The organism is Vreelandella alkaliphila (genome assembly GCF_016107625.1).
In the GTDB taxonomy this organism is placed as follows: Bacteria; Pseudomonadota; Gammaproteobacteria; order Pseudomonadales; family Halomonadaceae; genus Vreelandella; species Vreelandella alkaliphila.
On sequence record NZ_JABASV010000001.1, the window covers coordinates 230,009 to 345,351 of the forward strand.

Below are 115,343 nucleotides of genomic sequence, written 5' to 3' on the forward strand. Positions count from 1 at the left end.
TTACCCAAGCAGGCCATCAAGACCCCCTGTTTAGCAAACTGCCCACACACTTCTCGGCTCACCTGACCCACGCCCAGTCCGTCATGCAGTTGCCACCCAATGCCACGGTGTTGGCGCATAACAACCACGATGCTCATCAAGCATTACGTTATGGCCCCCGCCAATGGAGCGTGCAGTTTCACCCAGAGTTCACCCGACCAGTGATGCATGCTTATATCGAGCGCCAGAAAGCCGCATTGCGCGACCAAGGTGAAAATCCTGACGCTCTCATTGACGCGATCACCGACACTCAAGCGGCCTCTAGCCTACTGCGCCATTTCCTACGCTTTACGTAAGCCGCTTTTGGTCGCGTCTTGATGCAAGCCGATCCGCTAATCGCGTGGGTTCTGGTAACTTAGTGCGTCCTAAACAGCGCACCACCCAGTCAAGCGATGTTTCAAGGGATAATCGATGCCCTGGCGACACGAACACCGGTTTCACATTTTCCCGCGAGCGTAGCACGGCACCAATAACGTCGTTACCTGATGTTAGAGGCGCCCAATCCCCCCGCGTGTTTCCCACCTCTGCATGCTGCCCCGTTAAGCGGGACTTAGCGATGCCGATCGTCGGTAAATTTAGCCACAGCCCCAGGTGGGCAGCGACACCAAGCCGCCGAGGATGTGCAATCCCCTGCCCATCGACCATTACCAGCTCTGGTGTGATCGTCAGCTTAGCGAATGCTTCCAGAGCGGCTGGGATCTCGCGAAAAGAGAGCAGACCAGGAATATAAGGCATCCGCGTTGGCTCACGATGAACCACCTGCTCTACCACAGCCAAATGCTGTGTGCTGTCAGGCTGCCACGCTAAAACGACGACCGCCGCCCGAGTGATATCACCACCCGCTTCAAACCCAATATCGACCCCAGCAATGTGGTGCACAGAACCGATACGATCAGTGGATTCAAGTCGTTTCGCCAGCTCTGTTTGCAGCGCTACGGCCTCTTTTGGAGCTAAATTCCAGTCATGTAGCGGTGCGTCCATGCATCCTCCTTTTACTGAACCATCATCATACTAACGTAGCTCAACTTCCCAGCTGCAATAACAGGCAAAAAAAATCCCCTTAAGCCGCAGGGCGTAAGGGGATAGAACGATCGTTAAACGTCGTTTTAAAGCACCATTATAATATGGCGCTATACATTAACTTAAGCGCGTTCGCGGCGACGAACGGGTGCATCACCGTCATCACGACGACGACGTGGAGCACGCTCAGGTGCACTGTCTTCACTAATTTCTAACGGGCGACCAGCAACGCGGGCTCGCGCCATTTTCGCCAGAATAGTGGAAGGCAGGCCACTGGGTAGTTCAACTACCGAGAAAGCGTTGCGGATATCAATACGACCGATACGGGCGCCTTCGATGCCACCTTCGTTCGCCAGTGCACCAACCAGTTGACCAGGCTTAACGCCATCTTTATGGCCAACAGAAACACGGTAACGAATCATACCTTCGCTAGGTGCGCTTGAGCGCTCGCGACGGCCACCGGGCTTGCCACCAGGCGCGCTATCACGCGTAGTGCGCTCTTTACGCGGTGCTTGCAAGCGTCCAATCGGCGCTTCGTCAGCACGTGCCATCGCGGCAAAAGCACAAGCTAGCTCAACGGCATCATGGCCTTCTTCTACCAGGCGCTCAACCAGTGCGCGCTGCTCTTCAGCACCTTTGGTCAGGGCTGCTACAACGCGATGATGGAACACGTCATCACGGTGAGCGCGAATAGCGGCTTCGTCTGGCAGCGGCATTTCAGTCATTTTCTGACCGGTAGCCTGCTCCATCCAGCCCACTTTACGGCCTTCACGGAAACCAGCGAACGTAATCGCGATACCGCTACGGCCCGCACGACCGGTACGACCGATACGGTGGGTATAGGCTTCTGCGTCTTGCGGCAGATCGTAGTTGATAACGTGCGTAATACGCGGAACGTCAAGACCACGAGCAGCGACGTCGGTCGCAATCAGCACATCAACCTTGCCACGCTTGAGACGTGTAATGGTGCGCTCACGCAGGCTTTGGTCTAGATCGCCAGACAAGCCAGCGGCATTAACGCCACGGGCTGTCAGCTGTTCAACCAGCGTGGTACAAGCAGCACGAGTACGCACGAAGACAATAGCGGCATCAACCGGCTCAACCTCAAGGATGCGTGCCACTGCTTCAAGCTTAGCGCCACCATCGACGCGTACAATACGCTGTTCAATGTTTTCACCGGTCGTCGTGCGCGACTCAATCGCGACTTTTACCGGATTAACCAGATAGCGGTTAACAATGCGTTCAATTTCAGTCGGCAGCGTTGCCGAGAAGAACACACGCTGAGCATCTTTAGGGGTATCGGCAACCACGCGTTTTACGTCGTCGATAAAGCCCATGCGCAGCATTTCGTCAGCCTCATCCAGCACGAGTGCCGAAAGACCGTCGAGTTTCAGACTACCGCGATCAAGGTGGTCGATAATACGGCCAGGGGTGCCAACAATAACCTGGGCACCGCGCTTTAGCGCGCCTAACTGTTCACGGTATTCTTGGCCACCACAAAGGATAGCGACTTCAAGACCCTTGAGGTTTTGGCCATACTTACTGAATGAAGCCGCAACCTGCTGAGCAAGTTCACGGGTCGGAGCCATAACCAGTACTTGAGGCTCGCGACGGGTAAGTTCTAAACGCGATAACAATGGCAATGCAAATGCAGCGGTTTTGCCGGTGCCGGTTTGTGCTTGGCCCAGCATATCGCGGCCTTCCAGCAACGCAGGAATCGTCTGCGCTTGGATCGGCGAGGGAATTTCGTAGCCTTGTGCTTCAACAGCAGAGAGAACGGCAGGCAACAGAGCAAGATCGCCGAAGCTCGGCGAAGCGACAGAAGTCGAGGTCATTAATCACACCTTGGTAGGCCGGTTTTTCCGGCAAAAAACATCGTAAGCGTCTCTGACTCTGCTCGTTAATACGCGTGACAATGCATATTAATAAACAAGGATCCGCAAGGCGGATATCATCATCAATGGAGTCGGAGACGCCGGTCGCACCTAGCATTCGGTTAGCAAACACCGCATAAGCGGGCTAACCGCTGTGGCGACCTTCTGCGCCGATTTCACCCGTTTGGTGAAATGCTGGAGGCGCGCCATCTTCACAGCAATGAACATCTGCAGTTGGCAAGATGTTCCAGCAAGCATTTCACTTCGTAGTCAAAGCTACATAGGAAATTGCTTATCGTCGTGATGGAGGGGTCAACACATGCGAGGAGGGCGCATCCTAACACCGCCAGTCGCTTATGACCAGTCTTTTTGCTTTAACCGTTCTTAATACTCAGGCTTGCACATATTCACTGTTCGTCTAACCTGAGAAGTGCCTAACGATGTTCACTAACTTCAAGGAGTGATGCTATGAACTGGGATCAAATTGAAGGCAGTTGGAAAGAAATGAAAGGAAAAGCTCGCGCAAGCTGGGGCGAATTAACTGACGATGAGCTTACCCAGATTGGCGGCAAGAAGGATCAACTTGTTGGCAAGCTACAGCAGAAATATGGCTTAGAGCGGGAAGAAGCCGAACGCCGTGCTGATGAATGGGCGAACGATCTTTAACGTTTGTCGTCTAATTAGACCGCACATTTTAATAGCTACATGGAGAGATGCTATGCGCAAGACAATGCTTACCACTGCTATCAGTACCGCCCTTTTAGGCAGCTTGGCCTTCGGTGTCCAGGCCTCAACTGAACCCCAGGGTATGTATTCTGCAGATGACATAATGGATGCAGAAGTGTTTTTTGCTGGTGGCTCTGGTGAAGAAATCGGTGAAGTCGAAGACATTCTTTTTGATGAAGAAATGCGCATTTCAGCGCTAGTCATTGAAAGCGGTGCAATTCTTGGCCTGGGTGGCCGCGAAATTGTTATTAATACCGATCAATTTACCCTGGAGACCCATACCGAGAGTGATGGTGATACCGAGCACCGCATAATGCTTGAAGCTTCCCAAGAGGAAGTTGAATCCTTCCCTACCTATGATCGTGATTGGTGGGAGCAGACTAAAAATAGTGCCCGCGATGCATGGCAAACGACCAAAGAAGGTGCTCAAAGCGCCTGGCAGTCTACCCGCGAAGCCGTTAATGATAATGAGTAAGCTACCAGCTTAAACCGCTTAAGCTAGCGGTTAACTAGCCAAATGGGCCACCCTGCAATTGGGTGGTCCATTCGTTAGTAACGAGGTTTGAGATGCAACTTCTGAGAAGCTCTCTGCTTATAAATCATGAAGCGCGACGACGGATGCCCTGCCCTGGCAAGCGTTCACGATCATGAGGGCGCTCTAAATCCAATAGCGGTCCGGCAGGCACAATACGCGTTGGATTAATCGTGTCATGGCTGTAGTAGTAGTGGCGTTTTATTTGTTCCATATTGACGGTCTCTGCAATACCCGGCCACTGATACAGCTCGCGAACGTAATTCGCCAGATTGGGGTAATCTTCAATACGTTTTAGATTGCATTTAAAATGGCCATAGTAGACAGCATCAAAACGGATCAGCGTGGTGAAAAGCCGAATATCTGCCTCCGTTAACCACTCCCCCGCCAGATAACGATGCTCGCTCAAGCGTTTTTCCATTCGATCTAAGGCATCGAACAGAGCCAGCACATGTTTTTCATACACGTGCTGATCCGTCGCAAAACCCGACTTATAAACACCGTTATTAATGTGCTCGTACACATCGTCGTTGATGTCATCAATAGTGCGACGCAAGTCATCAGGGTAAAAATCTAAATCGTTACCGGTCAACTCATCAAACGCGCGATTAAAAATGCGCATCAAATCAGCCGACTCATTATTGATAATTGCGCTACGTTGCTTATCCCAAAGCACCGGTACCGTGACCCGCCCCGTATAGGCAGAATCAGTCATCGTATAGAGCTGATGATGATAGTCGACGTGGTTAACAAGATCCCCACTGGAGCCCTCACTTTGGTCATACGTCCAGCCCTTATCCTGCATAAATGGGCTAACATGAGAAGTGCCAATGAGTGATTCCAGCCCCTTTAACTTGCGCATAATAAGAATTCGATGCGCCCAAGGACAGGCTAGCGATACATAAAGATGGTAACGGTCTGCTTGCGCAGGGTAGCTCTGCCCTTGCAACTGTTTGCCTGACGACGCACCGCCTGACAGTACCTCCATCATGGCATCGTCACCCACCCAGTCGCGCAGTTGGGCAGACTCGCGGACAAATTCTCCACCATGCTTCTTAGTGTCGTACCACTGATCAACCCATTCGCCGTTAACAAGCAGTCCCATCGGGCGGTCTCCTATTGTAATAATCGTATGTAGTAAACGTATTAATAGTGCTGATGACGTTTAGCATACGCCCGCCCTCCCGATGCTCAAGCGGATGTTTTACGGCGATTCATTCGATGAAATCGAATCCTTAGGACAGAGCTCGCTCACCCCCTGTTTTAATGCCTGTGCCATGGCATGGGCTGCAGGGCCAGCGCGATCTCGGTCTCTGAATATCAACTGCATAGGCACCATTCGCACCCCACCAGCACTGAGCGGCAAAGGTTTGAGCTGCCCACTTGAAAGTTCATCAGCAATACGGGTTTCAGGCATCCAGGCAAACCCTAACCCACGCTTCAGCATATCTAATGACGTGTTTAAGTGACTCACTGTCCATCGTTGCTCCGCTTTCAACCAGCCGGAATTAGTCGACTGGCGTAGCGCCGAATCACGCACTACCAGTTGACGGTGTTGGGTCAGATCCCGAAGGTCTAGCGAGCGACTAAGCTGGTGTAACTCATGACTTGGGTGTGCAACGGCTATAAACCGCACGTTCACCAGCGGTTCACCTAAATACCCTTGAGCCGCAATCCCTGAGACCACAAGGTCGGCACGACCATCGTGGAGCATTTCTGTACCACCATTTAGCACACTTTCATGCAGTTGCACTCTGACCTGAGGATACGTTTCCGAGAAACGCTCAAGTGCTTTCGCTTGAGCAGCCGCTGGAAAAATCTGGTCAATAGCGACCACGATTTCAGCTTCCAGGCCTGCAGCCAAACGGGTAGCAACATCTTCTAAAGAGGCGGCACTCTCAATTAACTGGCGAGCTCGGCGCAATAAGAGTTCGCCCGCCTCAGTTAGGCGTACCTGCCTGCCTACCGGCTCCAGCACCTGAACACCCAACTGCTCTTCTAGCTTGTGCACGGCATGGTTAAGCGTAGATGGACTTTTGTGAATAGCCTCGGCCGCCCGCGCAAACCCACCATGGTCAACAACGGCTGCCAGCATCTGCCACTGTGCAAGAGTTACTCGAGACATTTCGATTCCCTCGACGCTAAACAGCGAAATAATCCGCTTTATGTTCGAAAAACCCTTATAGAATGCCAGGAAAAACCGCTGAGTACTTGCCTGTAAACAATTATTCCTAAGCACTAGGCTACCTAAGGGAGTTCACCTGACACTTTTCCCTTAATGACAGCCAGTTGACGCCAAGCCCACCAGATACACAAAAAGACAATTTGTTACAAAAAAACAATATTCGACGCACAGCAATTATTAAGTATATCTAAGCATACTGTCTCAAGACCGTTTCATGATGCCTGTTTTGCTTTCCGGCCGCCAAAAGATATACAAAAATGATACAAAAATATTACAAAAGCATTGCATGATTAATTTAACTTCTAAAGTTGGCGGAAAATATTGATTAACGCCGTCTCCCTATGATTAATTATCGTGCCTGCTTAGTTTTAAGGCGGTTTGCGTTAAGTTACTTTTTTTAGCGAACGGCGTTCACAAATAGGTTTCCTTGCTTATTACCTCCGTATTTCAATGAAGTACATTTAGTGTACAGGCATACAGTCTGTTCACTCTTACCCTCATGGGGTATGGTTCCTGGGTATACTTTCTTTCATGTTACTCATTTACCACGAACTCGGCGGCCCATTTACCCATGTTGCGAATTCTTCATTCGCTGCCCCGCACACATAAATTGTTACTGTTACCCGTGGCTACAATGGTCACTGTGCTGGGCACACAAAAGTTAATTACGACCTACCACGACTTAAATCAATCTCATACGCCACTGGAAAGCGTGCTTGTACCGCTTCCCAGCGACTCTGCTCCTGGGGTTCCTTCATTGCGTCAAGAACGCACTCCCGTTGCTGAAGCCATTGATCGCGCTTCTCGCGCTATTGATGCCACGCGAGATAATATTCCGCTGAACGACCTCGCAGCTACAGAAATTGTCGATCTAGATGTCATCACTAGCGCCGAAGCCTCGATGACTAGCGTTACAACGCAACCTCACATTAATGCCCAGCTGGATGACGGCGCGCTTCACATGGCCGTGGTATTAGGGACCCTCTCAAGCGGTATGCTCGATGTTGATAACACCGCTTCCGTCGAAATTGCCGATGCCACTTCATATGAAGATTATGGCAATGAGCTGTTTGGTGATATTTCGTTTCTCGAGCTGGAACTTGCTGCGGACGAGCCCTACGTCCCTAAGTGGAAAACACATATTGTCGAATCGGGTGAGACCTTCGCGTTGCTGGCACAGAACAAGCTAGGCCTGGGCTACAGCGAAGTAATGGCGTTGCTAGAAGACCTACCGGATCCACGCATGCTTACTCATTGGCGTGCTGGCCACAGTTTCGATTACCAGTTAGATGAAAATGGTCGTTTACTGTCGTTGCGTATGATGAAAAACACCCGCGACGGTATCTTGCTAGAGCGTGATGAAGAGCACTTTGCCGCAACCGTTATTGAGCGCCAGGGTGAAGCGGTACAGCGTCTTTACGCGGGTAGCGTAAGCGGTAGTTTTGCACGCTCAGCCCAGGCAACGGGGCTAAGTAGCAGCGCCGTTACTGAACTCACTCACCTACTTGAGCAAAAACTCGATTTTCGACGCGACAGCCGTCGTGGAGATCGCTTTCAAGTGCTAGTTGAGTCAGACATGATTGATGGAGAAGCGTTTGACTCTCGCGTACTTGCTGTTAAGTACGATGGCGAACGCATGGATTTAACGCTTCTTCGCAATGCTACTGATAGCAATTTCTATACGCCCGAAGGGAGTAGCTTAGACCCTGCTTTCTCGCGCTATCCGTTTGAAGGCAATTACCGTCTAAGTTCCAATTTTAATCCGCGCCGCAAACACCCAGTGACTGGCCGGATAAGCCCGCATAATGGAACCGATTTTGCGATGCCTATTGGCACACCTGTCGTTGCTCCAGCCAATGGTCGCGTGGAAAAAGTGGGCAACCATCATGCCGCAGGGCGTTACATTGTCGTTCGTCATGATAATGGCTATCAAACCCGTTATCTTCACCTTTCTCGTCCGCTGGTCACCGAAGGTGCGCGTATTGAAATGGGTGAGCGCATTGCGCTTTCAGGCAATACAGGGCGGAGTACGGGACCTCATCTGCACTATGAAGTCATCGTCAACAACTCGCCTGTCAACGCGATGAACGTAGAGCTGCCTGAAAATACCAGCCTAAGCGGCGACACGTTGATTGCTTTCCAGCGCCAAGCTGAGCCCATGATGGCAGCATTGGATAGCGGAGAGACAGGTACTATCAGCGTTGCAAACTACGAGCGCCAAGAGGAGCAGTAACTTTCTTACTCTCTTTACATTGAACAATAACGCCGCCATTCAGGGCGGCGTTATTGCTTTGAAGCAAGTCTACGTTTACAAACCTTGCTTATAAACCATTCTTATAGAAAACCTAGCAATCAATCCGCCCTTCACGTTATACCGCTCGTGACAATGCAGCCAACAGGTCAGCGTCACGACGGTAAATATCATCACGAAATTCTACTTCCCCTTGAGCATTTGGCCAGGCCGTCAAATAGTGCAGCGCGACGGGAATACGCTGTGGCAGATTAACATTACGATCACTTCCGCTACTGTTAAGCAACGAAGATAGTTGGTGACGACTGCCACTATCTTGAAGCAGTAACTGCGCAAATTCCGTTACGCCTTCAACGCGCACACAACCAGAGCTGAGCGCTCGCTGATCGCGCTGAAACAACCCTCTGGCGGGTGTATCGTGAAGATAGATCATTTCGCTATTGGGAAAACGTACCACCACGCGGCCTAGCGGATTACCGCCACCTGATACTTGGCGCAACATCACTGCACCTGGCCGTTGCCAGTCAATAGCATCAGCGTTTAACCGCTCGCCGGAGGGACTTAACACTTGGATATTTCGCCGGGCTAAATAGCCTGGATCTCGTCTAACCTGAGGTAAGACGTCCTCGCGCATAATGGTCGGTGGAATCGTCCATGACGGGTTGATGGTTAAGTGGCTAATCGCCGAATGAATAATAGGCGTTTCGCGCCGCGGTGTGCCGACTACCACTCTGGCATCCCAGTGCTCACCATTGGGCCGAGTGTAGTGCAATCGATATCCCGCAATGTCAACCCACACTCGCGGTTCATTGGTTTGAGTGGGCTTGATCCAACGCGCCCGCTCTAAGTTGACACGCAGTTGATCGATACGCGAAGTGACCGGTGTGTTCAATGCAAGCCGCGTGCGCTGCCCCACAACACCATCTTCTTGCAACTGATGACGACGTTGAAATTGCTTAACTGCCCTTTCTAACTCAGTATCATAGGTGCGCTGGTTGCTAACCGCAGATTGAACCTCAATCATTGGGTAGGCATTGCTATCCGCCGCCAGCAAGTTGGTTTCTCCCCAATAGGCCAAGCGCTGTCGCAATACCAGCACATCCTCATTAGTATCACCTGGGCGTAATGCCTCATCTCGACCGGCCAGGTAGGGAACATTGCCTTTTTCAGCCAGCGTACGGTATTGACGTAGCGCATCACGTAGCTGAGCGTACTCCGTTGATGAGGGCCTCACATAGTCAAGCGCGCCCTGAATATCGTCATTTTCCACCGCATGGGCAATGCGCAGCAAAGAGTAGCGGCGCTCAGGCCTAGGGATATCCCATTTCGGCTCGACCTCGTTTGGATTCACCTTGCCCCGCGAAAGGTGCTCAAGTGCGAGTAAAAGTGCTGTCGTGGCCTGAATATCAAAATCAGCTTGCGCCAATGCCCCTGCTTGCTGGCTAACTTGGAATGCGTTTAGCAGGCTGCCCGCGTCGTAATCACTAGGAGCCAAACCATCATCTTCAAGACTATTTAACGCCTGCACCAGTGCTTCAACCCGGTTGATATCTTGCCAGACGGGCCGTTGGTTTAGCTGCTGGTAAAAGTCCTCAACAGGCAGTAACGCACTGGATTGAGTATCCAAACGCTGAGCTAACGCCTGCTCAAGAGCACCTGTATCAGCTTGCGCGCTGGTAACTAACTGAGGCGCTTGGATCAGCGTCAGACATAGAGCCACCCCTATCGCCCATCGTCTAATTAACGTTGTCTCGTTCATCGCTCCTCCTTGCGTTACTATTCATCGTCGCTATTTATCATTGCGATTCATCATTATTACGCTACATCTATTTATCATAGCCGTTTACATGTCTCCTTCATCGATATCTATTGCAGGATTGCACTCTATGCCTTTTTACCTACGTGCTTCTACCGCCATTTTTTCGCTTCCACTGTTGTTATTGAGCCTTCCCTTACAAGCCGCTAGCTTTTTCTCACAGGTCTCTTCTACAGCGCCTCCCGGCGTTTCGCCCTTGCATCATCAACTGCTCCAACTAGCCCCATCAGCAACGCCAGAGGCGCTGCGACTCGCCGCTCAATCACTTAGCTGTGCTGACCCAACCGCTGAACGCTTAGCCGTCATTGATTACTCGCTTCCGTCTACCGAGCCACGGCTTTGGGTCTTCGACCTACATCGACATAAGCTGCTATTTGAAGAGCTGGTTTCTCATGGGCAAGGTTCTGGCGATGCGTTGGCAGAGGTCTTCTCCAATACCCCCGAGAGCCACCAGTCCAGCATCGGGCTCTTTCGCACAATGAATAGTTATTATGGTCGTAATGGCTATTCATTGCGCCTGGATGGCTTAGAACCAGAGGTTAATGACCTCGCGTTTGAGCGAGCGATTGTGATCCATGGCGCTGACTATGTTAGCGACGACTTTATTACCCAGACCGGCAGGCTCGGACGTAGCCACGGCTGTCCTGCCGTACGCGAAGACATCACGTATCCTCTTATCGACAGTTTGAAAGAGAACCAGTATGTCTTCGCCTACTACCCCGATGAAGAGTGGTTAGCAACGTCGCAGTTTCTGCGCTGCCCAAACGACAATGCTCCCCACTTAGCCCAACGCTGATAATTTTCCCATCAAAATTGGTGAGCGGCGAAGCTGCCCACTTTGTGAGACCAGCCTTAAGGCTGGTCTTTAAAATTCGCCTTTGAGACTAATCTTTGAGACTGACCCGGATACATTAAGAAACATAGTCCTCAAAAACGCAATAGACTGGTTTTCATCATTAATACCAGGTAACTCCGGCACGCACGGCAACCACCTGCAATACTTTGTGACAAAACATCACAAAGCTATTTACTATTTTGCAGGTACTGGCCATGTTTGCTTTTATGCATCCGTATCAAACTATCCATCGCCTAGAGCAAGAAGTGGCAGCGTTGAATGCCCAATTAGAGGCTGAAAAAAAGCGCCACCGCTGTCGCGCGATCAGCTTGATGACGCCAGTTGAGTCGCTCAGCATGCTTCAGGCCAGGGGCGCGGACATGCTTTGCTCATTGAGCAAAGGCGTAGAAGTGCACGCTCAGCACCTTGCTGCCGAGCAATCGACACTTACTGACACCTTCAGCCGACTCCATAAAGCCGAGCAAAGCGCACAAACGTTGCAGCAACACCGCCAACGCTGCCAGCAAACAGACGCTTATTTATCGTCCCCTTTAGTGACTGAGCAAGCCTTCCACGATATACGTCAGTTGAGTGTCGAATTAGGGCACAGCGCAGGCCATACACAAGCGTTAGCCATTACTGCGGCCTTGGAAGTCGCTCACTTTCATGAACAACCGGCAGGCATGCCAGCAATAGTCCAGGACCTGCAAGAGTTATCAAAACACTCTCGGCAATTAGCGCATCAGCTGGCACAGTGGATCGAGCGCACCGCATTGCAAGTAAATGAAGATGCAAAGATCCGTGATTATCAGCAGCAGGAAATAAAGGCCCTAACCAACGCCGCCCAAGCAGCAGAACATGTTATTGAGCAGTTGATAGACCAGTCACGCCATATGTATAAGGTCATACACCACAGTACAACCACGGCTTATTTGCACGCCGCCAAACTCGAGCATGCGGTATGGAAAAGCCGCCTTTATAGGCAACTACTCTCTGCTCATCTGGAAGAGAGTTTAGAAGATCACCAGCACTGCACGCTTGGGCATTGGTACTTTATGGGGGACGGTCATCGCTATAAGTATACGGAGGCTTACAAAGCGCTGGCGGCACCGCATAAGCGTTTTCATGAAAGCGGTTTAGAAGCACTTAAGTTTGCCCGCCAAGGTGATCATAATGGCCAGCTTGCGGCACTGGCTATGATGGAAGAAGCCAGCAGCCAGCTAGCGCTCCAGCTTGATAAACTGATGGAGCATGCTGTTTATGAGGTTCCCCTTTCAAATGGGCGCCCTTCACCATTAGCAGATTCACCTTGATGACGTGCTGTACGCCTGCCTAGCAGACGTACACATATCACACTCTTTTATGCCATGCTGGGTGCGTTACCGCGCTTTTAATCACTCACTCAGCAGGGAAAGCAATGTCGCAGATCAAAAAGCTAGATCTCGCTTTACAGGGCGGTGGAGCCCACGGTGCTTATACATGGGGTGTCATCGACCGCTTACTTGAAGATGACCGTATCGAAATAGAGGGCATCAGTGGCACAAGCGCTGGCGCAATGAATGGTGTGGTCATGGCAGACGCCCTCACCCGCGGTAACAAAGATACGGCTCGCCAAGCGTTACACCAGTTTTGGAAAGCGGTTAGTCGAGCGGGTATGGCGAGCCCAATTCGCCGCTCGCCACTAGATGTACTTACCGGAAACTGGTCCCTCGATCACTCACCGGGTTATGTGGCTATGGACCTTTTAAGCCGCTTGGTATCCCCCTACCAACTGAACCCTCTGAATATTAATCCATTGCGTGACATTGTCGCCGAACATATTGATTTCGAACGTGTAAGACGTTGTGAGCAGCTTAAGCTATTTGTGACGGCCACTAACGTTCGTACTGGAAAACAGCGCGTCTTTCGCCGCGAAGAGATGAGTGTAGATGCAGTCATGGCCTCTGCTTGCCTGCCATTTGTATTTCAAGCGGTTGAGATAGAGGGCGAAGCGTACTGGGATGGCGGTTATATGGGTAACCCAGCGCTGTTCCCTTTAATGGAGGAGTGCAGCGCACGCGACATTCTGTTGGTGCAGATTAACCCCATCATCAGAGAAGAAGTCCCCACGTCTGCCTCAGCCATAATGAATCGACTAAATGAAATTACCTTTAATTCAGCCCTGATTAAAGAAATACGCATGATTGCGCTGCTTAAGCGCACACTGGATGAACAGGGAATCGAAAACTGCTATCAGCAAGCGCTCTTCCACCGTATCAGTGGCGAACAGGCGCTAGAGGATCTCTCGGTATCCAGCAAAATGAACTCAGAATGGGCGTTTCTATGCCATCTGTTCGAGCAAGGGCGCGATGCCGCCGAACGCTGGCTAGAAACTCACTTTGAAGCGATAGGTGAACGTTCAACACTGGATATTGACGCTGTTTATTTGCACGAATAACCAGCACTCAGGTGTCGCACGTCTTCACCGCAGATGCGCCACCTTGGTGCATTACCAGCCTACTGAAACTCTCCACCTATTAAACAAACACACATAAGAAACTGATTTTAAAATTAAAATAATCTTATGGCGAACTAATTGCTTCACTCTTACTGAATGATGGTAGGCGTGGACCAGGCCCAACGGGTACGAGTGCGTCGAACCTGCTCTTCAATGGCGAAGGCATGTTCTCGTTAACAACATAGCGCCTTTCCAAGCGCCATGTTTTGACCCACTCGTATCGTGCTCTGTGAGGCCATCCATGGACATTCGCAATAAAGCTAACCGCATTCGGCTATTAAACTTCTCTACCCCTCAAATGCGTGCGTTCCACTTCTCCTGGTTCGCGTTCCATATCTGTTTTTTTGGTTGGTTTGGCATCGCTCCACTGATGGCAGTGGTCCGTGAAGATTTATCACTCACCCAAACGCAGATCGGCAATACCATTATTGCCTCCGTTGCTATTACCGTTATTGTCCGCCTGCTCATTGGCGTGCTGTGCGATAAAATTGGGCCTCGTAAAACCTATACCGGTTTGTTGATGCTCGGCGCTGTGCCCGTTATGTGCATAGGTTTTGCCAATAGCTTTGAGACCTTCTTACTCGCTCGGCTGGCCATCGGAGCCATCGGCGCATCCTTTGTGATCACCCAATATCACACCACGATGATGTTTGCGCCGAATGTCGTTGGCACCGCCAATGCGACCAGTGCTGGCTGGGGGAACTTGGGCGGCGGTACGACGCAAATCCTGATGCCGCTGATCTTCTCAGGTCTACTAATGCTTGGCGTTAGTGAAACGCTAGGGTGGCGCTTAGCAATGGTGGTGCCTGGCGTCGTACTGTTTTTTACTGGGATTGGCTATTGGCTGTTTACCCAAGACGCTCCCGATGGCAACTTTAGCGACCTGCGCGCCCGCGGTGAGCTACCTGAAGCCACAGGTGAAAATAGCGCAGTACAAAGCTTTCTGACCGCAGCAAAAGATATTCGCGTATGGGCGCTGTTTATTGTTTACGGGCTCTGCTTTGGCGTCGAACTAACCATCAATAATATTGCCGCTATCTACTTCTTCGACAAGTTTGACCTGACCCTGGCAACCGCTGGTTTAATCGCTGGCTTATTTGGCCTAATGAATATTTTTGCCCGTACCCTTGGCGGCGTTTTTTCAGACCTGTTCGCCAAACAAGGCGGTTTAAAAGGGCGAGTTCGCTGGCTGTTTATCGCCTTGGTATGTGAAGGAATAGCACTCATTGCCTTCTCACAAATGCATGTCTTAAGCCTCGCAATTGGCATCATGCTGGTCTTTAGCCTGTTTGTTCAAATGGCCGAAGGAGCAACATTTGGCGTGGTGCCCTTTATCAATAAAAAAGCACTGGGGGCTGTTACCGGTATTGTGGGGGCGGGTGGAAACGTCAGTGCCGTATCCGCCGCCTTTCTGTTCCGTAGTGAAAGTCTTGGTTATCAACAAGGGCTTTTTTACCTTGGCATTACCGTATTAGTGCTCGCTTCCTGTGTACTGGTAGTACGCTTCAGCGATGCCACAGAAGCCGAAGAAGCCACCGCCTACCGTGATGCGGTTGGCGGCGACACGAGCGCAGGCGCACTCTCGCTGCGTTAGTATTCACTTACCCCTCTGTACGCTTTATCCGCGACGATTTTTTACGACACGTTTTCGCGACACTTATCGCAACAGAGGGGATTTCATCTCAGGCGGGGAGTAAAAGGAAATCACTATGTCTTCAGCCCAACAGCTACTCTTAACCGCCCTTCGATGCGATATCGATAGCCTGCACCACTTAGCCACTACCTCAGAGATCGTTGGCGACATTAGCGGTTTTATCCATGCGCTCCAACGTGAACGAGGTGCCTCGACGATTTACCTTGTCTCGAAAGGTAAACGGTTTGCTACTCGGCGAAAGGAATTTGTACAGCATAGCCAAGAAGCCGAGACCGTTATGCGCCAGCGACTAGAAGCACTTGCCGAAGAAGCACGGCCGCAGGCAGCGGCACGCTTACTCAGGCGGATCGCTGCGGTGTGGCTTGCCCTGGATGACCTAAACACGTTGCGGCAAGCCATTCTTTCGTTTGCGATCTCTCCTGATGCGGCAACCCAGGCCTTTAACCACTTAATTAGTGGGCTTCTCGCCATTGTGTTTGAAGCAGCAGATACTTCAGTAGACCCGGATATCACTCGCGCACTGGTGGCTATCTTCCACCTTATGCAAGGCAAAGAGCTCGCTGGGCAAGAACGTGCCTGTGGTGCCTTTGGCTTTACCCATGGGCATTTCGACGACGCTCATCGCGAATTGATTCACCAATTAGTACGCGATCAGCAGCGCTGCTTCGACACCTTTGAAGAGTTTGCCTCACCTGAAGCTAAGCTTGTTTGGCAGCAGACTCTCTCGCCGCGAACACTCGCGGGGATTCAGCAGCTTCGTAACATTGCTTACCAACGTGCCTGCCAACACTCTCATCAAGAAGACCGCGTAGACAAAACGCTTAGTGAAACATGGTACGACCTAACCACATTACGCATTGATAGCATCAAAGCCGTTGAGGACACCCTAAACCGCCAATTAACGGCGCTATGTCATCAAAAAATCGCTCAGGTGCATTCGACGTTAGAGCAGGCTAAAACACCTCCTAACCAGCCAACTCTTGCTCCCTGTGAGCAGCTTCTTGCCTTAAGCGATACACAACCATTAGGAGAGCTGACAGCTAGCGCTTTAACCTCTCCATTAGGACGTTCACTGATTGAGCTTGCCCATGCCCAGTCGAGCCACCTTCAAGGTCTTAGCGATGAGCTGGAAAATACCCGTAAAGCCCTGCGTGAACGTAAGCTCATCGAGCGCGCCAAAGGCCTTATCATGGCCCACCTGGAGATGACCGAAGAAGAGGCTTATCGTTTTTTACGTAAAACCTCGATGGATCACAGTAAAAGCATGGCCGATATGGCGCAGTCGATACTCGACCTTTCATCTATGCTCAAACGCAAAGACGAAAACACGCACACAAGCTGAAACAGCTCATTTGCAACACGGTGGGCAATTAGCCATTCTTATATCTCCCCTTTCTGAATGAGCTAGGAGCACACGCTATGCAGCACCGTGTCCTAATGATTACAGGCGCCTCAAGCGGAATTGGTGCCGCCACCGCGCGAGCAGCCTCACGTGAAGGTTATAAGCTGATACTTGCCGCCCGCTCTACCGACAAACTTACTGCACTATCCCAGGAGCTTGGCCCAGAAAACGTGCTGACATGTGCGTTGGATGTCACCGACATGGCGCAACAGCAAGCAATGGTCGATCAAGCGATTGAAACATTTGGGCGTATTGATGCAGTCTTTGCAAATGCTGGGCGCGGTGGTTCTCCCGGCGGTTTTAGCGGTGCAGATCACGACGCTTGGCGTGAGATGATCCTGACCAATATTTACGGTGTAGGGCTAACGCTTCAGGCATGCCTTCCCGCGCTAAAGCGGAGCAAAGGGCATGTACTATTAACCGGCTCAGCTGCTGGACGAACTACGATTCCAGGCTCGATGTATAGCGCCACAAAATGGGCAGTGACCGGTATAGGCTATAACTTGCGTGAAGAGCTACGCGGAACGGGCATGCGCGTTACCTTGATTGAACCGGGCATGGTGGATACCCCTTTCTTTGATAAGCCACCAGAACATGCGCTTGAAGATCGCGATATTGCCAACGCCGTGATTTATGCACTTTCTCAACCATCACATGTCGATGTGAACGAGATTTTAATTCGGCCAACGCCACCCACTGATTAATCGACGCTGCGAACGGACAACAATGGCACCTTGCATTTCTTCTTACCTGCCCACATAACACTGGAATACCTAGCGTGCTAATAAATCACGCCGTAAATTTAGCCGCCCATACGCTTTTTAATGCAGGTGCCCCATGAGCCAACTCGCCAATACCGCCCTTTCCGTGCTCGATCTAGCACCGATTCGTCAAGGTGGTAGCGCTGAAGAAACATTTCGCAACAGCGTGTCCCTAGCGCAACGGACAGAACAGCTCGGCTATACGCGTTATTGGCTGGCTGAACATCACAACATTGCAGGCATCGCCAGCGCAGCAACTGCCGTATTAATTGGTCATGTTGCTGGGCAAACCTCCACTATACGCGTGGGCAGCGGTGGCATCATGCTACCTAACCATCCGCCCCTGGTGATTGCCGAGCAGTTCGGCACCTTAGAAACACTTTACCCAGGCCGGATTGATTTAGGACTGGGCCGTGCGCCCGGCTCAGATGGCGCCACTATGCAGGCGATGCGCCGCAATGCTCAGGCGGGCGTCGATGACTTTCCACAGCTGCTTAATGAGCTACAAAGCTACTTAGCGGATGCGGATCCACAGCAGCGCGTGAAAGCCGTCCCTGGACAAGGTACCCACGTACCTATCTGGCTACTCGGCTCTAGCGGCTATAGTGCGCAATTAGCCGCAAAACTCGGGCTACCCTTTGCATTTGCGGCCCAGTTTGCGCCGGGATACTTATTTGAAGCATTGCGGCTTTATCGTGATAACTTCCGGCCGTCGGAGCACTTAGACAAACCCCATGCCATGGTAGGGTTACCCGTTATCGCTGCTGAAAATGATACCATGGCGCATTACTTAGCAACGACCTCCCAACAGAAATTTCTTAGCCTTATCCGAGGCAAGCCGACCCAGTCGCTGCCCCCGGTTGAACAGATGGACTGGACCCCGATGGAGCGCTCCCAAGTAAGCCAGTTCCTAGGTGCCGCCATCATTGGTGGGCCCGATACGGTCAAAGCTGAGCTAGAGGCCTTTCAGGCGCGTACTGGCGCTGACGAGTTAATGATCAATAGCGACTTTTATGATCATGCCGACCGCTTGCGTAGCTATGAAATTGTGGCAGATGTCGCTCGATAACCCATTAACTAAACGCTAAAACCATGACCACACTTAGCTTTACACCCATGACGCAAGAGGACTTCACGGTCTTCTGGCCTACTTTTCAGTCCATCGTTAGCGCTCAAGAAACGTACGCTATCGATCCTGATATTACCTTTGCAGCAGCTTATGCATTGTGGTGTCAGCAGCCCAAAGCGTCATTTGCGGTAAAAGATAGCCAAGGCGAGTTACTGGGCACTTACTATCTAAAAGCCAATGCAGCAGGCCCTGGCCAACACATTTGTAACTGCGGCTATATGGTAACGCCTGCTGCTAGGGGGAAAGGTGTCGCCCGCCAGATGTGCGAACACTCGCAGCATGTAGCGCGTCAGCATGGCTTTGAAGCGATGCAATTTAATGCCGTGGTGGCCACAAACCAAGTGGCCGTCGCCCTGTGGCAACGGCTGGGGTTCGCAATTGTCGGCACGATTCCTAACGCCTACCGGCACGCATCCCAGGGGTTAGTCGATAGCTATGTAATGTATAAAGCGCTTTAGTGGCCACTTGATAAAATGGCACGCTTTACTGGTAGGGCGTCATAGGTCACCGGGTTACTTAAGGCAGCGTTGTAGAAGCTCTTCAGCAGCGGCGCTGCCCAACTCGGTTAAATGGGCAATATTTCGCTCTGGGATTTGTTCCGTATCACCGTAAAAAGCAATCGCTTTTTCGACACTGGCCTCGCGCAATAGATGAACCATCGCGTAGGGCGAGCGGTTAGTGTAATTCGCTGCGTCTTCAGGCTCAGCATCGGCAAAACAGTAATCAGGATGGAAGGTTGCTAGCTGATAAACACCTTCATACCCCAGGTCTACCAGCAGGCTTTCGGCCAGTTCGACATAATCCAGGTAGTGATCGAAGCTTTTAAACAGCGTGGGAAACACCAGCAGCGTGGTTTCCGTTTCCGGATGCTCGTTCAACCACTCTACTTCGGCTATTAATTCCTCCAATGCCACGTCGATTTTTTTCGAGCGCACCACCTCGACCCGAACGTTACCGCCGTCAAGCTCGCGCTTAGCAAACGGGCATATATTGTGCTCCACAATAAAGCTGCGTACCCACGCTAACGTCTGCTCTGCTATCTGATTATCCGCCTCTTGCATCACGCCTACTACCTTACATTAGAGTGGCTACTACCACGGCTAGGACCTGCCCGTGTACCGGTAAGAAATAGTGTACCTGCAAGAATAAGCAAATGCTTCAGGTGTGCGCCTGGTACCGTGCCAACGCTACTTCATAAGACTTATGAATATGATCATCCATTAGGGCCCGAGCCGCTTTTCCATCTCTGTTTAACGCCAGTTCCACCAATTGATGGTGTTGCTCGTCCAACTCTTGGCGAATAGAGGGCATTTTGGGCCCCAAGCGGCGATAGCGATCAAACTGATCGTGCAGCTGCTCTATAAATCGCAGCAACCACACCGACCCACAAGGCGCCACCAGAGTGCGATGGAACTGAGTATGTAGACGTTCCCACTCCTCCCCTTTATCGAGTGATACATCCGCACGTTTTAAACGATGAGCCGCCGCTAAAAGATCGGCTTCCCATACCGCATCGCCGTGGGCAATGGCACGCTCAAACGCCATGCCTTCTAGTTCAGTGCGCAAGCGCGCAATGTCATCCAGCTCCTCCCTCGACAGCTTCGGAACCCTGAAGCCACGTTGGTTTTCTTGGATTAATAAGCCGTACGCCGCCAGTTTATTTAATGCTTCACGCAGCGGGCTTAGCCCTACTTGGTAATGCTCTTTCAGCGCATTAATGGCTAATTTCTCTCCAGCCGCAAAGCGGCCACCGACTAAATCTCTGCGCAACGCATCATAAATAGGACTAGAGGCAGTATCAGCAGGAGGTGGGATGTGCTTGTTCATTCCATGATCCTTTTGCGCATCTTCGCGAACGCGTCTGTTAACGGAGATTCTAGAGCTAGGTGTTGACGTCTCACAATAGCCTAACCTATATTCTATTTTATTCAGAAAAATCGATTTTAAATAAAATAAACGATGAAGAGGCAAAATTGATGCTTTTAATTGAGATGCCGCTGCTAATGGCACTGGGCATATGAAACAGTCGGCACTCTTTTGGGCTTTCTTGCGTGTTGGCATCCTCGGCTTCGGCGGGGGGCCTGCCATGATACCGCTAGTACATGCTGAAGTTGTGACGCGGCACAAGTGGCTAACCGATGAGGAGTTTGCCGATGTACTTGCCATCGGCAACACGCTGCCCGGTCCTATCGCGACCAAGATGCCCGGCTACATCGGCTACCGGGTGGGCGGCGTCAGTGGCTGCATTGCGGCGGTTATTGCCGTGATTGTGCCTATGATTGTGGCAATGATTGTCATGCTCGGTATTTTTAGTCGCTATCGCGACGTTGCCTGGATACGTGGCATGGGGCAGGCAGTTATTCCTGTCGTTATGATCATGATGGGGCAATTAACTTGGGATTTTTTCGACAAATCTCAAGCTGCTCTTGGTTGGCTAGCAAGCGCGCTCATGGCAGTCATTGCAGGTGGATTAATTTATTGGCTGGGTGTCCACCCTGGCTGGGTCATTGGTGCCATCTTGCTAACAGCCATGCTGCGCCCAACGGGTAAAAAACGCGTGGAGGGCTCGGCATGATCTACTGGGAGCTTTTCTTAGCGTTTTTCATTCCTAACATTATTGGCTATGGCGGCGGTCCCGCCATTATTCCTCTCATCGAGGCCGAAGTGGTTAGCCGTTATGGCTGGATGACCTCTCAGGAGTTTGCCGAGACCCTCGCCTTGGGCAACGCCCTCCCCAGCCCTATCGCGACTAAAATGGCGGGCTACATTGGCTATGACATCGCCGGCATTGGCGGCGCATTTGTAGCTGTTTCCGCGACGGTTATTCCTTCTTTACTGCTGATGCTGGGGGCACTGGGGCTACTTTATCGTCATCGTGACTCTCCCCGTGTCAAGCGTATGAGCCAGTGGGTACGCCCGGTAATCGCCATCATGATGGCGTGGTTAACCTTAGGCTTTCTACTCGAAAGCCTTAACACCAGCGGGGCTATCCATACGCTGATTATCGGCATAGCGGCTGCTATCGCCTTGTTGCGCTTCAACATGCACCCCGCCTTTGTGGTTATCAGTGCAGTAATTTACGGCGCTCTTTTTATTAGCTAACAAAAAATGCGAGGACTGGCATGCACACTGATCCACACTATTACCCTTCCGCTTCACGTCGCATGGTTACCTTTGGCAAACGCGGGATGGTCGCGACATCTCAATCGCTTGCTGCGCAGGTAGGTATTGATATTTTACGCAAAGGCGGCAATGCCATTGATGCTGCCATTGCGACAGCAGCTGCTTTAACCGTTGTTGAGCCGACCTCGAACGGCATTGGTAGCGATGCCTTTGCTTTGGTATGGGTAAAAGGTGAGCTACATGGCCTCAATGCTAGCGGCCCTGCTCCCAAGGGTATTTCATGTGATGCCGTCAAGGCCCTGGGCCATGAGAAAATGCCTGCCCATGGGTTAGTGCCGGTCACCGTGCCTGGTGCGCCTGGCGCTTGGGCTGCTCTTTCAGAGCGTTTTGGTAAACTGCCGTTTGAGCAGTTGTTAGCACCAGCAATAGAATTAGCCGAAGAAGGTTTTGCTGTATCTCCAGTAGCGAGTCAACTATGGGAAAGCGCCTTAGAGCGCTATGGTCAATACAAAGCAGCAGAGTTTATCCCCTGGTTTACGCACTTTACTTCCAATGGCCAGGCTCCCAAAGCAGGTGATGTTTGGCGTTCTCCAGATATGGCAAAAACGCTGCGTGAAATTGCCAACAGCCATGCGGATGCGTTTTATCAAGGAAGTCTAGCAGATGCGATGGATGCCTTTTCACGTCAGCATGGCGGCTTCTTACGCAAAGAAGATTTACAAGCGTTCAAGCCAGAATGGGTCAAACCCATCAGCGTCCGGTATCGGGGCCATGATATTTGGGAAATCCCCCCCAACGGCAGTGGGTTAATTGTGCTTCAAGCGCTGGGGATTCTTGAGTCACTAGATGACCAATCGACAGATCCGGTGGAAACCCTTCACCGCCGTATCGAAGCAACAAAACTGGGTTATGTAGATGGCTTACGCTACATCACTGAACGCTGCGCAATGCAACCCAGCGTTGAGCAAATGCTATCGAGTGATTACCTCTCGCAACGCGCAGGTCTTATTGGCCAAGACGCCATTAACCCGGTCCATGGCAACCCGCTAAAAGGCGGCACCGTCTATCTAGCAACAGCAGATGATGACGGTAATATGGTGTCATTTATTCAAAGCAATTTTGAAGGCTTTGGCTCTGGAATGGTCGTGCCTGGCACCGGTATCAGCCTGCAAAACCGGGGTTGGTCATTCTCCCTTGATCCACAACATCCCAACGCGTTAGCCCCCGGCAAACGCACTTACCACACTATTATCCCCGGCTTTATCACCAAAGATAACCAAGCCGTTGGGCCCTTCGGCGTGATGGGTGGCTACATGCAGCCCCAAGGTCATGTGCAGGTAGTAACAGCAATGCTAGAGGATCACCTAAACCCACAGGCAGCACTGGATATGCCACGCTGGAAGTGGACCAACGGCAAAACAATTGAAGTCGAAGCCGATTTCCCCAACCACTTAGCACTTGCCCTAGCCCGCCGCGGGCATCACATCGTAAAAGTCGCCGACTCCATTACTTTTGGCCGGGGTCAAATCATTCTACGCGACCCTGACAGCGGTGTGCTCCAAGGCGGTACCGAGCCGCGCACCGATGGCGCGGTACTGCCTCTTTAAACTTTAGTTCACCCAACGTTCACCACGACCTTTCAATATCCGCTTTGCAATATGGTTTGATCTCCACCTACTGCTGGGCAGTTTACGCACTGCACAGCAGTAGGCTGGCTATCAACGCCAAAGCGTCGCATCATGGCACTCTTTCTTGCTAGGTACTTGCCTGTCCCACTATGCCGCCATTACCGTCCGACACTGCCTCTCCTTCACCGCTGAGCGGTCTCTTTAGTGTGTTCCGCTATAGCCGACGTGCACTTGCACTAGTGTGGGAAACCTCGCGCTGGATGATGCTGGGCTTAGCGTTATGCACCTTAGTCGCTGGGGTTCTACCTGCCGTGGCCGCTTGGGTCGGCCAACTGATTGTGGATGGCGTCGTGGCGGCGATGGAAAGCTATCAGGCGGCGAGTTCGCCCAACCTCTGGGAAACACTAACGCCTGTATTAGGCTTAGTCGCCTTGGAAGGGCTGATTATTGCGTTTATTGCCCTAGCACAACGCGGCCTTTCGGCCCAGCAATCGCTACTGCGTGCGCTGCTGGGCCAGAAAGTTAATGTGATGATTCTAGAGAAAGCGGGCACGCTGTCACTCAGCCAGTTTGAAGATTCAGAATTGTACGACCAGCTCACTCGGGCACGGCGGGAAGCGTCTACGCGCCCGCTCGCGCTGGTGAATAAAACCTTTGGCTTGCTACAAAATGCTATTTCACTGGCTAGCTTTGGGTTTCTACTGGTGCAATTCTCCCCCTGGGCGTTACTCATTTTAGTGGTGGGGGCATTGCCCGTGTTTCTCTCAGAAGCGAAGTTTTCCGGCGATGCCTTTCGGCTATTTCGCTGGCGCTCACCGCAAACCCGTATGCAGATCTATTTAGAAACAGTGCTTGCTCGGGAAGACAGTATTAAAGAGGTAAAGCTCTTCGGCTTAGAAGGTCTGTTTCTCCAGCGTTACCGGGATATCTTTACCAAACTATTTGCCGAAGACCGCCGCCTAACGTTACGTCGGGAAGGCTGGGGATTTATTCTTGGCTTACTGGGCACGCTGACATTTTACGCTGCCTACGCCTGGGTAGTGATTGAAACTGTCGCGGGCGCGCTTACCCTTGGTCAAATGACCATGTATTTGATGGTATTTAAACAAGGCCAAAGCGCCCTTTCAGCAAGTTTGACTGCTATTAGCGGTATGTACGAAGACAACCTCTATCTTTCTAATCTTTACGAATACCTAGAGCAACCCACCGAAGGTGAAGAAGGCCACCTCACCAAAGGTATAGCGCCAGGTGATGGGTTACGCTTCGAACACGTCAGCTTTGCCTACCCCGGTGGCAGCGACGTACTGCACAATATTTCGCTACATTTAGCGCCGGGCAAAAGTATTGCATTAGTCGGGGAAAACGGCTCGGGCAAAACCACGTTGATTAAGCTATTAACGCGGCTCTACCACCCGACCAAAGGACGCATTTTGCTGGACGGTAGTGATCTAAAGCACTGGGATACCCAGGCATTACGGATGCGGGTTGGGGTTATTTTCCAGGATTTTGTGCGTTACCAACTCTCTGTTGGCGAAAACCTTGGGGTTGGCGACACTCAAGCCTTTGATGATCAAGAACGCTGGCAGCAAGCCGCTCACGATGGCATGGCGGATAGCTTTATCGACCGCATGCCACATGGCTACCAAACCCAGCTAGGGCGTTGGTTTAAAAATGGCCAGGAGCTATCGGGCGGTCAGTGGCAGAAAGTAGCGCTTTCACGCGCTTATATGCGTCACAATGCCGATATTTTAGTATTGGATGAGCCTACCGCAGCGATGGATGCCGCAGCAGAAGCCGAAGTATTCGCCCGCTTTCGCGAACATAGCCGCGATAAAATGACGATTTTAATCTCCCACCGTTTTTCGACGGTGCGCAGCGCCGACCAGATCATTGTGATTGACCAAGGGAGTATTATTGAGCGCGGCACCCATGAAGAACTGCTTACGTATAATGGTCGGTATGCTTCGTTATTTCATTTGCAGGCAGAAGGCTATCAGTAGCGATAAGTAGCTTGACCGCAGAAACTGAGCAGCAGCTTCTCCTGCGTTGACGCAGCACACCACGCCTCCCTTGACCTAATGATGAAAAGCGAACTACATATAGCTTCTAAACCACCAAAACATTAGTGCCTCCATACACGCCCAAGCGGGAGTCTTTCTAATAATATTGGCTCATCTGATCACTTTATATGGATACAATCGGCGCTTTCGCTCTCCGCTGGCAACTGAAGGCGTTTTTGCATTGCTCCACTCGGCAATGCGCTAGTACACGCGCAATAAACTCGATAAAAAGCGCCGTGTTCCAACGTGTGAGGCCACATTATGCTACCTAGTGCGTTAGTCGTGGACGATGACGTCGATATTCAACTGCTGGGCAAAATGCTGCTAAGCAGCCATGGGTTTGACGTAGCCACTGTCGGCTGCTTAGGAGAGCTGGCACGTAAGCCTGCCCTGCTTAACACCAACCTGATCATACTTGATTATGATCTGAGAGATTTTACCGGGCTGGACATTCTGGATTATCTTTACGACCTGAAAATTAGCGCGTCTATCTTGCTATTAAGCAGCTGCTCCGGTGAAACGGCTGCCCATGCGATTGCAGAAGGTAAAGCCAAGGGATTAAAAATGCTGGGTTTTTTACCTAAGGCAAAGCTGATGACTGGCCTGAGTGATTTTATCGAGCAAGTTGAGGCTTCTCCGAAAGCGCCCGCTGTTGGTGAGCTAGCCCAAGCCATTAAACAAAAACACATCTGCCTCGCGCTACAACCCAAGGTCACCCTTGCAAACGGCGCAGTAGTGGGCGCAGAAGCCTTAGTACGTTGGGAAGACCCAACCCGAGGAACCATCTATCCTGATAACTTCATTCCCCTCGCCGAGCGAAGCGGCCTCATGATACCGCTGACGTGGTGTGTGTTGGAGTTAGCACTTACACAACTGGCCGCTTGGCACACAAGCGCACTTCCCATAAGCATCGCCATTAACGTGCCAGCTGAGTTCATTAAAGCTGAAAATATGCTGACGATGTTCGATGCGCTTTGTGCCAAGTACCCCATCGATATGACTAAGATCACGCTAGAACTGACGGAATCCGTCGGCGTGGAGTGCTTGGGCTATGCGCGACACGTCTTGGATGAGCTGCGTAAACGAGGCTGCAAGCTAGCGCTTGATGACTTTGGTACAGGTTATTCATCTTTGACTCAGCTATATCGCCTGCCGTTTGATGAGTTAAAAATAGACCGTAGCTTCGTTTCTCTCATGGATAATGAGCCCAGGGCCCACACCATCGTTCTCTCCATTGTGGAGCTTGGCAACCGCCTTGGCATGAGCGTCGTATCCGAAGGTATCGAAAACGACGATCAATACAACACGCTTAAAGACGTATGCTGTCCTGTGGGTCAAGGCTACTTTATATCTCGCCCGCTGTCTCCAAAAGCATTTGATGCCTGGTTAGAAAGCCGAGAAAATATAGAAAATTGACCTAAACACTTACTCTATAGAATAAAAGCAGCGATGACCTCGCTGCTTTTTTCATATCTGCTCGAACCTCTAATAAGAATACACCGAACTCTCCTTAGACCTCACTTATAATGTCGGCATTTATTCGCATAACGCAAAAAAATTGCAGTTTGCAATTCAAAACTTGCAAATTGCAAGAGAGAGTTCAGCGAATCAACTTATTAAAACCAGCCTACACACCAATAAAAACACGCAATCAACTGATAAATATATAAAAATATAAACATGGCATCCCTCCTGCTATTAGTTATACAACAACAGGAGGAACCAGACATGAAGTTTCCAACTCCCCACAAGATCACAGCCGCCATTGCATTAAGTGCTTCTATTAGCGGTTGTGCTTCAATTGGAACTGATCCTATCGCACCGCGCGAAGGCTCTCCAGTGATGTCAAATCACACGCCCTACAGCCGTTGCTTAAGTGCTCTCAGCCAACAGCCAGGTATGAATCTGCCCACTGTTAGTGTTGGACAAATTCTCGATCAAACGGGCCAAGTCAGCTACTCCACTATTACTGATAGCCGCACACTAACGCAAGGCGTATCAGAAATGTTGATTAGTGCACTCTATAAAACGCGCAAAGTTAGGCTGGCGGAACGCCTAGATATTCGCATTCCTCTGGCTGAGCGTCAGTTGCAAGATGCCGGGGCAATGCAAATACCTGCGGCGCCACTGAATGTACAGCCCGCTAACTTTGTCATTCTGGGGGCACTCACAGAACTTAACTATAACATTCTCACCCAAGGTGCCCGTCTTTATGTCGGTTTAGTGGGCGCCGGCACGCGAGAAGCGGTGATTAATGTGGGATTAGATCTTCGGGTCATAGACACCAACACATTCCAAACCGTCTATGTCACTAGTTTACAAAAGCAGATTGTGGGAAACCAAGTAGAGGCCGGTATTTACCGCTTCTTTGACAATCAGCTTGTTGAATTCGATGCCGGGTCGGTGAGGAATGAGCCTCTTCAACTTGGTGTTCGATCCGTCGTGGAAATGGCTGCCTACCAGATCCTGACGGAAGGTCTCGGCCTGCCCATTGCTGACACTGAAGAGTGTCAAGTGGCAGACGGGCATTATCCAGCGGCTTACTAAAAGGATGCCGTCATGAAAACTCTAAATAAAACTGCACTGTCCGTAGCTATCGCCTTTGCTGGCATCACTGCGGTATCAAGCGCTCAAGCTTTTGACTCTGTCACTTGGGTATGGGATGCCACCGTTAACAGCACGGTAGACACATCAGCACTATCTGATGTCAACGTCACACCTGCTGGCTTAACACAAACCGAAAACGATCAGATCGCATATGGCGCGATGACCTCCACTAGCTTAGTCACCGTCGTGGATAACCTGATTATCCCAGTGCTCAGTGGTAACTCCATTGATGACCTTGCATCCGTAGAAAGTGCGGCTACGTCTGTCGGTAATAATGGATCTATCACCTCGGATGTATCCATGCAGACGGATAATAGCCAGCTCTACGCAGGCGTAGGACTAAGCGTTGACCCATTAATTACCACAGCACTCGTACCTGGAGCCATCCTCGCATCGTCATCAGTGCTGGGTGTCACCAATGCCACCGTGGATAGCTCTGCTACTGGCGTAGGTAACAACTTGAGCTTAGATCTCACCACGATCTCTGATCAGGATGCCTTCGCCATCGCCAACAATGAGCAGCTAGCCGTTGCCCTAGTGACTAGCACCTCTACGGTTGACGCAGTGCTGTTCGATGGTATCAGTGGCATGGGCAACAACACTAACCCCGCCGTGTCGTCAACTGCTACCTCGGTCGGCAACAACCTGTCTGTCAATGTGGATGGCAATTTCTGAATATCATAGCAACAGATGGGCGCCCATGCAGCGCATGGGCGCCAAGGAGCAATAAGATGAATGTCCTCACAGTGAATGCACAACAGGCAATCAAATACGTCACCGCTGTAAGCGCAAGCTTACTGCTAGCCATGGCATTGACCAGCCCTGTTGAAGCAAGAGACCGTGACCCGCTGATAGGGCCATATCCCTACGATTTTCCTGAACGAGCGAATACGCAGAGTTCACTACTGTTACAGGAAGCACGCTGGAGACAAGCACGTGAACGAAACAACGCCATGCCTGCTGCCAATAGAGAAAACACAGCGGCTGGCGGTTTAGATCCCGTAGCGAGCGAGTCGTCCGAGGACATCCTTATTGTCAATTCGTCTACCTCCATTGCGGTGGGCAACTGGCAGCAGATTGAAATGACGCTGGGTGATGGCGCTGAAGGATTAATCATGACGGAAAACCACCAGACCAACCAAGCAGAAGCAAACTCTCTGTCAAAAATAAGAAACCTGCTCAATATGCAAGATGACAGCAATGACTTAATACTTTTAGATGAAAGTATTGCTGAATAACGTCATGTTAATTAGCGACACTCCATGCAATACAAATGTTAATAAATGTCTCTTCCCATGCCTGCCCAATAAATGGTGATATGCTGAAATCAGGGTTTGTATTTATCCTGGCAGTTATCGATAGGGGCTCCGGCATGGGCATGTATTCTTCTAAGCAAAAAAATCAACAACCTATTGGACACACACCCAGCGATGGCGCTATAGAAAATCAAGCCAACGCACAATACCTAGTGTTAATTGTAGAGGACGATGAAGATACTGCTTCGCTCTACCATGCGATATTGAAACTTCACTACCACAACGTAAAAGTAGCAAGAAATGGTTGTGAAGCGGTCTCTACGTTGGTGGAGTACCAGGGTCCAGCAGCAGTAATCTTGGATTATCAATTACCCGACATGACCGGAATCGATGTCATGACCACCTGCCGAGATCTTGACCAACCTACTGCGTGTATGGTGATTTCCGCTAACGATCTCTCCGCAGAAAATGCGTCCTGTGGCGAGATCGTTCGTCTTGTCAAACCTCTAGGATGCAAAGCATTACTGGATTGGACTGGAAAATTGATTGAAAAGCTTCAACAGCAATTATCACAATCCAACCTTAACGATGCTTCTCCCGAGACATTGCTGCTGGGCGAAAGCAAGGCGATGCATAGTTTACGCCAGCAAATTCCCTTGTTGGCCCTCTCTCATGCACCGCTCTGGCTTCACGGAGAAAGTGGTACAGGAAAGGAGTTAGTCGCCCGTAGCATCCACTACTGCAGCCCTCGCTCAAATGAACCATTCATTGCCGTTAACTGCGCTGCTTTTCCTGAGTCCCTGATTGAGTCCATGTTGTTTGGGCACATCAAAGGCGCGTTTAGCGGCGCTACACGCGATCAAAAAGGTTTTTTTGAAGCGGCCGATGGCGGAACGCTGTTCCTAGACGAAATAGGCGATATGCCGCTTGTGTTTCAGGCAAAACTGCTACGAACCTTGCAAACAGGCACCATCTTGCCCGTTGGAAGCACCAAGCCAGTGACCGTTGATTGTCGTATTGTCAGTGCCTGTCACCGTGATCTCTCTGCGGCTGTACAGCAAGGCGAGTTTAGAGAAGACCTGTATTACCGACTCAATGTGCTCAGCATTGAGCTTCCTCCATTAAGGGAACGAGGCAACGATGTCGTCCTCATCGCCAACCGTTTGCTCTCTAACATTACCAGTGAAGAACACACGCTGCCCTGTCGGCTTTCAGATAGCGCGGTCAGTTTTTTAACCGACCATGCTTGGCCAGGTAATGTAAGGGAACTGGAAAACACGCTTAGACGGGCGGCAATTCTTCACCAAGGAGTCGATCTGCATAAGCAGCATCTGATTTCTTCAAGCATTTCATACAGCTCAAAAACTGCCCCACCAAAACCCGACATTATGTCTTTTGGCACTATCAACACATCAGGAAAAACATTGAAAGAAATAGAAGAAAGCGTTATTGAAAATACGATTACGGAGCATCAAGGTTGCATCGAGTCGGCAGCTAAATCATTAGGCGTAGCACCTTCTACACTGTATAGAAGGCGTAAAAAGACGGTGTAGTAAATCTCACACCTGCACCTTCAACTATTTCACCCCCAGTAATCCGTAAACCATCAAAGCATCGATGGTTTTTTCTTTAACAACCTCCAAATCATTAATTAAAGATAGTAGGTAACTCCCACCATCACTCGCTGGCTTCTCTATCTTTTCAGCACAGTCAGCAATAGCGGCACACCCTAAAGAGGCAGCGGCCCCTTTGAGTGAATGAGCTTCTTTTCGTAGCAACTCGTAATCTTCCGTCATACATGCATTTCTCAGCTTGGTCATTCGTGTCTCCAAGCGACGTATAAAATTATCAACTAATACATCCAGAGCTGCCGTATCGAACATTTCCTTTAACTCATTACATATTCTTTCATCCAACACACCACTTTCTTGAACTTCAGATAAGCCAACATCTAATTTTTCACACACATTAGGCTGGAGCTCTTCATCCACACAGGAATAGGGCTCAGTGGCAATATACTGATGAATTAAGCTCTGCAATTCCACACGTGTAAAAGGCTTATTAATCATATTATCCATGCCACTTTCATAACAGCGTTCACGATGCTCAGGCATCACATTAGCGGTCATAGCGACAATGGGTAATCTATCCAGTGAATGCTCGGCTTCGAAGGCACGCCACTGCAGGGTCGTTGTGGGACCATCCAAAATTGGCATTTGCATATCCATTAACACAAGATCGATCGACGAATACTCTTCTTGGAGATGCTGTAATGCTAGCTGGCCATTGTCTGCGATAGTGACGAGTAGGCCCAGCTGCTCAAGCATCACCTTAGCAACAGTCTGGTTAATCGGATTATCTTCAACAACTAATATATGATGATTCGCTAACAACATCTCTTGTTCGCGATGCAAATAACCATCAATGCACTCGGTCTCGGCTAAAGGAACTGAGAACCAAAAGCGGCTACCTAACCCCACCTGGCTAGTTACACCTATTTCTCCCTTCATAGCCTGCACAAGCCGTTTACAAATGACAAGCCCCAAACCTGTTCCTTCATGGCGGCGCGCAATGGATGTATCTACTTGAGAAAAAGCTAAAAAAAGGCTCTCCTGATCTTCAGCAGCAATGCCACACCCCGTATCGTGCACCTCAAATAGAAGCAGCCCATCTAAATCTAGCGACGCGCGGAACTTAACAAAACCTTCTTCTGTAAATTTTAATGCGTTATTAATCAAATTCATAATGACTTGGCGCAGGCGTGCAATATCTCCCACCACATAATGGGGTAGCGACACATCAATAGAGTAACTAAACACAACAGGCTTGGTATTTCCCTGAAGTACATACCCTGTGCACAGTGCTTCGATACACTCTCTTAAATCAAAAGGCTTCGCATCCAAATCAAGTCGACCACTCTCAATCTTGGTATAATCCAAAATATCGTTGATAACGGCGCGCAAACTATCAGAGCTGCGCTTGAGAGATGAAAGGTACGCTTGGCCCTTAGACGTATGCACCTCCTCACTTAACAAGTCTGCCATTCCTACGACGCCATTAAGCGGCGTGCGAATTTCATGACTCATTACTGCCATAAACTCAGACTTAGCTTGGCTAGCAATTTCTGCACGCTTAGCGGTCTCTCTTAGCTCTATACTCTTTTCTTCCAGCGCTAGAGCTTTTTGAAGACTGATCTTTCCTTCCCGAATTAGCGCTCTTACCAACAACCCTCCTGAGAACATCAATAAAAGTAAGATCATCAATGCCACTGCGTACAGCTGCGTCATTGTCTGGCGTTCAGATGTCCTTAGCACAGCGACACTGGCGTTCGTATCTATTAAAATATTTCCAGTGTAGCGCTGTAACTCAATCACTTGGCTCAGTAGCTGCTCAATCACGGCCTCATTAACAGTGCCCGAACTCGCCCAAAGGGGTTCAATGATAGCGTCTATCTCCTCAATTAACGTACTCGCTTTTTCTACCAGTTCGTTAATACCTTCAATCTTCGAAATAGCCAGATAAATATCACCGCGCTGAAAAAGAGCTTTTCTACTGTATAAAATTTCAAAACGTAGTAGCAGATCATCAACAGACGCATTATCAATTTGCATATCCACTAACGTAATGTGTAGCTCCCTAACCTCTCTATCAAATTGATAGCCTGTCCATACCAAGTTTTCCAGCAACCTATTTTCAATCGCATGTTGGCGCTGAAAAATAACGCCACCAATAATGATGGCGGAAAGAAAAAAGAGGATTGCTGAGAAAGTAGCAACCCTTACGCGACGCGAAAAGTAATGCTTCAAAATGGGCAACATGGCGTCTACCTAGTGGTACTACCCGCGCTATTTGACCTCTATCCGTTTTACTTGCCATACGGAACGCGTGAGGATCTCTTCATTCAAAAGCGAAGGATTTTCATCGAAGGGATAAATAATAAACAGCGGCCCGTGATCTCGAATTCTGAGTGGCTGACCATTCGCACGCATGGCTAAAATGACCTCGTGGTCGTAAAAATCACTGACAGGCACCATCGAAGAGTAGTCATTGAGCGCTACGACGTTCATCTGATCCCCTTCAGCGCCAACGGCTTCTAATAACGCCCTTCCTAGCGGGCCCGAAAAGTTGACGACACCATCATGCCAAGGCGTGCTGGTCTGCGTGCTCCGCTGCGTTAGCGCCTCTAGCATGGTTTTATCGAAGTGCGCTTCATTGTCCACGTTGGTGTGAGTAATGTTGCCCGTCACTTCGAGAATAACGTGGCCTGTTGGCGTTTCCAGTGCCAGTGCGCTGTGGGCAATTAGCGCACTGGCAATAAAAAGAACTGCATTATTAATCAAATACTTAATCATGGCCTAGCCTCCACATTGGTTAACGTAGTATAGCGCCATGATCTCAGCGTTAACTGTGAACCTTTGTGTCGCTTACTTTACTTCAACTAGAATCAAAATATGCGTTTCCCGGCAGTAGTGTGGAGTTGATCACACGATAAGATAGGTAACTCACTATGCATATCGGCGTGCTTGAAGATGATCTCGACCAACAAGCGTTTATCGAGCTGTGCCTGTCGTCCTCGGGGCATCAGGTATCGCTCTTTGGCAGGGCAAATGAGCTAAGGCGCGCAACGCAAGAGCAAAGTTTTGACTTCCTAATTATCGACTGGCGATTGCCTGATGGTTGCGGTATGGATGTCGTAGGACATTTGCGCCAACACGATGGTTGGAGAGGTCCGATCCTGTTCATCACCGCTAGCCAAGGTGAGGACGACGTCGTGCAGGCGCTAGAGCAAGGCGCCGATGATTTTTTGGCTAAGCCCCTCCGCCCTAAAGAGTTTTTAGCTCGCGTGAGCGCTTTAGGGCGCCGCGCAGGTTACGACACACCTCGACCTTCAGCCACGTGCCCCACCGCTTTTACTCTTAATACGGAAGATCATACAATCAGCATCGAAGGGCGAATGATTGATTTAACTGAGAGGGAATATCGTCTTGCGACCCTCTTCTTCTCTAAAATTGGTGAGTTACTCAGCCGCCCCCATATACTTGAGCTAGTATGGGGAATTAAGGGAGACGTCCCCACACGCACGGTGGATACTCATGTCAGCCGCCTGCGCCGCAAGCTGGAGTTAGACGGCCGCCACGGTCTTCGGCTGCGCAGCGTTTACCAGTCAGGCTATCGAATGGAAACGTCATCAACCTCCCCCTCATCAATACCTACTAAAAAAGCCGACCCAATAGGTCGGCCAAGCTGATGAGAGTTGCTCGGTAAAAAGGCCGAGCAATAAGATGCCTGGGGAAGGCATCGCCAAAACGCCTGCTCAAGCGGCTTGGCGATACCCTCTCCCGTCACTCTTACCTTTACGGGAGTAACTACCCTTACCTTTTTTCGGTGTTTGCTGCTGCATTTTGAACATAGGCGTTCGCAGCTGCGCTTTCAGTGCGTTATCGCGTATCTTGCCTTTTTTCACGGTGTACTCCTCAGTCTTTGAAAAAAACAGTCTTTGAAAAAACAGACATTAACAAACGCTTGTCTGGCAGCGCAGTAGTTTACCTAGCCCCACTATGGCCGCCGTCCTATTGGTTTCGCCGCTTGTATGACCCAATGAGATTGATCAAGTTCCCAATGCCTTACGATGACGTTTGATCACCATAAGAGGCTAACGTTCTCGCGGCAGGGCTTTCCGCCACCATGCTCACCACGCTGCCCACCATAATCAAGCACGGTGAGGGTAACGGTTGAGCAGCGAGTCGCGCGGGCATGTCCGCCAACGTGCCCACTAAGGATTGCTGTTCAGGCTGGCTAGCATTGGCTACCAACATAATGGGCCACGTATCCGGCAGGCCCGCTTGGCGAAGGCCGTGGCAGATAGCGTCTACTTTGGAAAGCCCCATATAGAACACTAGGGTTTCATCTTGACGGGCAAGGGTTGCCCAGTCCGGCGTGCCACCTTCCCGGCACAGTTGCGCCGTAATAAAGCGCAGTTGCTGGGCATGGCCACGATCAGTTAGCGGAATACCCATCCCCGCAGCGGCCGCCGAGGCAGCGGTAATGCCTGGCACTATTTCAGCAGATATTGAGGCATTCGCTAGCGCCCCCAGTTCTTCACCCATACGCCCAAATACGCCTGGGTCGCCACCTTTCAAACGCACAACCGACTTACCCGCCTGGGCAAGCGAGACGATCAGCGCGCCTATCTCATCTTGAGGCACGCTATGATGCCCGCTTGCTTTTCCCACGTAATAGCGTTCGGTGCCTGACGGTATCAGCCCCAGCACATCGTCACCCACTAAGCGGTCATAGACTACCGCATCGGCCTGCATTAACAGACGCGCTGCTTTCAAGGTGAGCAGTTCCATATCTCCACTGCCTGCACCGACTAAATACACTGTCCCAGAACGGCATTCGCCGCTAAGCGGAAGGCTTAAGCGCGTGGCTGATTCGCGGCCAAAGGGCGCTAACACCCGCTGGCTGAGGCGCATAAAGACCTCAAGCCATTTCTGGGTGAGTTGTTTGCTTAGCGCACGCATTTGGACGCTCCTCTTCAAGTAATGATTTTAATTCTGGAATACAGCTGCCGCACTGAGTGCCGCAAGCTAGTCGGGCGCCGAGGGCTTCAACACTGATATCGCCCCCACGAATTGCCTTAATGATAGTGGTTTGTCCTACTTGATGACAGCTACACACAACGGGGCCCGCATCTACCGCACCATCATCGCAACCTGCCAGTAGCCGTTGGCGATGGTGAAGGTCTAGCGTCGCGTCGTTAAAGCGCGCCTCAAGCCAAGCAAACCCCGGTAATTCTTGCGGTGGCCCTACCATTAGCCACCAGCGTAACTGGCCATTCACTATTCCTGCTGCGCGCAGTCTGCCGCTACCACTATCTTCGCACCACAGCGACGCGGGTACATCGAGCCAAGCCTCCACCGTTGCCAACCAATCGCTGACCGGGGCCCTATCAGCGAGCTGCCAGCGCTCGCAGTTACCCATAGGAATACGCGACCAATAAGTGTTTTCACACCAACTGGGGGTATCCGTACTGGTTTGGTCGTTGGCCACCAGTAGCGTTGCTTGCCAATCAATGGGCAAATTCGTTAATGCTACCGCCCCTTGCTTGGTTTCTGGCTGGCCAGACACAGGGTCGGTATAGCCAGTGATCAGTGCGCCGCTTCGGCCCTGCTTTGTAAAGCAGTCGGTCCAGTGCATAGGCACAAACACTTCCCCTTGCCGCTGGGCGTTTGAAATACGTACTCGCCCACGGTACTCACCTTCAGCTGCCGTCAGCATCGCAAGCCCTTGGTCAGCTACGCCCGCGTTGGCCGCATCCACAGGGTGCAGTTCAATAAACGGCTCTGCCCGATGATTCATTAACCGCGGCGCTCTGGCGGTGCGGGTCATGGTGTGCCATTGATCGCGCACGCGCCCAGTATTCAGTCGCAGCGGATAGGTCGAACTGAGCGCCTGTTCTGGCAGCCGCGGCGTAATCGGCAATAGTTTGGCTCGGCCATTGGCCGTGGCAAACACACCCTCTTCAAACAGCCTTGACGTGCCCCGCGGCGCAGATTGATTAACCGGCCACTGAATCGGCGAGAGCGCATCATAAGCGGCCTGCCCTTTGCCTGCCAGTCCCGAAATATCAAACAACCGCTTGCTCGTGCCACAGTTTTCAAAACCGGAGAGCCGTGCGTGCTCGTCGAAAATTTCCCATGGATGGGAGTAGCTAAACGCTTCAGCAAACCCCAAGCGTTTAGCAACTTCGCAGATAATCCACCAATCGTGTTGGGCTTCACCAGGCGGTGTCAGCATGCCGCGCTGGCGGGAGATTCGTCGTTCAGAATTGGTGACCGTCCCATCCTTTTCCGACCAACCTGACGCGGGTAGCACAATATCGGCATAGGGCAGCAGATCAGTGTTAGCAACGCATTCCGAGACAATTACCAGCGGACACGCTGCTAACGCGCGGCGTACCTTTGCGCCATCCGGCAGGCTAACGGCGGGGTTGGTTGCCATTACCCACAGCGCCGTAATCTCCCCACGGTCAATGGCATCAAACAGTTCAATCGCTTTATGGCCGGGAGCATCTGGCAGCGTAGGAATTAAACGTTCAGTGGCCCAAAAGCGGCTGACCAGATCAAGCGCACCGGGGGTATGGTAGTCCATATGCGCCGCCAGTTGATTGGCAAGCCCACCCACTTCTCGCCCGCCCATCGCATTAGGCTGGCCAGTGATTGAAAATGGCCCAGCACCCGGCAGGCCAAGTTTACCGCCTGCCAAGTGGCAATTAATGATGGCATTGCACTTATCGGTGCCGCTGGTGGATTGATTAACCCCTTGAGAATAGAGCGTGACAACATGCAGCTGGCTGGCAAACCAATAGTAAAAAGTTTCTAAGCGCTCGGGGTCGACGTCACAGGCTATTGCGACATCATTCACGCTGCTGGCACTCTGCTGAGCAGCGTTTAATGCCTCGCTAAACCCTTCGGTATGCCGTTCAAGGTAGAGGCTGTCTAGTCGACGGTGTGCTGACATCCACGCCAGCAGCCCGTTGAACAGATAAGCATCGCTGCCCGGTCGAATACCAAGATAAAGATCGGCAATTTCACAGCTATCGGTCACCCTAGGGTCGATGACCACCACACGCATCAATGGGTTGCGCTCTTTGGCAACTTTCAGGCGCTGATAAAGCACCGGATGATTCCAGGCCAGATTAGAGCCGACCAACACTACCAATTCCGCTTCTTCCAAATCTTCATAGCTACAGGGCACCGCGTCGGCGCCAAAAGCGCGCTTGTAGCCCGCCACCGCTGACGCCATACACAGCCGCGAATTGGTATCCAGATGCGGCGTGCCTAAAAAGCCCTTAAACAGCTTATTTGCCACATAGTAATCTTCCGTTAACAGCTGTCCCGAAAGATACGCGGCAACCGTATGATTGCCATGCGCGTTACGCTGCGCCTGTAAACGCCGTGCCGTTTCGGCTAACGCCTGCTCCCAGGAAACGTCTTTTCCATCCACCCTAGGGTGTTGCAAGCGGTCATTCGCGCCCAGTGTTTCATGCAGCGCCGTGCCTTTAACACACAAGCGCCCGTAGTTAGCAGGATGTTCACGATCTCCTTCCACAGCGATGACGTTGCCACTGTCTATCGTTGCTTTCACTCCGCAGCCAACGCCGCAGTAGGGACACGTGGTGCGGATATCGCCTTCAGCGAGCCGATTAGGCTTTGGCATTGCGTTTTCCTCCGGCGTTAAAAAGCAAAAAGCGCCCAAGCGAGCTTCTCAAAAGAAGCCTGCCTGGACGCCGTTGTCACAGGGGCACCCACTTTGGTGCCATACTCATCAGTGGTTTGCTGCAGTTAGTGTTGTTCGTTGCTATTTGTCATTGTGTTTTATTTGGCTAATACACTGCAATGAGCCGTTATTACTTGTTATCAACATTACTGCAATCAATAAGCCCAACTCCCTACAAAAAACAAAATAACATTCAAAAACAAAATCTTATAAAAATAACCAAATCATTTGATAGCACATTCAACCCCCGCTGTTTGCCCACTAGCGTTCTATGACCGTGCGCAGCACTCGCCAAACGCACCAATAGTGTGCGCTTACTTATTTACTCAGGCGAGAGCTTGTGGGCACATCAAAAAACCAAGCAACTGATTAGAAAGAATTAATTCATATCAAGGGAGTAGCTGGCTAATTTTTTGCTGCGTATTAAACATATGAGACAACTCGGCAGCCAACGGCGGTTGCACAGCGTGCTCATCGACGTGACTTAACGACGCTAACGGGCAACGACGCCCCTGACACACCTTTCTTAACGAAGGGCAGTGTCAGGGGCGTTTTTTTATTGCTCGACACACATGCTGAATGCAAGGAGCCACCTATGGAAACCGCTTCCCGGTGCGCATCTATCGACCACCTAATTATCATTGGCAATGGCATGGCCAGCCATCGCCTAATTGAAGCGCTGGTGCGCCATCCACGGCGCCCAACGTGTATCACTGTTATTGGTGAAGAGCCTGTACCTGCCTATAACCGAATACTGCTTTCCCCCTTATTGGCGGGTGAGCTCGCCACCGATGCGCTTACTTTCCGTGACCAAGCATGGTACGCCGAACAGGGCATTACCCTGCTTCTCGACGAAAAAGTAGTAACGATTGATCGCGACAACTGCCGTATTACTACGGAGAGCGACCGCTGCCTGGATTACGATCACTTAGTGATCGCGACGGGTTCACTACCAACGATACCCAACGTTTCCGGCATTGAGCTAGCCGGCGTCCATAGCTTTCGCGACTTGAAAGACGCCACCGCCCTAGAAGCCATCGCCCAACGTGGCGGCAATGCGGTTGTTATCGGCAGCGGCCTGCTGGGTCTTGAAGCGGCTGAAGGACTGCGTAAACGCGGCAGTGACATCAAGGTGAGCGTGCTCCAGCGCAGCGAGCGGCTGATGAACCGCCAGTTGGATGAAACCGCCGCCTGCCTGCTCGAAAACACCCTGAGCCAGCGCGGCATCCATATCGCAACAAACGCTTCGCTTGCTGTGCTGGAAGATAACGGCCACGGACACGTCCAGGCGGTCATGCTGAGCGATGGCCGCCGTTTACCCGCCGATAGTGTGATTGTCGCGGCGGGCATTACGCCCAATGTGGAGCTGGGGCAGCAGGCGGGGCTTCGCTGCGAACGTGCCATTGTGGTTGACGCGCACCTGACCACGTCTGACCCGCATATCGCAGCCCTGGGCGAATGCTGCCAATTTGATCAGCACACCTATGGGCTAGTGGAGCCGATTTGGCGTCAGGTTGACGTGTTGGCAGCCGTGCTGTGCGGCGAAACAACCGATGGTTATCAAGAAGTCACCACTGCTACCAAATTGAAAGTCAGCGGCGTAGCGCTCTTCGCATTTGGCCCTACCGAAGCAGGCCACGAACACGACGTATTGCGCTACCGCGACCCAGAAAGCGGCGACTACCGTCGCCTGCTGCTGCGCGATGGCCAACTTGAAGGGGCGGTGCTCTACGGCGATACCCGCCACGGTCCTTGGTATTTCGAACAGGCATTGGCAAGTGCTGACCTTACGGCTTGCCGCCAAACACTACTGTTTGGCCCTTCCGATGCCGAGGTACTGCAAACCGAGCACGCTGATAACGCGAACAGTCCTGCTTCCTCATCATCGGCTTCTCCATCCTCTTCTCATCTACCGACCTCAGAGGTGGCATAATGTCTACCCAAAAACTGGCAACTCCCGAACAGCTTATTATTATTGGTAACGGCATGGTCGGCCACCACCTGGTCGAACAGCTCGTCGATAACGCTGCCCTTGAGCGCTATCAGGTCACCGTATTTGGCGAAGAGCGCCATCGCGCCTATGACCGTGTACATCTCTCTGAATACTTCAGCGGCCGCGATGCCGATTCGCTCGCACTTTGCGAAGCGGATTACTACGCCACCAGTGGTGTGGAACTGCGCACAAGCGAAGCCGTCATTGAGATCGACCGCAACTCACAAGAGGTGGTCACCGAACAAGGCCGTTACCCTTACGACCGCCTGGTGCTGGCTACCGGCTCTTTCCCCTTTGTGCCGCCGATTCCCGGTAACGACCGCGATGGCTGCCTAGTGTATCGCACCCTGGACGACCTAGACGCCATTCAGGCCGCCGCCGAAAACGCCACAACTGGCGTGGTGGTTGGCGGCGGTTTGCTGGGCTTGGAAGCGGCTAACGCTCTGCGCGGCCTGAACCTGGATACGGCCGTGGTGGAGTTCGCCTCACGCCTAATGCCTATGCAGGTAGATAACGAAGGCGGTGAGCTACTGCGGGAAAAAATTGCAGCCCTGGGCGTCCAGGTGCTTACCGAGCGAGCTACCCAGCGTATCGAACCTGGCGAGACCAGCCGCCTGCGCATGGTGTTCCAGGATGACAAAGTGCTGGAAACCGACCTGATTGTGTTTTCAGCAGGCATTCGTCCACAAGATACCTTGGCACGCGAATGCGGTTTAGACATTGGCGAGCGCGGCGGCGTGGTAGTGGATAACCAGTGCCTCACCAGCGACCCGGCCATTCTGGCGATTGGTGAAGTGGCGCTGTGGAACCAGAGTATTTTTGGCCTAGTCGCCCCCGGTTATCAAATGGCCAAAGCAGCATTTTCGACGCTAACCGAAGGCGATACCCAGTTTGGCGGCGCGGATATGAGCACCAAGCTCAAGCTGCTGGGCGTGGATGTGGGCTCGATAGGTGACGCCCATGGCAATCAAAACCCCGGCGCGCGCATGTTTCGCTACTTAGACCCGATCAAGCAGGAGTATCGCAAGCTGGTGGTCTCCAGCGACGGTAAAAAGCTGCTCGGCGCCATGCTAGTGGGCAATAACAGCGTTTACGACACGCTGCTGCAGTACTACTCCAACGGCATTGAGTTGCCCGACGAGCCCGCCTCATTGATTCTGCCCCAAAGCAGCGGCGCCGCACCCACTCTCGGCCCCGGTGCGCTGCCGGAAACCGCGATGATTTGTTCATGCCATAACGTCACTAAAGGTAATATCTGCACCGCCATTGATGGCGATGCCACTGACCTTGCCAACGTCAAAGGGGCGACCAAAGCCAGCACAGGCTGTGGTGGTTGCACCGCATTGCTCAAAAGCGTGGTCGACCACGAGCTAGAAGCCCGCGGCGTAGAAGTTGATAAATCGATTTGCGAGCACTTCGCCCATACCCGCCAGGAGCTTTACGATATTGTGCGCGTGGAAGGCATCAAAACCTTCAGCGAATTGATCGAAAAACACGGCAATCAAGACACCCACTGCCTGGGCTGCGATATCTGCAAGCCCGCTGTGGCGTCTATTCTGGCCTCCTGCTTCAATGAGCCGATCACCGACGCGGCGCATATTCCTCTGCAGGACACCAACGACACCTTTATGGCCAACATGCAGAAAAATGGCACTTACTCGGTGGTGCCGCGTGTGGCCGGTGGCGAGATCACCCCAGACAAACTCATCGTGCTGGGCGAAGTGGCCAAAAAATACAGCCTCTACTCGAAGGTTACTGGCGGCCAGCGCATCGATCTGTTCGGCGCCCGCCTGGAAGACCTGCCAGATATCTGGGGCGAACTGATTGCCGCAGGCTTCGAGACCGGACACGCCTACGGTAAATCGCTACGCACGGTGAAATCCTGCGTAGGCAGCACCTGGTGCCGCTACGGCGTGCAGGACAGCGTCGGCATGGCGATTCAACTGGAGAATCGCTACAAGGGCCTGCGTTCGCCCCACAAGATCAAGTTCGGCGTTTCCGGCTGCACCCGCGAGTGCGCCGAAGCCCAGAGTAAAGACATCGGCATTATTGCCACCGAAAACGGCTGGAACCTCTACGTGTGCGGTAACGGTGGCATGCGCCCTCGCCACGCTGAACTGTTCGCCACTGACCTGGACGACGAGCAGCTCTACCGCACTATTGACCGCTTCTTGATGTTTTATGTACGCACCGCCGACCGACTGCAGCGCACCTCCGTATGGCGCGAAAACCTCGACGGCGGCCTGGAGTACCTCAAAGAGGTGATTCTGGAAGACAGCTTAGGCATTAATAGCGAGCTGGAGCGGCAAATGCAGCATGTTGTCGATAGCTATCAGTGCGAATGGGCCAACGCCATCAGCGACCCAGACAAACTCAAGCGCTTCCGCAGCTTTGTCAACGACGACCGCCCTGATCCGTCAATCATTATGACGTCCGAGCGTGGCCAGCTACGTCCCGCTTAAACACTAATGCCCTGCTTAAACACTACATAATCGCAAACCAGACAACGTTAATGAGGTAACTGATGACCGCGACCGCACTCAAGCACACCGTAAGCACCGACACCTGGCAGCCGCTCTGCACTAAAGCTGACTTAGTGGCATTTTCCGGCGTCGCTGCTTGGTTGAACACGTCAGAAGGCCCAGCCCAAGTGGCCATTTTCTACTTACCGAGGCAGCGCTCCCAAGGACAGGAGAAAGAACTCTACGCCCTTGACCACTTTGATCCGTTTTCTAACGCTAACGTCATTGCCCGCGGCATTATCGGTGATGTAAAAGGCAGCTCGGTGGTTGCCTCGCCACTCTATAAGCAGCACTTTCGCCTTGAAGATGGTCAATGCTTAGAGGATGAGAACATCAAGCTGCGTACCTGGAAAGTCGCGTTTAGGGGCGAGGAGGTATGGGTGGAGGGGTAACTGACAGTGGCTTTACGATGGCGTCACTCCCGGCGAGGAATAGCGCTCGAATAGGTGTTCAGGCTCAAGAAATGTTCATCTGCCCGCTGCAACGCATCGAGTGCCTGTGGTCGGTCATCTTCTGCCAATAAGGTGCACAGTACTTCGGAGATGGCTAAGGCGGGCGTTAACGTATGGAAAAAGCTGTCGCTTTCCGTGGGGCAAAAAATCGTCTGATCTGACAGCCCTACCAGTGGCGATACTTCACTATCGGTGATCGACAGAATCGTCAGCCCCTTGTCTTTTGCCAACTGCGTCAGTTCCAGCGTCGCTACTGCGTAAGGTTTGACGGAGACAACCAGCAAGGCATCTTCGGGCGTGGCGCGAATAAGCGCATCGCCGCCGGTTCCCGCCGGTCCATCCAGGTGAACCGAGCGGTCCCCCAACAGTGACATAACGTAATGGAAATGCCACGCCACGGAATGGCATGAGCGCAAGCCTAGCACATACACTTTTCTTACTGATTTCAGTGTATTAGCGATGGCTTCCAACCGTTGTAGTGAGTCAGGCTCACAGAGCCGGGAAATCTGAGCACTCAGCCCATGCAGCATATGCGCGGCGATATTGCCGTCGGCCGAGGCTCTAGCGCCCTCGTTTCGCTGGCGAACCTTGGCAGCAAAGCCATCACTTCCCCGCCGCAGCGCTGCCACATAGTGCTCGCGAATATCATCGTATCCTTGCTTCCCCAGGAACTTTGCAAGCCGCGTCATGGTGGCAGGCTGCACCGCCGCATGGCGCGCCAACTCGCGCATAGAAACCAGTGCCACCTCATCAGGGTGTTCCAGCACGTAGCGGGCAGCCTGCTGGAGCTGCGGCGACATGGCATCGTACTGAGCGATAATCTGCTCCCTTAAAGGGTCGCGCTGCGGCATGTGTGTTGCCTCTTATACGGCTTGTTAAAACAGCCGCCGATTTAAACGTTACTGTTGTAAAAAAACAATGATCTATATGTTTTACTAAAAACACAAATGATTCAACTGTTGCATTCATAAACCAAACTGTGCCAATCTTCTCCTTATGGCGTGCTCACATCGCTAAGTGACCCTAAGGAACCGTTTCCATGACTCGTATTCTTCATCGCAGTATCGGCCCAACACTCCCCCATGCCGCGTCGGCGCAAGGCGTCTACATTACAGACACCTCTGGGCGCCGATACCTAGATGCCTCAGGAGGCGCTGCGGTCACCAGCGTTGGTCACGCCCATCCGGAAGTACTGGCGGCGATGCGCGCTCAAATTGATAACCTCTGCTACGCACACACCTCGTTTTTCACCACCGACGCTGCTGAAGCGCTTGCTGAAAAACTCGTCAATTTGGCACCTGAAGGATTGAATTACGTCTATCTCGTGTCAGGTGGATCAGAGGCCGTTGAAGCGGCGCTGAAGATGGCTCGGCAGTACTTCGTGGAAATTGGCGCCCCCCAGCGTAGACACATCATTGCTAGGCGTCAGAGTTACCATGGCAACACAATTGGTGCGTTGGCAACCGGTGGCAATGCGATGCGGCGTAAGCAGTTTCAGCCTATCCTGCCAGAAACTCATCATGTCTCCCCCTGCTACGCCTATCGCGAAAAAGGCGCCGATGAATCGCCAGAGGCTTACGCTATTCGGCTTGCCGACGAACTCGAGGCAAAGATTCTGGAACTCGGCCCTGAAGAAGTCATGGCGTTCGTTGCCGAGCCCGTCGTAGGCGCCACACTCGGTGCTGTCGCCCCTGTCGCGGATTACTTTAAACGTGTACGTGCGGTTTGCGACAAATATGGCGTACTACTGATCCTCGACGAAGTGATGTGCGGCATGGGTCGCACCGGCACGGTCTTCGCCTGCGAGCAAGACGACGTCATACCGGATATCGTCACCATAGCCAAAGGCTTGGGCGGGGGTTATCAGCCGATCGGCGCAGTGATGCTGTCCGGCAAAATTTACGACAGCTTCGCCAACGGTTCTGGCCTGTTCCAGCACGGGCATACTTACATCGGCCACCCTGTTGCCGCGGCAACCGCTAACAAAGTGGTTGAAATCATTGCGCGCCCCGAGACACTTGCCAATGTAAACGCCATGGGCGCGAGATTACAAAGCGGTTTGGAAGACGTTCTCGGTGCATCCCCTTATGTCGGCGACATCCGGGGAAGAGGCCTGTTTCGTGGTATCGAGCTGGTGGCGGACCGGGACACTAAAACCCCTTTCGATCCGAGCCGAAAGATCCACGCCAAGATTAAGCGACAAGCCATGGCGCGTGGCCTGATCAGCTACCCTATGGGCGGCACCATTGATGGTATTCACGGTGATCATATCCTGCTGGCACCGCCTTATATTATTTCCCCGAATGAAGTCGACCTAATCATTGAGCGTATTGCCGCCGCCATCAACGCCGCCATCGCCGAGTGATGTCACGTACCCTATCTGAATGGAGCTCACCCATGACGCCCTCTTCTCCCTGCCCGCCTATTGCTGATGCCGATTGGCCAAACGAGATCGCTGAATTACGCGAAGACTTTGCCGGTGCGCTCAATGTCTATCGCACCATGGCTCATCACCCGGCTTTACTCAACGCCTGGGCACCTTTACGCCAGCATGTTGTTAAGGAAAATGCCTTAGGGTCAGAATTAACCGAGGTGGTGATTCTACGCGCTGGCCTGCGCATGGGGTCACGTTACGAATGGGCTCATCACGTTAGCCGAGCACTCGCTCTCGGGTTCACCACTGCACAAATCGAAGCCATTAGAACTCGCCCCGAAGGCGTTGATGGTCTTATCGTCGACGCTGTGGATGCATTGTTTGACCAGCGAATGCTGTCCCCTGAACAAGAAGCAGAACTCGCAGATGCTATCGGACGCAAGGCCGTTATCGACCTAATTGCTATGGTGGGGTTTTATTCGGTATTGGGCTATCTGCTCAAGACTTACGACACGCCGGTCGACGACAACATTCAACAAGAAGCGCAAAAAATGCCAACGCTATTTTCATTAACTTCGTAGACATGCCTGTCCCTGGTGCAGGCTTCAACCTATCCCAGGGCAGACCATTAAGTACTTATGCATACGTTTGCGAGGATTCAGGTCTCATTAACTCAGTGACTGCCCATGATCAGTGCCCGCTTAATTTTATTCAGGCACTCAAGGCTCATCATCTAATGTAGGAGGCCGCTTTTAGCGGGCGATGGCGGCGTAGCCGCCCTTGCTATAACTAGGTAAATCAGTTGAATCATCGTCGAAGTGTCGAACCAAAGCTAAAGTCCTATCTCACAACAATACATTTGTTTCTAAACACTACACATCTGTTTTTTGCATCACCACACAGTCAAGCTTCCGCCCCGCTACTACCGAATACTCAGGTAGCTTTTCCATTACTTCGAACCCAGCTTTTTTCAGTACCCGCTGTGAAGCGTGATTGTCTAAAGAAACAGTCGCCGTAAGCGTATTAATTTGGTAAACGCAACGAACTTCGCTAATCAGATGGTTCAGCGCCTTTTGCGCCAACCCATTACCACACGCATGTTGGGCTATCCGATACCCCACCTTAGCGTAACCATTTTCTATCTCACGTAGGTTGGCGCGCCCAACTATCGCACCTCGATGTTGGATAATAAGCGGTCTCATACGTCCTTGGGCATTTAACGCCAAGTACTCATGAATATGCTGGCTAATACCTTCCGGCGTGTAGAAGTGCTCCGCTCTGGCCTCTATATGCTGCTCAAACCAGTCACGTTCAGTGGCTTCGAACAACAATAGTTCGGCGGCATCTTCCGGAGCAATTTGTCTGAAGGAAAAAGCATCAGCATGGCGCATAAGCACATCTCTCCTTGGGTGCTAAATCAGTGCATCAAAGACTATCTCCATAGCCTTAGAATAAACAAATCACTGACATTGCGACCACTGATATTGCTATGCTTGCCAGCCTCTTGGGTAGGTAATATTGGAGCAAACGTTCGTGAAAACAGAATCCAGCACCTTAGCGTTTTCTGCCTTTATGGCGCTGCTGATTGGGTGTGCAGGTATCACTGCGACACTGGCATCTAACTCCCAGGCTATTTTGCTGGATGGGTTATTTAACCTTATCTACTTTAGCGTAGCGCTGGTCACCATCAAGGTCAGTAAGCTAGCCAGCCGACCCGATAGCGAGTCCTACCCGTTTGGCTACAGCTACTTCGAGTCTTTAGTAAATCTATGCAAAGGTTTATTGATATTAGGCGTTTCCATCTTTGCGTTAGTAGACGCTATCGCTGCGCTACTGACAGGTGGGCGGGAGATCTCAGCGGGGCTTGCGGTTATCTACGCACTGTTTGCCACCGCCGCTTGCTCACTCACCGCTTGGGTAATGCACCGCAGTCAGTGCCATGTTAGTAGCCCGCTGGTGGCTGCAGACAAGCTTAACTGGCTGGTGAACAGCATTATTTCGGCTGCTGTGTTAGCAGCGTTCTGCTTGGTGATGCTGTTTGAGCGCTTAGACTGGCGGGGAATCGTACCTTATGTCGATTCACTTCTGGTGATGGCCGTGGTGTTGCTATGCCTTGGCGTACCGGTGCGTATGGCCTCCCAGGCTCTGCGCGAGCTGCTCAATAAAACGCCCGACGAAGCAATCGCCGAGCCAGTGCGCCAGGCGGTTGCTCGTGGTCTTGCAGATATCGACACCCAGGAAGTACGGGTTCGCATGGTACGCCCTGGCCGCCTGCTATATATCATGGTTCACGTGGTGCTACCCAAAGCGCTGCATGAGTCTACGCTTGCCCATCAAGATGCCCTACGCCAGCAAATTGATGAAGAAGTACGCCGCATTTACTCACCGGTCGTCTGTGATGTGGTCTTCACCGAAGATGATCGTTGGGCAGCGCCTTCATGCGGGCAGTTAGTGAAGAAACACGCTTAATCGCGCCATGCTAAAAAGCGATCCATAGCCCAGTGCCTTATCTGAGTGGGAACGTTGATCTCTGGGTGGGCATAGATATAGCGCGGCCAGCACGGCAGTCAGACACACAGCCACCCTAATCAATCAGCGAGGGTCGATACTCTCGTTGATTCTGGGTAACTAACCGTAGTGTTGTGACAACTCCCCCAAGTAAGGCAACTCCAAACAGCGTTAATGCCGCGCTATGCCCTAGGGCATCTATAAGCACTCCCGTTGTGACCACAGGAATACTGAAACCAATGTAGGCCATTAGAAAATATCCAGCGCTCGCTTGGGTAGAAGATGGGCCAGCGACGGCTAACACGCCACTTAATCCGCCTAGGTAAATAAAGCCGTAACAGGCGCTGCTAGCCATGATCGTGCCTAGTAGTAATATGGGTAAGTGCCCCGCGATAGCTCCCCAAGCAATCAGCCCATAAGCCGGTGGCAGAATCGCAAGTCCCAATAACGTAGACCGATATGACGACAACTTTCTGGCCCAGGGTTGAAACAACACGCCACAGCTACAAATACCGAAAACAGCGAAACCACTCCAAACGCTTAAACCATGCTGCTCTAATGCGGAAGGCAATATGGCAATCACCAACCCCACCGTGGCCCAGGCAATTAGAATCGCAAAGCCAAATCGAATAGCCCCTTTTGGGTAACTTGGCAAACGTAACATGCTGCCTTTCGGCCCACTAGGTATGCTTTTTCGCAACGTCAACACGCCTATTAATGCGAAAGCGCTAATGCATAGATATAACCACAAACTGGGGGGCGTTAAGCTAGGCGTAGTAACGATAAAAACGCTGGTCACCGCTGCCCCTAAACCGAACCCAAGCGCGCTGCTAATCGTGACGTAACTGGTAGAAGCTTGTTTATCATCGCCTTGCCATAATTGTTGCATATAGGCTGGCGCTACCGCAGATGCCAGCGCGGTCCCCACCCCAAGTAGAAAACGCGCCACGCCAAGCATTACGATGCCAGGCGCTATTAGCATAAGGGAAGTGGCCAGCATATTAAGCAGTAACGCAGTGACAATGATGGCTTTGTAACCTACCCGCTCGGCCAAGCCATTAAGCCCCAGCAATACAGGCATCACCCCTGCTACGTAACAGGCAAAAGCAATTGTCGTGGCACCAACACCAACCCCGCCTTGCGCTGCCAACGCACCATATAGCGGTGCCTGCAAATTAACGGCCGTGGTGATCATACATAGCCCGAAAGCAAGGCGGGCTGCGCTGAACTGGTTCATGCATTAACTCACTTGAGATTGCTAAAAGAACCATAAAGCTCGCACGCTTATTCAAGCGGGGTAAGATACACTGGGCCGCTATTATTGAGGCACTGTTCCAACTTTTTAATGAACAGTTGATCCAGCAGGACTATATATGAAGTTAAAAGTTGATCGGCATGCCAATACGCCTATTGCACAGCAACTTGAAGAGGCGATCAGCACTTGGATTAAACAAAACAAACCTGGTAATGGCAGCCGCCTCCCCTCAATTCGCTATTTAGCTGCGACACACCACGTTAGCCGCAATGCGGCCATTGAGGCTTATGAGCGTTTAATCGCGGCAGGGTTGGTCCGCTCAAAACCGGGGGCAGGATTTTTTGTTGCCGATAGTCCACCAAGTGAGCACCAAACAGTTTCCAGCCCACTGCAGGAAGTGACCAACGGGCTTTGGGGGCTTTTTAGTGCTGATGAGACGGCCCTGCCCCTTGGATGTGGTTGGTTACCCAGCCATTGGCGGGAGAGCGATGATTTAACCTATGCGATCCGCCAAGTTGCGCGTATGAATCGCGCGGACATTTTTGAATACAGTACCCCCCAAGGCCCCACGGCGTTACGGCACTTAATACAAGAGCGACTTCGGCTTTTAGCGATCTCGACAAATCATCAGCAAATTGTCACCACCAGCGGCAGCAGTCATTCGCTAGATTTATTGGTGCGCTTGCTTCTCGAACCCGGAGACGTTGTCTTCGTAGAATCACCAGGCTATTACAACTTATTTGGCCTGCTACATCTGCAACGTGTTCGTGTTATCGGCGTGCCTCGCTTAGCCGACGGTCCTGACCTTGAACGCTTAGAAGAATTACTTGCAGAGCATCGGCCGACACTTTTTTATACCAACAGCGTTTTTCAAAACCCCACAGGGGGAACGCTAACGCCCACCATTGCGCATCGCTTATTACAATTAGCCGAGCAGTACGATTTCAAACTGATAGAAGATGATATATACGCAGACTTTCAACATACGCCAAGTGCTCGCTTAGCTGCGTTAGATGGCCTTAGCCGGGTTATTTACTTGGGCAGTTTTTCAAAAAGCCTCTCCTCTTCGCTGCGCGTTGGTTATATCGCGGCGCCTTCGTCAATGGTGCAACGCATTGTCGATATCAAAATGCTAACCAGCATTTCTTCTTCACGCTTTGCAGAGCAAGTCATTATCACCATGCTTCAAAACGGTAGCTACCGAAAGCTGACGGAGCGGTTAAGTGCTAGGCTTTCCAACCACATGTCTCTGGCGCTTGCGATGCTCAAACATGCCAATTGGGATGTTTATACCGAGCCTACCGGCGGGATGTTTGTGTGGGCAAAGCCACCGACAGCGATAACATCTGAAAGATTGAGTGAACTGGCTGATGACTGGAAAGTTACCCTGTCGCCTGGACATTTATTCTTTGCCGATCATCAGCCAACACCCTGGCGGCGACTCAACGTTGCTTATATGCAGGATCCAAGAGCGAAAGGGTTTATTGATTCAATGACCTATCAATCAACTTCAACCACCAAGCTCGGCTCAAATAACGCTGGAGTGAACTCATAGGGATAACCACCTGGATTAGCGATGACACGCGTGCCGTTATATGAAGTATCGACAGGCTCATGGACATGGCCATGCACCCATAGGTCCATCTTGCCCATCAATTGAGGTAGGTGGGAGGCAAAGGCTGGGGACAATGCATCGCCAAGATACTGTTCAGGAATGCAGCTGTGTAAAGGTGCGTGATGGCTAATAACAACGCGTGACCCGTCAAAGGGTTGCTCAAGCTCGTTACTAAGCCAAGCAAGTGCTTCAACGTGTAATGCTTGGCTAGCTTGAGGGGTAAAGACCTGACCTGGAGCTGTTGTCACTATGCTAAAATCGGGCATATAGCGCAGTGCTTTAGCGCCGGTCTCTGCTGGGTTGTGCGTTGGGTCATCAGCATAGAGGTTAAAATCAGTCCATAACGTGGTGCCATAAAAACGCACTCCCCCGATAGTCACCGCTCGATTATCCAGCAACTCAATATTGTAGCGCTTGGCTTCGATGGCGAGCTCTTCACGAAGTAGCGGCATGCAGGTACCGTAAAACTCATGGTTTCCCGGCACATATAAAATAGGCATTTCTGGAAACCGCTGCCTGGCCCAGGCAAGGCCTTCCGTTTTCTGATGAATATCGCCCGCCAAAATGATGAGATCGGCCTCTACCTCTGGCAATTCGCGGTCTCCATCAAAAAACTCCAAATGAAGGTCGGATAAAATTCGCAAGCGCATAGTATTCCTCACTTTTCCCTGTGTAACGGTCGTTTTATGGCGTAAGCCGCTCAATAAATTCTCTAACATAGTGAACAACCACAGCTTCCACTTCACGGTGGGGCACATGCCCAACGCCCGGCAGTATTTCACTGTGTGCAGAACCTCGGGTATAGCGAGCGATGCATTCAGGTTGGCGGTGCGAACCATATTCATCGTTTTCACCATGAAGCACTAGCGCGGGGCAGTGAACGCGGTTAAGGGCGGGAATAAGCGACCAGTGTTCAAATGCTGGATGTAACCACGTGTCTATCCAGCCATTCAGTACCCAACGAGCTTTATCACCGTGATACTTTTCTAATTTGGCAAATTGTTCCGGCATTTGAAAGGCGGCCCGTGCCTCTTCAATACCTTGTCGCGTACGCGGCTCATTTAACGCCTGCGCTGCAATGGTAATCACTCCTTGGCACTGCTCTACATACTGCCCTGCACAGTGCACCGCCATACAACCGCCGACGCTATGTCCCAGCACAATAAAATGCGTCAACTGAAACGCGTTCTGAAGTGCCGCAAAGCTAGTAGAGGGTTCATCGTCGATAAAGCTCAGCAGTGGCGGCGCCAGGCACGCATCGGAGCGCCCAAACCCTAGACGGTCATAAGCAATCACTCGTCGTTGGGTCGCCGCACATAGCGCTGCGGGAAAGCTACGCCATAAATCCACACAACCTAACGAGTCATGGAGCAGGACAATAGGCACGTCCGAGCAAAAATGAGACGTTTCCCAAGCACGAGTAAACAGGCGACCACGTGGAGTTGCTACCCAGCGGTCTTGGAAGATAGGTTCAGGATTGAGGGTGTCAGAATCGGGAGTTTTTGGCGCCATGATATAACTCGTTGTTTTATTGATTAGTTATAGGTATGTCATCAGCATACCATTCTAGGTACATAAGATTGTGCACCGCTTATTTTGTTAACAATGGTTAAAATGCTGCACCGCAACAAAAATAACCTATACTCTAGGTGTGTCCCAATAGGAGGACCACCTTATGATCTCTACATTCGGATTATCGACACAAGATGACGAGGTACTTACTTTTTGGCACCGTCAAGCCCATTGGCAGCATGCTGCTAATGAAGCATTAGCGGCCTATTTCGGCTAAAAGAAGTATTTTTTATCGCCATCTCTCCCCTATAGACGAAAAGATAACGACACAAGCCGACTTTTTTAGTCGGCTTTTTTATATTATGAAAATCTTTTCCATTCAAGGATATAGGTGATCAGCTATTGATTTTGTAAGCCATTTCTTACACGTCATGGCAATTTTCCTACATCTTTAGGACTAGCTTTAAGGGCTGAAATGCGCATAGACTTTAACCCGCAGCTAACTTGCTGCGTCGCACAAAGCAAACTATGTATAACTAAACTAGGGTCACTAGAGCCCAGGATGGCTGAACCGTCCCTCAACCTCTGAATTAGGAGTACTCGCCATGTCATCTTTCGCTGCTCAAGGTCAGACAGTAGAAGTGGATGTGATGCAGGTTTGGGCTAACCGTGCCCAACAGCAACGCGCAGCCTTTGACGCCATCGCTGCTTATATGAGCCAGCAGTAAGTAACAACGCCTCAGCCCTTGGATAGTTTTCAGCCTGAGGCGTTGTCGTTCTGATCAATATTTCATCACAACACCTTTATGCAGCATTGGATTTGGCGACCATTCACGGCTTATTTATTAAGCCAACTGCGCTAAGTAAGTGTCCTGCAAGATATACATTCGCTTCACATCGCGGTATTTGCCGTTGATGAAAAACTCTTCAACCAAATGCCCCTCCTCTATGAAGCCGCTCTCCTCGTAGAGATGAATCGCTTTGACGTTTTCCACCGCCACAATCAGATATATTTTGTGTAGGTTTAAAATCGTGAACGAGTAGTGCAGCGCTTGACGGATCAATGACCGGGCAAATCCTTTGCCCTGGTGATCTGGCGTGATAATGATCTGAAATTCACCGCTACGGTGAATGTAGTCGATTTCAATCAGCTCGACTAAACCAATGGCATGCCCATCGCTGTCCTCTGCCACAAAGCGCCGCTCGGCGTTGTCATGAATATGTTTGTTATAAAGCTCCTCCAGCTCATCAAATGATTCGTAAGGCTCTTCAAACCAATACGACATGATGCTCTGGTTATTATTGAGCTCGTGAACAAAGCGCAGATCGTTGCGTTCCAGGGCACGGAGCTTTAGATCGGTGGCGAGCATGACTCTGTCCTTTCTCTACGTATTGAGGTTTCGCTTTTCGCGCTTATTAGACATGCAGTATGCTCGAAAAGAGTTTTTTGTCATCACAGGAGTTTCGCATGATTGACCTACGCAGTGACACGGTGACTCGGCCTTCCCCCGCCATGAAAGAGGCCATGATGGCTGCTCCAGTGGGCGATGATGTATGGGGTGATGACCCAACGGTCAATACGTTTCAGGAAAAGCTAGCTGAGCAGGCAGGCAAGGAAGCGGCGCTGCTATTTCCAAGCGGCACACAAAGCAACCTAGTGGCACTAATGGCCCACTGCGAACGCGGCGATGAATACATTGTGGGGCAGTCAGCCCATACTTATCGCTATGAAGGCGGTGGCGCAGCGGTGTTAGGCAGCATTCAACCGCAGCCAATTGAAAATGCCGCCGATGGCAGCCTGCCGTTAGAGAAAATAAGCGCAGCTATCAAAGCCGACGACTTCCACTTTGCGCGCACTAAGCTGCTAGCGCTAGAAAACACTATTGGCGGCAAAGTGCTAAGCGCAGACTACGTAATCAAAGCCACCAACCTGGCCCGCGAACGGGGATTGGCAACGCACTTAGACGGTGCGCGGCTGTTTAATGCCGCGGTAGCTACGGACACCTCACTGAAGCAACTCTGCTTGCCGTTTGATAGCGTGTCGCTGTGCTTTTCGAAAGGCCTGGGCGCTCCCATCGGCTCTGCCTTAGTGGGCTCGCAAGCCTTGATCGACCGCGCACGGCGCTGGCGTAAAATGGTTGGTGGTGGCATGCGCCAATCAGGCATTATCGCCGCCGCCTGCCAGTATGCTCTGGAGCATCATGTCGCTGACTTAGCCGACGACCACCGTCGTGCAGCACGCTTGGCGGAAGGCTTAGCGAAACTGCCTGGCGTTGAGATTACCGCTCAGGCAACCAATATGGTGTTCGCGCACTTTCCCGACGAACACGTAAAGCCGCTCTCTGCTTGGCTGAAAGAGCATGACATTTTGATTGAGCTACTTTATGCCACGCGTTTTGTTGTCCACCGTGATATTGATGATGCCGATATAGATAAAGTAATCGCCGTTATGCAGAGCTACTTCAGCCGTCTCTAGTCAGCCTTGAGACCTGTCAGAGCAACGTAGACCCCAGCGCTAAGTGTATGGCGATGACCGCCATCATCAGGCCAATTAGCCCATCAATGGTACGCCACGCTACCGGGCGGGAAAGCCAAGGCGAAAGCGCGGCACCGCCCCACGCCAGCAGGCTGAACCAAAGAACAGAGGCAGTCGATGCACCTGCAACGAACACACCAGCACTCTCCTGCTGAGCACCAATGGCAGGAATTAACAATAGAGTGTCCAGATACACTTGAGGGTTCAATACCGTAACGGCCAAGGTCGCCAACAGTACTCCACGCAAGCTGCGCGCTTTTACGCTACCGGCCTCCAATCCTGCGCGCCCACTAACAGCCCGCAGTAATGCCTGAGCAGCCAACCAGCTTAAAAACGCTACGCCTACCCAGCGCATGGCTTCCATCGCGTTCGGCATTGTCAGTAAAAACGCGCTGGCACCAAACATACCAGCGGTTAGCAAGATGATATCCGCGCTCATACACAGCCCCGCCGACCACCAGTGATGCTCACGACGTACGGCCAACCCCAGCACGTAAGCATTTTGCGCCCCGATAGCCATGATGATACCGCCAGATACTACCAAGCCCGTTAAGTAACTTTCCCACATTGCCCTGCCCCCAGTACCAGAATTAGCATCGCTTTAAAGAATCGTGGCACTAAGATAGCGGGCAACCTTAATAACTAAAAATCATCCTGCTAATGGGGCATTAGTTTTGCTTATATAGAAACCGTATTGATGGTTTGGAAAATGACGCAGAGTGATCGTACGGTGTATTAGTTAGCTACCCAGTCACCCTCGCCACCGCATCGCGGCTGGCCGCTTCTCGCTGTTCGCCGGTGAATTCAACTAGTTGCCCACCGCGCATTTCCAGCAGATGATCAGCTTGTCAAAGTAGTGGTCATCATGGCTAAGCACTACCAGCGTCTTACCCAGCGCTCGTAGCTGCGGCAGTAGCTCGCGGCAGTAGCTCGCGGCAAAACACTCGGCGGAACTGAGGGTCTTGATCGGCGGCCCACTCGTCCAGCAGCAATAGGTCGCGCTGTTCAGCGACCGCCAACAACATCGCCAGGGTGGGTTTCTCGCTGCCGTTACCGCCAATTAGAAACACCACCTCGCCGCGCTTTAAGGTCACAATGGCAAAGCTTGGCCGTGCCTCTTCAGCGGGGTAACGATAGCAGACCTATTCCAGTGCTAGCACCTGCCAGTCTTGGCGCTGTGTGTCACTATCAAAGGTATCGCGGTGTTCTGCTAGATCGAGCGCGCTGACTTTCTCGAACGCCACTCGATCACCGACTGGTAATCCGCGTAGAGACGACCCTGTATGTCGCGCAGTTTGGCCATATGCCGATAGACCCAGGCCACCAAACGCATGCAAATTAAAAAAGCTAGCGTTGGCGTTTGGCCGGCTTATTCTCGGGTTTCAGCGGGCAACCGCCACACAGCGGCTCGCCGGGTAGCCGATATTTAATGCAGCATAGACGCCGCACTCGAGCCGGGGTTTCACCGCCCAGTTCCAGATAGCGCACCGGTTGATAAAGCGGGTTGCGCCGCCCGTCAGGCAAGGTCTTGGTATCGAGATAATTCAGCAGCGGCTCACCCGCGCCAGTGAAGTCTGGATGCCGCGAGCAGGTCTTGCCCACGAACTCCACGTAGTGACCAAGGTTGCTCCAGAACACTTTGGCAGAAAGCCCGGAGACCTCGGCCAGCGCTTCGATAAGCGACGCGCAGTGGTCATCGAATAGGCCGCTAAAGCGTGACTGGAACGCTTTTGAGGCCAACGGCACGCCACCATGCGGCAGCCAGATGCGCGCCGTCTGACCGTGATCACCTAACGCCAGCCGCAGCTCACCCCCGCCGACCGGCAGCTCATAGCCCAACAGCAGGTTGGCCACCAGCGTCGGAATCGCGACACTGCTGAAATGAAATTTCGACCAGATTGAAGCGGCCGCCAGAAAGTCGGCGTCGTCACCGTGGTACCGGCGGTAACGCGAAAGCTGAGCGCCTAGCACCTTATGATCCAGCAGTTCAGAAGCTGCCAGCGTCGGTATATTAGGGCGACCAAACGCAGGTGCCTTTAAGTTATCCAACGGCGGCTGGCGGTAGAGCGCCAACAAAGCATCTGCTGGATTCGTCGCTACCGGTAGCACGCTCGCCGCTTCGCTCATAGCCGCCGCAGCCCCCACATAAAGTAGGCACCGCCAATCAAAGATGCGACCAAGCCCGCGGGCATCTCATAAGGGAAGATAATCTGACGACCTACCCAATCCGCCAACACCATTAATAACATGCCGATCAACGCAGCACCCAGCAGGTGCTGCCCTGCCCGAGAGAAGCCGACCAAGCGCGCCATATGTGGCGCCAGCAGACCAATAAACGACAGCGGCCCCACCACCAGGGTGGCGCAGGCGGTTAGCAGTGCCACCAGTAACAGCAATGCCAAACGGGCACGGTTGAGGGTTACCCCAAGCGCCTTGGCCGTCGGTGCGCCTAAGGGCAAAATATCCAACCAGCGAGTAAAGGGCAGCGTGACCAGTGCCAATACCGCGGCAATGCCGCCGACAACAATGGCATTGGTGACATCCACGTAATAGGTAGAGCCCGCCAGCCAAGCGATCACCTGCTGGCCCCGAGGATCGCCACCCGCCAGCATAACGCTACGCACCGCATCAAACAGGGCGCTGACGGCTACCCCAGTAAGCAGCAAGCGCTCGGGGAGATAGCCGCTCTTGCGGTTGATGCCCACCAACACCAGCAGCGTTGCAAAAGCCCCCAGGGTCCCCACACCAATCAGCATCATATTGGTGGGCGCGGGCAGTAAGAAGATCCCCAAAATTAGCGCAATGGCACAGCCACCGCTGATACCCAATACCTCGGGGCTAGCCATAGGGTTGGCGGAAAGGCGCTGAAGAATCGTCCCGGCAATTGCCAGCATTAGCCCACTCGCCGCTGCAGCCATTACCCGCGGCATGCGCCACTGCATCACGTTCCAGTTATCCGGCGACAGTAAGTACCAGCCATCGACACCCTGCCCCACCAGCAAGCCAAGCAATGTGGCGCCTAGTAGCGCGAGGAGTAAACCAGTCGCCAAACGCGACGGCGCAGGATGGCGATGAGCAAAAACACCCGCCCCTTTCGGCGGCTGATCTCCCCGCAGCTTCAAACGTGGAATCAGCCACATTAACAGCGGTGCCCCCAGGGCACCGGTAATCGCCCCAGTAGGAATAAAGGCTGCCACCATGCCACCGAAATGTTGCAGCAGCAGATCAGTGGTGGCTAACAACACAGCCCCTAGTAACGTCGACCAAAGCAGCCGTGGCCCTAAGCGCCGCGCACCGGCCATACGCACAATATTGGGCGCTGCCAAACCGATAAAACCGATGATACCCACCACGCTGACAATGCTACCGGTAATAAATACCGCCAGCCCCATCCCCGCAAAACGCAGATAGGTCAGCGAGACCCCCAGGCTTTTAGCACTGGCATCGTCCAATTCCAGCACCGCCAAAGGGCGTAGTAGAAACCAGGCTGCCACGCAGCTAATCGCCAGCCGTGGCCAGAGAACCGCCACGCCATCCCAACCGTTTTGCGCCAGCGAACCCGCGCCCCAAATCAGCAGTCCTGAAAGCGCCTCGTGGTTAAACAGCAGCAGCGCTGTAGAAAGCGCCCCTAAGTACAGATTAACCACCAAGCCCGCCAGCACCACAACGATCGGCGCCAACCCTCGCCGCCACGAGAGCAGGAAAACTAACCCAACCGCCAGCGCTCCACCCGCTAAGGCAACCCATTCACGGCCCACTACCAATAGCCCTGGGGCCATAAGAGTGGCGGTCATCAACGCCAGGTTAGCGCCCGATGCCACCCCTAGGGTGGTGGGCGAGGCCAACGGGTTGCGCAGCACTTGTTGCATCAGTACACCCGCCAACCCCAAGCCGCCCCCAGCTAGCAGCGCGATCGAGAGACGCGGCCACCACGCATAGTGAAGCAACAACTCGTCGACGTTCTCAAAGGAGGGCGCCACTAACGCCTGCACCCCCAGCATAAAACCGCCCTGTCCCTGCAGACCTACCCAAAACAGCACCACCATCGGCAAGCTAAGCAGCAGGCAAGCTTTTGCAGGCGACATCCCCCCCATTCGCTGGGTCAATTGCGCAGCGCTTAGCATAGCGAACAACCTCTTGTCATAGCCGGGCAGATCGCTACACAGGGCCTGATAAGCAGCAGAGTCATTTCTTAGCCTTACTCTTTTCTGGAGTTGGTGGTTGAATTATCCGTAACGATTCTAAATGATAATAATTAGCACTACAATTAACACCATTTATTAATGGAGACAGCTACGATGGCGGCTAAACAGACCTACCAGCTTTTCGATATCACTCTCGCTCGGCGGACCCAAGTCAGCGCCTCATTAGTCAGGTTCACCTTTACTGGCCCTGCCGTCAGCCAAATGGCGACCTACGCTCCGGATCAGCGCGTCAAACTGTTCTTCCCTGAAGGCGGTGGTAGCCTCGATCCACTGTTTGAGATTGCCAAGCTGGCAGAACACGATTGGTACAGCGCCTATCGCGCACTGCCAGATGCCCAGCGTCCCTCTGGGCGCACCTACACCATTCGTGACCTGCGCCCAGAGCAGGCTGAGGTGGATGTAGAGTTTGTGCTCCACGGAGACAATGGCCCTGCCTCACGCTGGGCAATGCGCGCCCGCCCAGGTGATCGGCTAGCCATGACAGCCCCCGACGCTAAAGCGGAAGGCCCCAAGCAGGGCTACGAATGGAAGCCGCCCCAAGGCGTGCGCCGTATTCTGATTATCGCCGATGAAACCGCTCTCCCCGCTGCGGCCGGTATTCTAGAAACCCTTGATGACCTGCCTCTCAAACCCAAGGTCGAAGCACTACTCGAAGTGCCTCGCCGCGACGATGTTCAACCGCTACCCCAGTCCGCAAAGCTGCGCTGGCTGGCACGTGACGCTGAGCCCGGCTGTCAGCATGGTGAGCTGATGATGAGAGCCCTGCGCGATATTGATTTACATAAGGAAATTCAAGCGCTAGGCGGCACGCCTACTAACGTCACTACCAGTGCCACGACCAACGATGAAAGCGACGATGAAGACGCCCCGCTCTGGGAACCCGCCACCTTGGATGATAGCGCGCCCTTCTACGCTTGGATTGCCGCTGAAACCAAGGTCGCCATGAAGCTGCGCCGCTACTTAGTCAACGAGTGCGGGTTACCCAAGCAGTACGTTACCAGCATGGGCTACTGGCGACTGGGCAAGGCCAATGGTTAAAGGAACGGCAAATAACAAGGTGTTAAACAGTGACTCCATAAGCAAGCCAGCTCTCGTGACTGCCCCAGTTTGATAGGGACGACACTCATACACCAAGAGCAAGCCACCAAACCAAGACTGCCCACTGTCATCGCCACGTCACGAATGGTTAGTTACCTTTATCAAACGATTTGATAACAGCCATACAAGCCCCCAGGAGAAACCACATGCTTGAGAGCGAAAACAGCTTGCTGGAAACAGTTAAGCAAGCAGCCTATGAGGCTGGCGCGCTGTTGCGCGAGGGGTATTCGCAAAAGGGACGGATTGCATTTGAGCAAAAGGGGACATCTGACTTCGTTAGCTACTACGATACGGCAGCCGAGAGTATCATTATCGACTGCATCAGCAGCGCTTTTCCCGATATCGCTTTCCTTGGTGAAGAAAGTGGCCTGACGCCCACCGATAGCGACTATACCGTGATTATTGACCCCCTTGATGGCACCAGTAATTTTCTGCATGGCGTGCCTCACTTCTCGGTGTCTATTGCGGTCACCAAAGGTGATGCGCTGATCATCGGTGTTGTCTATCAACCACTCCTTGATGAAATGCTTTGGGCAGGCCAAGGCGCGGGTGCCTTTCTCAATGATCGCCCGTTAACAACACCAGCCCCTCGCCCGCTAACCGAGATGCTGGTGAGCACTTGCCTGCCTTACCATGCCAAAGGCGACTGCACGACAGCGCTAAATCAACTCGCGGCATTAATGCCTCATGTGGCGGGCATCCGCAGCCCGGGCTCAGCGGCGCTCGAGATCGCCTACCTTAGCCTCGGCCGCTTCGATGCATTTTGGTCTCAGGGTGCTGAGCTCGACTTCTGGGATATCGCCGCGAGCATTGTAATTGCCCGAGAAGCTGGCTACACCGTCACAGACCTCACTGGAGAGCCCAATCCAGCTCAATGGAATAGCCTAATGGCAGCGCACCCTGAGCGGCATAGCCAACTGCTAGCATATTTAACCTCTTACTGAAAAACGGCCAATGTCACTGCTGAGCTTCAACATTTTCCTATTTGTTGAGGCATACAAGCAGCCGCTGTAAACAACCCGCTTATTTTTTTGCTTTCTGCCCTGTCGCGTTTTAAAGAGCCGCCCGCGACATTTTGACCACGAGGCAATCGGGATGGCGGTTCGTGGCTGAGTACTTAGAAAGATTCACACACCGGCGAAAATCTTTTTATTTTTTATTAAAAATGAGAACCATTAGCACTAGAATGGAGCCACTATTTATCCTATCGCCAGGAGTGATTCATGTTCGAGGTCAAAGGCGCCACCTTTGAAATCAATGGTAAGCAGATTTTAAATCCCATTGACCACAGCTTTCATGAGGGCAAGGTTTACGGCCTGATTGGCCATAACGGCTCGGGAAAGTCGACGCTGATTAAACTCATGGCCCAGCAGCAACCTACTAGCCAGGGAGAGATTCACTTCGACCAACGCCCACTGAGCGACTGGGGAAACCGCGAGTTCGCTCGTCAGGTGGCTTACCTGCCCCAGCATTTGCCCAGCGCTGAAAGCCTGACTGGGCGCGAGCTGGTGGCTTTTGGCCGCTACCCTTGGCACGGCCTGTTGGGTCGCCACAACCAGAAAGACAAAGACGCCATTGATCGCGCCATCGCCCTTACCCACACAGAGGCCTTTGCCGACCGCTTAGTTGATACACTCTCCGGCGGAGAGCGTCAGCGGGTGTGGCTAGCCATGCTACTCGCCCAGGGCAGTCGTTTCTTGCTGCTCGATGAGCCGCTAGCGGCACTGGATATCGCTCACCAAATTGAGGTGCTAGCGCTGGTTCGCCAGCTATGCGATGAGCTGAACCTTGGCGTCATTATTGTATTGCATGATATCAATATGGCGTCACGCTACTGTGATGAACTGATGGCACTGCATAGCGGTCGCTTGCTGGCCCATGGCAGTCCGGATGATTTGATGAGTTGCAGCACCTTAGAAGCGATTTATGGCCTGCCCATGCAGGTGATGAAACACCCCAATGGGGAGCACAATATTGCCGTGGCCCAATGAGATTACCTTGGCCGCTGGCTTTTTCGCGCTTTCGACTGTCGGAATGAATGCTTTTCGCTATTTAAGTCAACGTTAAGTACCTATCAGGTCAGATGGTTATCCCAGCGGAATTCCTGGGTGACGAGCAACTCGGGCACTGCCGTGTCAGGCGTTACACGGTAGAGCCCGCCCTGGCCGGAGGAGACCAGAAAGCCGCCGTTACCATCACAGCGGGCCCCCGCAGCGTCAGGTAACTCCAAGTTAGCGTTCAAGCGGCCTTGTTCAGCATCCAGCAGCAGCACCCGATTGCCGCGAGGTGCGGTCACCAGAACAGTTGCCGAAACACGGCTAAACGCGACACTAGCGGTGTAGTGCCGCAGGCTGGCGGTGACCTCATCGGGCAGCGCCAGCTCAGAGAAGTCTCCGGCAGCATCCAGACGACAAATCAGCGGATAGGATTCCCACTCAGGGCCTTCAAATTGGTATCCGGCGATCACCGTGCCGTCCGCTGCCACGTCCAGATGGCGGCAGCTAAGCTGGTGGTGCGAAGGGGCATGGCGGGCGACTACTTCGCCACTGTGGCGATTCATAAGCATTAGCGCCGGGGCCATAGTGTCCAGATTGAGCTTTACCCGGCCGTAGTCAGGGTGAGTCTGGATTCCCCCCAAACCAATCACCAGAGTGTCGCCATCTGGCATCAGCCGCAGCTCATGGGGCCCGATACCACCCAGCGGCATATCACGGACATGGGTGTAGTCGTTGGCAGCATCGTAAACGCGCACTAGCCCGGCGCTGTCCTCCAAACGATTAGCGGTGACATACAGGTAGCGCCCGTTCAAGTCGAAAACGCCATGCCCGTAGAAGTGATAGCCCTCCCCGGCCGCAATGGTGTGGGCTAATTGGCGGCTGTCCCCATCGATCACATGCATCCGTGTACCGGGACGGCGAGCGAACAATACTGCCTGGCGGGAATCAGGCCGTAAACAGCCGCCGTGACAGCGCTCGGGCACTTCGATCATAAAGCGGTTTTTACCATCCAGTGCTACCCCAGCGATGTAATGCTTCCCATCAAGACCATCAACCGCGCTAAACAGCCAGTCAGCATTTTCGCGCCCTGGCATCGCCCAGCTCAGCGGTGTTAGTGCCATTACGACACTTCCCAGGCCAGCTTTCAGCACCTGCCGTCGCTGCATAGCTCAATCTCCATCGCTAGAATTAAAGCCACGCACCAGGCCAAGCTCGGCCGCAATTTCGGTCCCCAGCAGATAGTTCAACTGACCAATATTGAGGTAAAGCGATTGCTGGCCACGAAATGCCTCGTCGTCAAGTGACGTTGTCAGCCCCGGTGGCAGATCACCCGTCTTGGCTAACGTCTTATCCAGTTGATCACGAAATGCCTCGGCGAGTGGCAGTGCATCGGCTTCACGCAGCAACGCCGAGAGCCCTGGAAGAAACCCCGTCCGCAGCCCTTCAAGCGTACTTTCCACCAAACGAATGGAGTTACCGCTACGCCAGGCTTCCGCTAAATAGCGGTTAGCGGGCGATCCTTGCAGGCCCATTGGCTCACCAAGACGTTTCTGTTCGAGGGTTTCGAGCGCTTGAATAGCGTTAGCCAACGTGGTTTCGGTGTAACGCGGGGTATCACGATAGTGCACGCCAAAGGCCTGCCAGTCGCGTTCCAGCGCGTTACTAGTGTCTGCGAGATGGGTAGAGATAGCCTGCAACAAACCACACATCGCCGGCTCACCAAGTGGCCAGTCACTCATGGCGTCGTCATAAAGCAAGTACTCAATAGCCGGAAATCCCTGAATCGCGACGCTATCGCTAGCGATGTCTTCAACCGTTGGCGTGGTGCCAGCTTGCAACCACCCTTCTACCTTGCTACCTACTAGGTTCTTGCGGTCTGGCCAAAACTGAAGTTGCCAGCCACGGCTGTTCTGCTCAATGGGTCCAAACTGGACAAAGCGCACCGCCTGCCAAGCTTGATAAGCACCCAGCCAGTCGCTTTCAAGCCGCTGTTTAAGCGATTCATCGGGAGCTTGGCAAAAACGCGTTGCGCTAGCCTCCAGGCGCTCAGAGGCATTACTGAGTTCGGCATACTGCTGCGCTATCGCGCTATGCCAGATATCACGCGGTGTATTGGTGTCCGCATCAGCAGAAACCAATGCAGAAAGGGGGGCCGCTAAAAACGCAACCGCCACCCCCAAACGACGAAGAGAAGCAATCACATAAACTCCTTACCAATAGTCGATAGCAGTAACAGAGGCGTCGCAAAGCTCACAGAGACTCAAGAAAGCGAATAAGTTCCGCGCGCTGGTCAGTCGGTAGATGTCGATAGGCTTTGGTGGCCGCCTCTGCTTCGCCACCATGCCAGAGAATCGCCTCTTCGAGCGTGCGGGCACGGCCATCGTGGAGAAAGCCAGCTCGAGGATTCACCGTTTGTGTCAGGCCAATACCCCACAACGGTGGGGTGCGCCATTCGCGCCCATCCGCTTGGAATTCACTACGATGATCGGCCAAGGCTTCGCCCATATCGTGGAGCAGTAGATCGCTATAAGGCCATATTTCTTGATTCGCCAACGCCGCTCGGGGGGCATCCGAGGCGGTACGATGTCGAGGGGTATGGCAGCTTGCGCAGCCCAGTGCGTTAAATGTCTCGGCACCCTGTATTACCTCAGGATCATCCATGTTGCGGCGCATCGGTACTGCTAGGCTAGAGGCATAGAAGGTGATGAAGTCTGCAATTTCATCGCTGACTTCAGGCGTTCCACCCTCAGGAAAGGCATCGCACCCCTGACTATCCATACAATCAGTTTGTGGCACTAAGCGAGAAGTTAGCCCCATATCGCCGGCGAAGGCGTGCATGCTCTGCTGCTCAATGCTGGGTTCACCCGCTTTCCAACCAAAGCGCCCCATCACCGTGGTGCCACTGCGTACATCCCAGACTTGGTTATAACGCCCGGAAATACCATCGCCATCGGCATCGTTGGGGTCGGCTGCAGCCATCAGGTCTGCTTCAGGAATCGCCTCCAGTAGGCCCAGACCAATCATTGGTGGCGCCAACCGCGGCGACGTCAGCAGCGTATTTGGTAACTCACCGTAGGCAGGTTCGGCAATTGAGTAAAGCGGCTCCTGCAAGGTAACGCTATGGCCGTCGGCAAAGCCTACTTCCCGCGGACGGTACTCAATGATTAGTTTGCCCTCCGGCTGCACGCCAGGAATCGCAGAGGTTTGTAGCTGCAAGCCGTAGTTGGGTACCGGCAGCGCGCCCCGTTGCTCTAGAGTTTCCGGCTCCGCCTGATCGGAAGGCAGCGAAAGACGCAGGAACAACGCGATGGGGGTTTCATCTCCCATCGGCGGATGGCCACGCCCATCCTTGAGATGGCAGCCTTGACAGCTATTGGTATTAAACAACGGGCCCAGGCCATCACGGGCCTCAGTGCTGGCAGGTGCGACCACCCAGGGGTTGCGGAAAAAGCTATTGCCGACGCTGAAATCAAGCCGCTTGGTCATCGACATATTACGTAGCGGTAATGAATAAGCGTTGTGATCAAATTGCTCCACTGCCCCATCGCCACCGCTCATCGGCGACGATTGAATGGCGGGAGATTCAGCCGCCTGTAAAGAGACCACAAACACAGAGGCCGCCAACAGTGCTAAGAAAAGGCAGCATTGAGCGAGTCGCCTGAAGGCAAAAAAGCGAGATAGGTGGCACATAAATATACCTTGAGACAAACGACAAAAGCCGTCCGACAGCCAAGCTGCCGGACGGCTCATAAAATCACATGAATGATTTAGAAGCGATGGCCTGCATCATCCGGCTGTAAAGAGGTAACTCCCAGCTCACCGGCTGCTTCTTCAAGGGATGCCGTTTGCGCCACCAGGGCGAAAATGGCGTCGTTGATCAACTTACTCCCTTGCTCGTTGCCGGGTGCAATCATCATATCAAACGCCATCGGCGAGCTTTCCGCTTCAGCCTCTTGCTTGATAGCATCGAGCTTGGCCATGGTTGATTCAAGTTGGTCACTCAGGCTATCAGCAAGTGCTTCATTTTGCTGCGACAGCAAGTTTTCCAATGATGGGCCTTCTAGGATACTGCCATCCAATCGCTGATAGGTGCCCGTGTAAATATTCTGAATCCCCTGGCCGTTGTAGTAGTGAGAGTTGTGGGTATTATCGCTGAAGCAGTCATGCTCATCTTCAAAAGAGTTAGCTTCAAGCGCGACTTTTAAGCGCTCCCCCGCTAGCTCACCCAACGATAGCGACCCCATACCAAATAGCATACGGCGCAGGCCTTCCTGATCACTTTCAGCTAGCAGTTCCTGACGATAGTTGCCTTCAACTTCCGGCGACCACTGGGCAACCATCCACTCAAGATCACTGACCAGCAGGTCCGACACTGCATCCAAGTACGTCCGGCGACGATCGCAGTTACCATGGGTGCAGTCATCGCCAGTTTGGAAGTCACTCACCGGACGCTCACCACTGCCTGCTTCGAAGCCATTAAGATCCTGCCCCCAGAGCAGAAATTCGATGGCGTGGTAGCCGCTGGCGACGTTGGCTTCTGAGCCACCCACTTCGTTAAGGTCAGCTAAGAGCTCTGACGTAATATCACTGACATCCAGGACTTCTCCCCCTATCGTGATACGTTCGTTGGCAATGATATTAGCAGTGGCCCCTTCATTACCCAGCTCATGTTGATAGCCATCGCTTTCGACATAATCAATCATGCCCTCATCCAGAGGCCAGGCGTTCAGTTGCCCTTCCCAGTCATCCACCACAACATTGCCAAAACGAAATACTTCGCTTTGCTGATACGGTACCCGTGCTTGCAGCCAGGCTTGCTTCGCTGCGTTAAGAGCCTCTGCTGTGGGGTTGGCCAGCAATTCGTCGATACGCTCGTTCAACACCTCGGCGGCATTGAGCGCATCGGTGTAATTAGCATGTGCCAAGTCGGCATAGTGATGGACCACAGCGTCGGCGCTAACGGCATCGTCAGCGGAAACGGCCAAAGGCATCAGCGCGCTAAGCGCAACGAGACCTGCAAGAGGGCGACGGAGCATGATGACAGGCATTACAGTGTCCTTTAAGCGATGGCATTAAGAGGTTAGTGTCGTTTCCCTGCAGTTTAATGTAATTCATTTACTTATGACATTCAATCTCACTTGCATAAAGATATGGCGCTTTTATTTGTTAAATACGCGCCTTTTGCATAACGTCATTACTTTCTTATCCTGGGAAGACGGCCATGTTGGATTACAAACTTCTCCATGCCCTGGCCACAGTAGTGGAGTGCGGTGGTTTTGAACGAGCAGGCGATGCATTAGGACTTTCTCAATCAGCTATCTCTCAACGTATAAAAGCACTGGAAGTACGCCTAGGCCAGCCAGTGCTAATGCGTCACCCCAAGCTTTCACCTACACCGGCTGGTCAGCGGCTGCTCACCCACTACCAGCAAGTACAGCTGTTAGAACGCGACTTACAGCAGACACTACCTACGCTAGATAACGCAACGACCCGACTAAGAATCGCTATCAACGCAGACAGCGTAGTGACGTGGTGGGCAAACGCAGTGGCAGATATCTGTCAAACCGAGGGCGTATTGCTCGATTTAGTTATTGAGGATCAGGACGTTGGGCTTAACCGTCTGCGAGATGGCGATGTCGCAGCCTGTCTTTGTTCTACGCCAACACCCATCGCGGGCGCTCGCTGTATTAAAGTAGGCGAGATGCGTTATCTCCCGCTAGCATCACCTGCCTACGTGCAACGCTACTTTCCTGAAGGCCTTTCTCCAGAAGCTTTTCAGCAAGCCCCGGTAATTGTGTTCGGCCCTCATGACCAGCTTCAGCATCAGTTTCTTGCTCAGTGCGGTTATCACGGCCATTTCCCCTACCACCTGTGCCCTTCATCAGAAGGATTTGTGCGTCTCGCCACCGCAGGCATTGGCTACGGAATGGTTCCACAACTACAGGCACTAGACCAACTGCAAAAAGGCCACCTTGTCAGCATCGCCCCCGGTCACTCGCTGACAGTGCCACTTTATTGGCATTTTTGGCGCCACAGTGGACAACTAGTCCAGCGCCTAACTAAAAGTCTGATCTACATCATGCTTTAGACCCAATGTCGGCCACTCGCTTTGAAAGAGGTCTACACTTCGCCTAGGAGCAAAACCCGCCCAAGGCAGGCAAGGGATCCTAGGCACTAAGACCTAGAAGCGATAAAGCCCAACGCAAAAATAACCAAAATAGCGATATTTATGGATGCTTACTGTTGGTTAAAGCGCCTTCCGGCTGGCTTGTTAGTGCTTATTATTAGCTGGCATTCCCAAACAAGTGCAGCGGCTACCATCGTCGTCTCTTCCGAGCAGGCGCGTTACGATTTAAATGAAGTAAGCGGTTACTGGCATACGTCAAAATCGCTAAACCTGCGTGATATTGTAGCGTTATCCCCCTCATTTCACCCGGTCCGTCACGCCTCTGATTTGCATTTCGGCTATACACAAAGCGATGTCTGGCTAAAAACGCAAATTCATAATGCATCGCCCCTCCCGGCTACCTGGATGGTTAAATTCGAATACCCATTTTTAGACCATGTCACTCTGTATACGCTGAGAGAACACGCTAGTGACGTTCAGCACAGCGGGATCGCCGTGCCAATTGACGAGCGATCAATCGCCCACCGACAGGCTGTTTTTCCGGTGATGCTGCTCGGCGGGGAAACCGTGACGCTTTATACCCAGGTAAAAGCCACGGGCAGTAAATTTCTGAGCTATAGCTTAATGACGCCAGAGGCTTTTTATACTCAGAATGACCAGCATAATTTCTGGCTGGCGACTTACTTCGGCATGCTGCTAACATTAAGCGTTTACAACCTGCTGCTATTTTTTGTGCTTAAAGAGCACGTATTTCTCTACTACGCTCTATTTGCCTTCGGGTTTACACTGGCAAGTTTGACGTTCAATGGTCTTGGCACGCTGATGTTTTGGAGCTTCCTAGGCGATAACACCGCGCGCCTGGTAGCGATTGGCTTTACGTTTGCTTCTGCGATGGGAGCCCTATTCACTCAAAGTTTTCTTAATACAGCCATCTACTGCCCACGCTGGCATCAAATCATTACGCTATTTCGCGGCTACTGCTATATAGCGCTGGTAGCAATGATATTTTTGCCAATTCAACCCGCCCTACGCTTAATGGATATAACAGGGTTTGCTGCCTCACTATTAATGCTCGTGTGCGGTATTTATTGCAGTTTGCGCCGCGTGCCTAGCGCCCGTGTTTTTGTGCTCGCCTGGTCAATATTTCTACTAGGGGCTAGCGTATTCGCACTTCGAAATCTTAGTATTCTACCCGCCAACTTCCTAACCCTTCATGGGATACAAATCGGCTCCGCCATTGAGATGTTGCTGCTATCTTTCGCACTGGCCGCACGTTTTAATAAATTAAAATGGCAGAAGGAGCGCGCCCAGGCAGAAACCGTCGCAATGCTCAAAAAGCAGGAAGCTGTTCTAGAAGCAAAAGTAGCTGCTCGTACTCAGGCACTAGAGAAACTAGCCAACCACGATATGCTCACCGGCTTGCTTAACCGCAATGGGCTGACGCGCTGTGCAGAAGCGGCTCTTGAACATTGCAAACAAACGCATACATCTTTAGCGCTAGTCATGTGTGACCTTGACTGCTTCAAACCAATTAACGACCAGTATGGCCATGAGATAGGCGACTTCGTGCTTCAGCAAGTTGCCAAACGTCTCGTGCACGTCGCACGTGGGAGTGATCATTGCGCGCGCTTTGGCGGCGACGAGTTTATTCTCTTACTAGAGGGGATAACTGATCAGACTGCGTTAGAGGAGATGCGTAACCGTATCGAACAGACCGTTCGCTCACCTATCAAGCTACCTGATGGCACGTTAGTTAGCGTAGGCGTCAGCATCGGTATTTGTATTAGCCATGACGGTAACGATACGTTAGCCAGCCTGCTTCGTGAAGCGGATAGCCAGATGTATGCCGTCAAGTCACGCCAAACCACCCGTTACTATGGCTATGGTTCAGCGTGATCATGATGGATAGAAAACTATATCAGTCAAACAAGCTCATACGTTTCATAACGTTATCGCGCTTGATTCGCCAGTGAAATAGAGCACCCGCAATATGCAGCGTAATAAGCACAACTAACGCCCACCCTAAACGCTCATGCCAAACAAACAGCGTTTGCGAAAGCGCTTCGTTTTTGCCCAACAACCCCGGCAAATGCCATTGAAAAAACTCAACAGGAAAGCCGCCGGTAGCAGTGGCTGTCCAACCAATCAGTGGCATAACCAATAGTCCCGCATAAAGCAAGTGATGCACGCTAGTACTGATAATTCGCTCGAAGGCATTGAGCGGCGGCTCGTGGTCGGGCACAACAAAAGCTAGCCGCGTAATAATCCTCAGCGTCATTAGCAACAGTATCGTCACGCCTAAGGTTTTATGGCTAGTGTAGAGCACGTTGGTAAGCGCATTCCCCAGCAAAGCAACGGCGCGTTCATACCCCAGGAAGCCAAGCGTCAGGCCACTTAACAATGACAGCAACACGGCGACTGCCACTAGCCAATGCAACACTCGGTGAGGATAAATATAGTGATCTAGCTCGTGCATTCAGAACTCCTGGCTCATTCGCGTCATGGTAATTAGCTTAGTTCAGTCAGGTTACGTTAGAAAAACTAATTATCGAGTTCCTCACTGAGCAGTATCACGATCAACCCCCATTTGGCCGCCTTTGGACCAATTTTCCCGCGTTACTTCTTGAAAAAACACCTGCACGCTCACCGGGTCGGTACCATACACATCGCAGAACGCGTCAGTAATACGCTTTGCCAATTCTCGCTTTTGCGCAAGATCACGGGGGAATTGCTGGATAGTGACTATAGGCATCTTAACTTCCTATCAAAGAACACGTTAAAGCAACACCTTATAACGCTTCACTAGGTGCCGCTAGCTGTTCGCGAATCAATTCCCCTAAACGCCGCGCAGGTTCAGAAGGACGGTGTGGAGCACGATGGAGCGCTAGCTCAATCATTGGCAAGGCCGGAAGACCACTGCTGTCATCCAGCGGGCGCAGCGATGGGGTTAACATACTACGCGTTACCACAACAACGGCTAACCCCGCTGTTACGATAGGAGCAAGACCCGCCATTGACTGGCTGGTATACGCAACGCGCCAATCACGCCCAGCCCCTTGTAACGCCTGCTCGGCAACCTCGCGAAAAACATCAGCGCCGGGTGAATAAAGCGCTAGCGGAATAGGGTCACTTAGCGAAGGCTGCTGATTTATCCCTACCGCCCATATCAGCGGCTCACGACGAATCACATCGCCTCCTGGCGAGTTTCGTTGGCGAGTCACCAGCGCTAAGTCCAACTCCGCTGCTTTGACCTGTTCGACCAAGTGAGCACTGGTGCCACACTTTACGGTTAGCCCCACCGCAGGATACAGCTGGTGAAAGTACGCAAATACTGACGGCAATAGCGACGCATAGTCTTCAGGAATACCCAACGTTAAATCGCCCGTTATCTGGCGCGCCTGCATATCGCTCCACGCGTCGTCATTAAGTGCCAATAGGCGGCGCGCGTGAGCCAGTAAGCGATCTCCTTCTGGGGTGAAACGCAGCCGTCGCCCAGCTCGCTCATGCAAACTCACATCAAGCTGCGTCTCTAAACGCTGTAACTGCATGCTCACTGTTGACTGGGTATACGCTAGCCGCTTTGCCGCTGCCGTGACGCTCCCGGTATCGGCAATCGCGACCAGCGTACGCAACAGAGTTAAGTCAAACGTCGGCGCGCGCATACATCACCATTATTGATAATAATGATCATACAAGATCGATATTGTGATGAGGTGTTTACTGAGTATGCTGCGCGTCTCAGGTTTAACGCAAGGAGAGATGCCATGCATCCCGTTCATTCCCCGGTTGTCATATCACCCAGGTACAGTGTATGCGCAGCACTTGTGGCGGTGATGTTATGGAGCATAGCGCCACTATTAGCAGAGTTGGCGCGGGATACCTCTCCGCTTCAGCTCACCGCACTTACGCTGCTGGCAGGTGCACTAGCGACACTGCCACTCAGCCGTCGCGTTAACGTCGCGGCTTGCCGTCTGCGCTGGCAAATTAGCGTATGGCTTGGTCTACCACTGTTGATCGTCGGTGCTGTTAGCAGTTACTACATTGGCATGCGTCTAGCACCTGCCGCAGAAGCCGCGTTGATCACTTACACCTGGCCAGTGCTGTTTGTGCTATTAAGCCAATGGAGCCGGTTTGGTCGTCTGCATATCGCAAGCGTAACAGGCGCGCTAATTGCTTTTTCGGGTGCCACTATTTTGTTACTGCCGCAAGCCTTAAGTGGCGGCTTTGGTGGGGCTGCTTCAGGATATGGGTTAGCGCTACTGGCGGCTTGTTGCTGGGCGCTCTACTCCTGGCTCGGGCAAGTAGCTCCTGTATCGCTGACGCCATTGCTCCCGCGGTTATTAATGGTCGCCTGCGCTGTTGCAACCTGCGCCAGCTTGATAGTGGAAGGAACCTTCATCATGCCGCAGGGCGAAGCTCTGTTGGCGGGCATCGCGCTGGGGCTTGGGCCGTACGGCATCGCCATGGTGGCCTGGGATAAAGCACTACGATTTGGCCAAGCCAGCCTAGTCGGCAGCCTTGCCTATGGTGTACCGATCCTAGCGGCACTGCTACTGGTACTGGCAGGCGTCAGCGTGTTCGACTGGCGGCTACCAACGGCCGCCTTGTTGGTCGTTATAGGCTGCTTAAAAGCGAGCCGCTGAAGCACTACTTACCTAAATAGCGAGGCTTTGCGATACCTTCCAGCGCATCAAGGGATAACGTCAAGACAGGTTGGCCGGCTGCATAAGGGGCAATTTCATAGACGTTATATTTAACTTCCCAGGCAGTTGCTAACGGGGCTATGTTGCGGCTCTCGCTGAGCGGCCAACTTAGGGCAAACTGCTCATCATGGCCCATCTCCTCTATCCAGCGCTGGTGGGCCTGATCGAGCAGTGCTTGAAAAGCGCCCTGCTGGTCTTCCAACAGCATATCGTCTGGATCAACCACACGCTGCTGACGCTCGTCTATCACCATAAACTCAGTCATTGGCAAACCATGCGCTTGCCCCGCGTGATAAACGTAGCTACTTAGTTCAAGTATCAATAAGTCGTTGTGCTGCCCATAAACCTTAGCTTCTAACATCGCCTCGCTAGTCATTGCTCCAGGTGAGGTGCGATTATCTTCCTCAGCTAGCTCAAAAAAGTTTTGTGCAAAGGCATCCCAGCTATCAGCTGGCAATGCATCCTCCTCAGTAATGCCCATTGCAAGCGTTAACAGCCGCTTTCGTAGCTGCTCCGTTAGCTCTGCAGACTGCGGAAACGCAAGCGCAGACACGGTAACGGTAGAGCACTGTTCAGCTTGACACTCAGGTGCTATGTACTCTTTTTCAACCGTTTTTGAAACAAGCGCAAGTGACTCTTCAGAAGCATTATCCGACGACTGACAACCACTTAATAACAATAAACCAATCACCGTTAAGCCGAATGAATAGCGCAGCATAAAACCTCCTTGTGAATAACGTAGCCACCTTCAAGCCACGTAAATAGTAATACAAAAGCAAACGCCCCTGCTGTCACCAGCAAGGGCGTAGTTAATCATACAACGTGCGCTAAATTACGCGTCAGGCTGCATTTCTGTTGGCTCTGCATTGACTTGCAGCTCAAACATACCACTGCCGCTAACAGCGAAACCACGTGCAATAACGGTGTAGGTGCCCGGCAAAAGCGCCTGCTCTAAACGCGAGTTAGTGCCACTACCGCCGTCATCATCACTGTAAGAGTCGCTTTCTCCATGAATCTCTAAATACGTATCAAAGTCACTTGAACGCATATTAAGCCTGACCAAAGAGCTTTCTTCTAAGGTGAGTTCATAGGTCAACGGCTCACCGCTATACCAGCCATTGAGCGTTTCATTGGGTGTTAACTCACCTTCATTACGCAGCTCTACACCATCCGGTAATTCACGCGGCTCTACTGACAGCGTAAACAAACCACTGTCGGAGCCATACGCCGTGCGTGCTGTTAACTGATAACTACCCGGCGCCAAGAAATCGGCAATACTGGCGTCCAGATTGCCAGCACTGTCGTCATCTTCGCGGAAATATCCATTAGGCCCCTCCAGCACAAGATATGAATCGATATCGCTTGAACGCATATCGATTTGATACATACCCGCTTCTTCGATCTCTAGCTGATAACTCAGCTCCTGACCACTCAACCAACCACTAAGCGTATCACTAGGCATAACGCTACCATCGTTGCGTAGCTCACCATCGCCCGGCAACTCACGCGGTTCAGCACTCAACGTGAAAAGGCCACTCCCTTCGCCGAAGGCAGACCGTGCGGTGACGGTATAATCACCAGGAGCAAGGAAATCTGAAATACGTGCATTTAAGTTGCCCGCACCATCATCATCTTCACGGTAGTAGCCGTTCGGGCCAGATAGCTCTAGATACGCATCAAACTCATCAGCGCGCATCTCGATTTGATACATGCCTGCTTCTTCGACGGTTAACGATACCTCCCGAGAGGTTCCATCTAACCAGCTATCCATCGGCTCGCCAATGGCCAGCGTGTCAGAGTCGCTCAGCTCAACCGTGCGGCTATTAAGGGTGAATGGGCCATAGCCACTTGCATCCGCCCCACTGACAATCACCAGATAGTCTCCAGTTTCTTCGACATGGTGACGAACTGTCTCAGCACTCTCTAACAGCTGTAGCTGATCGTCATAGAGCGCTACCAACCCCTGCAAGGCGCCGCTAAGAGAAAGTTCTACTAACGAACCTTCTTCAAGGCTGATCGCATAACGCAAATAGCGACTACCGTCATTACCGTTTAACTCACCTGCCGAGGTAATTTCACCTCTAGCACGCTCGCCAAGCGTGACGCTATCAAGCCCTGCTAATGCCGAGGAAGCCTGCCCCTGTTCTGAGCTGGCAGACTCTTCAACGGGGGCCGGTGTCGTAAAGCTCGGCACGGCCTGAGCAGCTAAAAAACCAACAGCAACCCCGCCGACAGCAACCAAAATCAGCGTTAGAGAAGAAGACTTAGCCATAGGTGCATCCTTGTTTATTGGCAAACATTTAAAACCTAGCGAGCGTTAATTATATGATGCTTACCTGATTAAAGTGAGCCTTTATCTAAAATTTATAATAGACACGATACATTGCTTAGTTACATCGACCACACTTCTTTAACTTGCTGAATTACAAAGGCACTGAAGAAAGTTGCAAAAAATCTTAATTTAGAAGCCAATTGCATCGATCTTCTTAAAGCTTGCTGTATCAAAATAGCCACGTTACTATCGGCAGATATGTCGGTAACATACCGATACGTATAGAATCAGCACTATGCAAACTGAGGCACTCCAATGGGAGCATCTAAACGTTTTATCCGAACGAGTTGTGCAGCGGCATTACTCATTTTTTTTACAGCTAGTCATGCGTTTGCCATCGATATTGAAATTCGTGAAGGGGTTGCATCCTTCTACAGCGACCGTTTTCAAGGATCACCCACTGCCAGTGGTGAACCATTTGACCAACAAGCACTGACGGCAGCTCATCCAACGCTTCCTTTTGGTACCAAGGTGCTAGTTACCCGCCCAGATACCGGACAGGAGGTTGAAGTACTGATCAATGATCGCGGTCCCTTTGTTAAGGGACGTATTATTGATCTATCAAAACGGGCAGCTCGCCAACTCGGCATGATTCGACGTGGCGTCGCACCCGTCATGATCACCCTGGTCGATTAACGGATAGCACACCCGCAAGCGTGTGATACCCCTTAAACAAACAGCGTTGAAGAAGATTCAGCTTAATTGAAAGCGGCTCACCAGGGCCGCTTTTTTATTGCACTACAAATTAATTCTTTGACGAACTTGAAAGCACGCTAATGGTCTCTATGCTGCAAGGAGATTTGTTTAAATCACACATGCAGGAGGCACCCATGCAATCTCGCTTTTTTACCTTAACTAATTACCCCACAGGCTTACCAAAGCGCGAATTATTTTCACTGGAAAGCCAGGAACTCCCCGACCTTGACGAAGGTGAAGTCAGGGTTCGCAACCATTGGCTGTCCGTTGACCCATATATGCGTGGACGAATGACAGGAGTGCGCACCTATGTCGCCCCTTTTGAGCTGGGCAAGCCGATGGAAGGTGGCGCAATTGGCGAGGTCATTGCGTCTAACCACCCTACCATTAAGGAAGGCGATAAAGTCAGCCACATGGGCGGTTGGCGAGATATCGCTCAAGTGCCAGGCGACAGTGTTACTGCACTACCAGACAGCGACATACCAGAACAAGCTTATCTAGGTGTATTGGGCATGCCAGGCATGACGGCATGGACAGGCTTGAACCTTATTGCTGAGTGTAAGCCTAGCGACAATGTACTGGTAAGCGCTGCCAGTGGTGCTGTTGGTTCGCTTGCTGTACAGCTGGCGAAAGCCAAAGGTTGCCACGTGGTTGGCATTGCTGGGGCTGCCCACAAGCTTGCGTGGCTTGAGTCATTGGGCGTTGAGCCGGTTAGCTACCAAGGCCGTAGTGCACAGGAGCTCAGCGACGCTATTAAGCTTGCTAGTCCTAATGGCATTGACGTGTATTTTGAGAACGTTGGTGGTACCTGCTTAGAAGCAGCGCTAAGTCAACTCAATGACGGTGCACGCATTGCCGTATGTGGCATGATTGACAGCTATAACGCCGAAGCACCAACACCAGGGCCGAGCAACCTTTCCCAGCTGGTGGTACGCAAAGCTAAGATGCAGGGATTTATTGTCGCCGATCACTGGTCTAGCTATCGCTACTTCCTCAACGAAGTCTCTCCTCAGGTAGCGAAAGGCAATATAGCCTATAAAGAAACCGTCAAAGAGGGTCTTGAAAGCACACCGGATGCCTTTTTAGCGCTTTTTGAAGGGGGCAACACCGGCAAAATGCTGGTGAAGCTCACTGACTAAGCCATGCTTACGTCAAGTTAACCCCACATTGCCTACCTCACTATTTCCTACCCCAATAACAAGCCGCGCTACGGTAACAGGCGCGGCTTTTTGGTTTATAGCACTACTTAGCAAGCAAATGATTAGACCAAAAGTGAATTGATTATTAAAATTACCCATAATCAATGTGTGTTTTAACCCATCATCACTGCCAATGGGTTAGGGCACGTTGCAGATCTGTCGCTTTTCTAATTTTACCAAGCGGCTTCAATTCGTTGTTAATAGGGGTTTTCTCATGGATGGACACACGCGTGCCCACGGCAAATGGCCAGCGCTACTGCTTGGCCTGCTACTCGCGGTAGCTGGTGTTGCACTGACCATTGGCGGCGCTAAGCTGCTTAGTTTAGGTGGTAGCGCCTACTACTTAATCGCTGGGGTCAGTATTTTTGTTGTCGGTGTACTGCTGGCAATGCGCAAAGGCATAGCCTTATGGCTTTATGCAGCGGTACTTTTTGCAACGCTGCTATGGGCACTCTGGGAAGTTGGCTTAGACTGGTGGCAGCTGGTCCCCAGGGTTGCCATTGTCTGTTTAATTGGCATCATTTTACTGCTTCCCTGGTGGCGAAAACCGCTACACTCACGCGGCGGCAGCCTAGCGCTAGTGGCAAGCATTGTCGCAGCGATTATTGTGGCAATTGCTAGTCAATTCACCTATCCAGGTACTGTGGCAGGCACGATGGAGTCTGCCAATAATAAAGAGGTTAACCCAGCCCAGGCTGCAGGCGATGACTGGCCTGCCTACGGCGGCACTAATGCAGGGACGCACTACTCCTCGCTTAGTCAGATTACTCCTGAAAATATAGGCGAACTGGAAGAGGTGTGGCGTATTCAAACCGGTGATGAACCCGGCCCCAATGCACCGCCTGAAATCACCAACCAAAACACGCCGTTAAAGGTCAACGATAGCCTTTATATTTGCACATCGCACAGCCGTGCGATGGCACTGTCGCCCGAAACCGGCGAGACTCTGTGGGCGTTTGATCCCAACATTAGCACCATGGGCGCAGAGGACTTTTCCGGCTGGGCGCATATGACCTGCCGTGGCTTGGCGTATTACGATGCAGCTAACTATTTCAGCAGTTCTGAAGATTCCACCATCGATAAACCAACACTGTATGCCGATGGCAGCCAGTTTGAACTCGACCTATCCTTCTCGCTCACCTCTGAAGAAGACTCCACTTCTGAGTTGTTAAGCGCCACCGATGTCATGTGCCCACGCAGACTTTACCTACCCACCGCCGATGCCCGCCTGATTGCACTCAACGCCGATACCGGAGAGCGCTGTGAAAGTTTCGGTGAAAACGGTGAGATCGATCTGACGAACAATATTGGCGAGTTCAGACCAGGGGGCTATTACTCAACATCGCCCGCTACTGTTACTGAAGACTTGGTGATTTTGGGTGGCCACGTTACCGACAACAGCTCAACCGACGAACCTTCTGGCGTAATACGCGCTTTTGATGTGCACACTGGCGAGCTGGTGTGGAACTGGGACAGCGGTAATCCCGAAGACACCACACCATTAGAAGAGGGCGAGACTTACACACGTAACTCACCCAATGTGTGGGCGCCGATTAGCGTCGATGAAGAGCTTGGCCTCGTTTACCTGCCCATGGGTAACGCTACGCCGGACCAGTACGGCGCTAACCGCTCTGAAAATGATGAGACCTATAGTGCAGGGCTAGTAGCGCTTAATTTGGACGACGGCCAAGTGGCCTGGGTGTACCAGTTTGTGCACCACGACTTATGGGACATGGACACACCCGCACAACCCGTATTAATTGACTTGGCGACGACAGATGGCAGCCAGCCAGCTGTCATTCAGCCCACTAAACAAGGCAGCTTGTATGTATTAAACCGTGAGACTGGCGAGCCGATTGTGCCCATTGAAGAAGTGCCCGCTCCTCAAGGTGCTATTGAAGGCGACTGGACGGCAGAAACTCAACCTCGCTCAGCGCTGAATTTGCTGCCACCGCCGCTGACTGAGCGCGACATGTGGGGCGCATCACCCTTTGATCAGATGATGTGCCGCATCCAGTTCCGCTCGCTGCGTTATGAAGGCCAGTACACACCGCCTTCGCTGGAAGGCAGCATTATCTACCCCGGCAACGTTGGAGTGATGAACTGGGGGGGTGTTGCGGTAGACCCCGAACGCCAAGCACTGTTTACCGGCGCGAAGTACTTAGCGTTTGTTTCCAAGCTGATTCCACGTGATGAAGTTGAGGATGGCCAAGGATCCGCTAGCGAGCAAGGTTTGCAGCCCAACACAGGTGCCCCTTACGCAGTCAAACTCGGCCCGCTGCTATCAGTACTCGGCCTTCCCTGCCAAGCACCCTCTTGGGGGGATGTGGCAGGAATCGACCTACAAAGTAACGAGATTGTGTGGAAGCACCGCAATGGCACCACCCGCGACAGCATGCCCTTTGATCTGCCGATTGGTCTGAACGTCGGCGTTCCTGCGCTAGGTGGCCCGCTAACGACTGCGGGTGGCGTTTCATTCCTAAGCGGCACTCTGGATCAATACCTGCGCGGCTACGACATCACCACTGGCGAAGAGCTGTATAAAGCTCGCTTGCCTGCAGGTGGCCAAGCAACGCCGATGACCTACACCGGTGCAGATGGCCGTCAGTATGTAGTCGTTACCGCCGGTGGTCACGGCACCTTCGGCACCAAAATGGGTGACTACGTGATTGGTTACGCGTTACCGGAATAGCCATCACTCAGCGTAGTAATAAATGAGAACGGGCGCCCCGATGGGGCGCCCGTTTTTTGCTAAGGAGCCTCTGATTAAAAACTCAGCTCCACGCCGCCATAAACACTTCGCCCTGGGGCTGGCTCATAAAAGCGGCCAAAGGTGCCGTTTAAGCGCACATTGGCATAGTGCTCTTCATCAAGCAGGTTGCGCAGACCAAGATAAGCGCTTAGTCGCGTACCTTCACTTAACTGCCAACCATCACCCACTCGGAGGTTGAGCAGCCAATAGCTATCTACCTCCGTCGCATTAGCGTTATCCGCTACTAAATCACCGATGTATTCGGTTTCCAACGTGGCGAAACGCTGATCAAGGTTTTCCCAGGTTAATTGATTGACCCACGTCTGCTCTGGCAACCCAGGAATCCGGTTGCCATCAAAGCGTTCACTAGGTGTTGCAAACTTATCGAATTCATAACGCGCGAGGGTTAAAGCGCTATCCAGACGCCACTGGTCGGCAAGCTGCCAGCCCAGCGCCAGTTCTAGGCCATCGCGATTTGTGTCGCCTGCATTCTGATAGAAGGTACGGCCACCCTCATCATACGGCACCAGCTCATCGCGAACGCGGACCGAAAATAGTGCGAGATCGTAATCCATCGCCAACGGCTCAATGTAGCCACGCAACCCTATTTCGCGATTCCATGCTTTTTGCGGCTCAACAGCGGGGTTGAAACCACCGCCGGTCGGGTTGGCAAACTCAGAAAACGTAGGCGTCTCAAACGCGGTGCCGGTATTAATATACGCTTGGTGCTGCGGACGATAGCGATAACTTAGCCCCGCCGAGCCACTCCACTCGTTAAAGGTACGCTTCCCGCTTTGATCTCCATCATCAAGAAACGTATCGTCGACGTCTAGCGCCACCCGGTCAAATCGCGCGCCCAACGAGAGCGTGACCTGTTCCGAGAGCGCTAAATCCCCTTGGGCAAATACGCCAGCGGCAGTCGCCGTTTGGGTTTCATCCGCTAACTGCTCGCCGACAGTCCCTTGGGCATCGACATCGTTACGAAAACGCTCATCCTCTTGGCGCGCCACATCCACCCCAACGATATAACTCAGCGGCAGGCTCCCTAACGCCACCCCGTGATGATATTCAGCGTTTGCGCCCATATAGTCACGCTGATAGCCCAAACGACTACTACCTACAAAAGGCAGTTGCTGTTCAAAATCACGCTGAGCAATAAAGCCCTTGAGATACAGCTCGCCATCACCCGCCGCTAAGTCCTCGTACTGCAAACCCAACAGCTGCTGATCGACGTTTTGCCCAGCATCTAGCGCTAGCGAATTGGGCGCGGCCTGATCGCGCCCAGCGGCAACTTCACGGGCATTAAGTGCACCGGGATCTTCCGAACGGGGGTTATCCAACAGATTAATAATCGCGGTAACCGCCTGCCCACTACCGAGTTCTCGACGCAACTTTGCATTCAGCAAATACTTCTCGGTTGAGCTTTGTTCACGATAACCATCAACGTTAAGCGCCGTCAGACTGATATGGTGAGACCAATTGCCCTGAACACCGCCATTTTGCAGTGCCACTTTTTGATAGCCATCACTACCTGCGCCCAACCGCAGCCGAGTACCAGGATTATCACGTCCATCGGCAGTGGTCACATCAATCACCCCGCCAGCCGCATTACCGTAAAGCACTGAAGACGGCCCGCGGATCACCTCAATGCGCTCGGCGCTATCTAAATCAATAGCATCCAGCTGGGCTTGACCATCTGGAAGCGTGTACGGAATGCCATCTACCATAACGGTAATTCCACGCACACCAAATGGAGCACGCGCGCCAAAGCCGCGAATAGCGATTCGCTGTCCTTGAGCGAAATTATCGCGGTTTTGTAAAAACACCCCCGGCACTCGGTTAAGCGCTTCATCCAACCTTACCCGCTGCTGACCTTGGGCAATTTCTTCACGCTCCAAGGTAGAAACGGCCGCTGGCGTGGCATACAGCTCGCGGGCTAAGCGCGGAGCGCTCACCTCTACTGTAGGCAGTACCGCGTCCTCACTGCTGGGTGCCTGCGCCCACGCAGAGCTGGCTAGAACAACGCTCGCGAGCAGCAGTGATGGCGGTAGATAGTGACTCATGGCGTTCCTTATTCATCTGTAGTCGATGGGCTTTCGCAGCCCTAATTTCTTGAAGATCTAATTTTTTGAAAACCTAAGTTCTTGAATACGCCTACCTAAGCAAGTGAACGATAGCCCAAACACGAGGTCGTACCTAAGTCGCACTGATTCGCCAAACTTAATCATTGCGACTACGTTACGCTCAATCGCTGAACCGCACTGTTGCTAAAAGGCCAGCATTAGCAATCAGCGCTAAAACCGTTATTGATATCTACATTCTAGAAACCCACGTTATTAACCTGTTCGTTATTAACCGACAGACTGTATAAGCAAAGGAGGCTGCATGGCGTTTACCGCAACTGACCCGATCAAGATGATCTTTGCCATTCTTCTACCCCCACTAGGGGTGTTTTTTGAGGTCGGTTTCAAAGGGCATTTCTGGCTAAATATCATTCTCACGCTGTTTGGCTTTATTCCAGGCATCATTCACGCCTTCTATGTCATATTGAAACACTAGGCATATTGAAGCACCGATGCTCTTTTTTGCATCGATTTAACAAACGCCGCCTTGACGAGCACAAGGCGGCGTTTGTCTTTATGGGCCATGCATTGCTCACCCAGTCTTGCCGGACAATTAATACCCAACCCTTCAAAACCCGGCCCTGACGTTATGCGTGCAAGCGGCGATGCAAGGCATGGACTTGCTCGTCCAGCCCAGGCACTGGGCCATCAACAGTCAAACCAGGTACCACCTCATTAATCGATAGCGGAGCGACAGGCGGTGGCGCTACGCCAAGTGCAGCCAACCATACTCCCAACTGCTCAGAAGAACTGACGTAAACGATACGACCTAACCCTACCCACCCATGAGCCGCTGCACACATTGGGCAGTGCTCTCCAGAGGTATAGACGGTCGCTTTAGAGCGCTCTTCAGGCGTCATATGATTCGCTGCCCAGCGGGCCAGCGAAAACTCTGGATGCTGAGTAGAATCTCCACCGGCAATGCGATTTCGATCCTCGGCTAATACCTTACCTTCAGCATTTACCAGCACACTACCAAATGGCTCATCCCCTGCACTTAAAGCCTCCTCTGCTAAAGCCACAGCGCGCTTTAGATATGCCAATTCATGTTCGGCAATCATTGGACTCTCCTCGTTTTGATAACGTGCCTTACCGACCGGGTTGTCGTTTCAAAAGTGCTGCGCCAAAGATACCATTTTTAACATTGAAGATCTGACTCACCGTAAAGCCCCAAGCACCTGAAAAGTGGGGTGGAAGTAACCGCAGTCCTGACACCACCCCCAGAAAATATTCATAAAAAAGCTTTGACCCGAAGAAAAAATCATGTCACTGTAGCGTCAGTTGGTTAGCAAGCAGCATGGTTTCAGAAGTGTACGATCTATTTCGGCAGCCTGATATTGTATTCCTTGTTTCACCCGCTACTATTCATCTGGGTAATACCAGGAACTTTATTACGGCGCATTAGCGCGAAAGGATCTACATAATGGCAACTGGCACAGTTAAATGGTTTAACGACACTAAAGGTTTTGGTTTCATCGCTCCTTCTGACGGCGGCGACGACCTTTTTGCTCATTTCTCTGAAATTCAGTCTGACGGTTTCAAAACCCTTCAAGAAGGTGCTAACGTTTCTTTTGACGTTACCCAGGGTAAGAAAGGCCTTCAGGCTTCTAACATCAAGCAAATGTCCTAAGCCTTAACGGTTTAAGAGTTTGCTCGAACCTTAACGGGTTCGGATGACAAGGCCCGCTTATGCGGGCCTTGTTGCGTTTGCATGTTGAAAATGAAAGACAAAGTGAAAGGCAGTTGTAATAAAGATGCAGAAAGAGAGTATGGTCGGATTTTTACCCCCCTATTTACGCTCATACACCATTAGTTTGGCATCCACCGTCAGGGTAAGCTCATCAAGTGCCGCTGCACGTGCCCGCCCCTCCTGACTGGCACGGTAAAGATGGGGCGTCATCGTTAATAGATCACCAATTAATGCCTGCCCTTCCAGCGTTATTTGATAGTTAAGTGACTCGGTGTGCAACTGGGTAAAGCCCTCAGGCACTTCCCGTTCACTTGTCGTGTCTGGCTTAAGCGTGGGATAAATCACCTCCCTCAGCTCACGCAAGTGCCCCACTCCTGCCTCAACCTGCACCAACAGGCCACCCGGTTTTAATACCCGCGCAAATTCGTGATGCACCGGAAAGCCAAACATACACAGCACGCTGTCGAGCGTCTTCGTTTGAACTGGCAAGTGCGCATTGCTCCCGACGACCCAACGACAAAGCGGAGATTTTTTATCATCTTGCCTGGCCGCCGACAGCACTGCCCATTTGGAAATATCTAATCCCAGCAGTGAAAGTGGCCGCGAATTCGATACAGCACGAGATAGCTCACGCAAGTAATAGCCTTCACCGCAGCCAGCATCCAGGCAGCCAAATAGCGAACTAGCAGGTTGAGCCTCAGCATGGCTTAACAGATGTTTGCTTACCGCCTGAGCAATGGGCTGATAGTAACCAGCCCCAAGAAAACGCTGTCTTGCCGCCACCATCAGCTTACTGTCACCAGGGTCAGTGGAACGCTTTTGCTGTACCGGAAGCAAGTTGACGTAACCTTGCTTAGCAACATCGAAGCTATGCCCAGCAGAGCAGCGCCAAGTACTGCCTGCAAGATTAAGCGGCTCGCCATCTAACGGACAGGCTAGTAATTGAAAAGGAGTGCTATTCATAACAATGTGAACTCATAAAATATATGCCCATAAAACGTTGGTTTATAAAATTTTCTTTTGCCTATACGACCCGCGGGCGACATCTTTAAACAGCGTTGACTGCCACTGACGCACAGCCAGTACCGAGGTGGTGCCAAAGCGCTGATGAATGGGCAGCCCACTTTCTCGTTCACACAGGGCGTGAAACTCTTTTGCCAGCCGCTGCATTGTTTGTTGCCATTCAGCATTACCTGCATGAGAAAGCAGGCCATTCAGTACCATCAGCTTTTCGCTGTCGCTATCGAAACGGGAGTGAAAAAACTCTGTGGCAATATATTGCTGGAAAAAACGCTGAATGGGGCCGCCAGGCCGCCAACGAAAATTCGCAGCCACACGCCGCCGGATTCGATTACCCGGCAGTAGGTCAATCAACTTTAGCCGTTCTAGCGCCAGCAGTTGCCGAGTGCACTGCGCCTCGCTGAGCTGGTACTGGTGATGAATTTCATCAAACCGATAGCCGTTAATCACACACACAGCGACCAAAAATAGCTCACGATCATCGACAATACTCTGCTCCTGCGCCTGGGTCAGCTCCTGCAAACGGTGCTCTTCCTCTTGCATGGATTGCACCAACTCAGCAAATTCCAGGTTAAGCTGATCGCAAATACGCTCTAGCCGCTCTAGGGTGATGTGCTGCTCAGCGAACAATCGCTTGACCGAGGCCTCGCTCAACCCAAGCCATAACGCCACATCAGCGTAGGTTTTCCCCTGGGAGCGCAGCTGGCGTTTTAAGGTATCAATAAGCGCGCTTGTCTGAGACACACAACCTCCAGACATATAAAGTAGCGTATAACGATACCGTAAAGCCCAAATAACACAACTTGAACCACCAGAGTTGCAACATTAACCCCATTTACCGAAAGTGCCCTAACTTCTGGTTTATAAGGCGTCATTTCATGCAACCTTTACTACGCATCACGGGTGTTTGGCCCTATCTGATTGCCATTTTCTTGAATGCCTTTGTGGATTTAGGACATAAAATCGTCATTCAAAACACGATTTTTAAAAGCTACGACGGCGAAACCCAGGTGGTACTGACGGCGTTGGTCAATGGGCTTATCCTTTTGCCGTTTATTTTGCTGTTTAGCCCCGCAGGTCATGTGGCAGATAGCTACCCCAAAGTTCGCATTCTCCGGGGTTCCGCCTGGGCCGCTGTCGCTGTTTCACTGGGCATCACCGCCGCTTATTACCAAGGCTGGTTTTGGCTGGCGTTTGCCATGACGCTAGTGCTGGCAATTCAGTCAGCCTTTTACTCCCCCGCAAAGTATGGCTTGGTGAAAGGGCTATTTGGCAAACCCCGCTTGGCAGAAGCTAACGGACTTATCCAGGCCGTCACCATTGGTGCCATTTTGGCCGGCACCGTGGCCTTTACCGCGCTGTTTGAAAGCTGGATCTTACCCAGCGCCCAAACACCCGGCGAGCTATTGCGCAGCATTGCGCCGCTGGGTTGGCTGCTGGTGTTGAACAGCGTTATACAAGTGATGGCACTGTATCGCTTGAAACCGGATAACGCACAGCCCTCGACGACCCCGCTCACCTGGCAGCGCTATATCAAAGGCAGCGCACTTAAAGACAACCTGAGCATTCTGGGCCGTCAACCGGTGCTGCGGCTGTCAATTATCGGTCTTGCGACTTTCTGGTCGGTGGGCCAGGTGCTGCTCGCCGCTTTTCCCGCCTATGCCAAAGATGCACTCAGCATTGATAACACCTTAGTGCTGCAAGGAATTCTTGCCGCTAGCGGTATTGGGATTGCATTAGGGTCATTGCTTGCCAGCAAACTGTCGCGTAACCGTATTGAAACCGGCTTGATTCCATTAGGCGCTGTCGGCGTTGCGGTGGGTCTGTGGTGCCTGCCACTGCTCACTACCCCCATCAGCCAAGCGCTGAACTTTGTATTTATTGGCATGATGGGCGGGTTATTCATTGTACCGCTCAATGCACTGATTCAATTTCATGCGGCAGACCATGAGCTAGGCACTGTGCTTGCTGCCAACAACTGGATTCAGAACCTGTCTATGCTGGGCTTCTTGGCGCTTACCGCGCTGTTTGCCCTGGCAGGTGTAGATAGCCACTACCTGTTGTTGCTCGTGGCGACCGTTGCCATGGTGGGCGGTGGCTACACTATCTTCAAATTGCCCCAAAGCTTGGTGCGCTTTCTACTCAGTTTTCTGCTCACTCGCCGTTATCGTGTTGATGTTCATGGATTAGAGCACCTGCCTGCCCAAGGCGGCGTGCTGCTGCTTGGCAACCATATTAGCTGGGTAGACTGGGCAATGGTGCAAATCGCCTGCCCTCGCCCCGTGCGTTTTGTCATGTTGAAGGATATTTATCAGCGTTGGTATTTGCGCTGGTTTTTTAAGGCGCTGGGCTGTATTCCTATCGAACGGGGCGCAGGAGCCGATAACGCCCTAGCCGCCGTTGCCGAACAGCTGAATAACGGTGAAGTGGTATGCCTGTTCCCCGAAGGCGCGATCAGCCGCAACGGCCAGCTAGGCGAGCTGCGCCGAGGCTATGAACGCGCCTGCAAGCTGGCCAACCCAGAGGTACGTATTGTGCCGTTTTACTTGCGCGGCCTGTGGGGTAGCCAGTTTTCTCGCTCATCCAGCAAACTCAAAGAGCTGCGTAACGCGCCTCTCCATCGCTCAATCGTCGTTGCGTTTGGCAAGCCGCTGCCCAAAGACACCCCTGCCGACGTGCTCAAACGGCGCATCTTCGAACAAGCAACTAACTCGTGGCAACATGCTATCGATGAACTGCCCTCGCTGCCGGACGCCTGGATTCGTAGCGTGAAGCGTAACCTTGGCGCACAAGCACTCACTGATACCCTTAGCCACCCGCTGACGGCAGGCCAAGCACTTACCGCCAGTCTGCTTATTGCAAAGCGCATCCACACGCTAACCCCTGGGCAAAACGTGGGCCTACTGCTGCCTAATAGCAGCGTGGGTGCACTAGCCAATATGGCAACACTTCTGGCTGGAAAAACACTGGTTAACCTCAACTATCATTTTGACGACAGTCCCAATGGCACCGCGAAAGAAGACACGTTTTCTGCGGCACTCGCCCAAGCCAACATCGACACGGTGTTTACCTCGCGCCACTTCGTCGAAAAACTCCAGCAACAAGGGTTAAACATCAGCCAGCGGCTAGCAAATACTCGGACGATTTACCTGGAAGATCTGCAAGCCAGCATCCGCCGTCATGAACGCGTCAGCACTTGGCTTGCCGTTCGCCTGCTGCCTACGTGGCTGCTTCAACGCCTTTACTGCCGCAGTAGAGATGCCAATGCCACCGCCGCCATTGTGTTTCCAAGCACAAGCGAAGGACAGCCTAAAGGCGTCATGCTTAGCCACCGCAACCTGATGGCCAATATTAAGCAGACCTCCGATGTGCTTAATACCCAATATGACGATGTGGTGATCGGCTCGCTGCCTCTGTTTCATGCCTTTGGTCTCACCGTTACCCAACTGCTGCCACTTATCGAAGGCCTGCCGTTGGTCTGCCACGCGGACCCCAACGACACTGCTGGTATTGCCAGCTCTGTCGCCAAGCACAAAGCCACCCTGATGTTCGGCACATCAGACTTTCTACAGCACCTAAACCACAGCCCCAAAGTGCACCCACTCATGCTAGAAAGCCTACGGGCAGTCGTTGTCAGTGCCGAAACATTGGATGAGCAGGTATGCAGCGACTTCGTCCTAAAATTCCATAAGCCTATTTATAAAGGTTACGGGGCAACCGAAACCGCTCCTGTGGCATCGGTCAATCTACCGGATTCGTTGGGCGCTCATTACCAAACAATACAGCAAGGCAGTAAAGCGGGTACCGTCGGCATGCCGCTCCCCGGCACCAGCTTTAAAATCGTTGAGCCGGAAAGCTTTGCGGAACAGCCTAGCGGAGAAGCAGGCATGATTTTAATCAGCGGTCCTCAGGTGATGCAGGGCTACCTAAACGACTCGAAACGCACAGCCGCCGCCATTAAAGAACTCGATGGCCAACGCTGGTTTATAACCGGCGATAAAGGGTTTATCGATGAAGACGGCTTTTTGACACTTTGTAAATAAACACTGAGCGATAGAACTGATAAAAGCAGCGGCGCTTGCCGCTGCTTAGTTGCCTTCTATTCAGGCGGTTTACCCGCAGAACTATCCGCGTCCTGCGAACGCTTGCCTTGCCCTTCTCCGCGTGCAATATCCTCATGGCTAATAACCATGATTTCCCTTGGCCACCACTCTGGATGGTTATCGCGGATAAAGGCCAGCAGCTTCTCGCGCAGGTTCATCTCGGCCGTCCAGCCTGCCATGGGGTCAGATGTCATTAAATAGCAGGTGATAGTCTGGGCCGTCCCCGTTTGTGCCGTCACGTAACAGAGCAGCTTATGGTGTTCAACAACGTTCTCCTCCTCTTTGGCGAATTCGAGGAATTTATCTCTTAGCAGCCCTATATCGGCACTGAGGTGAAGCGTCAGCACCAAGGATCGGTACATCTTGGTACTCTTCACTGACAAATTATCGAAAGGCTTGGAGGTGAAGTAGGTTACGGGCACTATCAAGCGTCGTTCGTCCCATGATCGCAGTCGAATATAGGTATAAAAGATCCCTTCGACATAACACCACTCCCCTTCAAAGATCACCAAGTCGCCGATACGGATAGGCTTGGCAAGCGATAGCTGAAACGAGGAGAGAATATTGCCAAGAACCGTTTGCCCCGCCACACCCACTAATACTGCCAATACGCTGGCAGACGCCAAAATAGACAAGCCAAGGGTTTCGAAAAGCTGAACTTGGCCTAGGATGTAGATAGATACACCGGTCACGGTGATCAGAATAATGGCCCGGCGCAATGCGTATAGCGAGGTTAGCAGCCGTCGCTGATCTTTAGGCTTCGTGTCGTCAATTTCCCCTACCAAGCGTCGCGTTAAACGCAGCATAATCGTGTCAACAAAACGCAGCGCAATAGTACCTGCGCCCCAGGCCATGATAGAGATCAACAGCACGCGGAACGTCGTCGTCGCAATAGCGGAAAACGATACAACGTAGTCCAGTAACATCTGTGTTACCAGCGACATAACAATCATCGCCATGGGCACGCCAATTTGATCGGCAAAAATAGTAGACACGCCAGAGGGCAGGATGCGTGCCACTAGCCCAACAACGTAGTAAGTAACCACCCCCACCGTGCCAATGGCGATTAAAAAAATCGGAATCGCTAACCATTCCCAGATTTTTAGCATGCCAAACGACGCCTTTAACCGCTCAGGGATATAGCGTTCCAGCATTGAAGGCCCGTACTCTTCGTAGAGAGCCGGAATAAACGACACGCTTTCTGGCATCACTAACCACACAGGGTCTTCTTCACCTACGCGGTAGCGCCCCAGTCGAACATCGTAGGCTTGGCCCTCTACCTTTAGGGCAGCCAGCTCAATATTGCGCTGTGGCTCTCCTGCCAGGGGGTTCTGTCCGGAAGGATCTTCTATCACAGCATCTTGACGGCCAGACATATTAGACGCATTCAACCATTCACCACGTTTTAGTACCTCCGCTAACTGCCTAGCGAGCTCGGCGCCCTGAGACTGCTGCTCGCCTGGGTCAATATCGTTGAGGTTCAGCATATGCGCCGCTGTGGCGTAATCTTCGCTTTCGGTGAACGCTAAAAAACTGCGAACCATTTCCCGTGGCGACATCCGCCCAACCTCTTCGGGCACATCGCCTAGCCCTGTGTTAAGCGAGTCAATAGCGAACCACCGCTCATTTTCGCTCTCATCTCCTTGAGTTTGCGCTATGCATGCGCTGGAAAACACCAGAGTGACAACCAGCGCAACCCGCACAAGCCACGAGCTGTTCTTTTTCATACCAACCTTGTCATTTAAAGTAAGTGAGCCAAATAACCAGTCACCAACTGGCGAAAAAAGCCGCCAGCCCAGCGCTGAACACTGAGCTTCCATGTCAGTGATTGACCAAAGTACAGTCTACGTTCTTCAATCAAGCAAGCACCTAGCGTTCCAGCACTGCAACACTGAGTCTCAGCTGCACTATCTATTACTTGCCTCACCTAACACGTACCCTTCTTAACCAGCAACGTACTCTTTAAGGAGAAACGATGAAAAAGTTAGTAGGTGTTACCAGCGCTCCACGCCCTCACTGGGTGGGTGACGGCTTTCCGGCGCGTTCGCTGTTCTCCTATGGCCCACGCTCCGAGCAGTTGAGTCCCTTTTTGTTACTGGACTATGCTGGGCCCGCCGACTTTACTCCCACCACGCGGCCACGCGGTGTCGGGCAACACCCGCACCGAGGGTTTGAAACCGTCACGATTGTCTACCAAGGAGAAGTGGCGCACCGCGACTCAACGGGCAAAGGCGGCGTAATTGGCCCAGGCGACGTGCAGTGGATGACGGCGGGTGCGGGTATCCTGCACGATGAGTTTCATTCGCCCGCATTTACAGAGCAAGGCGGCACACTTGAGATGGTGCAGCTGTGGGTAAACTTACCCGCCAAAGACAAAATGGCCACACCAGGCTATCAGGCAATTTTTAATGCCCAGATTCCTGTGACAGCACTACCTGATCAAGCTGGGAGCGTCCGCGTGATCGCCGGCAGCTATATAGATGACAACCGTAAGGCTCACTCGGGCCCAGCACAGACGTTCTCACCGATGAACGTATGGGATGTGCGGCTAAACGGTGGTAAGACAACCACGCTGACGCAGCCGGATGGATGGACAACCCTGCTGGTCGTGCTAAAAGGTACGGTTCAAGTCAATGGCGAAGAGGTACTGCGTGACGCGCAAGTAGCCGAGCTTTCTAGAGCAGGTGACGCACTGACGCTTGAAGCCAATAATGACGCAACCCTGTTGCTGCTAAGTGGCGAGCCGCTCAATGAGCCAGTGGTAGGTCATGGGCCGTTTGTGATGAATAGCGAACGTGACATCATTGAAGCGATAGAAGACTTTAACAACGGCCGCTTTGGCCACATGCCAAGCTAATGACATCGCTATTTAAGTAACAACTTTTCAAGCAACTACTGTTGAAGTAACAATAGGGCTGGCTTAATAGCCAGCCCTTCCACTACGAATTAATTACGCTGCTGGCCTGGAAAGGGAATGAATTCTTCATCGTCCCCCGGCGGCAATTTAAATCGCCCATGCTCGAAGTCACCTTCCATCCACGCCTGCTTAGCAGCCGCTAATTTTTCCCGGGAAGATGCCACGAAGTTCCAAGAGATATAGCGTGGCCCATTGAGCGTTTCGCCGCCGAGCAGCATTAGCCGAGCTCCGCTTTCGCCCGCGGTTACGGTGATGGGATCACCCGGACGGAAAACCATCATTTGTCCCGCATCGAATGTATCCCCTGCAATACTAACGCTACCCGACGTTACATAGAGGCCACGATCTTCGTGACCATCGGGCAAAGGAAGCTTAGCGCCGGGTTGGAGTACCGCATCCGCATAGAACATCTCCGAAAAGGTCTGTACAGGCGCCTGTTCACCCCATGCCGTACCAAGAATCAAGCGAATCTCTTTACCCTCACCTTTAAGCAGCGGCAATGTCTCCTGCCCATGATGCGCAAAGCTGGCGGGTTTATCTTCGTATGCTTCAGGCAGTGCCACCCACGTCTGAATACCAAACAGGGAGTGCTTATTCTGACGTGTAGCGGGGCTAGTACGCTCGGAATGGGTCACGCCATTACCAGCAACCATCCAATTAACCGCCCCAGGATGAATCATCTGATTAGTCCCCAGACTGTCACGATGCTGGAACTCTCCCTGGTACAAGTAAGTGACCGTAGCAAGTCCAATATGGGGATGAGGACGAACATCGATACCATCTTCTCTAAGAAATTCAGCGGGCCCCATCTGATCGAAAAAAATAAATGGACCAACCATCTGGCGCTTAGGCGCGGGAAGCGCACGCCGTACCTCAAAGCCGCCTAGGTCGTGTGCACGAGGTACGATCAGTGTTTCAATATCGTGTAGGTTGCCTGCGGAAGGACATTTGGGCTCAATATCGGGCATCCAGCTCATAGGAGTTTCTCCATAAATAATGGACAGCGGAGCAATGGCATCATCGATAGTTTCTATTTCACAAAGCTATTTATTTTTACAAAGCTACCGTCTAGCCAATCACTTACCTTTAATAAATAGCTCAAAAGTATTAAAAAAACCGGAAGCTCACTCACTTCCGGTCAAAACACGGTTTACTTCTTGTCAGAGTCCTTATTCAGAGCCCTTTGTCAGAGTCCTTAGTCAGAGCCCTTTGTCAAAGTACTGTAGCTATTCATTAAGTTGCGATAGTCGGGGATATGATTAGAGAAGAGCGCCCCTAGGCCTTCAATATCATTTCTCCAATCACGATGAAGTTCGCAGGCAGCACCAAACCAGGTCATTAACTGGGCACCAGCGCCGGACATACGGTCCCAAGCAGCATCGCGGGTAAGTTCGTTAAAGGTACCCGATGCATCGGTGATCACGAACACATCAAACTCTTCTTCAAGTGCGGAAAGTGCCGGGAAAGCCACACACACTTCTGTCACCACGCCTGCAATAATCAGCTGTTTCTTACCAGTCGCCTTAACCGCTTTTACAAAATCTTCGTTATCCCAGGCATTAATTTGTCCAGGGCGTGCTATGTAAGGCGCCTCTGGAAACATCTCTTTTAATTCAGGCACCAGGGGCCCATTAGGCCCATCTTCGAAGCTTGTGGTAAGAATCGTTGGCAGACCAAAGTATTTCGCCAAGTCCGCAAGCGCCAGTACGTTATTTTTGAACCGATCAGGGTCAATATCACGAACTAAGGACAACAGCCCAGTTTGATGATCTACTAAAAGAACGGCGGCGTTATCTTTATCGAGACGAACATAGGGGTTAGCCATGACATACTCCTTTATCTATTAGCTTGGGTGGGCTTTTGGAAAACAAAGATCCAACAGCTTTTGCGCATGCCATAAAGAGTTTAGTAGTTCGCTTACTTGATGATTAGATGGGAAATTAAGACACAGCGTTGCATAGGGAGAACAGAGGGAGAACACATGACGCCCCCTAATCTGAATGATCTTTATTATTTTGTGAAGGTAGTCGACCATGGAGGTTTTTCTCCGGCGGGCCGTGCCCTGGGTATTGCTAAATCAAAATTAAGCAGACGGGTGGGAGAATTAGAAAATCAGCTTAACGTGCGCTTGATGCACCGTTCGACCCGCCACTTCACTCTCACTGATATTGGCCAACGCTACTACCAGCACTGCAAAGCCATGCTAGTAGAGGCCGAAGCAGCTCAACAGTTCATCGAAGAAACCAAACAAGTGCCCTGCGGTACTATCCGTATCAGTTGCCCTACGGGGCTATTGAGCTTTCACGTGAGTGCAATACTAGCGGATTTCATGGTGCTCTACCCAGATGTCCAGGTACACCTGGAAGGAACTAACCGCCGTATAGACCCGTTTGTTGAAGGCTTTGATATTGCGCTCCGAGCCCGCCCTCTTCCATTGGAAGATAGCGAGCTTATTCTGAAGGTACTATCGGATCGCGGGCAATGCTTGGTAGCAAGCCCAACACTGATTGAACAGCACGGCATGCCATCAACGCCCAACGATCTTCGCAAACTGCCTAGCCTAAGCAGAGCAAGGCCAGAGGAAGCTCACGTTTGGCACCTTCAGCGCGACGGTGAAGAGCGCCGAATTGAACATTCTCCACGGTTTATTACCACTGATATGACCGCACTTTATAGAGCCGCATTGGCGGGTGTTGGCATCGTTCAATTACCAAGACTAATGCTGGAGGATTCACTAACATCAAAGGCACTTATATCGGTATTGCCCGAGTGGGAGCCTCGACGGGAAGTCATCCACGCTGTTTACCCCTCTCGCCGCGGTTTACTTCCCTCAGTAAGGGCGCTGCTTGATTTCTTAGCCGAGCGCTATGCGGCAATGGGTATTGAACACTGATGCAACGCATCACCTTTCCATCTCTCCCAAGCGGTTTAGCGATTCATCGTATAGCGCCACTAGCAGTAGCTCGCCGTGCTCGTTGACTCGGAACTGGCCGTAGCGGGCGGGCTCAAAACGCTCGGCGTGTCCTTCCTGAAAGAAAAACGCATCCGTAGCAAAGCGCACGTCCCCATTGCGCAGCCGATAACGTAAACGCCTTTCGTCGTCACCTAGCGGCGTGCCATCATCCAAGCGCTGGAAGTGTGCGATTGATGCGTCATCCAAACGAACCACCACGCTGTCATTGGCTGCCGTTTGCATGGCATTTCCACCCGCCTCTTCGTGGCGATCCATTGCGCGCTGCATGCGAATACGGTTAGCCAACGCAAAGTTTAGCGCCATGTAGTCGCCCTGCATTAACGAGCGCGGATCAACCGGGGCAAGCTCCAAATAAACAATCTCACCTTCGGCCAGATGATGCTCTTTCTGCCAAATAGTCCAGTTAACCACCGCTAGCACAACGACAGTGGCGGCAATTACTAACCAGCGGTGTCGCGTCACGTTACTGCTCATTGGTATCTCCTAGCGGCGCGGGCTTATGCACTGTTAGCCACTGGTTTAGCCACCAACGCTTCAATAACCAGCGAATGGATAACAGTAACGCCCCCATTGCCAGCAACATGAGTGATTTCATCAACAGCGTCACGTCCAGCCAGTAGTAGTAACTGCTAGCCGCCATCAGTAGTAACAAAATACCGCTTCCCATCAGCACCCGATGGCCAATCGTAAATCCGAGCAGTAGTACGGTAACCCCGGCGCCAAGCCCCGGCATATAAACTGATACCACCGTCACTAGCGCGACTGCGCCGTAAATCGCCAAGCGTTGCGCAATGGCAGGCTGAGAATGCTGACGAAATGCCTGAAGGATAACGCACACTAAGGCCAACGCCACCAAAGCAGTGCTCAGCCAACTGGCGAGCCATGGGCCAAACCACTGAGCCCCTGAATCGTAAAGCCAAGCAAGCTGGTTAGAGTATGCCTGCCCTTGAAGCACCAATAACCCTACTAACAGGCCAGCTCCCCATGCCTGAACCGCCCCTATGCGCCCTGGCCAACGACATTCATTCAACCAGAGCAGTGTAAGCACCAGCACCACCAAACCAATCGCCACCGGTGCCAGTCCATTGACTGCCAGCGCCATCGTTAACGCTAGGCTTGCTAAAAACGCCGACATACTACGGTGAACCTGGCTCGGCATGATCAGCGCCAGCGCGCACTGTAGCGCCAGCAGTACCCACCATAGGCTTGCGGAAATACCCCACATTTCGACCGCTGGCCAGGCCACTAATAATTGCCCAGCTAAACTAAACGCCAGCGCCATGTGCTCCAACACATCGCTTCGCGCTGCGCGTAGTAGTGCAAATGCCCCGCCAATCAACAGGCTGCCTACAACAAGAGAAGCCACTGAGCTTTCCAGTACAAATACCACTGCCGTGGCAATAAAGCCCAACAAAAACAGCGCAGCTAACCAGCCGGAAAACGCCTGCAGAACCCGCACGAACCAAGGTGATTCCAGCGGCGCTGTTGATGAAGGCTCATTTAGCGCAATGCCCGCCTGAGTTAATCGCTGCTTTAACGTACTCATAGACTGACTCATGACGCCTCCTCCGCGTTTAATCGCTTCAGCCACATCACCGCTGCCGCCCCCATGGCAAAGACCGCACCTGCCAGCAACAGCAAGCCGCCTTCATTCCATTGGCCTTCCCATAGTACGTAGCGTGCGAGCAGCAATGTGACTACCGCAATCAGCGAGACGCAGCCCCCTGCCAACATAAATAGCTCAAGCCGCCACTGACGATAAACGCCATACAGCACTGCCAACCACACGGGGTAAACCGCCACAATCGGTGTCAACGCATGCGTTTCCCCACTCACCCACGCCATCATCAACAGTGTTAGCGGCACGCCGCTACCCAGCGCCAACAAACAAATTGCCCAACGCCCCGGCCAACCTCGGCGCTGCGCGCCCCACTCCCAGACGACTTGAGCCGCTAAGTTGATCAGCACCAGCCCCCATAAAGCGGCGTTATCAGTAAAGAACACGCTGCCTAAAATACCGCCCCAGGTGCTGCTATATAGCCACACGGATAGGTTCAAAAGCCCTATCCACGCTACCCAAAGTGCATCAAAGCGTGCTGCCCATACCAACGGCAAAGTGAGCAGAGACCAGAGGAAAAACAGCTGCCATGGGTCTGCGCCAGTTTGGTAAACCTGTCCCACCAGCGCCAGTAGTACGCCTATCAACAGAAACGCCGCAGTTAACGCTACGCGAAAAAGCATCACGTTCGCGCTGCCCCACACCGCAATGCCTGCCGACAACACCAGCGCGGCCTGCACTAACGCAAAGTGCGGCAGGCGGCCCATGTCCGACCAATTGAAAGCCACGAAGAACAGCACCGCGCAGGCCAGTGCCAGGCCACCCAGCCACAGCAGCAGCCGGTCAATCAACAGCGCCCAGGCGTGGGCCGACGGGTGTAGTCCCGCCACTTTAACCGCTAACGGCACTTGTTCAGGAGGTATCACTCCCTGCTCGATTAACGACATGAGTTTACGGCGTGTAGTAGCCATGGGCGCTCTCCTTGCTGAAACACACTTATTGAAATAAGGGGAGGCGTTAATGCAGACATCGCCCTATCGTTAGAGTCCCCGTGACACATTTGTGAACTTTGCGCGATACACTCTATATCACTCCGTGACACCCCCGTAATGGTGTACATCGAAGATAGTCTCGAATCTTCCGACCAATGAGTAGGAAAATATCACCAGCATCCAAGCGCCTAGAGCCATAAGGCAAAAGCACAAAAGAAGATAATGCGACGACCTATGACACGAAACGTACTGATTATTGAGGATAACCCGGGTATCGGTGAGCTCGTCCGCATGCATGTGGCCGAGCTTGGCATGAACCCTATTCTTTGTGAGCGGGGTGATACCGGGCTTGAACGTTTTCGTGAAGGGGGCATCGACCTTGTAGTTCTCGACCTGATGCTGCCCGGCTTAGACGGGCTATCGATTTGCCGCGAAATCCGCTCCGGCCCAGGTTACGTTCCGGTACTGATGCTTACCGCTAAAAGCACTGAGCTGGATCGAGTGCTGGGCCTGGAAATGGGGGCGGATGATTACCTCACTAAGCCCTTCAGTGTGGCTGAACTATCGGCAAGGGTGAAAGCCTTATTCCGACGCGTAGATGCCATGGCATCTGCCACCGTCACGCAACCCAGCCAGCAAGAATTAATCACCGATGGGCTGCGCATTGATCCGCTGCGTCGGCGGGTGTTTATAAAGGATCAACCAGTCGAACTCACCGCTAGGGAATTTGACCTGCTTTGGCATTTTGCCACGCATCCCGGGCGAGTATTTAGCCGTGCCCAACTGCTTGATACCGTGTGGGGCTACAGCCACGAAGGTTATGAGCATACCGTCAATACCCATATCAACCGCTTACGGGGCAAGATCGAAGCAGATCCCGCTGACCCGGCCTTTATCCAAACCGTTTGGGGGGTGGGCTATCGCTTCCGCGAATAAGTTATGCTGAAAACACTCTATACTCGGCTAGCCTTTGGCTTGTTTCTGTTATTGCTCGCCGTCGGCCTGCTATATACCTTCATCAGCCTCTATTCGCTGCGTGAATACAACGCTTCGGTCAATCAGGCGTTACACCAGAATCTGGCCAAAAATCTAGTATCAGACAGAAATCTGGTCAGCAACGGACAACTGGATAGTAGCGCTCTAGAAGAACTGTTCGCACTCTACATGGCCATTAATCCCAGCATCGAGATCTACCTGCTAGGACTGGATGGCACCATTCTGTCTTATTCAGCAGACCCAGCGAAGATTAAACGCAAGCAAGTCTCGATGGCTCCTATACGCAGGCTGATGGATGACATGAGCCTTTATCCGATACTTGGCGATGACCCCCGCAGTCACGATCGGCAGAAAGTCTTTTCCGTTACCCCGGTGCCAACAGCAGACAACCCCGAAGGGTACCTTTATGTGGTATTGCGGGGTGAAGAGTACGACGCAGCGGAAACCATGGCCCGTGGTGGCAAACTACTGGAAATGAGCGCCTGGGCGTTGCTGGTCAGCCTAACCGTGGCGATGCTCGCAGGGCTAACCATTTTTCGCCTGCTTACCCGCCGCCTGAGATCATTAACACGCCGAGTAGAAGCGTTCGAGAACAGCGACATGAGCCAGCCCCAACTCGACAACAGATGGCACGACAAACAGTCTGTGGTGCGCGATGAGATCGATTATCTGGACGCTACCTTTGACGACATGGCCCATCGAATTGCCACCCAGATCGAACAACTGACAGAAAAAGATGCCCAGCGCCGTCGTTTGATCGCCCAGGTATCCCACGATCTGCGTACTCCACTAGCCTCCATGCAAGGCTATATCGAAAGCCTGAAATTAAGGCGTGATCGTCTCAGCCCCCAAGAACAGGATCGCTTTCTCGACATTGCACTCAAAGAGGGCCGTCGGTTAAGCCGCTTAGTGGATGAGCTCTTCGAGCTTGCTGCACTTGAGGCAAGAGAGAAACAGCCCGTGCCAGAACCCTTCCCGCTAGCGGAGCTGGTCCATGACGTGGTGCAGAAACACGACCAAGCTGCACGCGACAGCCACTTGGCGCTAACGTTAAGTGGCAACCCAGCATTACCAACCGCGTATGCCGACCTAGCGATGACCGAACGCGTGCTGGACAACCTAATCAGCAACGCCATTGCCTACAGTCCCGCTGGCGGCCACATCAACGTTGTGCTTAGTCAAACGAATGGAGAACCACAGGTTTGCATACAAGACAGCGGCCCAGGTATTGCGGAACAGGACCTGCCGCATATATTTGACCCGTTTTATCGTGGCGAAACCTCTAGTGGCGCTGGCCATGCTGGGCTAGGGCTGGCTATTGCGCGCAGAATCATGACGCTTCAGGGCGGTGATATCGGTGTCGAAAACCTAACCAGTGGCGGAGCATCGTTCTGCATACGGTTACCCACCGCCCCCTCGCCCTCCAACGTTATAAATACGTAATAACCTAGGGAGTTGGTTGTGATAACTCTCATGCAAACTGGTCACAGTATTTATCACCCTTTCCCCGTAGCGAGTGGAGACACCACATGCTTATAAAGATTGCCAAACCGAGTGATTTACACGAATCCGATGTAACACCGGAATCTATTTACCTCTCCCGACGGCGCTTTATGGGCGGCATGGCGGGCCTAGGCGCGGGGCTTGCCCTCTCCGGCCACGTCCGCGCCAACGAAGATTATTCTGATGTGCCGGAAGGCGATGCCCCAGCCTGGCTGAAGGAAAAAATCAGTGACACCCAATGGCGAGCCATCACCCCCAGCGACCCTGATAAAGATAAAATCGCCCCCTTTGACGATGCCAGCGGCTACAACAACTTTTTTGAGTTTGGCACCGATAAACGCGACCCCGCCCGCCATGCAGGCAGCCTGGAAACCCAGCCCTGGAGCGTGGTGGTCGATGGTGAAGTAAATAACGGCGGGCGCTTTGCCCTAGAAGACTTCGCTAAGCCTTCGCAGTTTGAAGAGCGCATTTACCGACTGCGCTGCGTAGAGGCGTGGTCGATGGTCATTCCCTGGCTTGGCATCCCCCTTGCGGAGGTGATTCGACGTGCCGACCCCACTAGCAAAGCCAAGTACGTGCGCTTTGAAACCCTGGTGGACCCAGAACAAATGCGTGGCCAGCGCTCTTCGTTCTCAATAATCGACTGGCCTTACGTGGAAGGTTTACGCCTAGACGAGGCTATGAACCCGCTAACACTGCTCGCCATGGGCATGTATGGCCGTGAACTGCCCAACCAAAACGGCGCACCCTTGCGGCTGGTGGTGCCCTGGAAGTATGGCTTCAAAAGCATTAAATCGATTGTGCGTATCTCACTGGTGGAAGAGCAGCCAGTCAACTCCTGGCAACGAATCGCCGCCGATGAGTATGGTTTCTACGCCAACGTTAACCCACAAGTTGACCACCCACGCTGGAGCCAAGCCACCGAGCGGCGGCTTCCCAACAGCCTGTTCAACGCTAATACCATTGATACCCAGATGTTCAACGGCTATGCCGACGAGGTTGCCGAGCTATATGCTGGTATGGATTTAAGGAAGCACTACTAATGGCTGCGCCACGGGTATGGTTACTGTGGCGGATAGGCGTTTTCCTGGCGGCGCTCGCGCCGCTGGTGTTCTGGGGCTGGCAGGTAGCGATTAACGCCGCAGGCCCCGAACCAGGCAATTACCTGCTGCTGAACATCGGCATTGGCGGGCTATGGATGCTACTCCTCACGCTAAGCCTTACGCCGCTCACCAAGCTCACCCGCTGGAAAGGCTTTGCATTGATCCGTCGTCAGCTTGGTCTATGGACACTCGCCTACGCCACCCTGCACATGCTCAGCTACGCGCTGTTTATTCTAGGGCTTAACTGGGCACTGTTGGGTAGCGAGCTGGTCAAACGGCCCTACATCATTGTCGGCATGATCGCACTGATCGGCCTTGCCGTATTGGGTGCTACCTCTAACCGCTGGTCAATGCGCCGTTTAGGCAAACGCTGGAAGCCGTTACACAAATTTGCCTACGTTATTTTAGGGCTAGTACTGCTGCACTTCTTTTGGGTGGTGCGCGCCGACATGCAAGAGTGGGCCATGTATGCCGCCATTGCCACGTTAGTCATGGCAACCCGTTTGCCGCCCGTCGCTCGCACACTGCCAAAGTTGCGCTACCGCTTGAGTCGGTGAACATATGTCGGTAAAAGTTAAACGGCACGGCTAACATAAAGACACCCTCATTAGGACACCCTCATAAGGACAATGATGATGCCCAACGCCCGCTTACTTATTGCCTCAGTTGGCTTTTTGGCTGCTGGCTTCGCTGCCAATACCCACGCACAAGATGACTCTTGGCGTTTCCAGCTAACCCCCTATGTGTGGATGGTAGGGCTGGCTGGCGACGTGCGGCCACTCTCCAACGCCCCGACTATCAGCACCTCACGCTCTTTTAGTGATGTATTGAGTGACCTAGAAGGTGCTTTTTTTATGGCCGGCAGCGCCCGTAAAGACCGCTGGGTATTGTTTGGAGATGTTACCTGGGCATCACTGAGCCATGAGAGCACGCTGCTACCCGGCGTTGCGATAGAAGGCAACCTACGTCAGCGTTCGATAACTGCAGCAGCAGGCTATCAAGTGCTCAACACCCCGACCCAATACCTAGATCTATTAGCGGGTGCACGGGCTTGGCGAATAGAAGCTGACGTGAGCGTGCCCGCCTTAGGCGTTAGTGCCAGTCACACTGAACGCTGGGTCGATCCGCTTTTAGCTGCCCGACTGCGTTCAACGTGGACACCTAAGTGGTCAACGTTAGTACATGTTGATGGGGGCGGCTTCGGCATAGGTGCCAGTAGCACATGGCAAGCGGTCGCCACCGCGAATTACCAGGTAAATGATGCTTTTCACCTTTCAGCAGGCTTTCGGCACTTGGCAGTAGACCGCGATGAAAACGGCACCCGCGTTGATGTATCGATGAGTGGCCCATTACTAGGCGCGACCTGGATGTTTTAGTAACACGTCTCCCACGACATAACGCCCCACTCGTCGTGGGAATAACACCTAACAGGCCTCAGCGGTTGACTTCCCACCTGAGACTAGCGATTTTTCTGAAACGCATCACTTAATGCCGCCGCTAAAATCCCCGTGGGCATCGCGATAATCCCGATGCCCGCCACCGCCGTCAATCCCGCAAAAAACTTACCTAACCCAGTGATAGGAACCATATCGCCATACCCTACCGTCGTCAGCGTAGTAACACTCCACCACAGCACACGGGGCACGCTGCCAAAAGCATCCGGTTGAGCTGAGGCTTCCGCCAAATAAAGGCAGAAAGAGGAAAGTAGCAGCAATAGCATCGCCAAACCCGCACTCAGCCACAGCTCATGAGAACGAGACTTCAGCGCCTCTGCCAGTGCAGCCCAAGCCTGGCTGAATCTACCTAAACGGGTTAGCCGCAGCATTAACCCCAAACGCAACATGCGTAGTAAGAAGCCGTTGTTTTGAACCATAAATCCCAGGAAGTAAGGCAAAATCGCCAGTAAATCCACCATGGCCCAAAACGAAAACACATAGCGCAACCGGCCTTTTATCCCGCGGTAACGAGGATCTTCACCGACAACATACAGACGCAATAAATACTCACCGATAAAGATCACCACAAACACAGTTTCTAAGGTAGGAAAAAGGCGTGGTGAAAGCGCCCGCAGCATTGGCTCCGTTTCCAAAATAGCCACCAGCGATGCCAGCAAAATCAGCACGCAGATGACTCTATTAATGGTCGACAACCCCTGCCGCAGGTGCGTTTCTAAGGCTAACTGCCGGTAAAGCTCAGCTCTATTTATGATCATTTCTTCAAAAAACTTATTAGTGAATGCAGCGATCTAAAACCCCAACAACCGCTTACGTATAGGACGAATAGAGAACAGGACTAATGCGCCTAAAGCCAACCACTCGACAGATGCAGGTAGCAGCTCCTGAACTTGGCTGGCCTGCTGAACCGGATCCCATCCCGTCATTGCTAGCCCTTTATCAAACACCCAGCCGATCAACACCGTCACCAGCAGAATGCTGACGAGATAAACCGCTAACGCTTGGTTTCCAAACTCACGCCGCAGAATAGCCAGGGTGGCTAGGCTCGTTACAGGACCAGCAAGCAGAAAGACTAACGCCATTCCCGGTGAAATGCCCGCCAATAGTAAACCAGCAGCAACGGGGGTGGCTGCAGTAGCACAGATATACAAGGGAATGCCGATGACCGCCATAAGGATTAGCGCCAACAAACCACCCGAAAAACCTACCAGAGTTTCTGGCGGCACAAAGGTAACCAGCACCCCCGCCAACAATAAACCGGCAAACATCCAGCTACTGATGTCATCCAATAAATCACTGAAGGCATACTTCAATCCTGCAATTACCCCCGTCGACTCAGTGGCATGTGCGTTAGCGCTGTCAGCGTCACAGCCTTTTGATGCACAGCAACTGCTAACAGGGGTGCTTTTCGGCAGCGCTGCTTGGCCGGTAAAGCCCACTAAAATGCCCGTTACTATCGCAGTTACCAAGGCTCCCAACACTCGCGCCAGCGCCATTAAGGGGCCTAACAGCACACTGGTGATGAGCATTGAATCCACCCCAACGCCAGGTGTGCTAATCAGGAAAGACGTGGTTGGCCCACGGCCCGCCCCACCCCGATGCAACGCCAGCGCGGTGGGAATCGCCCCACACGAACACAGCGGCAACGGCATACCAATCACCGCCGCCCGGGTAATGCTACCCAGCCCGCGGCCACCCATCCAACGCTGTAATAAGTGTTCCGGCATTAAAGCCTTAATTAATCCCGCAATCACCAACCCCAGCAGCAGCCAAGGTGCGGCGCTTAACGCAATACTCAACAGCTCATTGATCAAACTCATCGTCGGTTACCTGCTTGTTAGTCAAGAGAATAACGACTAGCCTAAACCCTGTAATCGTTACAGGGTCAAGCTTATGAAACGCTACTATCGTATCGGGGAAGTTGCCAGCCAAACCGGATGCTCGCCGGAAAGCATTCGCCATTATGAAAAGCTGGGATTACTGGCACCGCCACAGCGAGGAGAGCAAGGCTACCGGTCTTATGATCAAGCGGCATTAGAACGCATTGGCTTTATTCGCCATGGTCGTAGCCTGGGGTTAGATCTGCACAGTATCCAGGAGTTGTTAGCACTTTCCGACAACCCCGACACCGACTGCACCGCCGCCGATAATATTGCCAGCCGTCATCTAGAGCACTTAGAAGAACGCATCGCTGCCTTACAAGCACTGGCAGGCGAACTGCGCCAAGTGGTTCACCAATGCCGAGGCGGCAAGGCGGCTAACTGTCAGATCATTCAAACGCTGTATGACCACCAACCCACCTGCACCGAGCGGGGATGCGGAGAAGTAACGGCGTAAAGGCTGCCCCCTGCAATATCGCAGTTCAGTATCGTAAAAAAGGAACACCGCATGATTGAGACAAGGGAACAACTCGATGCCATTAAAAAGTCATGCTATTCGATGGTGACCAAAAGCGCAGGGATTTCGGCGGGCACCGCTATCATTCCCATACCTGGGCTGGATATCGGCTCTGACGTGGCTATCTTGATGCGCATAATTCCCAAAATTAACGCTCAGTTTGGGTTATCGCCTGAACAAATCGAAAGCCTAGATACCGAAACCAAACTCTTTGTGATGACCGCCATTTCCAATACGGGAAGCAAGTTAGCCGGAAAATACATCACCAAGAAGTTAATCATAACGCTGCTGAATAAGATGGGCGTTAAAGTCGCCGCCAAAGGGGTTACTAAGTTTGTTCCCTTTATTGGCAGCGCCGTAGCAGGCACTATTAGCTTTACCGCCATGAAGTACATGGGCAACAGCCATATTGAGGATTGTTACAAGATTGCCTTGGCAACTCTGGAAAACAAGCAGCTACCTCCAGTGGCAGAGCCTGCGACCTTTATCCCGGCTGACGATTCCGCTAATTCTCATTAGCGGATTATCGACTGCACCAGCCCTGGCCTGGCCTGGCCTGGCCTGGCCTGTCCTGTCACTGCGATGGCAGCGTAATTACCCCTTTCAAGTAAGGCGCAACGCGGCCTTTGATAATCACGCGGTCGCCTTCTATCTCACAGCTCAGCGCACCTTTTCGGGCTCCACCCTGGCGTGCTGTAAGCTGCTGTTTACCCAACTTTTTCGCCCAATAAGGCGCAAGCGAGGTATGCGCCGAGCCAGTAACGGGGTCTTCTTCCACACCGACTTTGGGGCCGAACCAACGAGAGACAAAATCTACATCGCTGCCTTTCGCAGTAACGACAATGCCGCGCCCTGGAAGGCGCTTCAATTGCTGCATGTCCGGTGCTAGCGATTCAATCAACTGAGCATCGTTAACCACCACTACGATATCGTCAGATATCAGCAGCGCTTCGATCTCGTTAATCCCTAACCCTGCCTTTACCTCAGTTTCCATCGCCAAGGGTTCGACTATCTTTGCGGGAAAGTCCATCGCCAGTTCGTTGCCGTCACGCTGCACTAAAAGCTGCCCACTGCGGGTCTCGAACTGCAGTGTTTCAGCGCTATCGCCCAGCACATTAAAGATCACCCACGCCGCCGCCAGCGTGGCATGACCACACAAATCCACTTCCACTGAAGGGGTAAACCAGCGCAGGTGATAGCCAGACTCAGTCGGCACAAAAAAGGCGGTTTCAGAGAGGTTGTTCTCCGTGGCGATTGCCTGCAACAACGCATCATCCAACCACGTTTCCAGCGGGCAAACCGCCGCAGGGTTACCTTCAAACGGCTTAGAGGCAAACGCATCTACCTGGTAAAGATCAATATTCATTACAGCCAGCCTTTTCTATCGTCATGGATCATTATGTTTTGGATAACACGTGGCTTTTGGCAAGGGTATTTTAGCAACAAGTGAGTAGGGCCTGGCCTAGTCCGCCTCAACAGCGGCCCGCCCTTTGATGATAGAACGGGCAAGCATCAGGTACGCCACCGAGCCACAGGCGGCCATGGCCAGGATGACCGCTTCAAGCGTATGCGGCAACATGGCAGACAATGCGCTCAGCAGCCCGGCAACACCGAACTGGGCGGCGCCCAAAAGCGCTGCGGCCGTCCCGCCACTGGTGGGAAAGTACTCCAAAAAGCAGGCCTGAATATTCGGCGAGATCGCCCCTACCGCACCGATGGTCAGCATCATGGCGGGCAGGAAGGCGTACAGCGGCCACTCCATAAAGGCAGCCACCACCAATAACAGTATTCCAACACCCTGACAGCCCGTTGCCAGCTGCAGGATACGCAGTGACGATAGCCTGGAAAGCAACACTCGATTGAGAATATTGAAGATAAGCATCGCGACGATATTCGCCGCAAACAGCATTGAAAAGGCTGATGGAGATTTACCGAAATGCCCCTGATAGATAAATGATGCATAGGTGATAAACATCATCAGAGTAGAAAATGAGGCAGCCTGCCAAACGATGAACGGCAGGGCCGGCTTTGTCGACAGTACCATTTTGTAACGCGCCAGCAGGCTCATCTTAGGGCTTTTCGCTCGAGACACCTTGCCCGTACCGGTAAAAAGCACCCGCACCAACAACGGCACCAGCAGTACCGCGTATATCGCCAAAGCGAAAAAGATATAGTGCCAGGAACCCAGCGCCAGAATCGCGCTGCCCACGCTCGGCGCAATGCCAGGCGCCAACACCATGATAAAGCCCATCATCGAAAACAGTTTCGCGGCGTCGCGGCCCGCCACCCGGTCGCGCACCAGCGCCGGCACAGATACCAGAGTAAAACCGGCGCCAAGAGCCTGAACTGCCCGCCCGACGAGCAGCGTGTTCAGAGAATCCGCGATACCAATGACAATGCTTGAAAGCGCAAAAATCGCCAGGCCGCTCATCAACACCCGCTGGCGCCCGAATCGGTCTGAAAGCGCACCGCCGATTAACTGACCAAACGCCATCGCGAAGACATACACTGAAACGCTCAGCGACACCGCCTGCTGAGAAACTCCCAGCGATTCGCCAATAACCGGAAAAGCTGGCAGGTACGTATCCATGGAAAACGGGCCCAGCATCATGGTCAATGCCAAGCTCAGCACCACAATGAACGGCGTTTTAGATTGGGTCATAGAAGCTCGCGGTAAAGGGGCGTAATGATGGACAACACCCACAATATGATACCGACAGTTGCTATCAAGGCAATCGAATAGGTTGGTGGCTTGCTAATGGGGCTTTAGGAGCTGGGGTTCGAGAGTAAGGTTATGAGAGCAGGGGTTTGAGAGTAAGTGGACAGCGCCCAACCAACAACAGGTATGATTGCATAGCGCATTTAATACCCACGAGGAGAGCCGAATGCCCGCCTACATCGTCCTAACCCGTGAACACACTCACGACAACGAAGAAATGAAGCGCTACAGCGAAAAGGCCAAAGCCGCCCGCGAAGGCCACGACCCACAACCACTCGCCTTTTATGGTGATGTTGAGGTGCTAGAAGGAAGCGCCATGGAAGGTGCGGTGATTCTACGCTTCCCCGACATGACCGCCGCCCGCGCCTGGTACGAAAGCCCCGCCTATCAGGAAGCCCGCAAACACCGTTTCCAGGGTGCCGACTATCGCGTTTTTCTAGTGGATGGAATAGAAGAGGCTTAATGGGCAAAGCCCCTGCGGTCGCCAGCGAGGGGTACAGCTATCGCAACAAGATGAAATGTTCGATCAGCCGAATCATCAACGTTTTCTGATCCGGTAGGCTTTCTGCCACCAATAGGGCCAGGGCCACTAGGGTATTGTCATTAATCAGTTGCTCTACTGGCTTTGCCAGCAACGCGGCGTTGCGGCGCAGGTACCACAAGAATAGAAACGAGCCGCAGCGTTTGTTGCCATCGGCCAGAGGGTGATTCTTGATCACAAAGTAAAGCAGGTGCGCGGCGCGAGTGGCGACGTTAGGGTAAAAAAGCTCATCCCCAAAGCCTTGCTCAATAGTGACCAGGGCGGACGTCAGACCGTCACCCCGCAACTGACCGAATAGCTCGGTGGCCTCCCCCTTGCCAATCAGGGTCTGTTTCAACTCACCGATGGCCTGAAGTGCCTCTTCCAACCCTAAAGGCTGCATACCCGGCTGTTTGATACCCACTTCCGCCAACTGCTGCTCATCGTAGCCCTGTAGCAAACTCCAGGAGCGGGCGTAATCGCTAATCACACGGGCAACCGCTTCGCCTTCGGTTGAAACCAAGCCTTGATTGGTCAGGGTTCGGCTGAGCAAACTCACCGCCTGCTCAAACTCTATGCCACGCTCAGTTAGGCGGCGTTGGTTAAGGGTGTAGCCTTGAACCAAATGGTCTTTAAGAACCTGAGTGGCCCATCTACGAAACTGGGTGGCACGCTTGGAACTGACCCGATACCCAACGGAAATAATAGCATCCAGATTGTAATGCTTGATGCTGCGTCGAACCTGCCGTTTACCCTCTTGGCGAACTACTAAGAAATCCTTAGTAGTTGCCTGCTCACTCAATTCATCGTCTTTAAAAATATTCTGTAGGTGCATGAGAACGTTTTCGGGCGTAGTTGCGAACAAGCCCCCCATCTGCGCCTGGCTTAACCAAACGGTCTCTTGTTCCAGCGTTACCTCGAGGTGTGATTGCCCATCTTCGCTGGTAAATATCTGTATTTTCTGATCATTCATGAGTACTGCCTCCCAGGTTTACATCAAACGCCTTATTTCTTCAAAACAAGCACCTCCCAAGCAAGCAGCACTCAATACGACAGTAGTCACCTTTCCATACTAAAAAAGAGAGTCAAACGCGCTCGCAATCAGAGATTAAGTAAACATTACCACAAAAACTGTTCATACATACAGTTAAAAATTACCATGATTCTGCCAAGCAAAATTAGACGCTTCAACGCACAAAAACCATCACCACCAGCACCATGGTTAGCAGTAGCAGGTATACCCTGGCATGAATACGGTCAGGAATTCGCCCGATCCAGGTCGACGCCAGGCGGATACCGAGCCATGAGCCCACGGCGAGTACCAGCAAGGCGCGCAGATCCACATAACCGGCATACCAGTCCCCCAGCGCAGGGTGATTTGACGACAGCAACACATACGTCGCGGTGCCACTCACCGCCATGGGCAACGATAGGGGATTGGCCATGGCGGTGGCTGCCGTCATGCTCGCGCCTCTCCGGCGCATAAGCGGAACGGTCATCACACTGCCACCAACACCCAACAAGGCGGCCACCGCACCAATCAATGTCCCTGTCATCGCTGTTACCCCACGCCCCATAGGATGCACGTCGCTCTCCGCCTGATGCAGAAAACCGGGCCGCAGAACGGCATCCGCAATCGTGAGACCCAAATAGCCGATAAACGCCCAGCGCACCCACTCGCCACTTAACGACACGGCCGCCGCCGCGCCCAGCACAGCCCCCATGGCGATATAGCCCACTAGCGGACGCACCAGATGCCACTGCACAGTCTGCCGTTGATGATGACGCCATGTGGACAGCGAAGCAGCAAATACCATCAACGCCGTCGAGGTAGCCACCGCGATATGCATGGCCGCCTGACCGATGCCACTATCCAGCCCATGGAGGGCAATCAGCAGGGTATACAGCAAAGGAACCACGACAAACCCACCGCCGAAACCGAACAACACGGTGGTCACTCCGGCCAACCCGCCACAAAGAAGCAATACGCTATACACCGGCACTCTCCTGATGAAACGAAACAGCAGGCACTATATGCTGGCGAGAATTGGCCGACATTCGTCATTCGGACAACCATCAATGCGTTTCAGCCAGGTTAACGCTAATGCTCAATACGCCCCTGTCAGACGTGGATCATGTGGCACGGCCCATCGTGGCCATCGGTACTGACTACCGCCCCGGCACCCTCCTCGATTTTCATACCCATCGGCGTGCCCAGTTTCTCTATGGCATGAGCGGCGTGATGGAAGTCAATACGGATGACGGCACCTGGATGGTGCCGCCTTATAGCGGCGTCTGGCTGCCTGCGGGCAAGCGCCATCAGGTGCGCATGAATGGGGTGAGCACCCGAAGCCTGTATATCGAGCCCCACGTCGCGCCACGCGCTTCGCCCAGCTGCGAGGTGCTGGTCGTAACGCCTCTCCTGCACCACCTACTGCTGGCTTCCGCCCACATCCCCGCGCGCTATGACGAAAACGGCCGCGACGGTGCCCTGGCTCAACTACTTCTATACGAACTGGAGCAGGCTCAGGCCCTGCCACTGTTTGCGCCCCTGCCCCACGACCTTCCACTCGCCAACCTGTGCAGAGCGTTTCTCAGCCAGCCAAACATTCACACGCTGCCTGACGAATGGGCCCGACAGTTGCATTGCAGTCAGCGCACCTTCAGCCGCTTGTTCCGTCAGCAGACCGAGCTCTCCTTTGGCGTATGGCGCCAACAGGCCTGCCTGATGGCGGCTATTCCCAGGCTGCTCTCCGGCAGTTCCGTTACCCAAACCGCGCTGGAGCTCGGCTACGACAGCCCGGCCGCTTTCTCCAACATGTTTCGCAAGGTGCTCGGCCAATCTCCCAGCGCTTTCGTCCGGGCGGCGTTAAAAGAGGACGGCGCCTTAAAATGATATATTCGAATCACAAATTGAGCCGAATAGGCTTTTTATTCGGCTCAAGGATGAAATAGCCCTGCGCTGCTTATTCCTGTTAAGCTGTTAATGTCGTTAAGCCAGTCATGAAGCACCGATATATGGATTCAAAAAAGTCAGACCACTAAGCCGCAGCAACACTGCTTTCTCGTTGTTGCGGCAGCCTGCTTAAACCACTTCCTTACATGTAGGCCGCCGCCAAATCATCTTATTTGCGCGGAGATTTTATCGTGCCTATTAAACATCCCCGGCTGTGGACTTACAGCCTTCCGGTAGCGCTGGTTTTACTGGCTCCTTTTAATATTTTAGCGTCGCTCGGCATGGATATTTACCTGCCGATTGTGCCCGCTATGCCAGCGATTCTCGGCACAACGCCCGAGGTAGTTCAGCTAACGCTTACTCTGTACATGATTATGCTTGGTGTCGGTCAGATTATTTTTCGGGCCGCTTTCAGACCGCTTTGGTCGGCGCCCGATTCTGATTGGCGGGGTCTTCGTATTCGCGGTAACTTCATTGGCACTCGCGGTTACCACGTCAGCTTGGCTTTTCGTTTTCCTACGACTAGTACAGGCTGCTGGGGCGGCTGCGATGCTAGTGGCCGTTTTCGCAACGGTGCGCGACGTTTATGCGGATACCCCCGAAAGTGCGGTCATCTACAGCTTAATGAACGCGATGTTGGCTTTCGTTCCCGCGCTCGGCCCCATTGCAGGAGCCATAATTGCGCGTTATTTCGGCTGGGAAGCCATATTTCTTGCTCTCTGTATCTCAGCACTCATAGCACTTCCCTTCGTATTACCGAAATGGCATGAGACACGACAAAGCAGAGAACACTCCAGCAGAGCCGATTTTAGCGTAGTGCTTAGGAACCCTTACTTCTGGGTTTATACGCTGGCTTTTGGCACTGCAATGGGCTCGTTTTTTGTGTTTTTTTCTACCGCACCACGGGTACTCATCGGAGGGGCCGACTTCTCTGAACTGGGTTTTAGCGTTGCCTTTGCCACGGTAGCTGTCGTGATGATCGGTACAACGCGCTTCGCCAAGCGCTTCGTGGCACGCTGGGGAATCCCTGGCTGCGTAACCCGTGGCATGCTAATGCTACTTTTCAGCACGACCTTACTTGGGGTGGGCGAGATATTCCTGGCACCCAGCATCTGGTCTTTCGTGTTACCCATGTGGCTGGTTGCGGTCGGCATCGTGTTCACAACATCGGTGACAGCCAATGGTGCGCTTCATGAATTCAGCGAGATGGCAGGTACTGCTGTTGCCCTGCACTTCTGCGTTCAGAGTCTTATCGTCGGTGTGATAGGCACAGGGGCAGTGATAGCAATTGATGGAAGCAGCGCTTGGCCACTTATCGCCTATACTGGCGGCATGGCAGCGATGACACTCGCTATGCTTATAGGACTAGCGCGATATAAACAGCAGAGGTAGATTGACTCAATCAGCCCTAACGCCAATGCAGGTTTGCGGCAACTCTCCCTGAAGCACTGCTTATCTTTTCAGGCCATTCGTTCCAAAATGAATGGCCTGAACCGTTATCTCGCCCACCACCATCGGTAGCTTTCTCACTTCGAGTGTTACTTCGAGCGTGCCGATCATGATGGCGAGCGCCTAGTCGACGTGTGTCTTGTTAGCCGGCATAAGGTGCAACACACCCACCACTACTGAGCCCACCAGCAAGCCAACCACCGCAGAACACAGCGTATTGAAACTCCAGCCCAGCAAACCGCCCAAGGCACCGGTTGCCTCAGCAATGCCATGCTCCACATGGTGTACCCACGCATAGGGCGCGTTGAACCAACCCGTGCCATCGGCGCCCAGGTTGGCCATCAGAATATGCCCACCTACCCAGAGCATGGCGACGGTGCCCACCACCGAGATGGTCGCTAGCACTTTGGGCATAGCAGTCACCAGACTGCGGCCCAGGGCCTGAATTCCCGAATTATTCCGCTGGGCAAGTTTCAGGCCGATATCATCCATCTTGACCAACAGCGCCACCACGCCATACACCAGAAGTGTGATGACAAACGCGACCACCACCAGGCTAGCCATCTGTGACCAGAACCCCTGATGGGAGACCGTGGCCAGCGCGATCACCATAATTTCAGCAGATAGAATCAGGTCGGTGCGAACGGCACCACTCACGATCTTTTTCTCGGCTTCCGGCCCCTTCTCTACCGCTGGTTTATCGTCGTCATGCTTACCGGATAGCTTATGCCAGACCTTTTCCGCGCCTTCAAAGGCCAAGTAGGTGCCGCCCACCATCAGGATGATCGGCAAGAGCGCGGGCAAAAAGTAATTCAGCAGCAGCGCTACCGGCAGGATAAAAATCAGCTTGTTGCGGATAGACCCCAGCGCGATCTGCTTCACAATCGCCAGCTCACGCTCCGCGGTCACCCCCTGCAAGTATTGCGGCGTCACCGCCGTATCATCCACCACCACCCCGGCCGCCTTCGCCGTTGCACGCCCAGCGGCGGCACTCACATCATCCAGTGATGCTGCGGTCAACTTCGCCAATGCGGCAATGTCATCCAGTAATCCTATCAAACCACCTATGGCCATGAATGCTTCCTCCGTGAATAACAGGTGCAGATAGTAAAGCATACAGCGGGTGAGTTACCTTCAAAGTGCCTTGAGGCAAAAGCATTCACTTGCTATAGGTCGATTTTCATTGCAAGCGATATGGCCTCACTGACAAAGTCCACTACTTACTGCGTGCCTTCATAAGCTTGCCTAAGTAACACCGTATAGCGCGTACTGCGCCCACCGCCGGGAAGCTTGGAAAGGCAGCCTTTTTCCAGCAGCTCGGCCAAATCCCGCGTTGCGGTGGCTTTACTCACTTTGGCCAACGATTGGTACTTACGAGCATTGATGCCCTGCTCAAACTCTTCCTCTGCTGTATCCAATAAGCGGTTCAGCACCTTGATTTGCCGTTCGTTCAGCACGGTGGTGGCATGGTGCTGCCAGAAGGTGGTTTTCATTAACACACGGTCGATTCTTAACAGCGCCTGCTCGAGTGCCTCTTTCAGCGTATCCAGAAACCACAACAACCACGGCGTAATATCGAGGCTGCCTTTCTGAGCGCTTTCGAGATGATCGTAGTAAGCATTGCGGCGCGACATAATGGCCGCGCTCAAGGAATAGAACCGGACGGATTGACGCTCTGCTTGCGCAAGCGCCCGGTCGGTGACTGCACGAGTGACGCGCCCATTGCCATCATCAAAGGGGTGCAAGGTAATCAACCATAGATGGGTTATGCCAGCGCGAACCAGCCCATCAAGCCCCTGAGGCGGCTGGTTGAACCAAGTAATAAAGGCATCCAGCTCAGCCTCCAACTGCCCACGGGGCGGAGCTTCAAAATGCACATTAGGTTGATCAAGACGCCCCGACACCACTTGCATGGGGTGATCCCCACGCAGCTCGCCTACTCGTACATTGCCAAGCACGCCGGGGCCTTGCACAAAAAGCATGGATTGCCAGAGGCACAACTGTTCGCGGGAAAGCGGCTCACCCAATTGATGCGTGGATTGCAGCAATAGCTCGACCAGCGCTTCAGATTCAGGTGTTGTTCTAGCAGAGACACCAGCCTGCTCTAAACCTAGCTGGCGAGCAACGGAAGACCTCACGGAACCAACATCCAGGCGCTCACCTTCAATTTCGCTGGTACGAATAGCATTCTGGATCAACGCATCCATCTCCACGTCCAGGTCCGCCTGCCCAGGCGCAGCCTCAGTTTTACCCAGCACTCGGCCCTGCAGTAACCGCAAGGCATCCAACGTAGGCCGAAGAACAGATTCATCCCAC

General features: G+C 52.5%; 103 protein-coding genes and 1 pseudogene (2 of these 104 running past the window's edge). 55 read left to right on the plus strand and 49 right to left on the minus strand.

Translation table 11 applies throughout. The features are described from left to right. On the plus strand, window positions 1-335 hold the 3' portion of the coding sequence (locus JFC11_RS01050; RefSeq protein ID WP_038482067.1) for a glutamine amidotransferase. It extends 382 nt beyond the left edge of the window; the window shows 335 of its 717 coding nt (coding positions 383-717); the start codon falls outside the window, past its left edge; its stop codon occupies window positions 333-335. On the opposite strand, the gene nfi is transcribed toward JFC11_RS01050, so the two are convergent. Both nfi and JFC11_RS01060 read right to left on the minus strand, forming a co-directional pair. Beyond that, window positions 328-1,020, minus strand: a complete 693-nt coding sequence (nfi, locus tag JFC11_RS01055; protein WP_198348505.1) for a deoxyribonuclease V — start codon at window positions 1,018-1,020, stop codon at window positions 328-330. The genes JFC11_RS01050 and nfi overlap by 8 nt on opposite strands. Before the next feature lie 161 nt (window positions 1,021-1,181). Continuing rightward, complete coding sequence (locus JFC11_RS01060) at window positions 1,182-2,894, minus strand: DEAD/DEAH box helicase (protein ID WP_038482062.1); 1,713 nt, start codon at window positions 2,892-2,894, stop codon at window positions 1,182-1,184. 507 nt (window positions 2,895-3,401) lie between these two features. Here JFC11_RS01060 and JFC11_RS01065 point away from each other — a divergent pair. Together JFC11_RS01065 and JFC11_RS01070 are read left to right on the plus strand one after the other, a co-directional pair. Then, window positions 3,402-3,599 (plus strand): CsbD family protein, encoded by a 198-nt coding sequence (locus JFC11_RS01065; RefSeq protein WP_038482059.1) that lies wholly within the window; start codon window positions 3,402-3,404, stop codon window positions 3,597-3,599. 52 nt (window positions 3,600-3,651) lie between these two features. After that, entirely contained in the window at window positions 3,652-4,134 is a 483-nt protein-coding gene (locus JFC11_RS01070) for a PRC-barrel domain-containing protein (protein WP_095602526.1), read from the plus strand. Between the two features lie 124 nt (window positions 4,135-4,258). Here the strand turns inward: JFC11_RS01070 and JFC11_RS01075 are convergent, their stop codons facing one another. Both JFC11_RS01075 and JFC11_RS01080 read right to left on the minus strand, forming a co-directional pair. Next, on the minus strand, window positions 4,259-5,296 hold the full coding sequence (locus JFC11_RS01075) for a glutathione S-transferase family protein (RefSeq protein WP_198348506.1): 1,038 nt from the start codon (window positions 5,294-5,296) through the stop codon (window positions 4,259-4,261). Between the two features lie 99 nt (window positions 5,297-5,395). Beyond that, entirely contained in the window at window positions 5,396-6,316 is a 921-nt protein-coding gene (locus tag JFC11_RS01080) for a LysR family transcriptional regulator (RefSeq protein WP_038482051.1), read from the minus strand. Between the two features lie 631 nt (window positions 6,317-6,947). Here JFC11_RS01080 and JFC11_RS01085 point away from each other — a divergent pair. Beyond that, entirely contained in the window at window positions 6,948-8,609 is a 1,662-nt protein-coding gene (locus JFC11_RS01085) for a peptidoglycan DD-metalloendopeptidase family protein (RefSeq protein WP_198348507.1), read from the plus strand. Between the two features lie 136 nt (window positions 8,610-8,745). Here the strand turns inward: JFC11_RS01085 and JFC11_RS01090 are convergent, their stop codons facing one another. Further along, the gene (locus JFC11_RS01090; protein ID WP_198348508.1) at window positions 8,746-10,386 is read right to left on the minus strand and encodes a L,D-transpeptidase family protein; all 1,641 of its coding nucleotides are present in this window, start codon (window positions 10,384-10,386) and stop codon (window positions 8,746-8,748) included. A gap of 127 nt (window positions 10,387-10,513) precedes the next feature. On the opposite strand from JFC11_RS01090, the gene JFC11_RS01095 reads away from it, so the two are divergent. The 8 genes from JFC11_RS01095 to JFC11_RS01130 all read left to right on the plus strand — a co-directional run bounded on the left by JFC11_RS01095 (window position 10,514) and on the right by JFC11_RS01130 (window position 19,179). Beyond that, window positions 10,514-11,239, plus strand: coding sequence for a murein L,D-transpeptidase catalytic domain family protein (locus tag JFC11_RS01095; protein ID WP_038482042.1), 726 nt, complete (start codon window positions 10,514-10,516; stop codon window positions 11,237-11,239). Window positions 11,240-11,493: 254 nt separating this feature from the next. Beyond that, complete coding sequence (locus JFC11_RS01100) at window positions 11,494-12,591, plus strand: CZB domain-containing protein (protein WP_198348509.1); 1,098 nt, start codon at window positions 11,494-11,496, stop codon at window positions 12,589-12,591. A gap of 104 nt (window positions 12,592-12,695) precedes the next feature. Further along, window positions 12,696-13,715, plus strand: coding sequence for a patatin-like phospholipase family protein (locus JFC11_RS01105; RefSeq protein WP_038482035.1), 1,020 nt, complete (start codon window positions 12,696-12,698; stop codon window positions 13,713-13,715). A 301-nt stretch (window positions 13,716-14,016) separates the two neighbouring features. Next, window positions 14,017-15,369 carry a NarK family nitrate/nitrite MFS transporter gene (locus JFC11_RS01110; protein WP_198348510.1) on the plus strand — a complete coding sequence of 451 codons (1,353 nt, stop codon included), beginning with the start codon at window positions 14,017-14,019 and terminating at the stop codon, window positions 15,367-15,369. Window positions 15,370-15,484: 115 nt separating this feature from the next. Then, complete coding sequence (locus JFC11_RS01115) at window positions 15,485-16,771, plus strand: nitrate regulatory protein (protein WP_198348511.1); 1,287 nt, start codon at window positions 15,485-15,487, stop codon at window positions 16,769-16,771. 77 nt (window positions 16,772-16,848) lie between these two features. Beyond that, on the plus strand, window positions 16,849-17,535 hold the full coding sequence (locus JFC11_RS01120) for an SDR family oxidoreductase (RefSeq protein WP_038482024.1): 687 nt from the start codon (window positions 16,849-16,851) through the stop codon (window positions 17,533-17,535). Window positions 17,536-17,668: 133 nt separating this feature from the next. Continuing rightward, a complete protein-coding gene (locus JFC11_RS01125) occupies window positions 17,669-18,661 on the plus strand; it encodes an LLM class flavin-dependent oxidoreductase (protein WP_198348512.1) in 993 nt (330 codons plus the stop codon). A 23-nt stretch (window positions 18,662-18,684) separates the two neighbouring features. Next, complete coding sequence (locus JFC11_RS01130) at window positions 18,685-19,179, plus strand: GNAT family N-acetyltransferase (RefSeq protein WP_038482017.1); 495 nt, start codon at window positions 18,685-18,687, stop codon at window positions 19,177-19,179. A gap of 54 nt (window positions 19,180-19,233) precedes the next feature. On the opposite strand, the gene JFC11_RS01135 is transcribed toward JFC11_RS01130, so the two are convergent. Together JFC11_RS01135 and JFC11_RS01140 are read right to left on the minus strand one after the other, a co-directional pair. Beyond that, complete coding sequence (locus JFC11_RS01135; protein WP_193068127.1) at window positions 19,234-19,782, minus strand: DUF1415 domain-containing protein; 549 nt, start codon at window positions 19,780-19,782, stop codon at window positions 19,234-19,236. A gap of 97 nt (window positions 19,783-19,879) precedes the next feature. Beyond that, window positions 19,880-20,548: a GntR family transcriptional regulator gene (locus tag JFC11_RS01140; protein WP_193084762.1), complete on the minus strand. Its 669-nt coding sequence runs from the start codon at window positions 20,546-20,548 to the stop codon at window positions 19,880-19,882. A 190-nt stretch (window positions 20,549-20,738) separates the two neighbouring features. On the opposite strand from JFC11_RS01140, the gene JFC11_RS01145 reads away from it, so the two are divergent. The 9 genes from JFC11_RS01145 (at window position 20,739) to JFC11_RS01185 (ending at window position 30,948) form a co-directional block, all read left to right on the plus strand. Further along, window positions 20,739-21,296, plus strand: a complete 558-nt coding sequence (locus JFC11_RS01145; protein ID WP_198348513.1) for a chromate transporter — start codon at window positions 20,739-20,741, stop codon at window positions 21,294-21,296. After that, the gene (locus tag JFC11_RS01150) at window positions 21,293-21,823 is read left to right on the plus strand and encodes a chromate transporter (protein ID WP_095602539.1); all 531 of its coding nucleotides are present in this window, start codon (window positions 21,293-21,295) and stop codon (window positions 21,821-21,823) included. Before JFC11_RS01145 ends, JFC11_RS01150 begins: the two co-directional genes overlap by 4 nt. Before the next feature lie 20 nt (window positions 21,824-21,843). After that, window positions 21,844-23,451, plus strand: a complete 1,608-nt coding sequence (locus JFC11_RS01155; RefSeq protein ID WP_198348514.1) for a gamma-glutamyltransferase family protein — start codon at window positions 21,844-21,846, stop codon at window positions 23,449-23,451. 170 nt (window positions 23,452-23,621) lie between these two features. Further along, on the plus strand, window positions 23,622-25,472 hold the full coding sequence (locus JFC11_RS01160; protein ID WP_198348515.1) for an ABC transporter ATP-binding protein: 1,851 nt from the start codon (window positions 23,622-23,624) through the stop codon (window positions 25,470-25,472). Window positions 25,473-25,793: 321 nt separating this feature from the next. Then, window positions 25,794-26,948 (plus strand): two-component system response regulator, encoded by a 1,155-nt coding sequence (locus JFC11_RS01165; RefSeq protein ID WP_198348516.1) that lies wholly within the window; start codon window positions 25,794-25,796, stop codon window positions 26,946-26,948. Between the two features lie 312 nt (window positions 26,949-27,260). After that, on the plus strand, window positions 27,261-28,079 hold the full coding sequence (locus JFC11_RS01170; RefSeq protein WP_198348517.1) for a CsgG/HfaB family protein: 819 nt from the start codon (window positions 27,261-27,263) through the stop codon (window positions 28,077-28,079). 12 nt (window positions 28,080-28,091) lie between these two features. Continuing rightward, complete coding sequence (locus JFC11_RS01175) at window positions 28,092-28,814, plus strand: hypothetical protein (protein ID WP_198348518.1); 723 nt, start codon at window positions 28,092-28,094, stop codon at window positions 28,812-28,814. A gap of 56 nt (window positions 28,815-28,870) precedes the next feature. Beyond that, window positions 28,871-29,377, plus strand: coding sequence for a hypothetical protein (locus tag JFC11_RS01180; protein ID WP_198348519.1), 507 nt, complete (start codon window positions 28,871-28,873; stop codon window positions 29,375-29,377). A 35-nt stretch (window positions 29,378-29,412) separates the two neighbouring features. Next, the gene (locus tag JFC11_RS01185) at window positions 29,413-30,948 is read left to right on the plus strand and encodes a sigma-54-dependent transcriptional regulator (RefSeq protein ID WP_198348520.1); all 1,536 of its coding nucleotides are present in this window, start codon (window positions 29,413-29,415) and stop codon (window positions 30,946-30,948) included. 24 nt (window positions 30,949-30,972) lie between these two features. Here JFC11_RS01185 and JFC11_RS01190 read toward each other — a convergent pair whose 3' ends face one another. Both JFC11_RS01190 and JFC11_RS01195 read right to left on the minus strand, forming a co-directional pair. After that, window positions 30,973-33,213 (minus strand): ATP-binding protein, encoded by a 2,241-nt coding sequence (locus JFC11_RS01190; RefSeq protein WP_198348521.1) that lies wholly within the window; start codon window positions 33,211-33,213, stop codon window positions 30,973-30,975. Window positions 33,214-33,240: 27 nt separating this feature from the next. Continuing rightward, the gene (locus JFC11_RS01195) at window positions 33,241-33,747 is read right to left on the minus strand and encodes a putative pterin-binding protein (protein WP_198348522.1); all 507 of its coding nucleotides are present in this window, start codon (window positions 33,745-33,747) and stop codon (window positions 33,241-33,243) included. Between the two features lie 155 nt (window positions 33,748-33,902). Here JFC11_RS01195 and JFC11_RS01200 point away from each other — a divergent pair, with 155 nt between their 5' ends. After that, window positions 33,903-34,643 carry a response regulator transcription factor gene (locus tag JFC11_RS01200; RefSeq protein WP_198348523.1) on the plus strand — a complete coding sequence of 247 codons (741 nt, stop codon included), beginning with the start codon at window positions 33,903-33,905 and terminating at the stop codon, window positions 34,641-34,643. A gap of 66 nt (window positions 34,644-34,709) precedes the next feature. Here the strand turns inward: JFC11_RS01200 and arfA are convergent, their stop codons facing one another. From arfA to JFC11_RS01215, 3 genes are all read right to left on the minus strand, one after another. Further along, window positions 34,710-34,859 (minus strand): alternative ribosome rescue factor ArfA, encoded by a 150-nt coding sequence (arfA, locus tag JFC11_RS01205; RefSeq protein WP_084183661.1) that lies wholly within the window; start codon window positions 34,857-34,859, stop codon window positions 34,710-34,712. 160 nt (window positions 34,860-35,019) lie between these two features. Further along, window positions 35,020-35,919 (minus strand): uroporphyrinogen-III C-methyltransferase, encoded by a 900-nt coding sequence (gene cobA / locus JFC11_RS01210; RefSeq protein ID WP_198348524.1) that lies wholly within the window; start codon window positions 35,917-35,919, stop codon window positions 35,020-35,022. Further along, window positions 35,879-38,617, minus strand: coding sequence for a nitrate reductase (locus tag JFC11_RS01215; protein WP_198348525.1), 2,739 nt, complete (start codon window positions 38,615-38,617; stop codon window positions 35,879-35,881). Before JFC11_RS01215 ends, cobA begins: the two co-directional genes overlap by 41 nt. 655 nt (window positions 38,618-39,272) lie before the next feature. Here JFC11_RS01215 and JFC11_RS01220 point away from each other — a divergent pair. The 3 genes from JFC11_RS01220 (at window position 39,273) to nirD (ending at window position 43,584) form a co-directional block, all read left to right on the plus strand. Next, window positions 39,273-40,610, plus strand: coding sequence for an NAD(P)/FAD-dependent oxidoreductase (locus tag JFC11_RS01220; protein WP_198348526.1), 1,338 nt, complete (start codon window positions 39,273-39,275; stop codon window positions 40,608-40,610). Continuing rightward, window positions 40,610-43,132, plus strand: coding sequence for a nitrite reductase large subunit NirB (nirB, locus tag JFC11_RS01225; protein WP_198348527.1), 2,523 nt, complete (start codon window positions 40,610-40,612; stop codon window positions 43,130-43,132). Before JFC11_RS01220 ends, nirB begins: the two co-directional genes overlap by 1 nt. A gap of 62 nt (window positions 43,133-43,194) precedes the next feature. Then, on the plus strand, window positions 43,195-43,584 hold the full coding sequence (nirD, locus tag JFC11_RS01230) for a nitrite reductase small subunit NirD (RefSeq protein ID WP_198348528.1): 390 nt from the start codon (window positions 43,195-43,197) through the stop codon (window positions 43,582-43,584). A 23-nt stretch (window positions 43,585-43,607) separates the two neighbouring features. Here nirD and JFC11_RS01235 read toward each other — a convergent pair whose 3' ends face one another. Continuing rightward, window positions 43,608-44,495, minus strand: a complete 888-nt coding sequence (locus tag JFC11_RS01235) for a MurR/RpiR family transcriptional regulator (RefSeq protein ID WP_198348529.1) — start codon at window positions 44,493-44,495, stop codon at window positions 43,608-43,610. Window positions 44,496-44,683: 188 nt separating this feature from the next. On the opposite strand from JFC11_RS01235, the gene JFC11_RS01240 reads away from it, so the two are divergent. Both JFC11_RS01240 and JFC11_RS01245 read left to right on the plus strand, forming a co-directional pair. Next, window positions 44,684-46,009, plus strand: coding sequence for an aspartate aminotransferase family protein (locus JFC11_RS01240; protein ID WP_198348530.1), 1,326 nt, complete (start codon window positions 44,684-44,686; stop codon window positions 46,007-46,009). 32 nt (window positions 46,010-46,041) lie between these two features. Then, a complete protein-coding gene (locus JFC11_RS01245) occupies window positions 46,042-46,599 on the plus strand; it encodes a carboxymuconolactone decarboxylase family protein (protein ID WP_198348531.1) in 558 nt (185 codons plus the stop codon). A 291-nt stretch (window positions 46,600-46,890) separates the two neighbouring features. On the opposite strand, the gene JFC11_RS01250 is transcribed toward JFC11_RS01245, so the two are convergent. Beyond that, complete coding sequence (locus tag JFC11_RS01250) at window positions 46,891-47,409, minus strand: GNAT family N-acetyltransferase (protein WP_198348532.1); 519 nt, start codon at window positions 47,407-47,409, stop codon at window positions 46,891-46,893. 142 nt (window positions 47,410-47,551) lie between these two features. Between JFC11_RS01250 and JFC11_RS01255 the strand changes: the two genes are divergently transcribed. Continuing rightward, window positions 47,552-48,487, plus strand: coding sequence for a cation diffusion facilitator family transporter (locus JFC11_RS01255; RefSeq protein WP_198348533.1), 936 nt, complete (start codon window positions 47,552-47,554; stop codon window positions 48,485-48,487). Between the two features lie 115 nt (window positions 48,488-48,602). Here JFC11_RS01255 and JFC11_RS01260 read toward each other — a convergent pair whose 3' ends face one another. After that, a complete protein-coding gene (locus JFC11_RS01260; RefSeq protein WP_198348534.1) occupies window positions 48,603-49,763 on the minus strand; it encodes an MFS transporter in 1,161 nt (386 codons plus the stop codon). A 136-nt stretch (window positions 49,764-49,899) separates the two neighbouring features. Here JFC11_RS01260 and JFC11_RS01265 point away from each other — a divergent pair, with 136 nt between their 5' ends. Continuing rightward, on the plus strand, window positions 49,900-51,336 hold the full coding sequence (locus tag JFC11_RS01265) for an aminotransferase-like domain-containing protein (protein WP_198348535.1): 1,437 nt from the start codon (window positions 49,900-49,902) through the stop codon (window positions 51,334-51,336). Here JFC11_RS01265 and JFC11_RS01270 read toward each other — a convergent pair. Further along, window positions 51,282-52,046: a metallophosphoesterase gene (locus JFC11_RS01270; protein ID WP_198348536.1), complete on the minus strand. Its 765-nt coding sequence runs from the start codon at window positions 52,044-52,046 to the stop codon at window positions 51,282-51,284. The genes JFC11_RS01265 and JFC11_RS01270 overlap by 55 nt on opposite strands. 34 nt (window positions 52,047-52,080) lie before the next feature. Then, window positions 52,081-52,908 carry an alpha/beta fold hydrolase gene (locus JFC11_RS01275; RefSeq protein ID WP_198348537.1) on the minus strand — a complete coding sequence of 276 codons (828 nt, stop codon included), beginning with the start codon at window positions 52,906-52,908 and terminating at the stop codon, window positions 52,081-52,083. A gap of 605 nt (window positions 52,909-53,513) precedes the next feature. Here JFC11_RS01275 and JFC11_RS19055 point away from each other — a divergent pair. Beyond that, the gene (locus JFC11_RS19055) at window positions 53,514-53,636 is read left to right on the plus strand and encodes a hypothetical protein (protein ID WP_267900575.1); all 123 of its coding nucleotides are present in this window, start codon (window positions 53,514-53,516) and stop codon (window positions 53,634-53,636) included. Window positions 53,637-53,753: 117 nt separating this feature from the next. Here the strand turns inward: JFC11_RS19055 and speG are convergent, their stop codons facing one another. Beyond that, window positions 53,754-54,278 carry a spermidine N1-acetyltransferase gene (gene speG, locus JFC11_RS01280; RefSeq protein WP_038481953.1) on the minus strand — a complete coding sequence of 175 codons (525 nt, stop codon included), beginning with the start codon at window positions 54,276-54,278 and terminating at the stop codon, window positions 53,754-53,756. 98 nt (window positions 54,279-54,376) lie between these two features. On the opposite strand from speG, the gene ltaE reads away from it, so the two are divergent. Beyond that, window positions 54,377-55,384, plus strand: coding sequence for a low-specificity L-threonine aldolase (gene ltaE, locus JFC11_RS01285; RefSeq protein ID WP_120385615.1), 1,008 nt, complete (start codon window positions 54,377-54,379; stop codon window positions 55,382-55,384). A 16-nt stretch (window positions 55,385-55,400) separates the two neighbouring features. Here ltaE and JFC11_RS01290 read toward each other — a convergent pair whose 3' ends face one another. The 4 genes from JFC11_RS01290 to fhuB form a co-directional block, all read right to left on the minus strand. Next, the gene (locus tag JFC11_RS01290) at window positions 55,401-56,012 is read right to left on the minus strand and encodes a LysE/ArgO family amino acid transporter (protein WP_038481947.1); all 612 of its coding nucleotides are present in this window, start codon (window positions 56,010-56,012) and stop codon (window positions 55,401-55,403) included. A gap of 319 nt (window positions 56,013-56,331) precedes the next feature. Then, window positions 56,332-56,538, minus strand: coding sequence for a hypothetical protein (locus tag JFC11_RS18935; protein WP_232482730.1), 207 nt, complete (start codon window positions 56,536-56,538; stop codon window positions 56,332-56,334). 253 nt (window positions 56,539-56,791) lie between these two features. Next, entirely contained in the window at window positions 56,792-57,571 is a 780-nt protein-coding gene (fhuF, locus tag JFC11_RS01300; protein WP_198348538.1) for a siderophore-iron reductase FhuF, read from the minus strand. After that, a complete protein-coding gene (gene fhuB / locus JFC11_RS01305) occupies window positions 57,568-59,568 on the minus strand; it encodes a Fe(3+)-hydroxamate ABC transporter permease FhuB (protein WP_198348539.1) in 2,001 nt (666 codons plus the stop codon). Before fhuB ends, fhuF begins: the two co-directional genes overlap by 4 nt. 174 nt (window positions 59,569-59,742) lie before the next feature. On the opposite strand from fhuB, the gene JFC11_RS01310 reads away from it, so the two are divergent. From JFC11_RS01310 to JFC11_RS01320, 3 genes are all read left to right on the plus strand, one after another. Further along, window positions 59,743-60,687: a siderophore-interacting protein gene (locus JFC11_RS01310; protein ID WP_038481936.1), complete on the plus strand. Its 945-nt coding sequence runs from the start codon at window positions 59,743-59,745 to the stop codon at window positions 60,685-60,687. Between the two features lie 206 nt (window positions 60,688-60,893). Further along, the gene (locus JFC11_RS01315; protein WP_198348540.1) at window positions 60,894-61,691 is read left to right on the plus strand and encodes an inositol monophosphatase family protein; all 798 of its coding nucleotides are present in this window, start codon (window positions 60,894-60,896) and stop codon (window positions 61,689-61,691) included. Between the two features lie 279 nt (window positions 61,692-61,970). Then, on the plus strand, window positions 61,971-62,738 hold the full coding sequence (locus JFC11_RS01320) for an ABC transporter ATP-binding protein (RefSeq protein ID WP_038481931.1): 768 nt from the start codon (window positions 61,971-61,973) through the stop codon (window positions 62,736-62,738). Window positions 62,739-62,821: 83 nt separating this feature from the next. On the opposite strand, the gene JFC11_RS01325 is transcribed toward JFC11_RS01320, so the two are convergent. From JFC11_RS01325 to JFC11_RS01340, 4 genes are all read right to left on the minus strand, one after another. Beyond that, window positions 62,822-63,910 carry a DUF1513 domain-containing protein gene (locus tag JFC11_RS01325; protein WP_038481928.1) on the minus strand — a complete coding sequence of 363 codons (1,089 nt, stop codon included), beginning with the start codon at window positions 63,908-63,910 and terminating at the stop codon, window positions 62,822-62,824. A gap of 3 nt (window positions 63,911-63,913) precedes the next feature. Beyond that, a complete protein-coding gene (locus tag JFC11_RS01330; protein ID WP_198348541.1) occupies window positions 63,914-64,945 on the minus strand; it encodes an imelysin family protein in 1,032 nt (343 codons plus the stop codon). Window positions 64,946-64,994: 49 nt separating this feature from the next. Beyond that, a complete protein-coding gene (locus JFC11_RS01335; RefSeq protein ID WP_198348542.1) occupies window positions 64,995-66,434 on the minus strand; it encodes a di-heme oxidoreductase family protein in 1,440 nt (479 codons plus the stop codon). 77 nt (window positions 66,435-66,511) lie between these two features. Continuing rightward, window positions 66,512-67,792, minus strand: coding sequence for an imelysin family protein (locus JFC11_RS01340; protein ID WP_198348543.1), 1,281 nt, complete (start codon window positions 67,790-67,792; stop codon window positions 66,512-66,514). Window positions 67,793-67,965: 173 nt separating this feature from the next. Here JFC11_RS01340 and JFC11_RS01345 point away from each other — a divergent pair, with 173 nt between their 5' ends. Together JFC11_RS01345 and JFC11_RS01350 are read left to right on the plus strand one after the other, a co-directional pair. Beyond that, entirely contained in the window at window positions 67,966-68,832 is an 867-nt protein-coding gene (locus JFC11_RS01345) for a LysR family transcriptional regulator ArgP (RefSeq protein ID WP_198348544.1), read from the plus strand. A 141-nt stretch (window positions 68,833-68,973) separates the two neighbouring features. After that, entirely contained in the window at window positions 68,974-70,767 is a 1,794-nt protein-coding gene (locus JFC11_RS01350) for a diguanylate cyclase (RefSeq protein ID WP_198348545.1), read from the plus strand. Between the two features lie 22 nt (window positions 70,768-70,789). Here the strand turns inward: JFC11_RS01350 and JFC11_RS01355 are convergent, their stop codons facing one another. The 3 genes from JFC11_RS01355 to JFC11_RS01365 form a co-directional block, all read right to left on the minus strand. After that, entirely contained in the window at window positions 70,790-71,347 is a 558-nt protein-coding gene (locus JFC11_RS01355) for a cytochrome b (protein ID WP_198348546.1), read from the minus strand. A gap of 81 nt (window positions 71,348-71,428) precedes the next feature. Next, window positions 71,429-71,623: a tautomerase family protein gene (locus JFC11_RS01360; RefSeq protein ID WP_038481913.1), complete on the minus strand. Its 195-nt coding sequence runs from the start codon at window positions 71,621-71,623 to the stop codon at window positions 71,429-71,431. Between the two features lie 37 nt (window positions 71,624-71,660). Then, window positions 71,661-72,533, minus strand: coding sequence for a LysR substrate-binding domain-containing protein (locus JFC11_RS01365; protein WP_198348547.1), 873 nt, complete (start codon window positions 72,531-72,533; stop codon window positions 71,661-71,663). A gap of 102 nt (window positions 72,534-72,635) precedes the next feature. On the opposite strand from JFC11_RS01365, the gene JFC11_RS01370 reads away from it, so the two are divergent. Next, the gene (locus JFC11_RS01370; RefSeq protein WP_198348548.1) at window positions 72,636-73,514 is read left to right on the plus strand and encodes a DMT family transporter; all 879 of its coding nucleotides are present in this window, start codon (window positions 72,636-72,638) and stop codon (window positions 73,512-73,514) included. Window positions 73,515-73,518: 4 nt separating this feature from the next. Here the strand turns inward: JFC11_RS01370 and JFC11_RS01375 are convergent, their stop codons facing one another. Then, entirely contained in the window at window positions 73,519-74,292 is a 774-nt protein-coding gene (locus tag JFC11_RS01375; protein ID WP_038481904.1) for an RsiV family protein, read from the minus strand. 114 nt (window positions 74,293-74,406) lie between these two features. Beyond that, a complete protein-coding gene (locus JFC11_RS01380; RefSeq protein ID WP_038481901.1) occupies window positions 74,407-75,846 on the minus strand; it encodes a hypothetical protein in 1,440 nt (479 codons plus the stop codon). A 315-nt stretch (window positions 75,847-76,161) separates the two neighbouring features. On the opposite strand from JFC11_RS01380, the gene JFC11_RS01385 reads away from it, so the two are divergent. From JFC11_RS01385 to JFC11_RS01395, 3 genes are all read left to right on the plus strand, one after another. After that, complete coding sequence (locus JFC11_RS01385; RefSeq protein WP_009722293.1) at window positions 76,162-76,542, plus strand: septal ring lytic transglycosylase RlpA family protein; 381 nt, start codon at window positions 76,162-76,164, stop codon at window positions 76,540-76,542. A 194-nt stretch (window positions 76,543-76,736) separates the two neighbouring features. Then, window positions 76,737-77,741 (plus strand): NADP-dependent oxidoreductase, encoded by a 1,005-nt coding sequence (locus tag JFC11_RS01390; protein WP_038481898.1) that lies wholly within the window; start codon window positions 76,737-76,739, stop codon window positions 77,739-77,741. A 274-nt stretch (window positions 77,742-78,015) separates the two neighbouring features. Further along, window positions 78,016-80,493 carry a glucose/quinate/shikimate family membrane-bound PQQ-dependent dehydrogenase gene (locus tag JFC11_RS01395; protein WP_038481896.1) on the plus strand — a complete coding sequence of 826 codons (2,478 nt, stop codon included), beginning with the start codon at window positions 78,016-78,018 and terminating at the stop codon, window positions 80,491-80,493. A gap of 74 nt (window positions 80,494-80,567) precedes the next feature. Here JFC11_RS01395 and JFC11_RS01400 read toward each other — a convergent pair whose 3' ends face one another. Continuing rightward, the gene (locus tag JFC11_RS01400) at window positions 80,568-82,616 is read right to left on the minus strand and encodes a TonB-dependent receptor family protein (protein WP_198348549.1); all 2,049 of its coding nucleotides are present in this window, start codon (window positions 82,614-82,616) and stop codon (window positions 80,568-80,570) included. Window positions 82,617-82,938: 322 nt separating this feature from the next. Between JFC11_RS01400 and JFC11_RS01405 the strand changes: the two genes are divergently transcribed. Beyond that, entirely contained in the window at window positions 82,939-83,112 is a 174-nt protein-coding gene (locus JFC11_RS01405; protein ID WP_038481890.1) for a YqaE/Pmp3 family membrane protein, read from the plus strand. Between the two features lie 151 nt (window positions 83,113-83,263). Here the strand turns inward: JFC11_RS01405 and JFC11_RS01410 are convergent, their stop codons facing one another. Next, window positions 83,264-83,737 carry a nucleoside deaminase gene (locus JFC11_RS01410; RefSeq protein ID WP_198348550.1) on the minus strand — a complete coding sequence of 158 codons (474 nt, stop codon included), beginning with the start codon at window positions 83,735-83,737 and terminating at the stop codon, window positions 83,264-83,266. 362 nt (window positions 83,738-84,099) lie between these two features. Here JFC11_RS01410 and JFC11_RS01415 point away from each other — a divergent pair, with 362 nt between their 5' ends. Next, complete coding sequence (locus JFC11_RS01415) at window positions 84,100-84,306, plus strand: cold-shock protein (protein ID WP_009722287.1); 207 nt, start codon at window positions 84,100-84,102, stop codon at window positions 84,304-84,306. 159 nt (window positions 84,307-84,465) lie between these two features. On the opposite strand, the gene JFC11_RS01420 is transcribed toward JFC11_RS01415, so the two are convergent. After that, window positions 84,466-85,329 carry a putative RNA methyltransferase gene (locus JFC11_RS01420; RefSeq protein ID WP_198348551.1) on the minus strand — a complete coding sequence of 288 codons (864 nt, stop codon included), beginning with the start codon at window positions 85,327-85,329 and terminating at the stop codon, window positions 84,466-84,468. 42 nt (window positions 85,330-85,371) lie between these two features. After that, window positions 85,372-86,130, minus strand: a complete 759-nt coding sequence (locus JFC11_RS01425; RefSeq protein ID WP_198348552.1) for a helix-turn-helix domain-containing protein — start codon at window positions 86,128-86,130, stop codon at window positions 85,372-85,374. Between the two features lie 134 nt (window positions 86,131-86,264). Here JFC11_RS01425 and JFC11_RS01430 point away from each other — a divergent pair, with 134 nt between their 5' ends. Continuing rightward, entirely contained in the window at window positions 86,265-89,429 is a 3,165-nt protein-coding gene (locus JFC11_RS01430; protein WP_198348553.1) for an acyl-[ACP]--phospholipid O-acyltransferase, read from the plus strand. A 56-nt stretch (window positions 89,430-89,485) separates the two neighbouring features. Here the strand turns inward: JFC11_RS01430 and JFC11_RS01435 are convergent, their stop codons facing one another. Continuing rightward, window positions 89,486-91,216 (minus strand): mechanosensitive ion channel family protein, encoded by a 1,731-nt coding sequence (locus JFC11_RS01435; protein ID WP_198348554.1) that lies wholly within the window; start codon window positions 91,214-91,216, stop codon window positions 89,486-89,488. 248 nt (window positions 91,217-91,464) lie between these two features. Here JFC11_RS01435 and JFC11_RS01440 point away from each other — a divergent pair, with 248 nt between their 5' ends. Then, window positions 91,465-92,346, plus strand: coding sequence for a pirin family protein (locus tag JFC11_RS01440; protein WP_198348555.1), 882 nt, complete (start codon window positions 91,465-91,467; stop codon window positions 92,344-92,346). Window positions 92,347-92,435: 89 nt separating this feature from the next. Here JFC11_RS01440 and JFC11_RS01445 read toward each other — a convergent pair whose 3' ends face one another. Then, the gene (locus tag JFC11_RS01445; protein WP_198348556.1) at window positions 92,436-93,383 is read right to left on the minus strand and encodes a pirin family protein; all 948 of its coding nucleotides are present in this window, start codon (window positions 93,381-93,383) and stop codon (window positions 92,436-92,438) included. Between the two features lie 218 nt (window positions 93,384-93,601). Then, window positions 93,602-94,231 carry an isochorismate family cysteine hydrolase YcaC gene (gene ycaC / locus JFC11_RS01450; protein WP_038481864.1) on the minus strand — a complete coding sequence of 210 codons (630 nt, stop codon included), beginning with the start codon at window positions 94,229-94,231 and terminating at the stop codon, window positions 93,602-93,604. A 156-nt stretch (window positions 94,232-94,387) separates the two neighbouring features. On the opposite strand from ycaC, the gene JFC11_RS01455 reads away from it, so the two are divergent. Beyond that, a complete protein-coding gene (locus JFC11_RS01455) occupies window positions 94,388-95,299 on the plus strand; it encodes a LysR family transcriptional regulator (RefSeq protein ID WP_198348557.1) in 912 nt (303 codons plus the stop codon). A 9-nt stretch (window positions 95,300-95,308) separates the two neighbouring features. On the opposite strand, the gene JFC11_RS01460 is transcribed toward JFC11_RS01455, so the two are convergent. The 3 genes from JFC11_RS01460 to JFC11_RS01470 are packed head-to-tail and all read right to left on the minus strand — an operon-like array spanning window position 95,309 to window position 97,909. Continuing rightward, the gene (locus JFC11_RS01460; protein ID WP_198348558.1) at window positions 95,309-95,854 is read right to left on the minus strand and encodes a GDYXXLXY domain-containing protein; all 546 of its coding nucleotides are present in this window, start codon (window positions 95,852-95,854) and stop codon (window positions 95,309-95,311) included. Continuing rightward, entirely contained in the window at window positions 95,844-96,938 is a 1,095-nt protein-coding gene (locus JFC11_RS01465) for a DUF4401 domain-containing protein (RefSeq protein ID WP_198348559.1), read from the minus strand. The genes JFC11_RS01460 and JFC11_RS01465 overlap by 11 nt, the downstream gene beginning before the upstream one ends. Further along, a complete protein-coding gene (locus tag JFC11_RS01470) occupies window positions 96,935-97,909 on the minus strand; it encodes a DUF2157 domain-containing protein (RefSeq protein WP_198348560.1) in 975 nt (324 codons plus the stop codon). The genes JFC11_RS01465 and JFC11_RS01470 overlap by 4 nt, the downstream gene beginning before the upstream one ends. A gap of 255 nt (window positions 97,910-98,164) precedes the next feature. Between JFC11_RS01470 and JFC11_RS01475 the strand changes: the two genes are divergently transcribed. The 5 genes from JFC11_RS01475 (at window position 98,165) to JFC11_RS01495 (ending at window position 102,908) form a co-directional block, all read left to right on the plus strand. Next, window positions 98,165-98,866 (plus strand): response regulator transcription factor, encoded by a 702-nt coding sequence (locus tag JFC11_RS01475; protein ID WP_198348561.1) that lies wholly within the window; start codon window positions 98,165-98,167, stop codon window positions 98,864-98,866. Window positions 98,867-98,869: 3 nt separating this feature from the next. Beyond that, window positions 98,870-100,369, plus strand: coding sequence for a sensor histidine kinase (locus tag JFC11_RS01480; RefSeq protein WP_198348562.1), 1,500 nt, complete (start codon window positions 98,870-98,872; stop codon window positions 100,367-100,369). An 86-nt stretch (window positions 100,370-100,455) separates the two neighbouring features. Beyond that, a complete protein-coding gene (gene msrP, locus JFC11_RS01485; RefSeq protein WP_095602608.1) occupies window positions 100,456-101,472 on the plus strand; it encodes a protein-methionine-sulfoxide reductase catalytic subunit MsrP in 1,017 nt (338 codons plus the stop codon). Next, window positions 101,472-102,089: a protein-methionine-sulfoxide reductase heme-binding subunit MsrQ gene (gene msrQ, locus JFC11_RS01490; RefSeq protein WP_038481844.1), complete on the plus strand. Its 618-nt coding sequence runs from the start codon at window positions 101,472-101,474 to the stop codon at window positions 102,087-102,089. Before msrP ends, msrQ begins: the two co-directional genes overlap by 1 nt. Window positions 102,090-102,167: 78 nt before the next feature. Further along, window positions 102,168-102,908, plus strand: coding sequence for a hypothetical protein (locus JFC11_RS01495; RefSeq protein ID WP_198348563.1), 741 nt, complete (start codon window positions 102,168-102,170; stop codon window positions 102,906-102,908). Between the two features lie 83 nt (window positions 102,909-102,991). On the opposite strand, the gene JFC11_RS01500 is transcribed toward JFC11_RS01495, so the two are convergent. Further along, entirely contained in the window at window positions 102,992-103,744 is a 753-nt protein-coding gene (locus tag JFC11_RS01500) for a potassium channel family protein (RefSeq protein ID WP_038481838.1), read from the minus strand. A 33-nt stretch (window positions 103,745-103,777) separates the two neighbouring features. Then, the gene (locus JFC11_RS01505) at window positions 103,778-104,806 is read right to left on the minus strand and encodes an SO_0444 family Cu/Zn efflux transporter (RefSeq protein ID WP_198348564.1); all 1,029 of its coding nucleotides are present in this window, start codon (window positions 104,804-104,806) and stop codon (window positions 103,778-103,780) included. A 73-nt stretch (window positions 104,807-104,879) separates the two neighbouring features. On the opposite strand from JFC11_RS01505, the gene JFC11_RS01510 reads away from it, so the two are divergent. Further along, on the plus strand, window positions 104,880-105,323 hold the full coding sequence (locus JFC11_RS01510; protein WP_038481832.1) for a MerR family transcriptional regulator: 444 nt from the start codon (window positions 104,880-104,882) through the stop codon (window positions 105,321-105,323). A 51-nt stretch (window positions 105,324-105,374) separates the two neighbouring features. Further along, the gene (locus tag JFC11_RS01515; RefSeq protein WP_038481829.1) at window positions 105,375-105,902 is read left to right on the plus strand and encodes a hypothetical protein; all 528 of its coding nucleotides are present in this window, start codon (window positions 105,375-105,377) and stop codon (window positions 105,900-105,902) included. Window positions 105,903-105,957: 55 nt separating this feature from the next. On the opposite strand, the gene JFC11_RS01520 is transcribed toward JFC11_RS01515, so the two are convergent. Continuing rightward, window positions 105,958-106,749, minus strand: a complete 792-nt coding sequence (locus JFC11_RS01520; RefSeq protein ID WP_198348565.1) for a PhzF family phenazine biosynthesis protein — start codon at window positions 106,747-106,749, stop codon at window positions 105,958-105,960. Window positions 106,750-106,845: 96 nt separating this feature from the next. Then, window positions 106,846-108,045 carry a multidrug effflux MFS transporter gene (locus tag JFC11_RS01525; RefSeq protein WP_198348566.1) on the minus strand — a complete coding sequence of 400 codons (1,200 nt, stop codon included), beginning with the start codon at window positions 108,043-108,045 and terminating at the stop codon, window positions 106,846-106,848. Window positions 108,046-108,268: 223 nt separating this feature from the next. Here JFC11_RS01525 and JFC11_RS01530 point away from each other — a divergent pair, with 223 nt between their 5' ends. Next, entirely contained in the window at window positions 108,269-108,565 is a 297-nt protein-coding gene (locus JFC11_RS01530) for a DUF1330 domain-containing protein (protein ID WP_198348567.1), read from the plus strand. A 37-nt stretch (window positions 108,566-108,602) separates the two neighbouring features. On the opposite strand, the gene JFC11_RS01535 is transcribed toward JFC11_RS01530, so the two are convergent. Both JFC11_RS01535 and JFC11_RS01540 read right to left on the minus strand, forming a co-directional pair. Further along, entirely contained in the window at window positions 108,603-109,595 is a 993-nt protein-coding gene (locus tag JFC11_RS01535; RefSeq protein WP_095602613.1) for a virulence RhuM family protein/type II toxin-antitoxin system death-on-curing family toxin, read from the minus strand. A 214-nt stretch (window positions 109,596-109,809) separates the two neighbouring features. Next, on the minus strand, window positions 109,810-110,619 hold the full coding sequence (locus JFC11_RS01540) for a sulfite exporter TauE/SafE family protein (RefSeq protein ID WP_198348568.1): 810 nt from the start codon (window positions 110,617-110,619) through the stop codon (window positions 109,810-109,812). Between the two features lie 107 nt (window positions 110,620-110,726). On the opposite strand from JFC11_RS01540, the gene JFC11_RS01545 reads away from it, so the two are divergent. Then, entirely contained in the window at window positions 110,727-111,518 is a 792-nt protein-coding gene (locus tag JFC11_RS01545; RefSeq protein ID WP_198348569.1) for an AraC family transcriptional regulator, read from the plus strand. A 257-nt stretch (window positions 111,519-111,775) separates the two neighbouring features. Further along, window positions 111,776-112,970: pseudogene (gene cml, locus JFC11_RS01550) on the plus strand (CmlA/FloR family chloramphenicol efflux MFS transporter). Window positions 112,971-113,150: 180 nt separating this feature from the next. On the opposite strand, the gene JFC11_RS01555 reads toward cml, so the two are convergent. Continuing rightward, entirely contained in the window at window positions 113,151-114,101 is a 951-nt protein-coding gene (locus JFC11_RS01555) for a DUF808 domain-containing protein (protein ID WP_198348570.1), read from the minus strand. A gap of 146 nt (window positions 114,102-114,247) precedes the next feature. Further along, window positions 114,248-115,343, minus strand: the 3' portion of a protein-coding gene (locus tag JFC11_RS01560; RefSeq protein ID WP_198348571.1) for a Fic family protein. 38 nt of this gene lie beyond the right edge of the window; the window shows 1,096 of its 1,134 coding nt (coding positions 39-1,134); the start codon falls outside the window, past its right edge; it ends in the stop codon at window positions 114,248-114,250.

What these genes read in the sequence shown, in the direction of transcription:
- ycaC (WP_038481864.1), bottom strand. Translation starts at nt 94,231, where the DNA reads ATGGCTAACCCCTATGTTCGTCTCGATAAAGATAACGCCGCCGTTCTT.
- JFC11_RS01385 (WP_009722293.1), top strand. Translation starts at nt 76,162, where the DNA reads ATGGGAGCATCTAAACGTTTTATCCGAACGAGTTGTGCAGCGGCATTA.
- JFC11_RS19055 (WP_267900575.1), top strand. Translation starts at nt 53,514, where the DNA reads ATGTCATCTTTCGCTGCTCAAGGTCAGACAGTAGAAGTGGATGTGATG.
- JFC11_RS01400 (WP_198348549.1), bottom strand. Translation starts at nt 82,616, where the DNA reads ATGAGTCACTATCTACCGCCATCACTGCTGCTCGCGAGCGTTGTTCTA.
- JFC11_RS01370 (WP_198348548.1), top strand. Translation starts at nt 72,636, where the DNA reads ATGCATCCCGTTCATTCCCCGGTTGTCATATCACCCAGGTACAGTGTA.
- JFC11_RS01475 (WP_198348561.1), top strand. Translation starts at nt 98,165, where the DNA reads ATGACACGAAACGTACTGATTATTGAGGATAACCCGGGTATCGGTGAG.
- JFC11_RS01455 (WP_198348557.1), top strand. Translation starts at nt 94,388, where the DNA reads ATGACGCCCCCTAATCTGAATGATCTTTATTATTTTGTGAAGGTAGTC.
- JFC11_RS01180 (WP_198348519.1), top strand. Translation starts at nt 28,871, where the DNA reads ATGAATGTCCTCACAGTGAATGCACAACAGGCAATCAAATACGTCACC.
- JFC11_RS01120 (WP_038482024.1), top strand. Translation starts at nt 16,849, where the DNA reads ATGCAGCACCGTGTCCTAATGATTACAGGCGCCTCAAGCGGAATTGGT.
- JFC11_RS01495 (WP_198348563.1), top strand. Translation starts at nt 102,168, where the DNA reads ATGCCCAACGCCCGCTTACTTATTGCCTCAGTTGGCTTTTTGGCTGCT.
- JFC11_RS01150 (WP_095602539.1), top strand. Translation starts at nt 21,293, where the DNA reads ATGATCTACTGGGAGCTTTTCTTAGCGTTTTTCATTCCTAACATTATT.
- JFC11_RS01170 (WP_198348517.1), top strand. Translation starts at nt 27,261, where the DNA reads ATGAAGTTTCCAACTCCCCACAAGATCACAGCCGCCATTGCATTAAGT.
- JFC11_RS01515 (WP_038481829.1), top strand. Translation starts at nt 105,375, where the DNA reads ATGATTGAGACAAGGGAACAACTCGATGCCATTAAAAAGTCATGCTAT.
- JFC11_RS01240 (WP_198348530.1), top strand. Translation starts at nt 44,684, where the DNA reads ATGACTCGTATTCTTCATCGCAGTATCGGCCCAACACTCCCCCATGCC.
- JFC11_RS01275 (WP_198348537.1), bottom strand. Translation starts at nt 52,908, where the DNA reads ATGGCGCCAAAAACTCCCGATTCTGACACCCTCAATCCTGAACCTATC.
- JFC11_RS01405 (WP_038481890.1), top strand. Translation starts at nt 82,939, where the DNA reads ATGGCGTTTACCGCAACTGACCCGATCAAGATGATCTTTGCCATTCTT.
- msrQ (WP_038481844.1), top strand. Translation starts at nt 101,472, where the DNA reads ATGGCTGCGCCACGGGTATGGTTACTGTGGCGGATAGGCGTTTTCCTG.
- JFC11_RS01090 (WP_198348508.1), bottom strand. Translation starts at nt 10,386, where the DNA reads ATGAACGAGACAACGTTAATTAGACGATGGGCGATAGGGGTGGCTCTA.
- JFC11_RS01165 (WP_198348516.1), top strand. Translation starts at nt 25,794, where the DNA reads ATGCTACCTAGTGCGTTAGTCGTGGACGATGACGTCGATATTCAACTG.
- cobA (WP_198348524.1), bottom strand. Translation starts at nt 35,919, where the DNA reads ATGCGTGCGCTAAGCAAACAACTCACCCAGAAATGGCTTGAGGTCTTT.
- JFC11_RS01060 (WP_038482062.1), bottom strand. Translation starts at nt 2,894, where the DNA reads ATGACCTCGACTTCTGTCGCTTCGCCGAGCTTCGGCGATCTTGCTCTG.
- JFC11_RS01075 (WP_198348506.1), bottom strand. Translation starts at nt 5,296, where the DNA reads ATGGGACTGCTTGTTAACGGCGAATGGGTTGATCAGTGGTACGACACT.
- JFC11_RS01340 (WP_198348543.1), bottom strand. Translation starts at nt 67,792, where the DNA reads ATGCCTGTCATCATGCTCCGTCGCCCTCTTGCAGGTCTCGTTGCGCTT.
- JFC11_RS01310 (WP_038481936.1), top strand. Translation starts at nt 59,743, where the DNA reads ATGGCGGCTAAACAGACCTACCAGCTTTTCGATATCACTCTCGCTCGG.
- JFC11_RS01175 (WP_198348518.1), top strand. Translation starts at nt 28,092, where the DNA reads ATGAAAACTCTAAATAAAACTGCACTGTCCGTAGCTATCGCCTTTGCT.
- JFC11_RS01155 (WP_198348514.1), top strand. Translation starts at nt 21,844, where the DNA reads ATGCACACTGATCCACACTATTACCCTTCCGCTTCACGTCGCATGGTT.
- JFC11_RS01065 (WP_038482059.1), top strand. Translation starts at nt 3,402, where the DNA reads ATGAACTGGGATCAAATTGAAGGCAGTTGGAAAGAAATGAAAGGAAAA.
- JFC11_RS01190 (WP_198348521.1), bottom strand. Translation starts at nt 33,213, where the DNA reads ATGTTGCCCATTTTGAAGCATTACTTTTCGCGTCGCGTAAGGGTTGCT.
- JFC11_RS01445 (WP_198348556.1), bottom strand. Translation starts at nt 93,383, where the DNA reads ATGAGCTGGATGCCCGATATTGAGCCCAAATGTCCTTCCGCAGGCAAC.
- JFC11_RS01250 (WP_198348532.1), bottom strand. Translation starts at nt 47,409, where the DNA reads ATGCGCCATGCTGATGCTTTTTCCTTCAGACAAATTGCTCCGGAAGAT.
- JFC11_RS01420 (WP_198348551.1), bottom strand. Translation starts at nt 85,329, where the DNA reads ATGAATAGCACTCCTTTTCAATTACTAGCCTGTCCGTTAGATGGCGAG.
- JFC11_RS01365 (WP_198348547.1), bottom strand. Translation starts at nt 72,533, where the DNA reads ATGCGCGCGCCGACGTTTGACTTAACTCTGTTGCGTACGCTGGTCGCG.
- JFC11_RS01350 (WP_198348545.1), top strand. Translation starts at nt 68,974, where the DNA reads ATGGATGCTTACTGTTGGTTAAAGCGCCTTCCGGCTGGCTTGTTAGTG.
- JFC11_RS01555 (WP_198348570.1), bottom strand. Translation starts at nt 114,101, where the DNA reads ATGGCCATAGGTGGTTTGATAGGATTACTGGATGACATTGCCGCATTG.
- JFC11_RS01195 (WP_198348522.1), bottom strand. Translation starts at nt 33,747, where the DNA reads ATGATTAAGTATTTGATTAATAATGCAGTTCTTTTTATTGCCAGTGCG.
- JFC11_RS01360 (WP_038481913.1), bottom strand. Translation starts at nt 71,623, where the DNA reads ATGCCTATAGTCACTATCCAGCAATTCCCCCGTGATCTTGCGCAAAAG.
- JFC11_RS01440 (WP_198348555.1), top strand. Translation starts at nt 91,465, where the DNA reads ATGAAAAAGTTAGTAGGTGTTACCAGCGCTCCACGCCCTCACTGGGTG.
- JFC11_RS01185 (WP_198348520.1), top strand. Translation starts at nt 29,413, where the DNA reads ATGTTAATAAATGTCTCTTCCCATGCCTGCCCAATAAATGGTGATATG.
- JFC11_RS01160 (WP_198348515.1), top strand. Translation starts at nt 23,622, where the DNA reads ATGCCGCCATTACCGTCCGACACTGCCTCTCCTTCACCGCTGAGCGGT.
- JFC11_RS01535 (WP_095602613.1), bottom strand. Translation starts at nt 109,595, where the DNA reads ATGAATGATCAGAAAATACAGATATTTACCAGCGAAGATGGGCAATCA.
- JFC11_RS01085 (WP_198348507.1), top strand. Translation starts at nt 6,948, where the DNA reads ATGTTGCGAATTCTTCATTCGCTGCCCCGCACACATAAATTGTTACTG.
- JFC11_RS01345 (WP_198348544.1), top strand. Translation starts at nt 67,966, where the DNA reads ATGTTGGATTACAAACTTCTCCATGCCCTGGCCACAGTAGTGGAGTGC.
- JFC11_RS01135 (WP_193068127.1), bottom strand. Translation starts at nt 19,782, where the DNA reads ATGCAAGAGGCGGATAATCAGATAGCAGAGCAGACGTTAGCGTGGGTA.
- JFC11_RS01430 (WP_198348553.1), top strand. Translation starts at nt 86,265, where the DNA reads ATGCAACCTTTACTACGCATCACGGGTGTTTGGCCCTATCTGATTGCC.
- JFC11_RS01480 (WP_198348562.1), top strand. Translation starts at nt 98,870, where the DNA reads ATGCTGAAAACACTCTATACTCGGCTAGCCTTTGGCTTGTTTCTGTTA.
- fhuF (WP_198348538.1), bottom strand. Translation starts at nt 57,571, where the DNA reads ATGAGCGAAGCGGCGAGCGTGCTACCGGTAGCGACGAATCCAGCAGAT.
- JFC11_RS01530 (WP_198348567.1), top strand. Translation starts at nt 108,269, where the DNA reads ATGCCCGCCTACATCGTCCTAACCCGTGAACACACTCACGACAACGAA.
- JFC11_RS01355 (WP_198348546.1), bottom strand. Translation starts at nt 71,347, where the DNA reads ATGCACGAGCTAGATCACTATATTTATCCTCACCGAGTGTTGCATTGG.
- JFC11_RS01335 (WP_198348542.1), bottom strand. Translation starts at nt 66,434, where the DNA reads ATGTGCCACCTATCTCGCTTTTTTGCCTTCAGGCGACTCGCTCAATGC.
- JFC11_RS01375 (WP_038481904.1), bottom strand. Translation starts at nt 74,292, where the DNA reads ATGCTGCGCTATTCATTCGGCTTAACGGTGATTGGTTTATTGTTATTA.
- JFC11_RS01470 (WP_198348560.1), bottom strand. Translation starts at nt 97,909, where the DNA reads ATGGCTACTACACGCCGTAAACTCATGTCGTTAATCGAGCAGGGAGTG.
- JFC11_RS01125 (WP_198348512.1), top strand. Translation starts at nt 17,669, where the DNA reads ATGAGCCAACTCGCCAATACCGCCCTTTCCGTGCTCGATCTAGCACCG.
- speG (WP_038481953.1), bottom strand. Translation starts at nt 54,278, where the DNA reads ATGCTCGCCACCGATCTAAAGCTCCGTGCCCTGGAACGCAACGATCTG.
- JFC11_RS01245 (WP_198348531.1), top strand. Translation starts at nt 46,042, where the DNA reads ATGACGCCCTCTTCTCCCTGCCCGCCTATTGCTGATGCCGATTGGCCA.
- JFC11_RS01435 (WP_198348554.1), bottom strand. Translation starts at nt 91,216, where the DNA reads ATGAAAAAGAACAGCTCGTGGCTTGTGCGGGTTGCGCTGGTTGTCACT.
- JFC11_RS01145 (WP_198348513.1), top strand. Translation starts at nt 20,739, where the DNA reads ATGAAACAGTCGGCACTCTTTTGGGCTTTCTTGCGTGTTGGCATCCTC.
- JFC11_RS01080 (WP_038482051.1), bottom strand. Translation starts at nt 6,316, where the DNA reads ATGTCTCGAGTAACTCTTGCACAGTGGCAGATGCTGGCAGCCGTTGTT.
- JFC11_RS01460 (WP_198348558.1), bottom strand. Translation starts at nt 95,854, where the DNA reads ATGAGCAGTAACGTGACGCGACACCGCTGGTTAGTAATTGCCGCCACT.
- JFC11_RS01265 (WP_198348535.1), top strand. Translation starts at nt 49,900, where the DNA reads ATGAAGTTAAAAGTTGATCGGCATGCCAATACGCCTATTGCACAGCAA.
- JFC11_RS01100 (WP_198348509.1), top strand. Translation starts at nt 11,494, where the DNA reads ATGTTTGCTTTTATGCATCCGTATCAAACTATCCATCGCCTAGAGCAA.
- JFC11_RS01115 (WP_198348511.1), top strand. Translation starts at nt 15,485, where the DNA reads ATGTCTTCAGCCCAACAGCTACTCTTAACCGCCCTTCGATGCGATATC.
- JFC11_RS01395 (WP_038481896.1), top strand. Translation starts at nt 78,016, where the DNA reads ATGGATGGACACACGCGTGCCCACGGCAAATGGCCAGCGCTACTGCTT.
- JFC11_RS01415 (WP_009722287.1), top strand. Translation starts at nt 84,100, where the DNA reads ATGGCAACTGGCACAGTTAAATGGTTTAACGACACTAAAGGTTTTGGT.
- JFC11_RS01390 (WP_038481898.1), top strand. Translation starts at nt 76,737, where the DNA reads ATGCAATCTCGCTTTTTTACCTTAACTAATTACCCCACAGGCTTACCA.
- JFC11_RS01270 (WP_198348536.1), bottom strand. Translation starts at nt 52,046, where the DNA reads ATGCGCTTGCGAATTTTATCCGACCTTCATTTGGAGTTTTTTGATGGA.
- JFC11_RS01290 (WP_038481947.1), bottom strand. Translation starts at nt 56,012, where the DNA reads ATGTGGGAAAGTTACTTAACGGGCTTGGTAGTATCTGGCGGTATCATC.
- JFC11_RS01525 (WP_198348566.1), bottom strand. Translation starts at nt 108,045, where the DNA reads ATGACCCAATCTAAAACGCCGTTCATTGTGGTGCTGAGCTTGGCATTG.
- JFC11_RS01315 (WP_198348540.1), top strand. Translation starts at nt 60,894, where the DNA reads ATGCTTGAGAGCGAAAACAGCTTGCTGGAAACAGTTAAGCAAGCAGCC.
- JFC11_RS01110 (WP_198348510.1), top strand. Translation starts at nt 14,017, where the DNA reads ATGGACATTCGCAATAAAGCTAACCGCATTCGGCTATTAAACTTCTCT.
- JFC11_RS01500 (WP_038481838.1), bottom strand. Translation starts at nt 103,744, where the DNA reads ATGATCATAAATAGAGCTGAGCTTTACCGGCAGTTAGCCTTAGAAACG.
- JFC11_RS01325 (WP_038481928.1), bottom strand. Translation starts at nt 63,910, where the DNA reads ATGCAGCGACGGCAGGTGCTGAAAGCTGGCCTGGGAAGTGTCGTAATG.
- JFC11_RS01095 (WP_038482042.1), top strand. Translation starts at nt 10,514, where the DNA reads ATGCCTTTTTACCTACGTGCTTCTACCGCCATTTTTTCGCTTCCACTG.
- JFC11_RS01380 (WP_038481901.1), bottom strand. Translation starts at nt 75,846, where the DNA reads ATGGCTAAGTCTTCTTCTCTAACGCTGATTTTGGTTGCTGTCGGCGGG.
- JFC11_RS01235 (WP_198348529.1), bottom strand. Translation starts at nt 44,495, where the DNA reads ATGCCGCAGCGCGACCCTTTAAGGGAGCAGATTATCGCTCAGTACGAT.
- JFC11_RS01510 (WP_038481832.1), top strand. Translation starts at nt 104,880, where the DNA reads ATGAAACGCTACTATCGTATCGGGGAAGTTGCCAGCCAAACCGGATGC.
- JFC11_RS01215 (WP_198348525.1), bottom strand. Translation starts at nt 38,617, where the DNA reads ATGCCAAAGCCTAATCGGCTCGCTGAAGGCGATATCCGCACCACGTGT.
- JFC11_RS01545 (WP_198348569.1), top strand. Translation starts at nt 110,727, where the DNA reads ATGCTCAATACGCCCCTGTCAGACGTGGATCATGTGGCACGGCCCATC.
- fhuB (WP_198348539.1), bottom strand. Translation starts at nt 59,568, where the DNA reads ATGCTAAGCGCTGCGCAATTGACCCAGCGAATGGGGGGGATGTCGCCT.
- msrP (WP_095602608.1), top strand. Translation starts at nt 100,456, where the DNA reads ATGCTTATAAAGATTGCCAAACCGAGTGATTTACACGAATCCGATGTA.
- nfi (WP_198348505.1), bottom strand. Translation starts at nt 1,020, where the DNA reads ATGGACGCACCGCTACATGACTGGAATTTAGCTCCAAAAGAGGCCGTA.
- nirD (WP_198348528.1), top strand. Translation starts at nt 43,195, where the DNA reads ATGACCGCGACCGCACTCAAGCACACCGTAAGCACCGACACCTGGCAG.
- JFC11_RS01070 (WP_095602526.1), top strand. Translation starts at nt 3,652, where the DNA reads ATGCGCAAGACAATGCTTACCACTGCTATCAGTACCGCCCTTTTAGGC.
- JFC11_RS01105 (WP_038482035.1), top strand. Translation starts at nt 12,696, where the DNA reads ATGTCGCAGATCAAAAAGCTAGATCTCGCTTTACAGGGCGGTGGAGCC.
- JFC11_RS01220 (WP_198348526.1), top strand. Translation starts at nt 39,273, where the DNA reads ATGGAAACCGCTTCCCGGTGCGCATCTATCGACCACCTAATTATCATT.
- JFC11_RS01465 (WP_198348559.1), bottom strand. Translation starts at nt 96,938, where the DNA reads ATGAGTCAGTCTATGAGTACGTTAAAGCAGCGATTAACTCAGGCGGGC.
- ltaE (WP_120385615.1), top strand. Translation starts at nt 54,377, where the DNA reads ATGATTGACCTACGCAGTGACACGGTGACTCGGCCTTCCCCCGCCATG.
- JFC11_RS01260 (WP_198348534.1), bottom strand. Translation starts at nt 49,763, where the DNA reads ATGAACCAGTTCAGCGCAGCCCGCCTTGCTTTCGGGCTATGTATGATC.
- JFC11_RS01520 (WP_198348565.1), bottom strand. Translation starts at nt 106,749, where the DNA reads ATGAATATTGATCTTTACCAGGTAGATGCGTTTGCCTCTAAGCCGTTT.
- nirB (WP_198348527.1), top strand. Translation starts at nt 40,610, where the DNA reads ATGTCTACCCAAAAACTGGCAACTCCCGAACAGCTTATTATTATTGGT.
- JFC11_RS01410 (WP_198348550.1), bottom strand. Translation starts at nt 83,737, where the DNA reads ATGATTGCCGAACATGAATTGGCATATCTAAAGCGCGCTGTGGCTTTA.
- JFC11_RS01140 (WP_193084762.1), bottom strand. Translation starts at nt 20,548, where the DNA reads ATGAACAAGCACATCCCACCTCCTGCTGATACTGCCTCTAGTCCTATT.
- JFC11_RS01130 (WP_038482017.1), top strand. Translation starts at nt 18,685, where the DNA reads ATGACCACACTTAGCTTTACACCCATGACGCAAGAGGACTTCACGGTC.
- JFC11_RS01505 (WP_198348564.1), bottom strand. Translation starts at nt 104,806, where the DNA reads ATGAGTTTGATCAATGAGCTGTTGAGTATTGCGTTAAGCGCCGCACCT.
- JFC11_RS01320 (WP_038481931.1), top strand. Translation starts at nt 61,971, where the DNA reads ATGTTCGAGGTCAAAGGCGCCACCTTTGAAATCAATGGTAAGCAGATT.
- JFC11_RS01200 (WP_198348523.1), top strand. Translation starts at nt 33,903, where the DNA reads ATGCATATCGGCGTGCTTGAAGATGATCTCGACCAACAAGCGTTTATC.